Origin of the sequence: Streptomyces sp. HmicA12 (assembly GCF_000373565.1) — a bacterium.
Taxonomy (GTDB): Bacteria; Actinomycetota; Actinomycetes; order Streptomycetales; family Streptomycetaceae; genus Streptomyces.
Map to the genome: position 1 here is coordinate 1 of NZ_KB891798.1, position 115,343 is coordinate 115,343.

The 115,343-nt window shown below is 72.0% G+C and carries 95 protein-coding genes and 5 pseudogenes (1 of these 100 running past the window's edge); 60 read left to right on the plus strand and 40 right to left on the minus strand.

The annotated features are described in order from the left end of the window. From manB to B072_RS0103935, 9 genes and pseudogenes are all read right to left on the minus strand, one after another. Positions 1-486 (minus strand): annotated as a pseudogene (gene manB, locus B072_RS0103895) (phosphomannomutase/phosphoglucomutase); the annotation flags it as partial. Beyond that, a complete protein-coding gene (locus B072_RS0103900; protein ID WP_018528618.1) occupies positions 470-2,074 on the minus strand; it encodes an alpha-amylase family glycosyl hydrolase in 1,605 nt (534 codons plus the stop codon). The gene B072_RS0103900 and the pseudogene manB, both read right to left, overlap by 17 nt. After that, positions 2,071-3,288 carry a Gfo/Idh/MocA family protein gene (locus B072_RS0103905; protein ID WP_018528619.1) on the minus strand — a complete coding sequence of 406 codons (1,218 nt, stop codon included), beginning with the start codon at positions 3,286-3,288 and terminating at the stop codon, positions 2,071-2,073. Before B072_RS0103905 ends, B072_RS0103900 begins: the two co-directional genes overlap by 4 nt. After that, positions 3,285-4,352, minus strand: a complete 1,068-nt coding sequence (locus B072_RS0103910; RefSeq protein ID WP_018528620.1) for a glycosidase — start codon at positions 4,350-4,352, stop codon at positions 3,285-3,287. The genes B072_RS0103905 and B072_RS0103910 overlap by 4 nt, the downstream gene beginning before the upstream one ends. Before the next feature lie 6 nt (positions 4,353-4,358). Beyond that, on the minus strand, positions 4,359-5,195 hold the full coding sequence (locus B072_RS0103915) for a carbohydrate ABC transporter permease (RefSeq protein ID WP_018528621.1): 837 nt from the start codon (positions 5,193-5,195) through the stop codon (positions 4,359-4,361). Between the two features lies 1 nt (position 5,196). Continuing rightward, positions 5,197-6,102 carry a carbohydrate ABC transporter permease gene (locus tag B072_RS0103920; RefSeq protein WP_018528622.1) on the minus strand — a complete coding sequence of 302 codons (906 nt, stop codon included), beginning with the start codon at positions 6,100-6,102 and terminating at the stop codon, positions 5,197-5,199. Then, entirely contained in the window at positions 6,099-7,391 is a 1,293-nt protein-coding gene (locus tag B072_RS0103925) for an extracellular solute-binding protein (RefSeq protein WP_018528623.1), read from the minus strand. Before B072_RS0103925 ends, B072_RS0103920 begins: the two co-directional genes overlap by 4 nt. 89 nt (positions 7,392-7,480) lie before the next feature. Further along, the gene (locus tag B072_RS0103930) at positions 7,481-8,500 is read right to left on the minus strand and encodes a LacI family DNA-binding transcriptional regulator (protein WP_018528624.1); all 1,020 of its coding nucleotides are present in this window, start codon (positions 8,498-8,500) and stop codon (positions 7,481-7,483) included. 196 nt (positions 8,501-8,696) lie between these two features. Further along, on the minus strand, positions 8,697-11,807 hold the full coding sequence (locus B072_RS0103935; RefSeq protein ID WP_018528625.1) for an alpha-L-rhamnosidase: 3,111 nt from the start codon (positions 11,805-11,807) through the stop codon (positions 8,697-8,699). 275 nt (positions 11,808-12,082) lie between these two features. Here B072_RS0103935 and B072_RS0103940 point away from each other — a divergent pair, with 275 nt between their 5' ends. The 5 genes from B072_RS0103940 to hemC all read left to right on the plus strand — a co-directional run bounded on the left by B072_RS0103940 (position 12,083) and on the right by hemC (position 17,669). Continuing rightward, entirely contained in the window at positions 12,083-13,531 is a 1,449-nt protein-coding gene (locus B072_RS0103940) for a BNR repeat-containing protein (protein WP_018528626.1), read from the plus strand. 117 nt (positions 13,532-13,648) lie between these two features. Next, entirely contained in the window at positions 13,649-14,677 is a 1,029-nt protein-coding gene (locus tag B072_RS0103945) for a LacI family DNA-binding transcriptional regulator (protein ID WP_018528627.1), read from the plus strand. Positions 14,678-14,787: 110 nt separating this feature from the next. After that, positions 14,788-16,092 carry an alpha/beta fold hydrolase gene (locus B072_RS0103950; RefSeq protein WP_018528628.1) on the plus strand — a complete coding sequence of 435 codons (1,305 nt, stop codon included), beginning with the start codon at positions 14,788-14,790 and terminating at the stop codon, positions 16,090-16,092. A gap of 83 nt (positions 16,093-16,175) precedes the next feature. Further along, positions 16,176-16,634 carry a hypothetical protein gene (locus B072_RS0103955; protein WP_018528629.1) on the plus strand — a complete coding sequence of 153 codons (459 nt, stop codon included), beginning with the start codon at positions 16,176-16,178 and terminating at the stop codon, positions 16,632-16,634. A 102-nt stretch (positions 16,635-16,736) separates the two neighbouring features. Continuing rightward, positions 16,737-17,669 carry a hydroxymethylbilane synthase gene (hemC, locus tag B072_RS0103960; RefSeq protein WP_043243286.1) on the plus strand — a complete coding sequence of 311 codons (933 nt, stop codon included), beginning with the start codon at positions 16,737-16,739 and terminating at the stop codon, positions 17,667-17,669. Between the two features lie 18 nt (positions 17,670-17,687). On the opposite strand, the gene B072_RS0103965 is transcribed toward hemC, so the two are convergent. Together B072_RS0103965 and B072_RS0103970 are read right to left on the minus strand one after the other, a co-directional pair. After that, a complete protein-coding gene (locus B072_RS0103965; RefSeq protein WP_018528631.1) occupies positions 17,688-19,073 on the minus strand; it encodes an MFS transporter in 1,386 nt (461 codons plus the stop codon). Further along, positions 19,070-19,663 (minus strand): TetR/AcrR family transcriptional regulator, encoded by a 594-nt coding sequence (locus B072_RS0103970; RefSeq protein ID WP_018528632.1) that lies wholly within the window; start codon positions 19,661-19,663, stop codon positions 19,070-19,072. Before B072_RS0103970 ends, B072_RS0103965 begins: the two co-directional genes overlap by 4 nt. 126 nt (positions 19,664-19,789) lie before the next feature. Between B072_RS0103970 and B072_RS0103975 the strand changes: the two genes are divergently transcribed. Then, on the plus strand, positions 19,790-20,629 hold the full coding sequence (locus tag B072_RS0103975; RefSeq protein ID WP_018528633.1) for an enoyl-CoA hydratase/isomerase family protein: 840 nt from the start codon (positions 19,790-19,792) through the stop codon (positions 20,627-20,629). A gap of 33 nt (positions 20,630-20,662) precedes the next feature. On the opposite strand, the gene B072_RS0103980 is transcribed toward B072_RS0103975, so the two are convergent. The 3 genes from B072_RS0103980 to B072_RS0103990 form a co-directional block, all read right to left on the minus strand. Continuing rightward, complete coding sequence (locus tag B072_RS0103980; RefSeq protein WP_018528634.1) at positions 20,663-21,526, minus strand: hypothetical protein; 864 nt, start codon at positions 21,524-21,526, stop codon at positions 20,663-20,665. A gap of 136 nt (positions 21,527-21,662) precedes the next feature. Further along, complete coding sequence (locus tag B072_RS0103985; protein ID WP_018528635.1) at positions 21,663-22,562, minus strand: SDR family oxidoreductase; 900 nt, start codon at positions 22,560-22,562, stop codon at positions 21,663-21,665. A 51-nt stretch (positions 22,563-22,613) separates the two neighbouring features. After that, positions 22,614-23,642, minus strand: a complete 1,029-nt coding sequence (locus B072_RS0103990) for an NAD(P)/FAD-dependent oxidoreductase (RefSeq protein ID WP_018528636.1) — start codon at positions 23,640-23,642, stop codon at positions 22,614-22,616. A 101-nt stretch (positions 23,643-23,743) separates the two neighbouring features. Between B072_RS0103990 and B072_RS0103995 the strand changes: the two genes are divergently transcribed. The 5 genes from B072_RS0103995 to B072_RS48005 all read left to right on the plus strand — a co-directional run bounded on the left by B072_RS0103995 (position 23,744) and on the right by B072_RS48005 (position 28,215). After that, the gene (locus B072_RS0103995; protein ID WP_018528637.1) at positions 23,744-24,364 is read left to right on the plus strand and encodes a helix-turn-helix domain-containing protein; all 621 of its coding nucleotides are present in this window, start codon (positions 23,744-23,746) and stop codon (positions 24,362-24,364) included. An 88-nt stretch (positions 24,365-24,452) separates the two neighbouring features. Further along, entirely contained in the window at positions 24,453-25,439 is a 987-nt protein-coding gene (locus tag B072_RS0104000) for an NADPH:quinone oxidoreductase family protein (protein ID WP_018528638.1), read from the plus strand. Next, positions 25,436-26,620 carry an acyl-CoA dehydrogenase family protein gene (locus B072_RS0104005; protein WP_018528639.1) on the plus strand — a complete coding sequence of 395 codons (1,185 nt, stop codon included), beginning with the start codon at positions 25,436-25,438 and terminating at the stop codon, positions 26,618-26,620. Before B072_RS0104000 ends, B072_RS0104005 begins: the two co-directional genes overlap by 4 nt. Continuing rightward, positions 26,617-27,711, plus strand: coding sequence for an acyl-CoA dehydrogenase family protein (locus B072_RS0104010; protein WP_018528640.1), 1,095 nt, complete (start codon positions 26,617-26,619; stop codon positions 27,709-27,711). The genes B072_RS0104005 and B072_RS0104010 overlap by 4 nt, the downstream gene beginning before the upstream one ends. A 129-nt stretch (positions 27,712-27,840) precedes the next feature. Continuing rightward, on the plus strand, positions 27,841-28,215 hold the full coding sequence (locus B072_RS48005) for a VOC family protein (protein ID WP_026245428.1): 375 nt from the start codon (positions 27,841-27,843) through the stop codon (positions 28,213-28,215). Here B072_RS48005 and B072_RS45360 read toward each other — a convergent pair. After that, a complete protein-coding gene (locus B072_RS45360) occupies positions 28,212-28,742 on the minus strand; it encodes a hypothetical protein (protein WP_158689139.1) in 531 nt (176 codons plus the stop codon). The two genes, B072_RS48005 and B072_RS45360, sit on opposite strands and share 4 nt — an antisense overlap. A 222-nt stretch (positions 28,743-28,964) precedes the next feature. Between B072_RS45360 and B072_RS0104025 the strand changes: the two genes are divergently transcribed. From B072_RS0104025 to B072_RS0104035, 3 genes are all read left to right on the plus strand, one after another. Continuing rightward, positions 28,965-29,822: a phosphatidylinositol-specific phospholipase C/glycerophosphodiester phosphodiesterase family protein gene (locus B072_RS0104025; RefSeq protein ID WP_018528643.1), complete on the plus strand. Its 858-nt coding sequence runs from the start codon at positions 28,965-28,967 to the stop codon at positions 29,820-29,822. A 143-nt stretch (positions 29,823-29,965) separates the two neighbouring features. Beyond that, the gene (locus B072_RS0104030; RefSeq protein WP_018528644.1) at positions 29,966-30,160 is read left to right on the plus strand and encodes a hypothetical protein; all 195 of its coding nucleotides are present in this window, start codon (positions 29,966-29,968) and stop codon (positions 30,158-30,160) included. Between the two features lie 84 nt (positions 30,161-30,244). Beyond that, the gene (locus B072_RS0104035) at positions 30,245-31,822 is read left to right on the plus strand and encodes a hypothetical protein (protein ID WP_018528645.1); all 1,578 of its coding nucleotides are present in this window, start codon (positions 30,245-30,247) and stop codon (positions 31,820-31,822) included. A 25-nt stretch (positions 31,823-31,847) separates the two neighbouring features. Here the strand turns inward: B072_RS0104035 and B072_RS0104040 are convergent, their stop codons facing one another. Both B072_RS0104040 and B072_RS0104045 read right to left on the minus strand, forming a co-directional pair. Then, positions 31,848-33,017, minus strand: a complete 1,170-nt coding sequence (locus B072_RS0104040) for a phosphodiester glycosidase family protein (RefSeq protein ID WP_018528646.1) — start codon at positions 33,015-33,017, stop codon at positions 31,848-31,850. Positions 33,018-33,115: 98 nt separating this feature from the next. Further along, the gene (locus B072_RS0104045; protein ID WP_026245430.1) at positions 33,116-33,472 is read right to left on the minus strand and encodes a DUF779 domain-containing protein; all 357 of its coding nucleotides are present in this window, start codon (positions 33,470-33,472) and stop codon (positions 33,116-33,118) included. Between the two features lie 84 nt (positions 33,473-33,556). Between B072_RS0104045 and B072_RS47600 the strand changes: the two genes are divergently transcribed. Next, positions 33,557-33,913 (plus strand): hypothetical protein, encoded by a 357-nt coding sequence (locus B072_RS47600; protein WP_018528648.1) that lies wholly within the window; start codon positions 33,557-33,559, stop codon positions 33,911-33,913. 18 nt (positions 33,914-33,931) lie between these two features. Here B072_RS47600 and B072_RS0104055 read toward each other — a convergent pair whose 3' ends face one another. Then, a complete protein-coding gene (locus B072_RS0104055; RefSeq protein WP_026245431.1) occupies positions 33,932-35,092 on the minus strand; it encodes a hypothetical protein in 1,161 nt (386 codons plus the stop codon). A gap of 259 nt (positions 35,093-35,351) precedes the next feature. Here B072_RS0104055 and B072_RS0104060 point away from each other — a divergent pair, with 259 nt between their 5' ends. Further along, the gene (locus B072_RS0104060; protein WP_026245432.1) at positions 35,352-35,972 is read left to right on the plus strand and encodes an L-threonylcarbamoyladenylate synthase; all 621 of its coding nucleotides are present in this window, start codon (positions 35,352-35,354) and stop codon (positions 35,970-35,972) included. A 25-nt stretch (positions 35,973-35,997) separates the two neighbouring features. On the opposite strand, the gene B072_RS42325 is transcribed toward B072_RS0104060, so the two are convergent. From B072_RS42325 to B072_RS48960, 3 genes and pseudogenes are all read right to left on the minus strand, one after another. Then, entirely contained in the window at positions 35,998-37,641 is a 1,644-nt protein-coding gene (locus B072_RS42325; RefSeq protein ID WP_018528651.1) for a PucR family transcriptional regulator, read from the minus strand. A 238-nt stretch (positions 37,642-37,879) separates the two neighbouring features. Continuing rightward, a pseudogene (locus tag B072_RS42330) lies at positions 37,880-38,538 on the minus strand (ABC transporter ATP-binding protein); the annotation flags it as partial. Next, a pseudogene (locus tag B072_RS48960) lies at positions 38,535-38,699 on the minus strand (iron chelate uptake ABC transporter family permease subunit); the annotation flags it as partial. The pseudogenes B072_RS48960 and B072_RS42330, both read right to left, overlap by 4 nt. A gap of 17 nt (positions 38,700-38,716) precedes the next feature. On the opposite strand from B072_RS48960, the gene B072_RS0104080 reads away from it, so the two are divergent. Beyond that, the gene (locus tag B072_RS0104080) at positions 38,717-39,250 is read left to right on the plus strand and encodes a hypothetical protein (RefSeq protein WP_018528654.1); all 534 of its coding nucleotides are present in this window, start codon (positions 38,717-38,719) and stop codon (positions 39,248-39,250) included. 47 nt (positions 39,251-39,297) lie between these two features. Here B072_RS0104080 and B072_RS0104085 read toward each other — a convergent pair whose 3' ends face one another. After that, the gene (locus B072_RS0104085; RefSeq protein WP_018528655.1) at positions 39,298-40,002 is read right to left on the minus strand and encodes an alpha/beta fold hydrolase; all 705 of its coding nucleotides are present in this window, start codon (positions 40,000-40,002) and stop codon (positions 39,298-39,300) included. A gap of 200 nt (positions 40,003-40,202) precedes the next feature. On the opposite strand from B072_RS0104085, the gene B072_RS42335 reads away from it, so the two are divergent. Then, a complete protein-coding gene (locus B072_RS42335) occupies positions 40,203-41,225 on the plus strand; it encodes a lytic polysaccharide monooxygenase auxiliary activity family 9 protein (RefSeq protein WP_086020327.1) in 1,023 nt (340 codons plus the stop codon). Here B072_RS42335 and B072_RS0104095 read toward each other — a convergent pair. Continuing rightward, positions 41,197-42,009 (minus strand): alpha/beta fold hydrolase, encoded by an 813-nt coding sequence (locus B072_RS0104095; RefSeq protein WP_018528658.1) that lies wholly within the window; start codon positions 42,007-42,009, stop codon positions 41,197-41,199. The genes B072_RS42335 and B072_RS0104095 overlap by 29 nt on opposite strands. Before the next feature lie 120 nt (positions 42,010-42,129). On the opposite strand from B072_RS0104095, the gene B072_RS0104100 reads away from it, so the two are divergent. From B072_RS0104100 to B072_RS0104120, 5 genes are all read left to right on the plus strand, one after another. Further along, a complete protein-coding gene (locus B072_RS0104100) occupies positions 42,130-42,984 on the plus strand; it encodes a helix-turn-helix domain-containing protein (RefSeq protein WP_018528659.1) in 855 nt (284 codons plus the stop codon). Between the two features lie 392 nt (positions 42,985-43,376). Continuing rightward, a complete protein-coding gene (locus B072_RS0104105; protein ID WP_018528660.1) occupies positions 43,377-44,873 on the plus strand; it encodes a xanthine dehydrogenase small subunit in 1,497 nt (498 codons plus the stop codon). Then, entirely contained in the window at positions 44,870-47,248 is a 2,379-nt protein-coding gene (xdhB, locus tag B072_RS0104110; RefSeq protein WP_026245433.1) for a xanthine dehydrogenase molybdopterin binding subunit, read from the plus strand. The genes B072_RS0104105 and xdhB overlap by 4 nt, the downstream gene beginning before the upstream one ends. A gap of 1 nt (position 47,249) precedes the next feature. Then, entirely contained in the window at positions 47,250-48,059 is an 810-nt protein-coding gene (gene xdhC / locus B072_RS0104115; protein WP_018528662.1) for a xanthine dehydrogenase accessory protein XdhC, read from the plus strand. Positions 48,060-48,313: 254 nt separating this feature from the next. Then, entirely contained in the window at positions 48,314-49,534 is a 1,221-nt protein-coding gene (locus B072_RS0104120; protein ID WP_018528663.1) for an MFS transporter, read from the plus strand. A 4-nt stretch (positions 49,535-49,538) separates the two neighbouring features. Here B072_RS0104120 and B072_RS0104125 read toward each other — a convergent pair whose 3' ends face one another. Further along, positions 49,539-50,006, minus strand: a complete 468-nt coding sequence (locus B072_RS0104125) for an SRPBCC family protein (protein WP_018528664.1) — start codon at positions 50,004-50,006, stop codon at positions 49,539-49,541. A gap of 193 nt (positions 50,007-50,199) precedes the next feature. On the opposite strand from B072_RS0104125, the gene B072_RS0104130 reads away from it, so the two are divergent. Continuing rightward, on the plus strand, positions 50,200-54,081 hold the full coding sequence (locus tag B072_RS0104130; protein ID WP_018528665.1) for a glycoside hydrolase family 2 TIM barrel-domain containing protein: 3,882 nt from the start codon (positions 50,200-50,202) through the stop codon (positions 54,079-54,081). A gap of 71 nt (positions 54,082-54,152) precedes the next feature. On the opposite strand, the gene B072_RS0104135 is transcribed toward B072_RS0104130, so the two are convergent. Further along, positions 54,153-54,749, minus strand: coding sequence for a hypothetical protein (locus tag B072_RS0104135; RefSeq protein ID WP_018528666.1), 597 nt, complete (start codon positions 54,747-54,749; stop codon positions 54,153-54,155). Positions 54,750-54,996: 247 nt separating this feature from the next. Here B072_RS0104135 and B072_RS0104140 point away from each other — a divergent pair, with 247 nt between their 5' ends. The 22 genes from B072_RS0104140 (at position 54,997) to B072_RS0104245 (ending at position 84,992) form a co-directional block, all read left to right on the plus strand. After that, on the plus strand, positions 54,997-56,577 hold the full coding sequence (locus B072_RS0104140; protein WP_018528667.1) for an MFS transporter: 1,581 nt from the start codon (positions 54,997-54,999) through the stop codon (positions 56,575-56,577). A gap of 775 nt (positions 56,578-57,352) precedes the next feature. Next, the gene (locus tag B072_RS0104145; protein WP_026245435.1) at positions 57,353-58,831 is read left to right on the plus strand and encodes a sugar transferase; all 1,479 of its coding nucleotides are present in this window, start codon (positions 57,353-57,355) and stop codon (positions 58,829-58,831) included. 81 nt (positions 58,832-58,912) lie between these two features. Beyond that, on the plus strand, positions 58,913-60,238 hold the full coding sequence (locus tag B072_RS0104150) for a nucleotide sugar dehydrogenase (protein ID WP_026245436.1): 1,326 nt from the start codon (positions 58,913-58,915) through the stop codon (positions 60,236-60,238). Next, positions 60,228-61,493 (plus strand): glycosyltransferase family 4 protein, encoded by a 1,266-nt coding sequence (locus B072_RS0104155; RefSeq protein WP_026245437.1) that lies wholly within the window; start codon positions 60,228-60,230, stop codon positions 61,491-61,493. The genes B072_RS0104150 and B072_RS0104155 overlap by 11 nt, the downstream gene beginning before the upstream one ends. Continuing rightward, a complete protein-coding gene (locus B072_RS0104160; protein ID WP_018528671.1) occupies positions 61,490-62,854 on the plus strand; it encodes a Wzz/FepE/Etk N-terminal domain-containing protein in 1,365 nt (454 codons plus the stop codon). The genes B072_RS0104155 and B072_RS0104160 overlap by 4 nt, the downstream gene beginning before the upstream one ends. After that, positions 62,851-64,371: a Wzz/FepE/Etk N-terminal domain-containing protein gene (locus B072_RS0104165; RefSeq protein ID WP_018528672.1), complete on the plus strand. Its 1,521-nt coding sequence runs from the start codon at positions 62,851-62,853 to the stop codon at positions 64,369-64,371. Before B072_RS0104160 ends, B072_RS0104165 begins: the two co-directional genes overlap by 4 nt. A 4-nt stretch (positions 64,372-64,375) precedes the next feature. After that, positions 64,376-66,310: an asparagine synthase (glutamine-hydrolyzing) gene (asnB, locus tag B072_RS0104170; protein WP_018528673.1), complete on the plus strand. Its 1,935-nt coding sequence runs from the start codon at positions 64,376-64,378 to the stop codon at positions 66,308-66,310. Between the two features lie 91 nt (positions 66,311-66,401). After that, entirely contained in the window at positions 66,402-68,594 is a 2,193-nt protein-coding gene (locus B072_RS0104175; protein ID WP_018528674.1) for a bi-domain-containing oxidoreductase, read from the plus strand. Then, the gene (locus B072_RS0104180) at positions 68,591-70,546 is read left to right on the plus strand and encodes a heparinase II/III family protein (RefSeq protein ID WP_018528675.1); all 1,956 of its coding nucleotides are present in this window, start codon (positions 68,591-68,593) and stop codon (positions 70,544-70,546) included. Before B072_RS0104175 ends, B072_RS0104180 begins: the two co-directional genes overlap by 4 nt. Positions 70,547-70,554: 8 nt before the next feature. Continuing rightward, a complete protein-coding gene (locus tag B072_RS0104185; RefSeq protein WP_018528676.1) occupies positions 70,555-72,078 on the plus strand; it encodes a right-handed parallel beta-helix repeat-containing protein in 1,524 nt (507 codons plus the stop codon). A 1-nt stretch (position 72,079) separates the two neighbouring features. Further along, entirely contained in the window at positions 72,080-73,402 is a 1,323-nt protein-coding gene (locus tag B072_RS0104190) for a hypothetical protein (RefSeq protein ID WP_078506281.1), read from the plus strand. A 2-nt stretch (positions 73,403-73,404) separates the two neighbouring features. Beyond that, entirely contained in the window at positions 73,405-74,646 is a 1,242-nt protein-coding gene (locus B072_RS0104195) for a glycosyltransferase (RefSeq protein WP_026245438.1), read from the plus strand. Then, entirely contained in the window at positions 74,643-75,878 is a 1,236-nt protein-coding gene (locus B072_RS0104200; protein ID WP_018528679.1) for a class I SAM-dependent methyltransferase, read from the plus strand. Before B072_RS0104195 ends, B072_RS0104200 begins: the two co-directional genes overlap by 4 nt. Continuing rightward, positions 75,875-76,669, plus strand: a complete 795-nt coding sequence (locus B072_RS0104205) for a glucose-1-phosphate cytidylyltransferase (protein WP_018528680.1) — start codon at positions 75,875-75,877, stop codon at positions 76,667-76,669. Before B072_RS0104200 ends, B072_RS0104205 begins: the two co-directional genes overlap by 4 nt. Further along, complete coding sequence (locus tag B072_RS0104210; RefSeq protein ID WP_018528681.1) at positions 76,666-77,313, plus strand: PIG-L deacetylase family protein; 648 nt, start codon at positions 76,666-76,668, stop codon at positions 77,311-77,313. Before B072_RS0104205 ends, B072_RS0104210 begins: the two co-directional genes overlap by 4 nt. Positions 77,314-77,316: 3 nt before the next feature. Beyond that, the gene (locus B072_RS0104215; RefSeq protein ID WP_018528682.1) at positions 77,317-78,339 is read left to right on the plus strand and encodes an NAD-dependent epimerase/dehydratase family protein; all 1,023 of its coding nucleotides are present in this window, start codon (positions 77,317-77,319) and stop codon (positions 78,337-78,339) included. Then, positions 78,336-79,610, plus strand: a complete 1,275-nt coding sequence (locus B072_RS0104220) for a DUF4910 domain-containing protein (RefSeq protein ID WP_043243365.1) — start codon at positions 78,336-78,338, stop codon at positions 79,608-79,610. The genes B072_RS0104215 and B072_RS0104220 overlap by 4 nt, the downstream gene beginning before the upstream one ends. A 5-nt stretch (positions 79,611-79,615) precedes the next feature. Continuing rightward, positions 79,616-80,905 carry a membrane protein gene (locus B072_RS0104225; protein ID WP_018528684.1) on the plus strand — a complete coding sequence of 430 codons (1,290 nt, stop codon included), beginning with the start codon at positions 79,616-79,618 and terminating at the stop codon, positions 80,903-80,905. Further along, a complete protein-coding gene (locus B072_RS0104230; protein WP_018528685.1) occupies positions 80,902-81,885 on the plus strand; it encodes a glycosyltransferase family 2 protein in 984 nt (327 codons plus the stop codon). The genes B072_RS0104225 and B072_RS0104230 overlap by 4 nt, the downstream gene beginning before the upstream one ends. Next, positions 81,882-83,099, plus strand: a complete 1,218-nt coding sequence (locus tag B072_RS0104235; protein ID WP_018528686.1) for a polysaccharide pyruvyl transferase family protein — start codon at positions 81,882-81,884, stop codon at positions 83,097-83,099. The genes B072_RS0104230 and B072_RS0104235 overlap by 4 nt, the downstream gene beginning before the upstream one ends. Beyond that, positions 83,096-83,659, plus strand: coding sequence for a dTDP-4-dehydrorhamnose 3,5-epimerase (rfbC, locus tag B072_RS0104240; RefSeq protein ID WP_018528687.1), 564 nt, complete (start codon positions 83,096-83,098; stop codon positions 83,657-83,659). The genes B072_RS0104235 and rfbC overlap by 4 nt, the downstream gene beginning before the upstream one ends. A 7-nt stretch (positions 83,660-83,666) precedes the next feature. Further along, a complete protein-coding gene (locus B072_RS0104245) occupies positions 83,667-84,992 on the plus strand; it encodes a glutamate-1-semialdehyde 2,1-aminomutase (RefSeq protein ID WP_018528688.1) in 1,326 nt (441 codons plus the stop codon). Positions 84,993-85,004: 12 nt separating this feature from the next. On the opposite strand, the gene B072_RS0104250 is transcribed toward B072_RS0104245, so the two are convergent. After that, positions 85,005-85,703: a phosphatase PAP2 family protein gene (locus tag B072_RS0104250; RefSeq protein ID WP_234018790.1), complete on the minus strand. Its 699-nt coding sequence runs from the start codon at positions 85,701-85,703 to the stop codon at positions 85,005-85,007. A 197-nt stretch (positions 85,704-85,900) separates the two neighbouring features. Next, positions 85,901-86,263 (minus strand): PASTA domain-containing protein, encoded by a 363-nt coding sequence (locus B072_RS0104255; protein WP_018528690.1) that lies wholly within the window; start codon positions 86,261-86,263, stop codon positions 85,901-85,903. A 270-nt stretch (positions 86,264-86,533) separates the two neighbouring features. Here B072_RS0104255 and B072_RS47615 point away from each other — a divergent pair, with 270 nt between their 5' ends. Next, positions 86,534-88,276 carry a serine/threonine-protein kinase gene (locus tag B072_RS47615; protein WP_018528691.1) on the plus strand — a complete coding sequence of 581 codons (1,743 nt, stop codon included), beginning with the start codon at positions 86,534-86,536 and terminating at the stop codon, positions 88,274-88,276. A gap of 21 nt (positions 88,277-88,297) precedes the next feature. Here the strand turns inward: B072_RS47615 and B072_RS0104265 are convergent, their stop codons facing one another. Continuing rightward, the gene (locus B072_RS0104265) at positions 88,298-89,662 is read right to left on the minus strand and encodes an aspartate aminotransferase family protein (RefSeq protein WP_018528692.1); all 1,365 of its coding nucleotides are present in this window, start codon (positions 89,660-89,662) and stop codon (positions 88,298-88,300) included. A gap of 87 nt (positions 89,663-89,749) precedes the next feature. On the opposite strand from B072_RS0104265, the gene B072_RS0104270 reads away from it, so the two are divergent. Further along, positions 89,750-90,652: a LysR substrate-binding domain-containing protein gene (locus B072_RS0104270; protein ID WP_018528693.1), complete on the plus strand. Its 903-nt coding sequence runs from the start codon at positions 89,750-89,752 to the stop codon at positions 90,650-90,652. Here the strand turns inward: B072_RS0104270 and B072_RS42345 are convergent. Next, positions 90,653-91,090: pseudogene (locus B072_RS42345) on the minus strand (short chain dehydrogenase); the annotation flags it as partial. A 299-nt stretch (positions 91,091-91,389) separates the two neighbouring features. On the opposite strand from B072_RS42345, the gene B072_RS42350 reads away from it, so the two are divergent. Both B072_RS42350 and B072_RS0104285 read left to right on the plus strand, forming a co-directional pair. Beyond that, complete coding sequence (locus tag B072_RS42350) at positions 91,390-93,051, plus strand: PP2C family protein-serine/threonine phosphatase (RefSeq protein ID WP_018528695.1); 1,662 nt, start codon at positions 91,390-91,392, stop codon at positions 93,049-93,051. Between the two features lie 5 nt (positions 93,052-93,056). Beyond that, a complete protein-coding gene (locus tag B072_RS0104285; RefSeq protein ID WP_018528696.1) occupies positions 93,057-94,127 on the plus strand; it encodes a cobalamin B12-binding domain-containing protein in 1,071 nt (356 codons plus the stop codon). Here B072_RS0104285 and B072_RS0104290 read toward each other — a convergent pair whose 3' ends face one another. Further along, positions 94,128-95,651: a long-chain-fatty-acid--CoA ligase gene (locus B072_RS0104290; RefSeq protein WP_018528697.1), complete on the minus strand. Its 1,524-nt coding sequence runs from the start codon at positions 95,649-95,651 to the stop codon at positions 94,128-94,130. Then, the gene (locus tag B072_RS42355; RefSeq protein ID WP_158689140.1) at positions 95,602-96,720 is read right to left on the minus strand and encodes a TauD/TfdA family dioxygenase; all 1,119 of its coding nucleotides are present in this window, start codon (positions 96,718-96,720) and stop codon (positions 95,602-95,604) included. The genes B072_RS0104290 and B072_RS42355 overlap by 50 nt, the downstream gene beginning before the upstream one ends. A 283-nt stretch (positions 96,721-97,003) precedes the next feature. Here B072_RS42355 and B072_RS0104300 point away from each other — a divergent pair, with 283 nt between their 5' ends. The 9 genes from B072_RS0104300 to B072_RS47280 all read left to right on the plus strand — a co-directional run bounded on the left by B072_RS0104300 (position 97,004) and on the right by B072_RS47280 (position 106,192). Continuing rightward, positions 97,004-98,023 carry an AraC family transcriptional regulator gene (locus B072_RS0104300; RefSeq protein ID WP_018528699.1) on the plus strand — a complete coding sequence of 340 codons (1,020 nt, stop codon included), beginning with the start codon at positions 97,004-97,006 and terminating at the stop codon, positions 98,021-98,023. Between the two features lie 194 nt (positions 98,024-98,217). Then, complete coding sequence (locus B072_RS0104305; protein ID WP_018528700.1) at positions 98,218-99,276, plus strand: 3-keto-5-aminohexanoate cleavage protein; 1,059 nt, start codon at positions 98,218-98,220, stop codon at positions 99,274-99,276. A gap of 24 nt (positions 99,277-99,300) precedes the next feature. Next, positions 99,301-100,272, plus strand: a complete 972-nt coding sequence (locus B072_RS0104310; protein ID WP_018528701.1) for a quinone oxidoreductase family protein — start codon at positions 99,301-99,303, stop codon at positions 100,270-100,272. Positions 100,273-100,296: 24 nt separating this feature from the next. Then, positions 100,297-101,178, plus strand: coding sequence for a TauD/TfdA dioxygenase family protein (locus B072_RS0104315; protein ID WP_018528702.1), 882 nt, complete (start codon positions 100,297-100,299; stop codon positions 101,176-101,178). Then, complete coding sequence (locus B072_RS42360; protein WP_234018791.1) at positions 101,162-102,463, plus strand: MFS transporter; 1,302 nt, start codon at positions 101,162-101,164, stop codon at positions 102,461-102,463. Before B072_RS0104315 ends, B072_RS42360 begins: the two co-directional genes overlap by 17 nt. Then, positions 102,460-103,053: an RBBP9/YdeN family alpha/beta hydrolase gene (locus tag B072_RS0104325; RefSeq protein ID WP_018528704.1), complete on the plus strand. Its 594-nt coding sequence runs from the start codon at positions 102,460-102,462 to the stop codon at positions 103,051-103,053. Before B072_RS42360 ends, B072_RS0104325 begins: the two co-directional genes overlap by 4 nt. Continuing rightward, on the plus strand, positions 103,050-104,996 hold the full coding sequence (locus B072_RS0104330) for an acetoacetate--CoA ligase (protein WP_018528705.1): 1,947 nt from the start codon (positions 103,050-103,052) through the stop codon (positions 104,994-104,996). The genes B072_RS0104325 and B072_RS0104330 overlap by 4 nt, the downstream gene beginning before the upstream one ends. Positions 104,997-105,147: 151 nt before the next feature. Next, positions 105,148-105,474 (plus strand): response regulator, encoded by a 327-nt coding sequence (locus tag B072_RS42365; RefSeq protein WP_018528706.1) that lies wholly within the window; start codon positions 105,148-105,150, stop codon positions 105,472-105,474. Positions 105,475-105,571: 97 nt separating this feature from the next. Next, positions 105,572-106,192 (plus strand): DUF4232 domain-containing protein, encoded by a 621-nt coding sequence (locus tag B072_RS47280; RefSeq protein WP_158689141.1) that lies wholly within the window; start codon positions 105,572-105,574, stop codon positions 106,190-106,192. Positions 106,193-106,212: 20 nt separating this feature from the next. Here the strand turns inward: B072_RS47280 and B072_RS0104345 are convergent, their stop codons facing one another. Beyond that, a complete protein-coding gene (locus tag B072_RS0104345; RefSeq protein ID WP_018528708.1) occupies positions 106,213-107,094 on the minus strand; it encodes a carbon-nitrogen hydrolase family protein in 882 nt (293 codons plus the stop codon). Positions 107,095-107,101: 7 nt separating this feature from the next. Further along, positions 107,102-108,601: an APC family permease gene (locus tag B072_RS0104350; RefSeq protein ID WP_018528709.1), complete on the minus strand. Its 1,500-nt coding sequence runs from the start codon at positions 108,599-108,601 to the stop codon at positions 107,102-107,104. 118 nt (positions 108,602-108,719) lie between these two features. Here B072_RS0104350 and B072_RS0104355 point away from each other — a divergent pair, with 118 nt between their 5' ends. Then, complete coding sequence (locus tag B072_RS0104355) at positions 108,720-109,328, plus strand: TetR/AcrR family transcriptional regulator (protein ID WP_018528710.1); 609 nt, start codon at positions 108,720-108,722, stop codon at positions 109,326-109,328. 73 nt (positions 109,329-109,401) lie between these two features. On the opposite strand, the gene B072_RS0104360 is transcribed toward B072_RS0104355, so the two are convergent. The 7 genes and pseudogenes from B072_RS0104360 to fxlM form a co-directional block, all read right to left on the minus strand. After that, complete coding sequence (locus B072_RS0104360; RefSeq protein WP_018528711.1) at positions 109,402-110,328, minus strand: serine hydrolase domain-containing protein; 927 nt, start codon at positions 110,326-110,328, stop codon at positions 109,402-109,404. A 76-nt stretch (positions 110,329-110,404) separates the two neighbouring features. Next, positions 110,405-111,622, minus strand: coding sequence for a metallophosphoesterase (locus tag B072_RS0104365; protein ID WP_026245440.1), 1,218 nt, complete (start codon positions 111,620-111,622; stop codon positions 110,405-110,407). A gap of 305 nt (positions 111,623-111,927) precedes the next feature. Then, a pseudogene (locus B072_RS48965) lies at positions 111,928-112,050 on the minus strand (glycosyltransferase); the annotation flags it as partial. Between the two features lie 65 nt (positions 112,051-112,115). Further along, positions 112,116-112,901 (minus strand): SAM-dependent methyltransferase, encoded by a 786-nt coding sequence (locus B072_RS0104375; protein ID WP_018528714.1) that lies wholly within the window; start codon positions 112,899-112,901, stop codon positions 112,116-112,118. A gap of 196 nt (positions 112,902-113,097) precedes the next feature. After that, the gene (locus B072_RS0104380; RefSeq protein WP_158689142.1) at positions 113,098-113,844 is read right to left on the minus strand and encodes a hypothetical protein; all 747 of its coding nucleotides are present in this window, start codon (positions 113,842-113,844) and stop codon (positions 113,098-113,100) included. A gap of 88 nt (positions 113,845-113,932) precedes the next feature. Next, a complete protein-coding gene (locus tag B072_RS49745) occupies positions 113,933-115,141 on the minus strand; it encodes an NUDIX domain-containing protein (RefSeq protein ID WP_018528716.1) in 1,209 nt (402 codons plus the stop codon). 37 nt (positions 115,142-115,178) lie between these two features. Continuing rightward, on the minus strand, positions 115,179-115,343 hold the 3' portion of the coding sequence (gene fxlM / locus B072_RS0104390; protein ID WP_018528717.1) for a methyltransferase, FxLD system. The gene runs 2,178 nt beyond the window's last position; the window shows 165 of its 2,343 coding nt (coding positions 2,179-2,343); its start codon lies off the right edge, out of view; it ends in the stop codon at positions 115,179-115,181.

Consider the following 115,343-nt stretch of genomic DNA (forward strand, 5'->3'; position numbering starts at 1 on the left):
CGCCGCGTAGTCCTTCAACGTGTCGCGCCGCGTCACCGTTCCCGCCGACGCGGCCGGCTCCGGAGCGCCCGACACGCTCCACTCCTCCACCAGTTCACGGATCTGAGCCAGGCCCGTGTCCTGCCCCACCGGCGCCGCGCCCGCCCGGCACAGCTTGATGCCGTTGTACCGGGCCGGATTGTGCGACGCGGTGAACATCGCGCCNGGCAGGTTCAGCGCCCCCGACGCGTAATACAGCTGATCCGTCGAGCACAGGCCGATCTCCGTGACGTCCGCGCCCAGCGCCGCCGCCCCGCGCGCGAAGGCACCGGACAGACCCGGCGAGGACGGCCGCATGTCGTGCCCGACCACGATCGCGTCCGCGTCGGTCACCCGGACGAACGCCGCCCCGAACAACTCGGCCAGCGACTCGTCCCACTGATCCGGGACCACCCCACGCACGTCGTACGCCTTCACGAGCGCGGAGAGGTCAGGCCTGGAAGTCATCGGTGTGTCCTTCGGTGCAAGAGGTGTCGATCAGCCACAGGGCGGTGTCGGGCGGCAGCATGTCGAGGTCGAGCGTGCCTTCGCTGACGAGCACCGGGCGGCCGGGCATGCTCAACGGCGCAGGCTCAGCGCCCAGGTTGACGACGCAGACCAGCGCTCCCCGGCGGAAGGCGAGCACGTCGTCGCCGGGTGTGGACAGCCAGGTCGGCGGGGCCGCCGGGTCCGGTGCCGGGTGCGCGCGGCGCAGGCGCAGCGCCTCCCGGTACAGGGCGAGGGTCGAGGCGGGGTCCTGGCGCTGCGCGGCGACGGTGTGCCCGGCCCAGTCGGCAGGCTGCGGCAGCCACGTAGCGTCGGGCGGCGCCGTCGTGAAGCCGTACGGTGCGCGCTCGCCGGACCAGGGTAGCGGGACGCGGGCGCCGTCCCGGCCCCGTTCGGTGCGGCCCGAGCGCTCCCACAGCGGGTCGAGGATGCGGTCGTCCGGGATGTGCGCCTGCGGCAGGCCCAGCTCCTCGCCCTGAAACAGGTACGCGGATCCGGGCAGTGCCAGCATCAACAGCGCGGCCGCGCGGGCCCGCCGCAGCGAGCCGTACCGGGTCACCGGGCGCACCGCGTCATGGCTGGAGAGCAGCCAGGTCACGGCGGCGCCCGGCACGGCGAACGAGCCGTCGACCACCCGGCGCAGTTCCGCGGCGTCCCAATCCGCCTCCAGGAAGGCGAAGTTGAACGCCTGGTGCATCTCGTCGGGCCTGATGTACCGGGCAAGCCGTGCCGGGTCGAAGACGGCCGACTCCGCGACCATCACCCGGTCGTGCGGGGCGACCGCGCCGGGCGGCGCGGGATGCGTGTCGAGCAGCGCCCGCCAGTCGCGGTAGAGCGGGTGCAGTTCGTCCTGGTCGTAGTACGGCATGAGGTGGTTGCGCCACGGGTCGCCGTGCTGTCCGGGCCCCGCGTCGGGCTCGCCCTCCGCCTTGAACAGGGCGTGCGCCACGTCCACCCGGAAGCCGTCCACGCCGCGGTCCAGCCAGTACCGCAGTACGTCGGTGAACGCGTCGCGCACCTTGGGGTTGCGCCAGTTCAGGTCGGGCTGCTCGGGAGCGTGCAGATGGCAGTACCAGGAGCCGTCCGGCACCCGCGTCCAAGCCTGGCCGCCGAACGCCGACCTCCAGTCGTTGGGCGGCAGTTCACCGTCCGCGCCCCGGCCCGGCCGGAACAGGTACCTCTCCCGCTCCGCCGCCCCGGGCCCCGCCGCCAGCGCCTCCTGGAACCAGGGGTGCCGGTCGGACGTGTGGTTCGGCACCAGGTCGACGATCAGCTTCAGGCCCAACGCGTGGGCCCGGGACGTGAGTTCGTCGACGTCGGCCGCCGTGCCGAGGTCCTCGGCGACGCCCGTGTAGTCGGCGATGTCGTACCCGCCGTCGGCGAGCGGCGACGGATAGAACGGCGTGATCCACACGGCGTCCGCGCCCAGGTCCCGGAGGTGGTCGAGACGCGCGGTCACCCCGGGGAGATCGCCGATGCCGTCGCCGTTCGAGTCGGCGAACGCGCGCGGGTAGACCTCGTAGCAGACCATGTCCTGCCACCAGCTCATGACCAGGCCTCCAAGGGAATCTGTGGCACCGGCTGGGCGACGCCGGTGTCGGCCGCGACGGTGGCCGCCTCGGCGACCGCCACGGCGCTCAGCCCACTGACGGCGTCCGCCTCCGGGGCGGAGCCCTCGCGCACCGCGCGCACCAGATCGGCGAGTGCCGCGCGCACGCTCTGCGCGTACACGTACGGCTTGCGGGGCTCACCGCCGAGGTCGAGGACGGCGCGCACCTGGTGCGGAACCGTGCGCTCCTCGCCGCGGCCGCGGGCCGGGGCGTCGGCCCCGGCGTTCCGCTCGACCGTCACGGTCACCCGCTCGTCGCCGTGCGGCCGGAACCCGTCCACGGACAGCAACTCGTCAGTGAGGGAGGGGAGTTGCTCCCAAGCGCGGGCCCCGTCCTCGTCCGTCCACGCCGAGATCTCGGCCCGTACGGGGATCCAGCCGCTGATCCGCGTCTCCGCGAACCCGTGGTCCAGGCGCATCAGTTGACGCTCGGCGCGGTGCGCGTGCGTGAAGGAGTGCAGGTGCGAGGCGAGCACCCCACCCGGATGCACGACGTCCGCGCTGACCATGTCGACGGGACCGTCCGGGCGGCGGACCGCGGTGGCCCGTACGCTCACCGGGTCCGAACCGATCAGTGCCCGCGCCGCATCGAAGAAGTGCACCCCGTGCTCGACGAAGATGCCGCCGCTGTGCGCCCGGTCCCAGAACCAGTGGTCGGGGCCCAGGTCCTCGTCCGAGGCGTCGTTCTCGAACAGGAACCGGCGCGCGGGAGCGAGCAGACCCCGTTCCGTCAGCCGCGCCACCGCCCGCAGCAGCGGGTTGTAGCGCAGCACATGGTCGACGACCAGGACGCGGCCGGCGGCGCGTGCCTCGGCGGCCACCGCCGCCGCGTCCTCGGTCGTGGTCGCGAGAGGCTTCTCGCAGAAGACGTGGCGCCCGGCGCGCAGCGCGGTCATGGCCATCGCGGCATGCGTGGCGGGCGGCGTGGCGATCAGCACGGCCTCCACGTCGTCCCGTTCGAGCAATTCGTCCAGCGACGCGAGCGCCGGGACGCCGTGCCGCTCACCGAGCCGCGCCGCTCGCTCGGCGGACGGATCGGCGACGGCCGCCAGGCGCAGGCCCGGCAGTCCGGCCGCCGCGTCCAGGACGAACTCGGCGAAGCCGCCGCAGCCGACCAGGCCGACACCGAGCGGTGCGCGGGCGCCGCCGGTCATGCCGTGCGCTCCAGCAGGGCGACGCCGATGTGCGCGTCGGCCATGCCGTAGAACACGTACAGCTCGCCGTCGATCTCCTCGATCGCGGTCGGGAAGACGACGTTCGGGACCGTGCCCGACATCTCCTCCTCGGTCTCCGGCGCCATCAGCGGCGCGTCGGAGCGGGCGAGGACCTTCGACGGGTCGGCCGGGTCGAGGATCATCGCGCCCGCCGCGTAGGACACCTTCTGGTTCTGCGCCCACGGGTCCTCGATGGAGCCCGAGACGCCGTGGTGGATCAGCAGCCAGCCCTCGGGGACCCGGATCGGGGCCGGACCGCCGCCGATCTTCAGGTCCTCCCACGGGAACGCGGACAGGGCGACCAGGCGGTGGTCGCGCGGGCGGGTCAGGGCGCGGATGTCCGCCTCGACCTCGGCGACCGGCACGTAAGAGATCCAGATGCCGGGACGCTCGTCGGTGACACCGGCGGGCAGGTGCACGCCCTCGCCCGGGCGGAACCAGCCGAGGTCCCACATCGGGCGGTGCAGCATCGCGTACGCCATCTCGCCGTCCGGGCCCGGGACGGGCTCGGGGAAGTGGACGACGTCCTTGTTCGGGAAGAGGTTGAGGTCGGTGTCCAGGTCGGCCTGGTACTGGAACTGGATCGGGCCGAGGCGGGTCCAGTCGGTCAGGTTCTCCGACACGGCGAGGGCGGGCTTCGGGCCGAGCGGGCCGTAGGCCACGTACGACATGACGTGCTTGCCGAGCGACGGGATCCAGGTGATGCGCGGGTCCTCGACACCGGCGTTGTTCTTGCCGCGCTCCCAGCCCTCGTCGGGGGAGAGGACGACACCGCGCCGCTCGACACCGTTCGGCACGCCGTCCTCGTCGAAGGTGACCTCGGCGAGACCGACACGGGAGACGTTGCCCTCGGAGACGAGGCGGGGGAGCAGGTGCAGCGTGCCGTCCGGAGTGCGGCCCGCGGCCGGGTTCAGGACGCCCTCGACCTCGTTGGCCTCACCGGCGAGCGGGGACATGACGACGCCCTTGCGGACCATGCGGTAGGGGATGTGGGTGGTGCTCATGTGGGTTTAGCCCTTTACTCCGGAGTCGATGTCGGTAGAGGTGAAGTGGCGCTGGAACAGCAGGAACAGGACCACCGCGGGGACGGCGAGGACGACCGCGCCGGCCAGCAGGGCGCCCGCCGGGTTGGCGACCGTGCCCTGCATGTTGGAGAGGAAGCTCGCCAGGGAGACGGCGAGCGGCTGCATGTCGGCGTTCTTGGTGACGAGGAACGGCCACAGGAACTCGTTCCACGGCCCGATGAACGTCAGCAGCAGCGCGGTCAGCACCGCGGGCCGCGCCATCGGCAGCGCGATCCTCCACAGGATCCGCAGCTCGCTCGCGCCGTCGATCCGGGCCGCCTCGAAGAGGGAGGCCGGCATCTGCAGGAAGAACTGGCGGAACAGGAAGACGGCCGTCGAGTTGATCGCGAACGGCAGGATCATGCCGAGGTAGTTGTCACCGAGCCCGTAGTCGCGGACCACGAGCACATACAGCGGCAGCGTGAGCAGCTGGAACGGGATCATCTGCACAAGCAGCAGCGCACCGAACACGGCGCCCTTGCCCCGGAACCGCAGCACCGCGAGGCCGTACCCGGCGAGCACGCCGAAGACGAGCGTGCACACCAGCACGCCGATCGTCATGATCCCCGAGTTGAGAAGCGAACGGCCCACCGAGATGGCGCCGTTGATCGCCGAGTAGTTGGCGCCGGTCAGCCCCGAGGGCACGGCCGCCGACAGGTCACCGACCGTCTTCGTGCGCAGCGAGCCGACGACCATGTAGTAGAAGGGGAAGAGGAAGGCGACCGCGCCGAGCGACAGCAGTACGTAGCGCACGGTCTTCGCGGCGCCGAACTTGGCACGCATGTCAGTTGCCCCTCTCGGAGAGCTTGCGGGCGACGACCGAGACGACCGCGACGAAGGCGATGAGGACCACGCCGAGCGCGGCCGCGAAGTCGGGGTGCCCCTGCTCGATGCCCTTCTGGTACATCAGCAGCACCGGCGAGGTGGACGCGTGGTCCGGGCCGCCGCCCCCGGTCAGCAGGTACGGCTCGCTGAACAGGTTGGCGCCGGTGATGATCGCGTAGATGACGACGAGCGTCGTCGCGGGCCGCACCCCGGGCACCGTCACCGAGAAGAACTGGCGCACGGGTCCCGCGCCGTCGACGGAGGCCGCCTCGTACAGTTCGCCCCCGACGTTCTGCAGCGCCGCCAGGTACAGCATCACGAAGAAGCCGAGCTGCTTCCACGTCACGAACACGGCGATCATCGGCATCGCCAGATGCGAGTTGACCAGCCACGACGGATCGGGCGCGTGCGAGCCGAGCAGATGGTTGACGAACCCGTCCGAGCCGAACAGGAACTGCCACACCGCGACCAGGGCCACGCTCGCCGTCACGTACGGGAGGTAGAACGCGGCGCGGAAGAACGCGCGCCCCCGGATCTTCGCGTTCAGCGCGCTCGCCAGGACCAGGGAGACGCCCACGGTCAGCGGCACGTTGATGACGAGGAAGATCGCGATGTTGAGGAAGGCCCGGCCGACGACGGGGTCGGTGAAGACGTCCCGGTAGTTCGACAGGCCCACCCACGGGGCGTCGATGTGGGTGCCCGGCGCCGTGAAGTAGAAGCGGTGGAAGGAGATCCACACCGTGTAGACCAGCGGCACGGCGAAGACGACCAGGATGAACAGGACGTACGGCGACACGAACAGGGCGCCGATCCGGCCGCCGCGGCCGTGTCCCTTGCGGGGAGCCCGGTGGACTGTGGCGCTCATGACGGGTCCTCGTATTCGTCGAGCAGGTGGGAGATCTCGGAGGAGGCGTCGCGCAGCGCCGCATCCGTCGACTCGCGGCCGAAGACGACCGACTTCGTCCACGCGTCGCGGAAGGCCTGCCAGATGTCGACGGAGCCCGCCACGTTGGGCACCTCGACGACCCGCTTCGCCTGCTCGGCGAACGCCTTGTACGTCGGGTTCTTCGCGAAGAAGTCGGCGTACTTCGACGTCAGGTCCGTGCGCATCGGCATCTGGCCGGTGGTGTCCAGGAACTTCCCGTCCTGCTTCACCGACGTCGCGAACTTCAGCACGTCCCAGGCCGTGGCCCGGTTCTTGCAGGAGCTGAACATCGACACGGACTTCTCGTCGCTGAACGAGTGCTTGCCCGCACCGCCGTCGGCGGTCGGCACCGGCACGACACCGATGTCGACGTTGTTCTTGTACGCGGCGACCGCCCACGGCCCGACCGTCGCCATCGCGGACTTGCCGTCGTTGAGCGGGTCGCCCGGGTAGGTCTCCTGCGGCGCGAGCTTCTCTGCGTACAACGTCCGCCAGAACGCGGCCACTTGGCGTCCGGCCTTCGAGTCGAACTGCGGCGTGCCGTCCTCGATCAGCTGCTTGCCGCCGCTCTGCGCGGCGAACGCCGGATAGAAGTCGTACCAGGGCTGGAAGAAGTCACTGCTGGGGGAGGGCCAGATCGCCGCCTTCGCCGCGCCGCTGCGCACCAGCTTGCGGGACGTGGCGAGGAACTCGTCGTACGTCGCGAGCTTCGGGTGCTCGGGGTCCAGACCGGCCTTCTTGAAGAGCTTCTTGTTGTAGAGGATCATGACGGGATTGCTCTTCCAGGGCAGCTGGTAGAACTTGCCGTCCGACGACCGGTACTGGTCCGCGAGGGAACCGCTGCGCTTCTCGACGTACGAGGCACCGTCCGCGAAGTCGTCGAGCGGTACGAGCCCGTTCTGCTTCTGGAACGTCGGCACCGCCGCGGGCGAGGTGTTGAACGCCAGGCAGGCGCTCGTGCCCGCGATGATCGAGGCGCTGATCGCCTCCTCGGACGTCTTGCCCGCCGGGATCTGCTGCGCGGTGACGTGCTGGTCGGGGTGCGCCTTGTTCCAGGCGGCGACCATCGCCTTGCCCCACTGCACTTCCTGCGCGTTGTTGGACAGCCACACCGTGATGGGGCCGCGCGACGCGGCGGCGGACTTCGCGTCCGGTGCCGCCCGACCGCAGGCCGTCGCCGCGCCCGCGAGCGCGAGTACGAGCAGCGCGGACGCCGTTCTCCTCAGCATGTTGGATCTCCGAACTTTCCACGCGCGGCCTCGTCGCCGTGCGCCATGGCCGGTCCGCGCGAACGCGACCGGTACGTGATGTCCCTGCGTCAGCCGCGCGGGGCGGGCCCGATCGAGGCGCGGGGCACGAACTGGGCGGGCGGCAGCGCCACATGCGCTGCCTCGCCGACGGCGATGACCGCGTCCAGGGCGCGGGCCGCCGCCTCACCCCAGCCGCGGGCGTCCGCGCGGGCGGAGGCGAGCGGCGGGAAGCTGTAGCGGGTCAGGGGGGTGTCGTCGTAGCCGACGACGGAGAGCTGGTCCGGCACGCGGATGCCCAGCTCCTGGGCGACCGAGAGACCGGCCATGGCCGCCAGGTCGTTGCCGTAGACGATCGCGGTCGGCGGCTCGGCGAGCGCCAGCAGCTCGCGGGTGGCGCGGGCGCCGCCCTCGGCGCTGAATCCGCCGGGCAGCGCCGGCCCCTCGGGCAGGCCGAGGTCGCGCAGCGTCTGCTCCCAGGCGTGCCGGCGCCGCTGCGCGTGCCGCAGCTCCCGCGGGCCCTCGACGTGGGCGATGTGCCGGTGGCCGAGTTCGGCGAGGCGACGGACCGCTGCCGCGTAGGCGGGCTCGTCGTCCAGGCAGACCGCGGTCAGGCCGTCGCCCCACTCGGGACGGCCGATCACCACCGCGGGAAGACCGAGTTCCTTCATGAGCGCGGGGCGCGGGTCGTCCTGGCGCAGGTCGGTGAGGAGGACGCCGTCCACCTGCCGCTCCGCCGCCATCCGCTCGTACACGCCGCGCTCTTTGGCGGGCGTCGTGACGTGCACCATCAGCCCGTCGCCGCGCTGCCCGATCACGGTCTCCACCCCGGCGATGAACGCGGGGAAGAACAGGTCCGTGCCGATCTGCTCCGGCTCCCGGGCCAGCACGAGCCCGAAGGCACCGGCTTTGCCGAGGGACAGGGCACGGGCCGGGCGGCTCGGCGTCCAGCCGAGCTCGGCGGCGGCGGCCAGGACGCGGGCCTTGGTCTCCTCCGCGACGCCGGGCCGGTCGTTCAGGGCGAAGGACACGGTGGCACGGGAGACACCGGCGCGCTGGGCGACGTCGGCGATGGTGGTCTTGCGTGCCATGGTGCTGGACTCCCTGTCGGCGGATCGCACGCACAGCGGGCGACTCGCGTTCAAACCGGTTTGAACCGCGGAACGGGGTTAACCAAACCGGTTTGAACGGCGAGGCGTCAAGGGTTCTTCAGTTGTGATCTGCGTCGCAGCGGCGCAGGTGGGGGCGAGGAGGTGAGGGCGGGGGAGCCCGCCCTCACCCCGCAGGTCAGTGCACCGTGCTGGTCACCCGGTACCGCCCGGCGGGCACCGTGAACGACGCGACCCCGTCCGCGAAACCGGCCGCCCGCACCCCGTCGACCTTCGCCAGCGGCGTGCGCCCCTCACGGACGGCGTCGGCCGACACGGCGGGCAGCTTCAGCGTGGCCGTGGTGTTGGCCGGCACGACCGCCTCGTACGTCAGCGTCCCGTCCTTGGCGAGCGACCACGCGCTGCTGATCTCCCCGTACGGCGACAGGAACGTGCCGGAGACCTCCGTGATCGCGCCGGTCGGGTCGAGGTGCGGCCGCAGCGTGAACCGCTGGAAGCCGGGGTGCTCGGGGTCGCCCGCGATCCCGGCCATGTACGCGTACATCCACTCGGCGATCGCGCCGTACGAGTAGTGGTTGAAGGAGTTCATCTCCACCGGCCCGAAACCGTCCTCCTTCGAGTACGAGTTCCAGCGCTCCCAGATGGTCGTCGCGCCGTTCTTCACCGAGTACAGCCACGACGGCATCGCGTCCTGGTGCAGCAGCTTGTACGCGAGGTCGGCGCGGCCCTCGTCGGTGAGGACGGGTGCGATGACGTTGGAGCCGAGGAAGCCGACCGAGAGCGTGTTCTCCGCGTACTGCACACGGGCACTGTCCGGATGGGCCGCCTTGTACGCCGCGTCGTTGCCGATGTTGTCCGCCAACAGGCCCACCAGGGAACGGCGTTGGGCCTCGGTGTCGTAGAAGCCGAGCTTGAGGACCCACAGCAGCGCGGACTGGCTGTTGTCCTCCGGGTCGCCGCCCATGGGCGGCTTGCCGCCGATGCTCGACTTCACCGTGATCGTGTCGCCGTCGACCTGGACGTACTTCGCGAGGAACGCCCCCCGGATGTCGCCGAACAGGTCGTCGTACGCCTTGGCCTCGGTGTCGCGTCCGGTGGCGCGCGCCATCTGCGTCATCAGGCGGACGCTGTAAGCGTAGTAGACGTCACTCATCAGCTGCGTGCCGGTGTTCTGGAACGCCAGCCAGTCGGCGAAGATCGCACCCTGTCCCGCGTAGGTGTCGCCGCCCTTCTCCTTGATCCAGTCGATGTAGTGGACCATCGCGTCCCAGCTGCGGTCGACGATGGTCGCGTCGCCGCTCATCTGCCACACCGTCCACGGCACGATGACCCCGCAGTCGGCCCAACCGCTGCACGGCGCCGCCGCGTTGTACCGGTTGCCGGGCGCCACCGCGGTGAACTGGGCGCCGTCCACGCCGTAGATCTTCTGCGACTCGATGAGGATCTCTTCGAAGTGGCTCAGGAAGGCGACGGCGTCGGTCGTGTTGTACAGGCCGGTGTGCGAGAAGACCTGCGTGTCACCGGTCCAGCCGAGCCGCTCGTCGCGCTGCGGGCAGTCGGTCGGCACCCACAGGTAGTTGCCGCGCTGCCCCCAACGCACGTTGCTGATCAGCTGGTTGATGTCGTCGTCGTTGGTGCTCAGGCTGCCGGTGTCGGTGAGCGAGGACGTGCCGACCTTGCCGACGAGGCCGGAGAAGGTGACCTCGGTGTCGGGCGTGGTCACCTCCACGGACACGTAGCGGAAGCCGTAGAAGGCGAGCGAGTCCTGATGGGTCTCGCCCTCGCCCTCGCCCTTCAGGACGTACGTGCTGGTCGACTTCGCGGAGCGCAGGTTGGCCCGGTAGAGTGAGCCGACCGGGCCGTCCGCGCCCTCGCTGTCGTCGTTGAGCATCTCGCCTGTTTTGACGACGAGTTGGGCGCCCGCCGGGCCCTTGACCGCGTAGCGCGGCACACCCACCAGGTTCTGGCCGAGGTCGAACACGGCCGTGTCACCGGTGCGCAGAGTGACCGGGCCCGGCTCCTTCGTCGTCGTACGGTCCGGGTCGGGGACGATCTCGCCCTTGCCGTTCGCGCTGGAGGACTCGCCGGTGACCTTGTTGTAGACGGTGACGGACCGCGGCGTGCGGTCCCACTTGTCCATCAGGCGGGCGGTCTCGCCGGGGTAGGCGACGAGCTTCGCCTCGGGGAACTTCGCCGCGTAGCCGACCTGTTCGACGTCCGCCCACTTCGACGCGTCGAAGCCGCCCTCCGCCCAGCCGTCGAGTTCCCGGCGCGCGTCGTACGTCTGACCGTCGTAGATGTCGTCGGCGCGGTAGGGGCCGGAGTCGGTGGCCTTCCAGCCGCCGCCGTCCTTCGTCACCAGGCTCTGCGTCGATCCGTCCGTGTAGCGGACCAGCAGCTTGGCCTTGAGCGCGAGCGCGTTGCCGTCCTTGGAGTAGTACGTACTGCCCTCGGATATCCGGGCGTTGTACCAGCCGTTGCCGAGCACCGCGCCGACCGCCACCGCACCGCCGCCGCCCGCGACCAGGTCGGTGACGTCGTACGTCATGTAGTTCACGGTCATGTCGTAGTTGGTCCAGCCGGGCGTGAGCAGTTCGGGCGTGCGCCCGCCGTCCTGCGGCACGGTGACGCGCCGGCCGTTGACGTACGCCTCGTAGACACCGAGCGCGCTGACGTACAGGCGTGCCTCGGCGACCCGCCTGCCCTTGGTGAGCTGTGCCTCGGAGCGCAGCATGGGCGCGCCGGCGGAGTTCGGGGCCTTGCCCTTCATGCCGATCCACTGCGCGCCGTCCCAGTTCGTGACGCCGTCGGTGCTCAGCAGACTCGTCTCGAACCAGGCGGGCGCCGAGTCGCCGACGGGGCGGCTCCTGTCGTCCCAGGCGGTCACTTTCCAGAAGTACCGCGTGGAAGGCTTGAGTTGGTGTCCGTCGTAGGCGACGGCGACCGAGTCGGCGGAGTTCACACGGCCGCTGTCCCACACGTCGGCGCGTGCGGCGGCGAGGCGTGCGGCGGACGAGGCGACCTGAATGCGGTAGGCGCCCTGGGCGAGACCGCGACGCTGCGAGCCCAGACGCCAGCCGAAGCGGGGGTGGGTGGCGTCCGTGCCCAGCGGGAGGACGCGGTGTTCGACGGTCAGGCCGGTGACGGCGCCGTCCTGGGCGGGGGGCGCGGGGGACGCGGGGGCGGCCACGGCCGGCGCGGCGGCGCCGAACGTCCCGGCCGCGGCCACGACGGGCACGGCGCCTGCTGTCGCGACGAGCACGGTGCGTCGGCGGATGTCGCTGGTCATCTGTGGGGTGTCCCTTCGACGGTGAAGGTGATGAAGGCGCTGCCGATTGAAACCGTTTCAAACGATTCAATGCGGGGTGGAGGAACTTAGAGGCAGCTGTGACGGTAGGCAAGGGGTGTGCAACTACGTAGTTGTGTCAGTGGATTGACAGAGGGTGCTCGCGCCCGCAGAGTGGCCGGGGTTACCCGAGCGAAACGATTCAAGCCACTGATCCAGACCTCTTGTCCCAACCCCTGCGGGGGTGTCAGACCCCTTCGGGGTGAAGGAGCCGCCGCATGCCCGCCCGCCGCACCGTCCTGCTGAGCGCGCTCGCCGCCACCCCGCTGCTCGGCTCCGCATCCGCATCCGCATCCGCATCCGCTCCGGCGGTCGCGAACGCCGCGCCCCCGGGTCCCTCCGTGCGTCTCGTCTCCGACAGCCAACTCGACAGCCAGGCGCTGTACTTCGTCTCCTACGACGGCCTGGTCAACAACAACTCCTTCCAGAAGAGCGGCCTGTTGACGTACGCCGGGTATCAGTACGCCGCCTGGTACACGGCCGACCGCACGGCCGTGCTCGCCCGCCGGCGACTCCCCGGCGGCCCCTGGCAGACCCTGCGGCTGCCGCACCGGCTGCGCTACGACGACTCGCACAACGTCATCAGCCTCGGCGCATCGCCCCGCGACGGCCGCCTCCATGTCCTCATGGACTCGCACAGCGACGCCTTCTTCTACGTGAAGTCGGCCGCCGCTCTCCTGACGCGACCGGCCGATTTCCCGTGGAGCGCCGCGCACTTCGGCGACGTACAGAACACCCTCGACGGGGTGGCCCTGACCGACCGGTTCACGTACCCGCAGTTCCTCGCCACACCCGAGGGAAAGCTCCAACTCCTCTACCGCACCGGGGTGTCGGGCAACGGGCAGGCCGCGCTCGCCGAGTACGACGGCACCGCCTGGACCGACCTGGGGGAGTGGTCGAGCGCCACCGGCACGTACCGCGGCGAGCACGGCAGCAGCACCGCCCGCAGCATGTACGTGCACGGCTTCGACTACGGCCCCGACCGGGCGCTGCACGTCTTCTTCACCTGGCGCGAGCAGAACGCGGCCGTCATGTGCAGCCCGGGCGGCCTGTCCAACCACGAGATGGCCTACGTCACCAGCGCCGACCGCGGACGGACCTGGCGCGACAGCGGTGGCGCTGTCGTCGGGGTCACGGGCGGCGCCGACCTCGTCTCCGTCACCGATACCGGGACCGTCGTCGAGGCGATCGACCCCGACCACTCCCTGATGAACCAGGAGAGCCAGGCCGTCGACTCCGCGGGACGCCCGCACGCCCTGTGGTCGTACGTCCCCGGCCGCTTCGGCCAGTGCACCACGGACTATGCCGCCGACCGCGTCGCCCACGGCCGCACGTTCCACATGTACCGCGACGAGCAAGGGAGTTGGCGCAAGACGGAGATTCCCGAGCCGCCCGCCTCCACGCAGCGCAGCCGGCTCGCCCTCGACCGCCACGACAACGCCTACGCGATCATGCCCCGCGCCAAGATCGTGGCCGCCTCTGCGGCGAGCGGCTGGACCGACTGGCGCGTGCTGTACGACGGCTCCGGCCTCGACGCGTACGGCGAGGTCCTCATCGACGAACCGCGGCTGAAGGCGGACGGAGTGCTGTCCGTGCTCTATCAGCAGGCGTCCACCGGAACCACGCCCTCGCCGATCCGCGTCGCGGACTTCGCGCTGCCCGCCTAGCCGGGGCTCCTCGCGGTCCGATTCCCCGCCTGCCTCCGTCCGGCGGGCCGAACGTGGACCGGGACGCCCCACGTAGACTCCCCCTGCCGCACCCGCTCACCTGGAGGACCACACCCGATGGCACAGTCCGTGGGGATCAAGGACGTCGCCCGCGTCGCCGGGGTGTCCGTGGGCACCGTCTCGAACGTGATCAACCGGCCCGAGACCGTCGCCGAGGAGACCAGGGCGCGGGTCCTCTCGGCCATCGACCGGCTCGGCTACGTCCGCAGCGAGTCGGCTCGGCAACTGCGCGCGGGACGCAGCCGGATCATGGGCCTCCTCGTCCTCGACATGGGCAACCCGTTCTTCGTCGACGTGGCGCGCGGCGCCGAGCGGGCCGCGCGCGAGGCCGGGCTCGGCGTCATGGTGTGCAACAGCGCGCAGAGCCCCGCCGAGGAGGCCGAGTACCTGTCGCTCTTCGCCGAGCAGCGGGTGCGCGGCGTGCTGCTGACCCCGGCCGAGGCGACCGGCCGCACCGTGGAGCAGTTCCGGCGGCACGACATCCCGTTCGTGCTCGTCGACCGCGTCGCCGAGGGCGCCACCGAGTGCTCCGTCTCCGTCGACGACGTCAACGGAGGCGCGCTCGCCGTGCGCCACCTCGTCGACGCGGGCCACCGCCGGATCGCGTACGTGAGCGGACCGCCCGCCCTGAACCAGGTCAAGGACCGTCGCCAGGGGGCCCTGCGCGCGTTGGCGGAGGCCGGGCTGCCCGCCTCCGCCCTCCACGAACTCCCCACCGAACGCCTCGACGTCGCCGCCGGACGCGACGCGGGCGCCCGCCTGCTCGGCCTCGCCGACCGCCCCACCGCCGTCTTCTGCGCCAACGACCTCCTCGCCCTCGGCGTCCTGCAGTCGCTGTACGCCGCCGGGGTGCGGGTCCCCGAGGACATCGCCATCGTCGGCTACGACGACATCGAGTTCGCGGCCGCCGCCGCGGTGCCCCTCACCTCGGTGCGCCAGCCCGCCGTCACCATGGGCGCGCTCGCCGCCGAACTGCTCCTGGAGGAGATCGAGGCCGCCGACCGGCCGGACGGCATCCACGAACACCGCCGCGTCGTGCTCCAGCCGGAACTGGTCGTCCGCGGCTCCAGCCTGGGCCCGCGCTGACCCCGCCCCGCACCGTGTGCTGAACTGGGCGGAAGATCCGGATGTCCGCATTCCGGATCTCCCCGTACCGCCTCGTACCGTCTTGTTCCGCCTTGCGCACAGGAGCCGAATTGAGCGCCGCCCGCTACCGCCAGCCCGGGGTCGTCCTCACCGACCGCCGCTTCACCGTCCCGCTGGACCACGACACCCCCGACGGCGAGCGCATCGAGCTGTACGCGCGCGAGGCCGTCGCCGCGGGCCGCGAGGACGACCACCTGCCCTGGCTCCTCTACCTCCAGGGCGGCCCCGGCTTCGGCGCGAACCGCTTCGTCGGCAAGCAGGCCTGGCTCGGGCGCGCGCTGCAGGACCACCGGGTCCTGCTCCTCGACCAGCGAGGCACCGGCGCCTCGACGCCCGCCAACCGCCAGACCCTCCCGCTGCGCGGGGACGCCGCGCGGCAGGCCGCGTACCTGACGCACTTCCGCGCCGACTCGATCGTCCGCGACTGCGAGTCCATCCGCCGCGAGGTGACCGGCGGCGCCCCCTGGACCGTCCTCGGCCAGAGCTTCGGCGGCTTCTGCGCCACGCACTACCTGTCGTACGCGCCCGAGGGCCTGGCCGCGGCCGTCATCACCGGCGGCCTGCCCACCCTGGACGGCCACGCGGACGACGTCTACCGCGCCGCCTACCCGCGCATCGAGCGCAAGGTCCGCGCGCACTACGCCCGCTACCCGATGGACGTGGAGCGGGCCCGCGAGATCGCCGTGTACGTGGCCGAACGGGAACCGGTGCTGCCCGGCGGCTACCGGCTCACCCTGGAAGCCTTCCAGTCCCTGGGTATCTGGCTGGGCGCCAGTGACGGCAGCGACCGGCTGCACTACCTCCTGGAGGACGCGTTCGTCCGCACCCCGGCGGGCCGAGAACTGTCGGACTCCTTCCAGGAGCAGGTCGCCGCCGCCCTGTCCTTCGCGTCCCATCCGCTCTACGCGGTCCTGCACGAGGCCATCTACGCGCAGGGCGGCCGGGCCACCGACTGGGCGGCGGAGCGGGTGCGCGCCGAGTTCCCCCCGTTCGACGGCGAGAAGGCGCTCGCCTCCGGCGGGCCCCTCTACTTCACCGGTGAGTCCGTCCACCCTTGGCAGTTCGACTGCGACCCGGCGCTGCGGCCGCTACGGGACACCGCCCAGGCCCTGGCCGAGCGGGTCGACTGGGCACCGCTGTACGACCCGGTCCGGCTGGCGGCGAACGAGGTCCCGGCGGTCGCCGCCGTCTACCACGACGACATGTATGTCGACACCGAGCACGCGCTGCGCACGGCTCGTTCGGTACGGGGGCTGCGGCCCTGGGTGACGAACGAGTTCGAGCACGACGGGCTGCGGGCCGGGGCGCCGCGGGTGCTCGACCGGCTGCTGGGGATGGTGCGCGGGGAGGTGTGACCTGTCCCTGCGCACCCGCGCCCCGAGTTGCGACGGGCGTGCCCCTGATCGACGGTAGGTGCGATGACGCCCAGGGAGGCAGCGTGCAGCTTGAACAGGTCGATGATGCCGCCAAGGAAGAGCGCCTCTACCGGCAGCTCTACGCGGGGCTGCCCGTGGCGATGCCGGATCCGAGCCGGGTGACCTGGCCCGCGCCGTCCGCAACGGTCGCGGCACGCGAAGACGACGCGCTGCTGGGCTGGGTGGTGTTCTTCGCCCATCCGAACGAGCGCAGCGCGGCGATCCTCCAGTGGATCGTGGTCGAGCGGGAACGGGAGCGGATCGCGCAGGGCCACAACACCGAGCAGCCGGTCACCGAGGCGGAACTGCGGACGCTGGAGCCCCTCGTGCGGGAAGCCGCCGAGCAGGCCCGCGCGGCGGGGTACTCCCAGCTCGAATGGTTCCCCGCCGAACCCGGCTTCGCCGAGGGGCTCGCCGACCTCCTGGAGGCGCAGGCGCTGGACGACGACGAGGGCTGGCGCCACTACCGGCTGGGGCTGTAGCCCCTTAGCCGACGCGAAGCCCCACCGCCCCGCAACGGGTGGGAAACTCACCCTTTCGGGGTCTCCCACCGGTGGGCGGGCGCGGGCCTCTATCGTGGCGGGATGGCACCCGAGTTGATCCGTATCGTCTCCCGTTCCTCGCCCATGGCCCTCGCCCAGGTGGAGCGCGTGCGCGCCGAACTCGCCGCGCTCCATCCGGGGATCCGCACCGAGGTCGTGCCCGTCACGACGAGCGGCGACAAGTGGATGGGTGATCTGGCGCAGCTCGGTGGCAAGGGGGCGTTCACCAAAGAGGTCGACCTGGCGCTGCTCGAGGGGCGCGCCGACCTCGCCGTGCACTGCCTCAAGGACATCCCGGCGGACCGGCCGTTGCCCGAAGGGTGCACGTTCGGCGCGTACCTGAAGCGCGACGACGTCCGCGACGCCCTCATCGACCCGGCCGGCCGGACCCTCGACGAGTTGCCCGAGGGAACCCGCATCGGCACCTCGTCCGTGCGGCGCGTCGCCCAACTGGCGTCCAGCCACCCGCACCTGGAGTGCGTACCGATGCGCGGCAACGCCAACCGCCGCCTGGAGAAGCTGGCCGCCGGCGACGCGGACGCGCTGCTGCTCGCCCTGTCGGGGCTCGAGCGGATCGGACGGACGGACGTCGTCACCGACGTGCTGTCGCCCGAGCTGATGTGCCCGCCCATCGGCGCCGGGATCCTCGCGCTGCAGTGCCGCGCGGACGACGCGACCACGCTGGACGCGGTCACCGGCCTCGGGGATCACGACACCTGGCGGGAGGCGACCGCCGAGCGCATGTTCCTGCACGTGCTGCAGGGACACTGCAACTCGCCCGTCGCCGGGTACGCGCGGGCCGGCCGCGGTGGGGATCTGTCCCTGCGGGCCTGTGTGTTCACGCCGGACGGGAAGCGGGTGCTCAACGCGCAGGAGTGGGCGGGGCCGCTTGACCCCGCCACCCTGGGCATGTCGGTGGCGGTGGCCCTGCTGCGCCAAGGCGCCCGCGAACTGATCGACGGCATCCCGCACTAGGAGCCGGGGCGGCCTCGGCTACGACGCCTCCGTGGTCGGCCGGGTCGCTCCCCGTGGCCCCGTCGGCAGCTTCCCCGTCGCCAGTGCTCCGGCGCAGGCCAGACCGGCCAGCACCGTGAGCGCCGTCCCCATCGACGCCACGAAGTTCTGGCCGGTGGCGAGCAGTGCCGTCGCCGTGGCCACGCCGAGCGTCGGGCCGATGTTCATCGCCGTCTGCTGGAGACCGCCGGCCACCCCGGCGTCCACCAGGCGGGCCCGGCGCACCAGGACCTCGGTCGCGGCGACCATGACGGTGCCGAACCCTGTGCCCAGCGCGAACGCGCAGCCCGCGACGGCCCACGCGGTCGCCGCGCCGTCCAGCCGGCCGAAACCGAAGACACCCGCCGCCAGGATCAGCATGCCGCAGCAGGTGGTCGGGCGTGCCCCGTGGCGGCGCAGCAGAACCGCGCTGAGCGGCGCCGCGAGGACCATGCACAGCGCGGCGGGCAGCATGCGCAGGGCGGTGCCCAGCGCGTCGAGACCGAGCACGTCCTGAAGGAAGTACGTCGCCGTGAACAGGGTGCCGAACAGCGCCGCCGACGCGGTCAGCAGGATCCCGAGCGACGCGGCCACCACCGGTGACGCCAACAGGGCGGGGGAGAGGAGCGGGTGCGGGGTGCGGAGCTCGTGGACCACGAAGGCGGCCACCGCCACGCAGGTCCCGGCCAGGGCGGTCACCGAACCCGTCGACCAGCCGGCCCCGGGCAGCGTGACGAGCACCGTGACCAGGCAGGCCAGTGCCCCGCCGAGCAACAGTGCACCGCCCACGTCGAGTCCGGCCGGCCGCTCCTGCCCGGCCGGCTCGCGCGCATCCCGTACGCACAGCACGAGCAGCGCGATCGCCACGGCCGGCAGCACGCCGAGGAGGAACACCGAACGCCAGCCCAGATGCGCCGTGAGCACCCCGCCGACGAGCGGGCCCGCGGCCGCCGCGACCCCGATGGCGCTGGTGCGCAGGGCGATCGGCATGCCCAGCTCGTCCGGTGGATACGCGGCCCGCAGCATGCCGAGCGTCGCCGGCTGCAAAAGCGCCCCGCACACCCCCTGCACCACGCGCAGCGCGATCACGGCGCCGATCCCGGGCGCGCACCCGATGCCCGCCGACGCCGCGGCGAATCCGAGCATCCCGTACCCGAACAGGCGCCGGTGCCCGTACCGGTCGCCGAGCCTTCCCGCGAAGACGAGCAGACTGGCCACCGCGATCAGATAGCCGGTGCTCGTCCACTGGACCTGGGTGAGCGAGGCGCCGAGATCGCGCTGGAGCGCGGGCTGGGCGATGGTCAGCACGGTGCCGTCGAGCGCCACGAGAACCGCGCCGACGACGCTGCCCGCGAGCGTGACGCGCCGATGAGCGCGGGCGGTCACCGGCCCACCGGACCCAGATGCGCGTCGAGCACCGAGACCAGCAACGGCTCGATGTCGTCGACGGCGGTGGCGAGTTGCAGGCTTCCCCAGCCCCACAGCTGGGCGACACCGTGCAGATTGGCCCACAACGCGCCCGCGACGACGGCGGGTTCGGTGCCTCGGCGGACCTCCGCCACCAATCCGGTGAACATCTCGAACAGCGGCAGGCTCGTGTCACGCAGCCCCGACTCGCCGCTCTCCAGAAGGTCGTGACGGAACATCAACTCGTACATGCCGCGATGATCGGCGGCGAAGGCGAGATACGACCTGGCGAGCGCGGCGAGCCGGGCACGCGGATCGGCCTCGGCGGCGCCGAGCGCCCGGTGTGCTTCTTCGCCGAGCTGTGCGAAGCCCCGGCGCGCGATCGCCGAGAGCAGCTCCAGGTGCGTGGGGAAGTAGCGGCGGGGCGCCCCGTGCGACACCCCGGCGCGCCGGGCGATCTCCCGCAGCGACAGGGCTGCCGCGCCCTCCGCGTCCACCAGGGCCACGCCCGTGTCGATGAGGCGGTCCCGCAGGCCGCCTCCCTTGTCGCTGTCGCCGTCCGTCTCCATAGACACTGTCTACCTCATGTGCGTAGACAGTGTCTACTCTCTTGGGTGTGCAGGGGGCTTCAAGGTGTGCGGCAGGGCCGCTACGCTGCGCGCCGCCAGGGACGCCGACGACCGGCTGGGGGCCGCATGATCGACACGACCGACACCTCGATCCCCGACGGCGACGAACGGCGGCTGCGCCTGGACGTCGACAAGGACGGCGTCGGCGTGCTCACGCTGTGCCGCCCGGCGAAGCTCAACGCCTGGAGCTGGGAGTCGAGTAGGCAGCTCGGCGTCATGGCCGACCGGATCCGGTTCGACGACCGCGTCAGGGTCGTCCTGCTGCGGGCCGAGGGGCGCGCCTTCTGCGCGGGTATCGACGTGACCGCGCCCGGCAGCGGCATCGAGGGGGAGAGCGGATCGGCGCGCAGCCGCGCCTACTACGAGGGCATCCGGTGGGTGCACGAGCGGTTCGCGGCGTTCGCACGGCTCCCACAGCCCGTCGTCGCGGCCGTTCAGGGGTACTGCCTCGGCTTCGGCTTCGAGCTCGCGCTCATGGCGGACGTCCGGATCGCGGCCGACGACGCCGTGTTCGCCCTGCCGGAGGCGCAGTTGGGGGTGGCGGTCGACGCGGGCGGCGATCTGCGCATCGCCCGTGAGGCCGGTGCCGGCTGGGCCAAGTTCCTGGCGCTGACCGGGCGACGCATCGACGCGGACACGGCGCGGCGCCTGAACCTGCTTCAACAGGTCGTTCCCGAAGCCGAGTTGGAGCGGGCCGCCCGGGACGTGGCGCGGGAGATCGCGGCGAACGCGCCCCTGGCCGTGCAGTCCGTCAAACGGGACATCGACGCCTACGCCGACGCCGGTCTCGACGCGGCCCTGGACCGGGTCGCGATGAGCGCCGCCCTCACGCTCACCTCCGAGGACGCGACGGAAGGGTTCACGGCGAAGGCCCGACGGCGGCCCCCGGAGTTCCGCGGAGCGTGAGCCCGAGCGCCCGACCAGGGGCGAGTGCCGCGGTCAGCGCTCGTCCGTGTCGGCCACGGAACTCCTGTCGTCGGTGCCGACAGCGCCGTCGGGCACCCCGCCGGCGGCGTCGCCCAGGTCGAACACGCTCTCCCGCAGCGCCTGGATCACGTCGTCCAGCTCGGCCACGCAGTGCAGCAGCCGCCGGTGCGCGGGCCCCTCGCCGAGCATCCCGGCCGCGCCGTGCAGTTCAAGCCCCACGTCGAAGACCCTGCGCACCACGCCGTCACGGAGATCGGCGGCGATCCGGTCCCGCTCCCGGGCCAGGGACAGTTCGCGGACCTCCGTCTGCAGCGCCATGTTGGCCACCATCGAACCCTTGATCCGGTCCCGCAGGCCGTGCGTGGCGACCGCGATGAGCGCTCCGAGGGCGCTCCACAGCACCACACGCCGGGCGATCACCACTCCGGGCGCCGCCTGGGCGAAGGACGAGACCGTCTGTACGGCGACGACCGCCGCGACCACCCACGCCGACTCCCACCGATGGTGGAACAGCACCGTCCAGATCAGCGGGACCAGCAGCACGAGTCCGACACCGGCGGCCGGGCCGGTCGCCAGGATCAGCGCGAGGACGGAACCGGTGTGGAGCAGCGGCACCAGCACCGGAGTCCACCCCGGCAGCCGCTGCCAGGGCAGCAGAAAGGCCCCGGCGCACAGCAACAGGAGGGTGACGCTGACCGTGTACGCGGTCCAGGACCGGATGTCGCCGTGCGGTACGAGGACGCTGACCGTCGCCACGACGGCGACCAGCGCGAACGGGACGGCTCGCGACGCGAGGCCGGGCTGCTGGAACTGCCGGCCGACACTGTGCCCGTCGGTGTCGGTCAGGGCCCGCCAGTGCTTGGTCCGAGATTCCACAGCACCCCCCGTCGGCCGGAGCGCTTCCTGACCCCACCGAGAGTGGGTCCGACCGTACGCATGGTAGCGACGCACACCGGCCACAGACAGGGAAGCCGGACATCGAGGGCCAGGCGGCACGGCCGGGACCGCGTACTCACTCCGCCGCGAACGGTCCCCGGCCCAGCTGCTCCCGCACGGTGGACACCGGGGCGTTGACCAGGCTGCGCCGCTGCCAGTTCGCCCCGTCCACCACCAGGGTGTGGCCGCTGATGAAACGCGCGTAGGGAGAGGCGAGGAACGTGGCCGCCCAGCCCAACTCCCGTGGCGCGCCCACCCGCAGGGCCGGCTGGCGGGCCGCGGGGTCGTCGGCCCGGTCCAGGTTGGCGCGGATGTCGGACGTCATGTCCTCGTGCGGCATGAGACCCGGCACCAGGCCGTTGACCTGGATGCCGTACGGACCCCACTCCACGGCCAGCGTCTCCACCAGGTTCTTCACGCCCGCCTTCGCCGCCGCGCTGTGCGCGTACCCGGGGCCGCCGGTCCACGCGTACGAGGCGCCCACCGCGATCACCGAACCCGGGGAGCCCGCCGCGAGATGCCTGCGGCCGAACTCGCGGCTCATGAAGAACGTGCCGTTGAGCGTGATGTCGACCACCGAGCGCCAGCCGTTCGGGCTCAAGTCCTCGGCGGGTACGGGGAAGTTGGCGGCCGCGTTGTTCACCAGGACGTCCGGGGCGCGGCCGTGCGCCGCGGCGGCCGCGTCGAACACCTCGGAGATACGGCCCGCGTCCCGGATGTCGCAGGTCGCCGCCGTGACCGCTCCCGCACCCTCGACGGCCGCCAACTCCTCGCGGGCGGGAGCCAGATGCTCGGGCTTGCGACTCACGATCATGATGCTCGCGCCGAGCCGCGCGAACTCCGCCGCGATCGCCCGGCCGAGGCCCGTGCCGCCCCCGGTCACCAGGACGAGCCGGTCGTCGTACGTGCCCGGCGGCAGGGCCGAGAGTCCGAGCGGGGGAGGAGCGGGCAGTCCGGGTGCGGGAGGCGTCGTCATGCGGGCATGGATACCGCCTGCACCCTCAACCCGCCATGCCCGTGCGGGACTTCAGGCACCGTCCGCGGACCGGCGGGCCCGCGCCACGGCCCGCTCGCCCTCCGGCGAGAACACACCGGCTCGCCGCAGCTCGGCTCCCCGCGCCGCGTCGAAGGTGACCAGTTGCGCGTTGATGAAGGCGCCGGCCCGGTAGCCCGCGCTCGCCGCGTTGACGACCTGCTCCGCCGCGCCCGCCGCGTTCCCCACGGCCCACACGCCCGGCACGCTGGTCTGCCCCGTCGGGTCCACGTCCACGAACGGTCCGGCCGGGGTCTCGTGCGTGCGGGCACCCAGCGTGGACAGCAGGGAGTCGCGCGGCACCATGCGGGTCGGCACGACGAACACCGACCGCGCGAATTCCCGGCCGCTCGCGAGCCGCACCCCGGTCAGCCGGTCGTCCGCCACGACGAGCCCGTCGATCTTCCCGCTGACCACGCTCACCCCGGCCGAGGCCAGCGTCTGCCAGTCCGCGTCCGGGAGTTCGTCCTCGTCGACACCGTCGAGGAAGAGCGTCACGTCGTCGGAGAGCTGACTGAACAGCAGAGCCTGGTGCGTGCCCGACGCCTTGCGGTACAGCACGCCGATCGGCTGGTCCCGCACCTCCCAGCCGTGGCAGAACGGGCAGTGCAGCACGTCCCGGCCCCAGCGCTCGGCGACCCCGGGAACGTCCGGCAGCTCGTCCACGAGGCCGGTCGCGATCACCAGGCGGCGTGCGTGCACCCGACCGCCGTCGGCCAGCGTCACGTCGAACTCGCCGGACCCGTCGGACTCGGCCGCCGTCACCCGGTCCCGGACGAGCTCCACGCCGTACTCGGCGACCTCGCGGCGCACCTCGGCCAGGAACTCGCCGGGCGGCATGCCGTCGCGCGACGGGTAGCCGTGCATGTGCGCGGCCGGCGCGTTGCGCGGCTCGCCCGCGTCGATCACCAGGACCGAGCGGCGGGAGCGGCCCAGGATCAGCGCCGCCGACAGGCCCGCCGCTCCGCCACCGACGACCACGACCTCGTACGCGTCCTTCATGTCCTTGCCGGTGCTGCTCATGGGGTCCACCTCGTCTGCGCAGTAGCTGTCCTCGTCGCTTTCGAAGGTGCACCTGGACTCGCCGGATTGACAAATGGCTTTGCCGAAACTGCAATGGATTCATGAACGCACACGACCATGAACACGGCGGGGAGCCGGACGCGAGCACGGACGAGGTGCTCTCCGGTGTCGGGCCGCGCCTGCGCGCCCTGCGCAAGGAGCGTGGCGCCACGCTCTCCGGCCTCTCCGAGACCACCGGCATCTCCGTGAGCACGCTCTCCCGCCTGGAGTCGGGCCTGCGCAAGCCCAGCCTGGAGCTGCTCCTGCCGATCGCCCGCGCCCACCAGGTCCCGCTGGACGAACTGGTCGGCGCGCCGCCGGTCGGCGATCCCCGGGTGCGCGCGAAGCCGGTCGTGCGGCACGGCCGGACGATGATCCCGCTGACCCGGCAGCCGGGCGGCCTCCAGGCGTACAAGATCATCGAGCCGCAGCGGCAGGCGGAGCCCGACCCGCAGACGCACGAGGGCTACGAGTGGATCTACATGCTCTCCGGCAGGCTGCGGCTCGTCCTCGGCGAGCACGACGTGGTGCTCGGTCCCGGTGAGGCCGCCGAGTTCGACACGCGCGTGCCGCACTGGTTCGGGTCGACGGGGGAGGGGCCCGCCGAGTTCCTGAGTCTGTTCGGGCCGCAGGGGGAGCGGATGCACGTCAGGGCGCGGCCCGCGCGGGGCCGGCAGGAGTGACTTGAGCAGGGGCATTCACAGGACGGCAAGCGACCGCTTAGTATGCGGCGGAACCCGGTTTGACGAAGCAGTCCCGTGGAGGCCCCGCATGCAGGCATGGCAAGTGCACGAGAACGGCGAGCCGAGCGAGGTGATGCGCCTCGCGGAGGTGGATCGCCCCGTGCCCGGCGAGGGGCAGGTCCTGCTCAAGGTGCGCGCCGCCGCCATCAACTTCCCGGACGCGCTGCTCTGCCGCGGCCTGTACCAGGTCAAGCCGCCGCTGCCGTTCACCCCCGGGGTGGAGATCTGCGGCGAGACCGAGGACGGCCGCCGGGTCATCGCCAATCCGGCGCTGCCGCACGGCGGCTTCGCCGAGTACGTCGTCGCCGACGCCCGGGCCCTGCTGCCCGCGCCCGAGGCCCTGGACGACGCCGAGACGGCCGCCCTGCACATCGCCTACCAGACCGGCTGGTTCGGGCTGCACCAGCGTGCCCGCATCGAAGCCGGAGAGACGCTGCTCGTGCACGCCGCCGCGGGGGGCGTCGGCAGCGCCGCCGTCCAGCTCGGCAAGGCCGCGGGCGCCAAGGTCATCGGTGTCGTCGGCGGGCCCGAGAAGGCGAAGGTGGCTCAGGAGCTGGGCTGCGACGTCGTCGTCGACCGGCGCTCCGAGGACGTCATCGCCGCCGTGAAGGAGGCGACCGGGGGCCGTGGCGCCGACGTCGTCTACGACCCCGTCGGCGGCGAGGCGTACGCGCAGTCCGCGAAGACCGTCGCCTTCGAGGGCCGGATCATCGTCGTCGGCTTCGCCTCCGGCACCATCCCGAGCCCCGCGCTCAACCACGCCCTCGTGAAGAACTACTCGATCATGGGCCTCCACTGGGGCCTGTACGCGCAGAAGAACCCCAAGCTCATCCCGCACTGCCACGAGCGGCTCACCGAGCTCGCCGCCCGCGGTGCCATCAAGCCCCTCGTGAGCGACCGCGTCGACCTCGCCGACGCGCCCGCCGCCGTGCAGCGCGTCGCCGACGGGGTCACCACGGGCCGCGTCGTCGTCGTGCCCGGCCTCAAAGCCCGTACGGAAGGAGCCGCCGCATGACCGTCGACGCGGCACGACTGCGCACCCTGACCCAGGAGTTCCTGGCCGCCCACCCGGTCGCGACCACCTCGCGTGAGGACTTCCTCGGCGCCCGCTTCGACGCGGGGCTCGCGTGGGTGCACTACCCCGAGGGCCTCGGCGGCCTCGACGCGCCGCGCGCCCTCCAGGGCGTCGTGGAGGCGGAGCTGGAGGCGGCGGGCGCCCCGGACAACGCGCCCCGGCGCAACGGCATCGGCCTCGGCATGGCCGCACCCACCGTCCTGCGCTACGGCACCGACGAGCAGAAGCGACGCTTCCTCAAGCCGCTGTGGGTCGGCGAGGAGATCTGGTGCCAGCTGTTCAGCGAGCCCGGCGCCGGCTCCGACCTCGCGGCGCTCGGCACCCGCGCCGTGCGCGACGGCGACAGCTGGATCGTCAACGGCCAGAAGGTGTGGACGTCCGGCGCGCACAACTCCCGGTTCGCCATCCTCATCGCCCGCACCGACCCGGACGTGCCGAAGCACAAGGGCATCACCTACTTCGTGTGCGACATGACCGACCCCGGCGTTGAGGTGCGGCCGCTGCGCCAGATCACCGGCGAGGCCGAGTTCAACGAGGTGTTCCTCACCGACGTCCGCATCCCCGACGCCCACCGGCTCGGCGAGATCGGCGACGGCTGGAAGGTCGCCCAGACCACCCTCAACAACGAGCGGGTCGCCATCGGCGGCGCCCGCATCCCCCGCGAGGGCGGCCTCATCGGCATCGTCGCGGACATCTGGCGCGAGCGCCCCGAACTGCGCACCCACGACCTCCACCAGCGGCTCGTGAAGCTGTGGGTCGACGCCGAGGTCGCCCGGCTCACCGGCGAGCGGCTGCGCCAGCAGCTCGTCGCCGGGCATCCCGGGCCCGAGGGGGCGGGCATGAAGCTCGGCTTCGCGCGCCTCAACCAGGAGATCAGCGGCCTGGAGCTCGAACTCCTCGGCGAGGAGGGCCTGTTGTACGACGACTGGACGATGCGCCGCCCGGAGATCGTGGACTTCGCGGGCCGCGGAGCCGGCTACCGCTATCTGCGGGCCAAGGGCAACAGCATCGAGGGCGGGACGAGCGAGATCCTGCTCAACATCGTCGCCGAGCGCGTGCTGGGCCTGCCGCCCGAGCCGCGCACCGACAAGGACGTCGCATGGAAGGACCTGTCCCGATGAGCGCACAGCCCGATCTGCTGTACTCCGAGGACGAGGAAGCGCTCCGTTCGGCGGTCCGTGACCTGCTCACCGACCACTGCGACGCCGCGTCCGTGCTCGCCCGCGTCGAGTCGGACGAGCCGCACGACCGCGCGCTGTGGAAGAACCTCGCCGAGAGCATGGGCCTGGCCGGGCTGCTCGTGCCCGAGGCGCGCGGCGGCCAGGGGGCCACGCACCGTGAAGTCGCCGTGGTCCTGGAGGAGTTGGGGCGCGCAGTCGCTCCGGTACCGTATCTGACGAGCGCCGTCATCGCGACGGAGGCGCTGCTCGGCTGCGACGGCGACGAGGCCGCGACCCTGCTCGCCGCCCTCGCTTCCGGCCGCACCGTCGGCGCGCTCGCCGTGCCGCTGTCGGCGACGCCGGGGCGCGACTTCACGGACGTACGGGTGGAAGGCGGGGCCCTGACGGGCCGCGTCACCGGTGTCGCGGACGCGGCCGTCGCCGACGTGTTCCTCGTGCCGACGCAGAGCGGCCTGTTCGCCGTCGACGCCGCGGACGTCTCCGTCGAGCCGCAGACCTCCTTCGACCGGACGCGCCCGCTGGCCGCCGTGACCTTCGAGGGCGCCGCCGGACGCCTCCTCGCCGACACCGCCGCGCCCGCCGTGCGCCGCGCCCTGCGGGCCGGAGCCGGACTGCTCGCCTCCGAACAACTCGGCGGCGCCGACTGGCTGTTGACGGAAACGGTCCGGTACACGCGCGAGCGCAACCAGTTCAACCGGCCCGTCGGCTCCTTCCAGGCGCTCAAGCACCGCCTCGCCCAGCTGTGGCTGGAAGTGGTCAACGCCCGTGCGGCCGCCCGCAACGCGGCCGACGCGCTCGCCACCGGCAGCGACGACACCGACATCGCGGTCGCCGTCGCCCAGGCGTACGTGGCGCCCGTCGCGGTGCGCGCGGCGGAGGAGGCGCTTCAGCTGCACGGCGGCATCGGCATGACGTGGGAGCACCCGATCCACCTCTACCTCAAGCGTGCCAAGTCCGCCTCGATCGCCCTCGGCAGCGCGGGCCGCCACCGGGAGGAATTGGCCGAACTGGTCGACCTCCGGGCACCGTGAGCACAGACGGTGAACAGCAGGGGCCGCGGTCAACACTGGTGGTTGACCGCGGCCCCTCCCGTGCGCGGTGCCGGACGACCGAGCCCGATCCGATGGACGACACGGCCCGTCCGTGATCAGCTCTGGGGCATGTCCTCACTCATTCGCCATGTGACCATCGACTGCGCCGACCCGTACACCCTCGCCGGCTTCTGGGCCGAGGCGCTGGGCGGCGCCCTCGCCGCCGACGACAACCCCGGTGACCCCGAGGCGCTCGTGGAGAGCGCGTCCGTCGGCGTGCTGTTCATCCGCGTCCCGGAAGGCAAGGCGGCCAAGAACCGGGTGCACCTGGACCTCCAGCCGCAGGAGCGCACCCGCGACGAGGAGGTCGACCGGCTGCTCGCCCTCGGCGCCACGCTCCAGGGCGACCACCGCAGGCCGGACGGCACAGGCTGGGTGACCCTGCACGACCCCGAGGGCAACGAGTTCTGCGTCGAGCGCAGCGCGAAGGAGCGGGCCTCCTAAGGTGCCGTGTCGTCCCGCACGGTGAGCAGGACGTCCGTGGAGGGCCGGATGCTGCCGTACGCGGACGCGTTCAACTGCACGGCCACATCCACGGTTTCGGGCGTGCCGTCCACCCGGGCGCGCCGTTTCTCGATCAGCGCGGCGGGTGCCGCGATGTGGGGCGCGCCTCCGCACAGGTGCAGCGTGGCCGGATCCCTGCCCACGTCCCCGAGGTCGAAGCGGCCGTCGTCCAGGTTGTCCAGGCCCTCGGTCACGAGACCGGCTCCGCGCAGATAGGCGTGCATCGCGCCTCTGGTGCTGTGGAAGGAGACAGCCAGGCGTACTCCGTCGGACCGCGCCCTGGTGTGCGTGATGTAGTGCACGTCGGTGGCGCCCGCGGGCAGCGTCAATCGGGCATCGTCGAGGGCCTGTCGGAGGGGGAGTTCGCTCGCCTCGCAGGCCCGCGCGTCGTCGAAGGGATGGTCGCCGCGACCGAACACACCCCAGGCCGCCGTCCCGGCGACCGCCGCCACGGCGAGCGCTCCCACGACGCACCCGACACGACGTCTTCGTACGGACCCGCCCACCACGCTCACCCCTCCCGGTTCCCCGACCATGATCGGCCACACTGTACGACGGCCGTCCGGGACGCCCCACGTCAGGTGAACCACAGGCGGCGGTCCGGCCAACTCGCCCCGCAGGCCTGCCCTTCAGAGCCATGGGCCCCGCATACTCACCCGTGTCCCACCGGCCCACCACGGGAGGCACACATGGCCCTGACCACCCGCCGCAGAGCCCTCGGCGCGTTCGCCGCCGCACTGGCCACCGGTGTCGCCGCACCACAACTCGCGCACGCGAGCGGCCACAAGCGCGACCCCCGCCCGCTGCGCCGCGCCCACGCCCACAACGACTACGACCACGCGCGCCCGCTGTTCGACGCTCTCGACCACCGGTTCAACAGCGTCGAGGCCGACATCTACCTCGTCGACGGCGACCTCCTCGTCGCCCACGACCCCGTCGACCTCGACCCGTCCCGCACCCTCGAATCCCTGTACCTGGCCCCGCTCGCCGCCCGGGTCCGCGCCAACCACGGTGCGGTGTACCGGGGTTGGCGCACCCCGCTGCAACTGCTCATCGACATCAAGACCGAGGGCGCCGCGACCTACGCCGAGCTGGACCGCCAACTGCGTCGCCACCGAGGTCTGTTCACGACATACGCGCGCGGCCGCGTGCACACCGGTCCCGTCACCGCCGTCGTCTCCGGCGACCGCGCCGCCGGACCGGTCATGCAGGCACAGCGCACCCGCAGCGCCTTCTACGACGGCCGCCTCACCGACCTCGGCAGCGCGGACCCGGCTTCCTTCATCCCGCTCATCAGCGACAACTGGACGAACAACTTCACCTGGCTCGGCGCGGGCCCGATCCCCGCCGCCGAACGCGACAAGCTGCGCGGTATCGTCACCGCCGCCCACGCGCGCGGGCAACGCGTCCGCTTCTGGGCGACGCCCGACGTGGCCGGCCCCGAACGGGACGCCGTGTGGGCCGAGTTGATCGCCGCCGACGTCGACCACCTGAACACCGACGACCTCGCAGGGCTCGAGGCGTTCCTCGTGGCCCACGACCGGTGAACGCGATCCGGTGACCGGTAGTTAACACCCGTTCGGGGGACAGGTCGTGCCCCGGACGGCGCCCTCCGCTGCGTCACACTTGCGGCCGAAAGCCACGGTGCGGCCGAAAACCACGGTGTCGACGTGGCGGAGGAGGTTCGGCGATGTCTCTGTCCATTTCCCTCGTGCTGCTGCTCCTGATCGTCGCGGTGATCATCCTGCGCAACGGCGCCATGAAGCTCTCCCACGCTCTCGTCTGCGTGCTGCTCGGCTTCCTGCTCGCGGGCACCAGCGCCGCGCCCACCATCGCCGACGGCATCAGCGCCACCGCGGGCCTGGTCGGCGACCTCGGTCCGTGAACGGCGCCCGGTGATCGTTTCGGGTTCGTGAACAACTCCCTTGTGTGCATGGACACTTCAAGGGGCGGCGCCTAGCTTCGCGGCATGCCGCATCGCAGACACCTCGCCCGGGCCCTCGCCGTCACGCTCACCGTCGTGGGCATCGGCTTCGTGAACCCGACCGGCGCCGGGGCCGACGAGATCCCCAAGGCGCCGGGTCACCGCCTCGTCGCGCAGTACGAGGGCGCGCCGTCCGCACCGCAACCGGTGCCCGGCAAGGTCCCCGACCAGCACCCGTACCTCGCCGCCAACGGCCGCAGCGGCATGCACGCGGACGCCTGGGGCAGCGGCACGTACCCCTGGAGCGGCCCGAACGGCGCCGCCCCGACCGTCACCAGCGAGCAGATGGCCGCGCTCGGCGGCGAGTGCGCCACCGTCACCTTCGACGAGGCGGGCCGCATCGTCACCGTGTGCGGCACGTTCACCGGCTTCCTGGTCAAACTCCTCGACCCGCACAGCCTGAAGACCCTCGCCGAGTACAAGCTCCCGCAGCGCCCCTCCACCGTCGAGGCGATCACCCGCCTGGACTTCGCGAAGATCTTCAAGGACACCTCCGGCGGCGCCTACTCCTACCTCGACGACCAGGACCGCCTCGTCCTCGCCGACTCCCGCCAGCACATCGTGCGCCTCGCCCACGAGCAGGCGGCGGACGGCAGCTGGTCGTTCCAGGTCACCGACGACTGGGACCTGACCGGCGTCGTCCCGCACGACTGTGTGTCCTGGACGAACCTGTACCCGAGCGGCGCGTGCGACCCCGTCACCTCCGTGATGCCGGACTGGCAGGGCCGCGTCTGGTGGGTGACCCGGCAGGGCCGCGTCGGCACCGTCGACCCGGCCACCGGCACCATCAAGTCGATCCGGCTGGAGGGCGAGGAGATCCAGAACTCCTTCTCCGTCGCGAAGGACGGTGTCTCCATCGTCACCGACCACGCCCTCTACAGCTTCGGCGCCACCGCGGACGGCACCCCGAAGGCCGTGTGGCGCGAGACGTACGACCGCGGCACCGGCACCAAACCCGGCTCCGTGAACCAGGGGTCGGGGACCACCCCCGACCTGTTCGGTGAGCACGACGACTACGTCGCCATCACCGACAACGCCGACGACCGCATGAACGTCCTCGTCTACCGACGCGGCGCCGACGTCCCGGCCGACCAGCGGCTCGTCTGCAAGATCCCCGTTTTCGGCTCCGGCGCGTCGACCACCGACAACTCCCTGATCTCGTACGGGAACAGCCTCGTCGTCGAGAACAACTACGGCTACGAGAACATCACGTCGCTGACCTTCGGCCGCAGCGTCGTCGGCGGCGTCACCCGCATCGACGTGCGCGACGACGGCAGCGGCTGCGACACGGTGTGGGAGAGCGGTGTGCGCTCCCCGTCCACCGTGCCGAAGCTCTCCACCGCAGGCGGACTGCTGTACTTCTACACCAAGGAGCCCAACTCCCTCGGTGTGGACGCCTGGTACCTGACCGCCGTCGACTTCCGCACCGGCGACACCCGCTGGAAGCGTCTCGTCGGGACCGGCGTCGCCTACGACAACAACTGGGCGCCCGTGACACTCGGCCCGGACGGCACGGCGTACGTCGGCGTCTTCAACGGTCTGGTGGCGGTGCGGGACAACTGAGACCCGCACCGGACGGCTCGCGTGGCTAGCGGGAGAACACTCCTATCCCGTTGGCCACGGCCCGCTCGGGGGAGTCCGTGGGGTGGTTGAGGACGGAGACCGCCGCCGCCCCGGGCTCCCGTGCGACGAGCGTGGAGGAACCGCCGCCGTCGAGGCTGAACGCGTCGTCCGTGCCCAACGCGGCCATGGCGTCGGCCACTTCGGCCATCGACAGGCCCGTACGGTAGGCGGGGGCGCCGTCCAGGGCGAGCAGCACGAGGGTCCTGCCGTCGTCGGCGATGCCCGCCGCCGTACGGACCGCCGACGTCTTCGCGTCGAGGCCGGGCAGCGGCGCACCGTCCCGCCGCACCGGGTACCCGCCGATCGCGAACCGGTACGGGATCCGGGAGTCGGCCGCGACCAGCCGGTGCCGCACGGCCACGGGGTCGCCCGGCGACAGCTCGCGCAGCCACTGCGCTCCCGCCTCCCGGCCCACGAGCACCGTGGTGTCCGCCGCTACGGTGCCGGTGCCCGGAGTGTCGGCCGACGCCACGACCCGGCCGCGGCGCACCGTCACCTCGTACGTGTCCGTACTGCACGGGGCGGCCCGCTCGGTGTCCGTGCCGCAGGTGGCGCGCACGCGCGAGGCGCTGCCCCACGCGTCCGTGAACGCTCCTATCGAACCGACCGGCAGCGCGTACTGGTTGAGGCCGCCGAGCGGGACGGAGCCGTGACGCGTGCGGACCGTACCGTCGAGCGCCAGGCTGTCGAGCCGTGCCCGCCGGTCCACGCCCACCCCGAGGACGTCGCGGGTGGAGGTGCCGGGCGGCAGCGCGGGCCCGAAGCGCTGCCCGTCCGGCACGGCCGCCTTCAAGGTGCGCCCGCTCGCGATCGCCGGGCCCACCGCGGCGCCCGTGGCCTCGACGCCCGGGTGCTGGGCCTCGGTGATGTTGAAGAAGTCCCCGTTGACGCCGCCCAGGGCGCCGCTCGCGTCCGCCATCGCCGACACGGTGGCGCGCGCCGCGACGGCGCCCGGGTGCAGCAGATCGACGCGTACGTGCGGATCGCGCAGATCGACGGTGAGAACGTGCGCGTGCGCGGTGCCCTTGGCGGCCGGTATGTCGTACTCGGTGTAGGTGACGCCGGGCGCCAGCTGTGTCCGCGCGGATGCGGAACTGGCCGGAGCGGCGCCCACCAGGGCCGCTCCGGCCAGCATGCCCGCCACCGCGAAAGCCGACAGGAATCTTCTGCGTCTGAAGCCAACTCTCGTCTGCATCAGGGGAGTTCAGCAGACGACAGGGGCCCCGTCGATGGCTAGGCGCCGACCAGCCGGGAACGGATCAGGAAACGTACGCCCTCCGGCGCCTCCAGCGAGAACCCGCTGCCGCGCCCCTCGACGACGTCGACGATGAGCCGCGTATGACTCCACACCTCGTACTGGCTCTTCGACATCCAGAACGACACCGGCTCCGCCACCCCCTCCACCGCCAGCTCGCCCAGCAGCACGTCGGAGCCACCGGTGCGGAACTCGCCCGCCGGATAGCACATCGGCGCACTGCCGTCGCAGCAGCCGCCGGACTGGTGGAACATCAACGGGCCATGGGCCGCGCGCAGCCTCCGCACCAGTTCGGCGGCCGCGGACGTCAGCTCCACGCGGGGTTCGTCGCTCATGGGAGCGAGTGTCGGCGACAGGACGTTGCGACGACGTTGCACGCGCGTGCGTCCTGCCCGCGCGGGCTCCCGTAGGCTCCCCGCATGGAACAGAGGGAGATCATTCTGCGGGCCATCGGTGTGCTCACCGAGACCCAGGAGATGGTGCGCAGGCTCAGCGACGGCGAGGCGCTCGACACCGACCTGTCGCAGTTGGGGCGACTCGTGTCGGAGGTGTTCCCGACCGTGGAGATCCCGGCCGGGGTCACCGCGGAGCAGGCGGCGGAACTGACCATCGCCGCGCTCATGCCGGCGAGCGTGTCGCTCGTCGAGGCGTTCGCGTTCCTCTTCACGCAGCTCGCCAAGGTGCACGACGAGGGGCGCGGCGACGTCAACTCCAAGGAGCTGCTGCAGGAGATCGCGCTGCGCATGTCCGACCCGGGGGAGCCCGAGTCGGACTGACGCGGCCTGCTCGCCGGCCTACTTGTTCGGGTCGCGGAAGCGGCCGAAGGCCTTCGTGATCGCGCTGAGCGGTGAGCCGTCCGGCCTCGTGCCGGGCGGCGTCAGCGGCAGGCTCGACGGCACGCCCTCGCCGCGCCGGGCCTCGGTGAGCGCGGACTGCGCCGCCTCGGCCGCCTCCTTGTACGCGTCACGGGACTTGGTCATCGCCTCCAGCGCGTCCGCGTACTTGGAGACCATGTCCTGCGCGTGCGTCAGCTCCTCGTCGGGCGTCAGCAGGTGCCAGCCCTTGCGCAGGCGGGCGACGGCCGGCTCCGCGTCGGCGGGCAGCGGCCGCGGCAGCGCCGCGAACTCGACGATCCTGGCGATGAGTTCGGACGGCTCGGAACCGTCCAGGAAGATGTTGCTGACCATGGCCCGCTCCGCGTCGTAGCCCGGCAGCGGCGGCTGCGTCGGCAGCACCACGGCGCCGCCGCGCGGCATCCGCACACTCAGCTCCCGCTTCAGCGCGAAGTCGGCGATCTGCGACTGCTCGGGCGACGCCCGGTGCTCGATCACCCGGTGCCGCAGGCTCGGCGGCAGGAACGGCGTGATCGGCTGCTGCCCGCGCGCGTCCGGCGTCATCGCCTCGTGTACGACGACATGCAGGTACCAGCTGCCCCGTGCGCAGTCCCTGAGCTGATGGCGCAGTTCGTCGGCGTCCTTGGGCAGGTGGTTCGTGCCGCGCAACCGCAGCCCGGCCACCGTGTCGTGGTCCCAGGGGACCCGCGCGCTGTCCGGCCAGAACATCGTGACCGGCGACGGCCAGTCCAGGGCCCAGGGCCGCTCTGCCTCGGCCGCGACGACCCAGGTGACGCCGTCGCCCTCCTTGCGGCGCGCCTCGGCGTCGTACAGCGTGAGCTGCGCGCGCACCGTGACGTCGTCGGCCACGCGCCAGCGGGCCTCGAACAGACGGCGGGCGAGGGGGCCCGGGTCGGCGTCGGCGTCCCGCGGGTGCAGCACGGTGGAGCGTGCCGCGTCGGCGGGATCCAGGTCGAGGAAGTCGTCGAGCACCCCGGCCGCCTTGAGGGCGATCAGGTTGCGCCGGACGTCCTGCTCGGGCTCGGAGCCGAGATGCCGCCCACGGGACAGCCACACGGTGTCGGGGGCGGGGGTGAGGGATGCGTTCTTCTTGGAGGCCATGGAGTCGTTCTGTGGGCGGTCGATGCGCACTCAGTATGGTCCGAGAACCTGTCGATGCGCGTGGGCGGGGTGGGGCGGTGTCGGGATTGTCGCGCGTGCGCGCGGAATCCGTCGCATACCTCCGTTCCGGGAATGCCGCGTGTGTCGCGATCCGCGGCCGTGCCTGCTCGCGTACCCCGCCCGTGTCGCGATCAACCTTCCGGCGCCGCCCCTCCGCGTGCGCCGCGGCAGGCCGGCCGTGATCCCGTACGCTCGGCGGATGGCCAGGTACTTCGACGTCCACCCCGCGAACCCGCAAGCCCGCATCATCGGCGCGGTCGCCGACGGCATCCGTGACAGCGCACTCGTCGCCTATCCCACCGACTCCTGCTACGCACTCGGCTGCCGGCTCGGCAACCGCGACGGTGTCGAGCGGATCCGGTCGATCAGGCAGCTCGACGACAAGCACCACTTCACACTCGTCTGCCAGGACTTCGCCCAGCTGGGCAGGTTCGTCATGATCGACAACGACGTGTTCCGCGCGATCAAGGCGGCCACGCCGGGCAGCTACACGTTCATCCTCCCCGCGACCCGTGAGGTGCCGCGGCAGCTGCAGCACCCGAAGAAGAAGACCGTCGGCGTACGCATCCCCGACCACGTCGTGACGCAGGCGCTGCTCGCCGAGCTCGGCGAGCCGCTGCTCTCCAGCACGCTGCTGCTGCCCGGCGAGGACGAGCCGCTCACCCAGGGCTGGGAGATCAAGGAGCGGCTCGACCACGTCGTGGACGCCGTCCTCGACTCCGGCGACTGCGGCACCGAACCCACCACCGTGATCGACTTCTCCGGCGGTGGGGCCGAGATCGTGCGGCGCGGCGCGGGGGACCCCGACCGGTTCGAGTGACCAGGACCGGGGGACACCCCGTCCGTCAGACCGTCGGGAACGGGGTGTCCGGCGCCGCGGACGTGTCGAGCGCGAGCCGCAGATGCAGGACGGCCGCCAGCCGGTGCTCGGCGTCGTCGAGGTCGAGGCCCGTCAGGGCGACCGCGCGGCGGATGCGGTAGCGCAGCGTGTTGGGATGCACGTTCAGCTCCTTGGCGACCGAGGCGACGTCGCCGAAGGCGTCCAGGTAGCGCAGCAGTGAGCGGGCCGTGTCGCCGCCGTGCGCGCGGTCGTGCGCCACGAGCGCGTCGATGGCCGGCCAACGCACCTGAGGGGCGCCGCGCAGCAGGTCGAGCGTGTCCCGCACCAACAGGGCGGGCGTCAGCCGAGTGTGGGTGCCGACCGGATCGTCCGGGGTGCGGGTCATCAGCTGCAGCCCGTGGTAGCCGCGCATCTTCACCGCGGGCACGTCCGCCAGCCGGCCCGCGCGGCCCGCGACCACCGCCTGGACGGCGGTGCCGGTGAGCCGGCGCAGGGTGACCACCAGGTCGGCCGCCCAGCGCTCCAGCGGGGCGTCGTCGACCGGCGACGCCGACGGGCACGGCAGGATCGTGTAGATCTGGCCGCAGGCCTGGGCGACGAGCGCGTGCTCGCGGTGCGCCGCCGCGTGCACGGAGACGACGCCGGCCGCCTCGGCGCGCTGCGCGTCGTTCCCCTCGGGCGGCAGCCGCAGATCGACGGCGACGACATCGGCCGACGCCGCCGGGTCCACCCCCAGGTGCGCGGCCAGCGCGCCCGCGTCGAACCGGCCGGTGAGCAGCCCGTGGCTCAGCTCCTCGCGCGAGCCGAGGCGGGCCCGCGCGTCGCCCCGGAAGTAGTGGTCGACCAGTTGGAACGCGGCCAGGCGTGCCGCGCCCCGCAGCACCTCGTCCGCGTTCGCCGCCAGCGGGCCCGCGCCCTCCTGCACCCAGATCGTGCCGAGCGGGCGGCGGCCCGCGTTCACACCGATCACCAGGCGCGCGCGGGCGCCGAGCGCGGGCTGCGCGGCCACCGCGATCACCTCGTCGCCCTCGCGCACCCGCCGGTACACGCCCTGCTCGCGCAGCAGTTCCAGGTACGCGGCGGGACAGTCCCGGCCGAGCACGGACCGGCGGCGCAGCTCGTCCGCCTCCTCGCCCGGGCCCGCGTACGCGACGACGCGGTGCGCCCCGTCCTCGACGCTGACCACACCGTGGGTGAGCGTGGCGACGGTCTGCGCGAGGGAGAACAGGTCGTGGCCGCCGTCGGGTCCGCGCCGCCCGCCGTACGTGAGGACCGATCTCAGCTCCGCCTCCACCCGGTCCCAGCGCAGCCCGGCCGGGACGCCGAGCACGCCGATGCCGGACCGGTCGGCCGACTCCCTTATCGCGAGCCGCAGTTGACCGTCGGCGACCTTGAACGCCACGGCAGACGCCCCCGCCGCCGCTGCCGCGGCGACAAACCCGGGCGCCTCGTCTGCGCGTACCCCCACCGCGAGGACCAGCGTCCCCGCCACGTCGTCCAGCGGCTCGTCGGGCCCGGCCACGACCACGTCGCCGACCGGCGTGTCGGCCCGTCCGGCCCAGGCCGCGCCGGCCCCGAGCGCCTCGGCGAGATGGCGGACGGACGGCAGGGCGGCGGCGAGAGCGGCGGGCATCGGCACGTCGGGCATCGGCACAGAGTAATGACACTGCCTGAGAACCCTTCGGCAGGGGCCCTAGGTGTTCTGTCCGGGGAGGTTGTGGACGGGTGAGGCAGGTCTCGGCTGAGGGATCTTGAACAGGTGAGGGCCTTCCGGTTCGGTGTGGATTGCGACATCTACCCCGACAGAAAGGCCCTCGTGGTCCACCGTGATGCACCCCTGACCGAGACCGGACGGCTGCGTCTGGCCCGCTGCGTGGTCGAGGACGGCTGCCCGCCGCGACGACCCGGCCCCGGCGCACCACGACGGCCTGCTCGCAGTACGTGGCGGCCAGGTTCAGATCGTGCAGGGCCACGACGCTCGTCAGGCCGAGGCCCGTGATCAGGCCGAGGAGCTCCAACCGGTGCTGGATGGCGAGGCGGTTCGCCGGCTCGTCGAGCAGCAGTTCGCGCGGTTCCTGGGCCAGCGCGCGGGCGATCTGCACCCGCTGCCGCTCACCGCCCGACAGGGTGTGCCACGGCTGGTGCGCCCGGTCCGCGAGGCCGCTGCGGTCCAGGGCCGCACGGACCGCAGCCTCGTCGGCAGCCGACGCCGCGGACCAGGCGCGGCGGTGCGGGACCCGGCCGAGCCGCACCACGTCGCCGACCGTCAACTCGACCTGGCTGTCCGACTGTTGCTGCACCATGGCGATGCGCCGCGCGGCCGTCCCGCGGGGCAGCGAGGCGAGCGGCTCGCCGTCGAGCGTCACGACACGGCGGCCGGGGCGAGCACCCCGGCGAGGAGCCGCAGCAGCGTCGACTTGCCCGAGCCGTTCGGGCCGAGCGGCCCGGTCGCGGAGCCCGGGCGGGGCGCGATGCTCACCCCGTCGAGGATCAGCGCGCCGCCCGCCGACCAGGACACGCGCTCGGCGCGCAGCCCCGGCGTCACCGGGCGGCCCGGCCGCGGTACAGCACCAGCACGAACGCCGGTACGCCGATCAGTGACGTCACCACTCCCACGGGAAGCTCCTGCGGTTCGAGGACCGTACGCGCCGCCGTGTCCAACGTGACCCTCGGAGCGGGGATATTCGATGGAGCCGGTCGAGCGTGCGTCGCAGGATGGGCTCATGAGTCAGCCGACCGTCACGCACCGGGTGGAGTTTCTGCGCCACCCCGACCTCGACCGACCGCACCTCCCGCTCTGGGGCGTCCGCATCGACGGTACCGACCTGCGGGTCCTGGTCGCGGAGGCGACGCGAGCGCTCTGGGACCGGGAGCTCGACGAGGACGACGATACCCCGCAGGAACGCGAGGAGTTCCTGCTGCGGCAGCACGCTCCGCTGTACCTGGACGATGACGCCGCCCGGGCCCGCGCTCATTTCCTGGGTGACGCCGCGCCGCAGCTCCGGCACCGGGACAGCGGCGCCCAGGTCCTGCTGGGCTGCCCCTGCGGGATCGATGCCTGCTGGCCCCTGCTCGCCACGATCCGCGCCTCGGCGACGGAGGTCGTCTGGTCCGGGTTCCACCAGCCCCACCGGCCGGAGTGGGGCGAACTGCCGTTGGGCCCCTACGTGTTCCCGCGCCCGGCCTACGACGAGACCCTGGCCGTGCCACTCGCGCTCGCCGAGGACCCCCTCGCCCCCATGCTGGGCGAGCGATAGCCACCGGCTGGTGGCCCGCCCCCGGGCCGCGCCGATGAAGCGACGTCCTATTGCTGATCCTCGGACGCCCGCCCGCTCAAGAACGCCGAGACTGCGGCGGTGAACGCCTCCGGTCGTGCGGCGTGGACCAGATGCCCGGCGGGGATGGTCAGCAGCCGTCCGCCGGGGATCCGGTCCGCCAGCTCCGCGACGCCGTCCTGCGGCACATGGCTCGACGGCCCGCCGGCCACCACGAGGGTCTCGGCGGTGATGTCGCCGAGCCGCTCCAGCCAGTCGGCGGGCGGAGTGTCGAGCTGCCGCCTGACCGCCACCACCATCCCCCAGTCGAAGGGGAGTTCACCGTCCGGGCGGACCAGTGGCGCAGGAGTGCGGGGGCGGGGGAGCGGGGCTTCCTCGAGGACGAGCAGCTCCACCCGATCCGGCGCTGCCGCCGCCAACAGCCAGGCGACCACACCGCCCATCGAGTGCCCGACCATCCGCACCCGGTCGAGGCCCAACGCGTCCAGGAATCCGGCCACATCGGCCCGCATCAGCTCCAGCGAGTACCGCCCCGGCCACCCGCTACGCCCGTGCCCCCGCAGGTCGAGGGCGTACACGCGGTGGTCGCGGGCGAAGACGGGCGCCACCGTCGCCCAGTCGTCGGCGCCCTCGCCCAGACCGTGCAGCAGTACGAGCGGCTCGGCGTCCGGCGGGCCCGACACAACGTAGGAAAGGCGGAGCCCCGCCACGTGCACGGTGTGTCGCTCCGACATGCCTCGGCTTCCCTGGAGTGAGTCTGGAGAGATCCGTGCCGTCTCAAGTCGCGCACCGGCAGGTTCAGTTGACGTGGCGAGATTACGTCATGGTCAGGCGTCGCGGCATCGGACACCCGCACCGCGCGGCAACCGAAGCGGCTCCGGCGCCGACTACTCGGAGCACCGCTCATCGGAGACGTCCCGAAGGAGACATGCCCATGAATGTGCCTCGTCGTCCTGCTGTTCGTCCTGCCGTACGGCCCACTGCCCGGCGCGCCGCCGGCCTCGTCGGAGCCGCGGGTCTCGCCGTCGCCGCCGTCCTGGCCGTGCCGTCCCCGGCCGCCGCGCACGGCGTCGCCCTGATGCCCGGCTCGCGCACCTACCTCTGCTACAAGGACCTGCTCGCCAACTCCTCCACCCAGTTGCCGACCAACCCCGCCTGCAAGGCGGCCGTCCAAGCAGCGGGCACCACTCCGCTCTACAACTGGTTCGCGGTGCTCGACTCCAACGCGGGCGGCCGCGGCGAGGGATACGTCGCCGACGGCACGCTGTGCAGCGCCGGTGACCGCAGCCCGTACGACTTCTCCCCGTACGACGCGGCCCGTACCGACTGGCCCCTCACCCACCTCACCGCGGGCGCCACCCTCCAGGTCAAGTACAGCAACTGGGCCCAGCACCCCGGCAGGTTCGAGGTCTACGTCACCAAGGACGGCTTCGACCCGGAGCGGCCGCTGGGCTGGTCGGACCTGGAGAAGGTGCAGACCGTGCAGGACCCGCCGCACGACGGCGGCCCCGGCACCGAGGCGGGCCACTACTACTGGGACCTGACCCTGCCCGAACGCACCGGCCGCCACATGGTGTTCGTCCAGTGGGTCCGCTCCGACAGCCAGGAGAACTTCTTCTCCTGCTCCGACGTGGTGTTCGACGGCGGCAACGGCGAGGTCACCGGACTGACCGGCGGCGAACAGTCGGCCACCGAGGCGTCGGCCCTCGGCACGGGCGCGGCACACGGCAGCCACGCGTCGATGACGTCCGGCCCGCACCACGCGGCGAGCGCACCGAACGAGCGGCCGGACGCGGCCGGTCCGTCCCCGGCGGCCTCCGGCGCGAGCCCGGCCGGCGCACTCACCGGCGTCGGCGCGTCGGCCGCGGTACTGGCCGCGAGCACCGTCTTCTACGTACGTCACCGCAGGCGGACCGCCGAAGTACCGGTCACGCCCGGCCGGCCCGGGCCGCGGTGAACGCGAGCAGCAGCGCGGCGGTGCCCGCCGGGTCCTCCAGGATCGGCGTGTGCCCCGAACCGGGCAGCCAGTCGACGCGCGCGCCGGGGACGGCCCGGTAGTCGGCGGCGGACGCGGGCCGCCAACGGCGGTCCTGGTCACCGAAGACGACCTGCAGCGGCTTGCCGAGTTTCGCCAGCCGGTCGGGGAGCGACCCCTCGCCCAGATACGTGAGGGACGCCCGCATGGAGGCGGCGAACGCGTCGAACGTCATGGCCCGCACCTCGTCCACGAAGTCCTGCGGGATCGCGAAGCCCGGACGGAATCCGGTGCTCGCGAACGCCCGCACCAGCTCGTCCGGCGGCGGCCACTGCTCGGGCGTGATCGTCGCGGCGTCCGGCCCGACGAACGCGTCCAGGCTCGGCCCTGTGTTGACGAGAACGACGGCGCAGACGAGGTCGGGGCGGACCTCGGCGAGCGCGGTGGCGGCATAGCCGCCGCTGGAGTGCCCGACGGCCACGGCGTGCGCGACGCCGAGCCGGTCGAGGGCCGTGCCCACGGTGCGGGCCTGCTCGGCGATCGCGTAGCCGCCCTCGGCCGGAGCGGCGGAGCGGCCGTGCCCGCGCAGGTCGATCCGGATGACGCGATGGGCCGCGGTCAGCAGCGGGACCAGCGCCCGCCAGGACGTGGTCGAGGCGGCGGAACCGTGCAGGAGCAGCAGTGCGGGGGCGGCGCGCGGCCCGTCCTGCACGACGTGCAGGGGGCCGTCGGGCAGCGACAGCAGCGTGTCCTCGGTGAGTGTCAACTCGCTGTCTGAGTAAGGACGTTCGGCTGGACTGGGAAGAGGCATGGGCCCACGATCCCGGCTCGCGCATGTCGCGGTATTGGACAAATGTTCCTTGCCCGGGACTCGTAGAATCGCCGTATGCGGTCCCTCGCGAGCACGCCGGGCAGGCGGGCCGATCCGGCCGAGTGGGACGTGGCCAGGCCGTGGTGGCCGAGCCGTGTGCCCGGTGTCGACATGGCCGGGTTCGGTGTCCCCGGCACGCTCACGAGCAGCCTTCGCATAGTTCCGCACCCGGCCGTGATGCTGGCCCTGGAGTTCGGCGCGGGCGCGGCCGTCGTGCACGACGGAACCGGGACCCGGCCCGTGGGCGGTCTCGTCGCCGGACCCGGTCTCGGCGCCGGTGGCGCGGTCCGGGTGTCGGGCTCCGACGTCATGTGCCTGCAGGTGCGCCTGTCCCCGGTGGTGGCACGGGCGGCCCTCGGTGTCGGCCCGGCCGAGCTGGGCGGCGCCATGGTGAGCCTCGACGACCTGTGGGGCCGCGACGCCTCCCGGCTGCGCGAGCGCCTCGCGGAAGCCGCCTCGTGGCAGGAGCGCTTCCGGCGCGTGGACGCGTACCTCGCCCGCCGCAGCGCGGAGCGACGGCCGGTGGATCCCGAAGTGGCCCGGGCGTGGCAGCGCATCGCGGCCGGCCGCGGCCTCGTCCGCGTCGACGACCTCGCGGCCGAAGTGGGCTGGAGCCGCAGACGTCTGTGGGACCGCTTCCGGACCCAGCTCGGCATGCCGCCCAAGAGCGCGGCGAAGCTGATCCGCTTCGACCGCGCCGTGCACCGGCTGGTCGCGGGCGCCGCCCCGACCCAAGTCGCCGCGGACGGTGGGTACTTCGACCAGTCGCACCTGCACCGGGATGTGCGGTCGTTCACCGGGCTCACCCCGGCGGCCGTGGCCGCCGAGCCGTTCCTGACGGTCGACGACACCGCGTGGCCGGGCCGCTGAGAACGAGCACGACATGAGGGTCCCGTCCCGGGAACCTCTTGAACTCAGTGGCCCGCAACGGCTAACTTGCGGGAATCGTCGGCCCGGCAACACGGTTCGGCCGGACACAGGCACCAGACACAGGCGGAGGAGGCGACCACCGGATGCACACCGACTCCGACCTCGGTCGCCTTGCCGAGCGCATGGCCTGGGCCCCGGGGCAGATCGCGCACGGCTGCTGAACGCCTCCCTCTGACGTGCCCGTGCCCGCTCGTGGCACCCATGCGCTGTACCCGGCTGTGGCACGTTCCGGGATTCCCGTCACCACTCCTTTCCGGTACGCAGGTATCGCGTGCCGTGCCGCGCCCGTTCCTCTCCTCCGGCGCGCCCGAACACAGAAAGCTGCCTGAAAATTGGCGAACTCGACGAACCGACCGCCGCGGATCACCGTCAACGGGGAAGACGCGCCGATCTCACCTGCCGCCCCCCACACCACCGTCCTGGACTTTCTGCGTGAGCGGGGCCTCACCGGCACGAAGGAAGGCTGCGCCGAGGGCGAATGCGGCGCCTGCTCGGTGCTCGTGGCCCGGCCCGGCGTGAACAAGCCGACCGACTGGGTGGCCGTCAACGCCTGCCTGGTCCCGGTCGTGGCACTCGACGGCCAGGAGATCGTCACGTCCGAAGGGCTCGCCACGACCGGTGAGCCCGGCGCGCGGCCCGCACTGCACCCGGTGCAGGAGGAGATGGCCGTACGCGGCGGATCCCAGTGCGGCTACTGCACACCGGGGTTCGTGTGCAGCATGGCCGCCGAGTACTACCGGCCGGACCGCTGTGCGCACGCGGACCCGTCCTCGGCCTCGGACCCGGCCGAGCACGTCGACGCGGAGCACGGGCCGAACGGCTTCGACCTGCACGCCCTGAGCGGCAACCTGTGCCGCTGCACCGGCTACCGCCCGATCCGCGACGCCGCGTTCGCCGTCGGCGCGCCCACCGACGACGACCCGCTGGCGCGGCGCCGCGAACAGGTCCCGCCCGCACCGGTCGCCACCGTATACACCCAGGACGACCGGGCGTTCGTACGCAAGGACACCCTGGCCGAGACGCTGCGGCTCCTGCGCGAACGGCCCGACGCGATCGTCGTCGCCGGGTCCACCGACTGGGGCGTGGAGGTCAACATCCGCTCCCGGCGGGCGGATTGCGTCGTCGCCGTCGACCGGCTTCCCGAACTGCGGGAGCTGCGCGTCGCGTCCGACCACGTCGAGGTCGGCGCGGCGCTCACCCTCACCGAGATCGAACGCCGCCTCGACGGCCGAGTCCCGCTGCTGGCCGAGCTGTTCCCGCAGTTCGCGTCCCGCCTCATCCGCAACAGCGCGACCCTCGGCGGCAACCTGGGAACCGGATCGCCGATCGGTGACACGCCGCCGGTGCTGCTCGCCCTGGAGGCATCGGTTGTGCTCGCCGACGCCGACGGCGAGCGCGAGGTTCCCTTGGCGGAGTACTTCACCGGCTACCGGCAGAGCGTGCGCCGCCCCGGCGAGCTGATCCGCGCCGTCCGTGTCCCGCTGCCACTGGCACGGACCACCGCCTTCCACAAGATCGCCAAGCGGCGCTTCGACGACATCTCCAGCGTCGCCGTCGCGTTCGCCCTCGACATCGAGGACGGCACCGTGCGCACGGCGAGGATCGGCCTGGGCGGTGTCGCCGCCACCCCGATCCGCGCCCTCGCCGCCGAGGCGGCCCTGGAGGGCGAGCCCTGGTCGGCGGAGACCGTCGAGAACGCGGCCCAGGTGCTGCGCGCCCAGGGCACACCGATGGACGACCATCGCGCCAGCGCCGCGTACCGCTCCGCGATGCTCGGCCAGAGCCTGTTGAAGCTGTACGCGAAGACCACCGAGGCGGTGTCGGCATGAGCCAGTTGTCCGAGCGACCCGAGAAGCCCGTCGTCGGCGTCTCGATCCCGCACGAGAGCGCCGCCCTGCACGTCACCGGCACCGCGCTCTACACCGACGACCTGGTGCACCGCACCAAGGACGTCCTGCACGCCTACCCGGTCCAGGTGATGAAGGCCCGCGGCCGGATCACCGCGCTGCGCACCGGTCCCGCGCTCGCCGTACCCGGCGTGGTCCGCGTCCTGACCGGCGCCGACGTGCCCGGGGTCAACGACGCCGGGATGAAGCACGACGAGCCGCTCTTCCCCGACGAGGTCATGTTCCACGGCCACGCCGTCGCCTGGGTGCTCGGCGAGACCCTGGAGGCGGCCAGGATCGGCGCGGCGGCCGTCGAGGTCGACCTCGACGAACTGCCCTCCCTGGTCACGCTCGAGGAAGCGATCGAGGCCGAGAGCTTCCACGGCGCCCGGCCCGAGATGCTCACCGGCGACGTCGAGGCGGGCTTCGCCGACTCCGCGCACGTGTTCACCGGCGAGCTCCAGTTCTCCGACCAGGAGCACTTCTACCTGGAGACGCACGCGGCGCTCGCCCAGATCGACGAGGCCGGGCAGGTGTTCGTCCAGAGCAGCACCCAGCACCCCTCGGAGACCCAGGAGATCGTCGCCCACGTCCTCGGCCTGCACAGCCACGAGGTGACGGTGCAGTGCCTGCGCATGGGCGGCGCCTTCGGCGGCAAGGAGATGCAGCCGCACGGGTTCGCGGCCGTCGCCGCGCTCGGCGCCCTGCTGACGGGACGGCCGGTCCGGCTGCGGCTCAACCGGACCCAGGACCTCACCATGTCCGGCAAGCGACACGGCTTCCACGCCACCTGGAAGATCGGCTTCGACGCCGACGGGCGCATCCAGGCCCTCGACGCCACCCTCACCGCGGACGGAGGCTGGAGCCTGGATCTCTCCGAGCCGGTCGTCGCCCGTGCCCTGTGCCACATCGACAACACGTACTGGATCCCCAACGCCCGGATCGCGGGCCGCATCGCGAAGACCAACAAGGTCTCCAACACCGCCTTCCGCGGCTTCGGCGGACCCCAGGGCATGCTCGTGATCGAGGACATCATGGGCCGCTGCGCGCCCCTGCTCGGCCTCGACCCGACGGTGCTGCGCGAGCGCAACTTCTACGGCCGGGACCAGTCGACGCCGTACGGCCAGCCGGTCCTCGCGCCCCACCGGATCTCCGCCGTCTGGGAGCAGGTAAAGGAGAACGCAGGACTCGCCGACCGGCAGCGCGAGATCGCCGCCTTCAACGCGGCGCACCCGCACACCAAGCGGGCCCTCGCGCTCACCGGCATCAAGTTCGGCATCTCGTTCAACCTCACCGCCTTCAACCAGGGCGGCGCGCTCGTGCTGATCTACAAGGACGGCTCGGTCCTGATCAACCACGGCGGCACCGAGATGGGCCAGGGACTGCACACCAAGATGCTGCAGGTGGCCGCGACCACGCTCGGCATCCCGCTGCACAAGGTCCGGCTCGCCCCGACGCGCACCGACAAGGTTCCCAACACCTCCGCGACCGCCGCCAGCGCGGGCACGGACCTCAACGGGGCCGCCATCAAGAACGCCTGCGAGCAACTGCGCGAGCGGCTGCTGCAGGTCGCCGCCACCCAGCTGGGCTCGAACGCCTCGGACGTACGCATCGTCGAGGGCGTCGCGCGCTCGCTCGGCAGCGACACGGAACTGGCCTGGGACGACCTGGTGCGCAGCGCGTACGTCCAGCGGGTCCAGCTCTCCGCGGCCGGCTTCTACCGCACCGAGGGCCTGCACTGGGACGCCAAGACGTTCACCGGCTCGCCGTTCAAGTACTTCGCCCACGGCGCCGCCGCGGCCGAGGTGGAGGTCGACGGCTTCACCGGGGCCTACCGGATCCGGCGCGTGGACATCGTGCACGACGTCGGCGACAGCCTCTCCCCGATGATCGACATCGGTCAGATCGAGGGCGGCTTCGTGCAGGGCGCGGGCTGGCTGACCCTGGAGGACATGCGCTGGGACGCCGGAGACGGACCGCACCGCGGCCGACTCCTCACGCAGGCCGCCAGCACGTACAAGCTGCCGAGCTTCTCGGAGATGCCGGAGGAGTTCCACGTCACGCTGCTGGAGAACGCCGCCGAAGAGGGCGCCGTGTACGGCTCCAAGGCGGTGGGGGAGCCACCCCTGATGCTCGCGTTCTGCGTGCGGGAAGCGCTGCGCCAGGCAGCGGCGGCGTTCGGACCGGGCGGCGTCGGCATCGAGCTGGCCTCGCCCGCGACCCCGGAGGCCGTGTACTGGGCGGTCCAGGCGGCCCGCGACGGGCAGCCCGCGCAGGCCGCCGCCCGCACCGGCACGGCCGTGCTGAGCGGTGGCTGACATGACGTGGCTGGCCGCGGCCGCACGGTTGCGCGCACGCCGGGAGCCCGGCGTGCTCGTCACCGTCGCGACCGCGCGCGGCCACGCCCCGCGCGCGGCGGGCGCCAAACTCGTCGTGGCGCGGAGCGGGACCTGGGGCTCGATCGGCGGCGGCAACGTCGAGGCCGTCGCCATCGACCGGGCCCGCGAGCTGATCGAGGCGGCCACGTCCGAGCCGGAGCTGATCGACTTCGCCCTGAACGACAAGGTCACCAACCGGCACGGCGTGCAGTGCTGCGGCGGCACGGTCTCCGTCCTGCTCGAACCCCTGCCGGTGGTGGGCGCGGTCGCGATCTTCGGCGCCGGGCACGTCGGCCTCGAACTGGCCCGCATCCTGGCCCGCCAGGACCTCGACCTCCACCTCGTCGACACGCGGGCCGACATGCTGACCGAGGAACGCCTCGGCGTCCTGGCCGACGCGGTGGCCCAGGTCCACGTCCACCACACACCGCTGCTGCCCGAGGAGGTCCTGGAGCAACTGCCGCGAGGCGCCCATGTGCTGATCATGACCCATGACCACGCCGAGGACGCGGCCCTGTGCGACGCGGCTCTGCGCACCGATCACCTCGGCTCGATCGGCCTGATCGGGTCCGCGGCCAAGTGGGCACGCTTCCGCAAGCGCCTCGCCACCGAGGGAGGCCACGACGAGGCGACCATCGACCGGATCACGACCCCGATCGGACTGCCCGACATCACCGGCAAGGAACCGGCGACGATCGCCGTGAGCGTCGCCGCCGATCTGCTGCGCACCTTCCAGACCGAGCTGTACTGAACGGAGAGCCACTGAGTGGAGATGTGGCGATACGGCCCCTCGGCATGACATAGATCACGAAGACACGGGTCCGATCCCGGAATGCCCGGCCCCGCACCGCGGCTGCAGTGCAGGTGGGCTTGCCCCGATCAGGGGTCGCGTGGGGCAATGGCGCCCGGCGCGAGGCCGCGGGGGCGCGACGACGTACCCCGGCCCGCTCTCCGCCGCTCGCCCGTCGTTCCGGGACCGCTGTCTTCGAAAGGTTCTCCCGCACCATGCCGCTGGCCCTGTTGGCCCTGGCCGTTGTCGCGTTCGGCATCGGCACGACCGAGTTCGCCACGATGGGGCTGCTGCCCCAGATCGCCGACGGGATCGACGTGTCCGTGCCCCACGCGGGCAACCTCGTCTCGGCGTACGCGCTCGGCGTCGTCGTCGGAGCCCCTCTGCTGACCGGCATCGGCGCGCGCGTCCCGCACAAGCGGCTGCTGCTGCTCCTGACCGGCCTCTTCGTCGTCGGCAACGCCGCGTCCGCGCTCGCCCCCGGCTTCGGCTCGCTCTTCGCCGCCCGGTTCCTCGCGGGGCTGCCGCACGGCGCCCTGTTCGGCGTGGGCGCGGTCGTCGCCTCCCGGCTGGTCGCGCCCGACCGGGCGGCGCGGGCCGTGTCGAAGATGTTCCTCGGGCTGACCGTCGCGAACATCGTCGGCGTGCCGGCCGGTACCGCACTGGGGCAGCAGCTCGGCTGGCGGGCCGCCTACTGGGCCGTCGCCGGCATCGGACTCGTCGCCCTCGCCGCGCTCGCGATCTTCGTGCCGCACCAGCCGCGCGGCGAACAGTCCGGCATCCGGCACGAGCTCCGCGCGATGGGCAACAAGCAGGTCGCGCTCGGCCTCGCCACGGCCGTCGTCGGGTTCGGCGGCTTCTTCGCCGTCTACAGCTACCTGGTGCCGATGCTCACGCACCTCACCGGCATCTCCGACTCCTCCACCACCCTCGTGCTCGCCCTGTACGGCGTCGGCATGACGGCCGGCACGCTGCTCGCTGGCCCGCTCACCGACCGCGCCCTGCGGCCGACCCTGTACGGCGGCCTGGCGCTGCTCGCCGCCGCACTGGTGACGTTCTACTTCACCGTCCACAGCACGGTGCCCGCACTGCTGACGATCACCTTCATCGGCGCGATGGGCTCCCTCATCACCACGCCGGTCCAGATGCTGCTCATGGCCAAGGCGAAGAACGCCCCCACCATGGCCGCCGCCTCCAACCACTCGGCGTTCAACCTGGCCAACGCGGGCGGCGCCTGGATCGGCGGCCTCGTCATCACGGCCGGCTGGGGCTGGGCCGCCCCGAACCTCGCCGGAGCGGTGCTCGCCCTCGCGGGCCTGGCACTCGCCGTCGTGGCCGGCCTGACGGACCGCGGCAGCGACCGCTCCGAGGTGGCCGCCGTCTCCCGCGCCGAGACCGCCGGCCAGGCCGAGGAGGCCACGGCCCCGCAGGGCTGACGGCTCAGGTCCGGCGGGAGCCCGGGGCCAGCCGGTCCGCGAGAATCCGGGCCCGCTCCCGCTGCACCGCCCCGGCCCGAGAGGCCGCGAAGCGGAGCAGGCCCGGAGGCGTGCGCAGGCGCAGCGTGTCGGTGACGACGCTGCCGTCCTCGTGACCGGCGATGGCGAAGCGATAGCTCATGCGAACCCGGCCGGGGCTGCGGACCTCACCGGAGATCTCCGCGGCCCCGGGGAGACCGTCCGCCAGCGGCACCAGCGTGACGTCGATGACGTTGTCGTGCCGCAGAACCCTCAGGAACCGGAACCGCTCGACCGCCGTGTAGCGCACGCTTCCCCCGCTCTCGCGGACGTCCCGCACGGCGACGACCAACGGCGACAGACCGACGTAGTGCGCCGGATCCGCCAGGTGTGAGAAGACCTCCCGGGGCGGCGCGGCGACGCGGAACGTGTGCTGCAACTCGGCTGACGGCACCAGGGATCTCCTTCGTGGCAGGGGGACGCGGTCCACAGTGACGGACGCCCCGCCACCGCGTCAGCGCTCAGGAAGCCACAAGATCTGACGTCGATATTGTCTCGGTTGTGTTCTCTTTCTAGGGTGGGCGCGGCTCAACAGGCGTTCCTGGCCTCACCAGTTGCATGTCCCCGCACCTGTGGAAGGACACAGCATGCCGCACCCGCACAGCATGTACGTCAGCCGTCGCCGTCTCCTGGAGGCGGGCGCCGCCGTACTCGGAGCGCTGGCCCTGCCCACCGCGCTGCCCACCGCCCGGGCGTTCGGCGCCACGGCCGACGTCACCGCCGACGGCGACGAGTGGAACGGGCACATCGACCTCTTCCGGCTCGGCACCGAACCGGCCCACACCACCCTCATGCCGTACGAGAGCGTCGCCCAGGCGCTCGCCGCCGACCGCACCAGATCCCCGTACCGGCAAAGCCTCGACGGCGACTGGAAGTTCGCGTACGTGGACCGGCCCGCCGACAAGCTCGACGACTTCCACCGCACCGATCTCGACGACTCCGGCTGGCAGACCGTCCCGGTCCCGTCGGCCTGGCAGCTGCAGGGCTACGACACCCCGATCTACATCAACATCACCTATCCGTGGTGGGGCCCCAACGGACTCGGCGAGGACGCCCAGCCGCCCGCCGCGCCGACCCGCTACAACCCCGTCGGCCAGTACCGGCGGACCTTCACCGTGCCGAAGGGCTGGGCCGACCGGCGGACCTTCCTGCACTTCGAGGGCGTGAAGGCGGCCCACTACGTATGGATCAACGGCCGGTTGGCCGGGTACCACGAGGACTCGTACACCCCCGCCGAGTACGACATCACCCCGTACCTGAAGGACGGCACCAACCAGATCGCCGTCGAGGTCTACCGCTACTCCGACGGCGACTGGCTGCAGGACCAGGACATGATCCGCCTCAGCGGCATCTTCCGCTCGGTGTACCTGTTCTCGACGCCGACCGTCCACGTGCGCGACTTCAAGATCGAGACCCCGCTCGGCGACGGCCACACGTCGGCGGAGCTGTCGGTCACGGCGAACGTGCGCGACTACGGGGGCGACGCCGACGGCGCGACATACACGGTCGAGACCCAGCTGTACGACGCCGCGGGGCACGCCGTCTGGTCCCGGCCGCTCACCCGGTCCGCCGCCCTCACCGACTCCGAGGTGAGCGTCCAGGCCGCCCAGTCCGTTCCCTCCCCTCGTCTTTGGTCCGCCGAGAACCCGTACCTCTACACCGCGGTCCTCCGCCTCCGCGACCCGTCGGGGAAGGTCGTCGAGACGCTCTCGCACCGCGTCGGCCTGCGCGAGTTCGCGCTCACCGACGGCCTGATGCGGATCAACGGACAGCCCGTCTCCCTGCGCGGCACCAACCGCCACGAGATGCACCCCGTCCGCGGCTCGGCCCTCAGCCGCGACGACCTGATCGAGGACATCAGGATCATCAAGCGGCTGAACATCAACTCCGTCCGCACCTCGCACTACCCCAACAACCCGCTCTGGCTCGAACTCGCCGACGAATACGGCCTCTACCTGGTCGGCGAGACGAACCTGGAGACCCACGGGGTGCGCGACGAGTTCCCGACCAGCCACGCCGACTGGACCAAGGCATGCGTGGACCGCGCACAGAACATGGTCCACCGCGACAAGAACCACGCGTCGGCCGTCCTCTGGTCGCTCGGCAACGAGGCGGGCAGCGGCTCCGCCTTCGAGGCCATGTACGACTGGATCCACGGCTACGACCGGACCCGCGTCATCCACTACGAGGGCGACGACGGGCCGGGCACCAGCGACATCCGGTCCAAGATGTACGAGTCGCCGAGCAAGGTGGAGGCCCGGGCGAAGGACACCACCGACACCCGCCCGTACGTGATGGTCGAGTACGCCCACTCGATGGGGAACTCGACCGGAAACCTCAAGGAGTACTGGGACGTCGTCCGCCGCCACGACGTCCTTCAGGGCGGCTGGATCTGGGATTTCGTCGACCAGGCCCTCGACTGGCCGGCCCCCGCGCGTTCGCTGCTGACCGAGACCGGACCCGTGCGGCTGAAGGGCGAGGTCATCAATCCCTCCGGCTCGTTCAGCCGCGAGAAGGGGGTGAGCGGGGCGACGGTCTTCGCCCGGGACGAGCGACTCGACCTGCGCGACTCGTTCACCCTGGAGGCCTGGCTGACCCCCCACGTGCGCGGGTACCACCAGCCGATACTGGCCAAGGGCGACACCCACTACGCCCTGAAGCAGAGCGACAAGAACCTCGAGTTCTACTTCTACGCGGACGGTCAGTGGATCACCGCGTCCTGGACCACCCCGGACGACGGCTGGACGGGCCAGGAGCACCACGTCGCGGGCGTCTTCGACGCGGACGCGGGGAAGCTGACCCTGTACGTCGACGGCGAGGCGAAGGCGACCAAGGCCACCACCCGCACACCGACCCCGAACACCGCGCCCCTGTCCCTCGGCGGTGAAGTCGACAACCAGACAAGGGAGTTCAGCGGCACGATCCGCCGGGCCCGGGTGTACGCCCGCCCCCTCAGCGCGGGGGAGCTCGCCGACGACGGGCGGGGCCCGGACGGTGACGGCGTGCGCTTCTGGTTCGACGCGCGCACGGCCGGACACGAGGCGAAGAAGGCCGGGGCGAAGACCTTCTTCGCGTACGGCGGCGACTGGGGCGACAACCCCAACGACGGCGCCTTCAGCGGCGACGGCATCGTCCTGCCCGACCGTCGACACACCGGGAAGGCCGCCGAGGTCAAGCGGATCTACCAGAGCATCGGCGTGACGCGGAAGGACGGCGGCGGCCCCGGCGACATCACCCTCACCAACGAGAACCTCTTCACCAATCTCCGTGCATGGCAGGGGAGTTGGGAGCTGGCGGTCGACGGACGGGTGACGGGGCGCGGCAGACTCAGCCGAGAACAGCTCGACGTGGCCCCGCTGAGCAGCAAGGACATCACGCTCCCGGTGCGGCTGCCCGCCGACCCGGCACCCGGCTCCGAGTACTTCCTCCAGCTCTCCTTCACCACCCGGGAGCGGACCCCCTGGGCGGACGCGGGCTTCGAGGTGGCCCGCGTGCAACTGCCCCTCGACGCGAAGAGCCCCGCGATCGAACCCGTACCGCTCGCGGACGTCCCGACCCTGTCGTACGAGGACGGGGACGAGGCCGTCACCGTCACGGGCGACGACCTCGAGGTCGTCGTCGACAAGTCGACCGGGCTCATCACGACGTTCGAAGCACACGGCACGAAGCTGCTCGTCTCGGGGGCCGTCCCCAACTTCTGGCGCGCCCCGACCGACAACGACCGCGGCAACGGCCAGCACACCCGCAACCAGACCTGGCGCGACGCGGGCGCGCGCCGGAAGGTCACCGGTGTCGATGTGCGCGCACTCGGCGACCGGGCGGTCGAGATCACGGTCAAGGGCACCCTGCCCACGGCCACCGAGTCGACGTACAGCACGACCTACACCGTCTTCGGCAACGGCGAGATCAAGGTCGGCAACACCCTGCACCCGGGCGCCTCCAACCTCCCCTACCTCCCCGAGGTCGGCACGATCCTCCACCTCCCCGCGGCCCTCGAGCGACTCGACTACTACGGCCGCGGTCCTGAGGAGAACCACTGGGACCGCAACGACGGTACGGACGTGGGGCGTTGGGGCTCCGCCGTCAGTGACCAGTGGACCCCGTACCTGCGCCCGCAGGAGAACGGCAACAAGACGGAGGTGCGCTGGGCCGCGCTCACCGACCGGCGTGGCCGCGGCCTCCTGGTGTGGGGCGACAAGCTCCTGGAGGTCAACGCCTCGCACGTCACCCCGGAGGACCTGTCCGTCGGCGCGCGCCACGACTACCAGCTCACCCCGCGCGACGAGGTGGTCCTGCGCGTCAACCACCGGCAGATGGGCGTCGGCGGCGACGACAGCTGGGGAGCCCAGACGCACGACGCGTACAAACTGCTCGCCGACCGGGACTACGCCTACACCTATCGGCTGCGGTTGATCACGGACGTCGACCGGGCGACATGGCTGTCGAGGCGGCCGACGGCGGGGGAGTAGCCGAGATCCCTCACCGGCCGGCCGGGCCGGTGGTCGCGCGCACGACAGCGGCCATCGGCCCGGTCCGTCGTTCAGCCCGCGACGAGGGTGGTCACCTCGACCAGCGCGGGCCGCGCGGGAGTCGACCCGAAGCCGAACCGGACCGGCGGGGTGACGTCCGCGAGGGGGCCCAGATCGCGACCCTCCAGGCGCGCGGACGCGGCAGTCACCACACGCTCGTCCAGCGCGCAGTAGAACTCCCGGCGCCCGCCTCCCGCACTGCCGACGGTGCGCACGCCGCGACGGGCCAGCCGCGCGACGGGGTCGGTCACGCGACACCACCCCGGCGTTCTCGCCAGCCTCCGGGGGACGAGGGCGAGCAGCAGCCCCGCGCCCGTGCGCCGGCCTACGGTCAGCGAAACATCCACCGAGGGGGCCCGGACCGTGAGGTGACGGGGCCCGTCACGGACGAGCGCGACCGGCTCCACACGCACCTCGTCGAAGGTGTACGTGGCCGCGATGTAGTCGGCTACGGGCCGGGACGGAGCGATCAGGACGCGGTGCCCGTCGGGCCGCTCGACCATCACGTCGGTCACCGGCCCGAACGGCGTGGCCGCCCACATGCCGATGACGATCCGCACTCCTGACCGGGTGCCGACCCCGGCGATCGCACCGTCGAATCTGTCCACGCCGCCCAGCCTAGGCTCCCGGGCCACCGGAGCGCCGCATCGAATTCCCTGGAGAAGCGATCGCAAACAGATCGTTCCGTTTGATCTACGTCACGGCGAGCGAGGGCCTGTGAGCTGCATGAAGGCCGCGAGCAGGGGGCAGACGGGCTTGCCTGAAGGTGTTTGCCTTCCTGTTCGGAGGGTGGCGCGTTCCGGGACGACCGGGCGTGTCCCGTCCGGAGGGAAGCCGGAGGAAGGAACCCCGTCCGTGAGCGCGGAGACGACGCAGGCGGCAAGTGAAGTCGAGCCGGAATGGAATCCGGAGGCGGTGCGCCGCCACCGTGGCCTGTTCCGGGTGATCGAGCGACGGCGCAGCCCCAAGCTGCGGCGCAGCGACATCACGGTGACCGAGGAGACGGCGGTGCGGCGCGCGGTGAAGGCCGCGATGCTCGGCAACGCCATGGAGTGGTTCGACTTCGGCATCTACTCCTACATGGCCGTCACCCTGGGCCAGGTGTTCTTCCCGTCGGGCAACCCGACGGCCCAGACCCTCGCCTCCTTCGGCGCCTTCGCCGCGGCGTTCCTGCTGCGGCCGATCGGCGGGTTCGTCTTCGGGCCGCTCGGTGACCGCATCGGCCGCAAGAAGGTCCTGTCCCTCACCATGATCATGATGGCGCTCGGCACCTTCGGCATCGGCCTGGTGCCCTCGTACGCCGCCATCGGCATCTGGGCACCGGTCCTGCTGCTCCTCTTCCGTGTGGTCCAGGGCTTCTCGACCGGCGGTGAGTACGGCGGCGCCGCCACCTTCATCGCCGAGTACGCGCCCGACAAGAGGCGCGGCTTCTTCGGCAGCTACCTGGAGTTCGGCACGCTCGCCGGATACGTGGGCGCGGCCGGACTCGTCACCGTCCTGACGACGCTCCTGGACGACGGCGCCATGCTGTCCTGGGGCTGGCGCGTGCCGTTCCTCGTCGCCGGTCCGCTCGGCCTGATCGGGATGTACATGCGGCTGAAGCTGGAGGACACCCCGGCCTTCCAGGAGCTGGAGCGCGAGAAGGAGCGCGGTACCGAGCGCCCGAAGTTCCGCTTCGGCCCGTTCTTCCGCGACCACTGGCGCGCGCTGCTGCTGTGCATGATCCTCGTCGCCGCCTACGACATCGCCGACTACGGCCTGCTGTCGTACATGCCGACGTACCTCACCGACGAGCTGAAGTACGGCTCCACCGCCGGTCTCGTGGCCATCGTCGTCGTCATGGTCGCCCTGATGTGCCTCGTGCACCCGCTCGGTGCCCTCTCCGACCGGGTCGGCCGCAAGCCCGTCCTGCTCACCGGCATGATCGGGTTCGTCGTGCTGACCCTGCCGGCGTTCCTGCTGCTGCGCGCCGGCGGACACGTCGCCATCTACGCCGGTCTGCTGCTGCTCGGCCTGTGCCTGCTGACGTTCCTCGCGACGATGTCGGCCGTGCTGCCGGCGCTGTTCCCGACCGAGGTGCGCTACTCGGCGCTCGCGATCTCCTTCAACGTCGCGGGCTCGATCTTCGGCGGTACCACGCCGCTGGTGATGGAGGGCCTGACCAGTGCGACCGGCAACAGCCTCATGCCGGCGTTCTACATCATGCTGGCGGCCGTGGTCGGCGCGGTCGCGGTCCTGTTCATGAAGGAGACCGCACGGCAGCCGCTGGCCGGTTCCCCGCCCTCCGTCTCCACGCCCGAGGAGGCCGCCGCGATGGTCGCCGCCCAGTACCCGCGGGGCCCCCTCTCGCAGATCCCGGCCGTCGACGTCCCCGACACCCCGGCCGGTGCGGAGACCGGCACTCCGGAACCCGCCGTCGGTGCCACCGCCGCCTGAGCGGCACCCGCATTCGTCGTATTGCTCCACCCCCGCCCTCTCCCGATACTTCCATCGGGGGAGGGCGGGCCGTTTGGCCGCCCAGTGGCCGGTGCCCGCTCCCCGGCAGGGGGTGGGACATGGGCGGTCACAGCGACAGCGCGCTCGGGGGAACGGCTGTGGCGCGAGGGGCAGGCGCGCGGGAAAACTTGAGTGCGCCGGTGCACACCGGCGCAGCGAGAGGAGCGGATGACCTGCGCGCACGCCAGGTGATCTCCGCGTGGAGGCCCGTGGAACGGCCGGTGTCCACAGCCCGACATGTGCCCGTCGTCGCAGGCCAGGGCCAACTCGCAATGATCTGGCCATCCTTGAGCGGCACGTGGTCTGTGGTTTGAGCTTCAAATCTTGAGCACAAATTACACACATGCCTCTCTCCAGCTGGGTTCCAATGGTCTAGATTGACCGTGCCTCACATGCAGGACACGGGGCGACAAATGATGATCTATAGGACCGTCATCACAACCGGTGAGCAGCTGCGACTGCCCCGCCGGACGTGGGACAGACCAGGTCCGGGGGGCCCGAGAGGGAGCGCTGGGTGCGGGGAGCACCCGAGGCTTCGGAAGGGCTCGTCAGATCTCATCGACGGGAGGCGGGGGCCTCCCGGGGGGAAGGGCAGCGCGGCGAGGGAGGCGGGGGCCTCCTGGGGGAGCAACAGTGCGGGAGACGGGGGTCTCCCGGGGGAGGGGCAGGCGGTGTCAGGCGACCACGTCGTTTCACTGGGGACCGGGGGGGTTCTGTGCGGCAGGGGGGATTAGTCGGCCCTTTTCCGTCGGCGCGCGGGCGTCTGGCGGACGGGTCGATCAGCCGAATAGCGATCGACTGGGAACAGCGGTACCGGCGTACCGTGATCACCAGCGACACCGTGGCCACCGCTCTCGTGGTGGCGGGAATAGGCAACTTCTTCGGCGTTCGGGACGCGGCCAACTGGCACGAGAAGTGGGGGATCCTCGCCTTCGGTACCGAACTGCTGGTGCTGGGCGCGCTCGCGGTGAGCCGTTCGTGGGCCCCGGCCGTACTCGGCCAGGGCGCCGAGGAGTTCCGCCGGCTCGGCCGGTCCCTGTTCACGGCGACCGTCGTCCTGGCACTCGGCGGGATCGCCCTCACCTCGCGCAACATCAAGCTCTGGATCTTCGTCGCGATACCGGCGATAGCCGTCGTCACCATGACCGAGCGGTACCTGCTCCGCCTCTGGCTGCACAAACAGCGCAAGGACGGGCGGTGCCTGCGCCCGGTGCTCGCCGCCGGGAGCCCTGCGACCGTGCGCGACCTGATCAACCGGACGCGCAAGTTCCCGCACCTCGGCTGGCGCGTGGACGCGGTGTGCACGACGGACGGACTCGGGCCGGACGGTGACCACTTGGACGGCGTGCCGGTGGTCGGCCCGCTGGCGGACGTCGCCAACCACGTCCGCCGCGACGGCTACCGCGTCGTCGCCGTCACCCCGGACCCGCACTGGTCACCGGACCGGTTGCAGCGCCTCGCCTGGAACCTCGAGGGCAGCGACGCCGAGATGGTCGTGGCCCCCGTACTGATGGAGGTGGCCGGACCGCGGCTGCACGTCGACGCGGTGCTCGGCATCCCGCTGCTGCGGGTCAGCATGCCGACCTTCACCGGGGGACGCCGGGCGATCAAGGGGATCGTCGACCGGATGGGCGCGGCGATCCTGCTGATGCTCTTCGCACCGCTGATGGTGCTCGTCGGGGTGCTCGTCCTCGCGGACAGCCGGGGCGGGGCCTTCTACCGCCAGCGCAGAGTCGGCAAGGACGGCCGCGAGTTCACCATTCTGAAGTTCCGCACCATGGTCACCGGGGCGCACAAGGCCCGTGCCGAGCTGGCCGGCCTCAACGAGGGTGCGGGGCTGCTGTTCAAGGTCCGCCGGGACCCGCGGGTGACCCGGGTGGGAGCCGTACTGCGCCGGTACTCGCTCGACGAACTGCCGCAGTTGTTCAACGTACTTGGCGGATCGATGTCGCTCGTCGGCCCGCGGCCACCGTTGCCGGAGGAGTCCGCGGCGTACGGCCCGGACATACGACGGCGTCTCCTGGTCAAGCCAGGACTCACCGGCCTGTGGCAGATCAGCGGCCGCAGCGACCTGCCGTGGGAAGAGGCGGTCCGTCTCGACCTGCGCTACGTCGAGGACTGGTCGCTCGCCCTTGACACGGTGATCTTGTGGAAGACGCTGCGTGCGGTGCTCCACGGCCAGGGAGCCTACTGACGCAGGGGGGTGCGCGGCGGTCGTACGGCCGTCGCGCGGACTGCGGGCCCACAGGGGTCCGCATTGGGGGGAAGGACGGGCATGAGGATCAGTGTTTTCGGGCTCGGTTATGTGGGCTGCGTGTCGGCCGCGTGCCTGGCCGGAATGGGCCACGAGGTCATCGGGGTGGACGTCAACCAGGTGAAGGTCGACCTGGTCAACGACGGCAAGGCCCCGGTGGTCGAGGAGCGGATCGGCGAGCTCACCGCCGAGGTCGTGCGGAGCGGGGCCTTGAGGGCCACCACCGACGTCCGCGAAGCGATCATGGAAAGTGAGGTGTCGCTGGTCTGCGTGGGTACGCCTTCGGAGTCCAACGGCAGCCTGTGCACCACCTACTTGGAGCGGGTGACCGAGCAGATCGGTGCCGCGCTCGCGGACCGTGGAGAGCACAGCGGCCGGCACACCGTCGTGTTCCGCAGCACCATGCTCCCGGGCACCTGCCTGAACCTGCTGCTGCCGATCCTGGAGAAGTACGTCGGCGGCACGGCGGGGGTGGACCTGGGGGTCGCGGTCAACCCGGAGTTCCTGCGCGAGGGCACGAGCGTGCGGGACTTCTTCGACCCGCCCAAGACCGTCGTCGGCGAGCTCGACCAGGCCAGCGGCGACACGGTGGCGGCGCTCTACGAAGGCCTGCCCGGCGAGGTGTTCCGGGTGCCGATCCCGACGGCCGAGGCCATCAAGTACGCGGACAACGCGTTCCACGGTCTCAAGATCGGCTTCGCGAACGAGCTGGGCGCGGTCTACCAGGCGCTCGGCGTGGACTCGCACCAGGTCATGGACGTGTTCCTGGCCGACCGCAAGCTGAACATCAGCCCCGCGTACCTGCGACCCGGCTTCGCCTTCGGCGGCTCCTGCCTGCCCAAGGACCTGCGCAGCCTGGTGTACGCGGCGCAGCGGGCCGACGTCTCGGTGCCCATCCTCTCCCACGTGCTGACCTCCAACTCCGCCCATCTGCAACGTGCGGTGGAGCTCGTCGAGCGCACCGGAAAGCGCCGGGTGGGCCTGTTCGGGCTGTCCTTCAAGCCCGGCACCGACGACCTCCGGGAGAGCCCGCTCGTCGAGCTGGCGGAGCGGCTCTTCGGCAAGGGCTACGACCTGAAGATCTACGACGCCAACGTGAGCCTGTCCCGGCTGATCGGCGCCAACCGCGAGTACATCGAGACCCGGCTGCCGCACCTCGCGCAGCTGCTCGCGGACTCCGTCGACGAAGTGCTCGACCACGCCGAGGTGTGCCTGGTGGGAACCCGGGACCCGGACGTCGTGTCGGCGCTGCCCCACGGGGACGCCCCGGCGATCGTCGACCTCGTCCACCTGCCCGACGCCGACGCGCGCCGGACCGAACCGGGGTACGTGGGCCTTGCTTGGTGACACGAACAGCGGCGCCCGGCACGGCCGGAGCGCGCTGATTCTGGTGGAGAACCTGTCGGTGCCGTTCGACCGGCGGGTGTGGCAGGAATGCCTGACGCTGCGCGACGCGGGCTGGACGGTGCACGTCATCTGCCCTCAGGGCAGCAAGCGCGACACGGAACCGGAGGCAGTGATCGACGGGGTGCGGATCCACCGCTACCCGTTGCGCGCGGCCACCGGAGGTCCGGCCGGCTATCTGAAGGAGTACGGCTCGGCGCTCTGGCACACCGCCCGGCTGATCCGCAAGATCGGCCCGGTCCACGTGGTGCACGCCTGCAACCCGCCCGACCTGCTGTTCCTGGCGGCGCGCCGGCTCCAGCGGCGGGGCGCGCGGTTCATCTTCGACCAGCACGACCTGGTGCCCGAGCTGTACCTCTCCCGGTTCGACCGCGGGGAGGACCTGCTCTACCGCGCCGTGTGCGCCCTCGAACGGCGCACCTACAAGGCCGCGGACATCGTGCTCGCCACGAACGAGAGCTACCGGGACGTCGCGGTGAGCCGCGGCCGCCAGCGGCCGGAGGACGTCTTCGTGGTGCGCAGCGCGCCCGCGGTCGAGCGGTTCCAACCGGTGCCGCCCGAGCCGGAGTTGAAGCGCGGCAAGCCTCATCTGCTGTGCTATCTCGGCGTCATGGGCCCGCAGGACGGCGTGGACTACGCCCTGCGAGCCCTCGCGAAGCTGCGCGACGAGTTCGGGCGGACCGACTGGCACGCGGTGTTCGTCGGAGCCGGTGACGCCTTCGACGCGATGGTGGAGCTCTCCCGCGAGCTCGGACTCTCCGAACAGGTCCAGTTCACCGGACGCATCCCGGACGCCGACCTGGTGCGCTACCTGTCCACCGCGGACGTGTGCCTGTCCCCGGACCCGCGCAATCCGCTCAACGACGTGTCGACCATGAACAAGGTCCTGGAGTACATGGCGATGGGCCGGGCGATCGTCTCGTTCGACCTCAAGGAGGCGCGCGTCTCCGCCGGTGACGCCGCCGTCTACGCGCCGGCCAACGACGAGGCCGAGTTCGCCAAGCTCATCACGGTGCTGCTCGACGATCCCGAGAAGCGGGCCCAGATGGGCCGGATCGGCCAGGAGCGGATCAGCGGGCCGCTCTCCTGGCGGAACTCGCAGGAGTCGCTGCTCGCCGCGTACGCCGCCGCCTGCCGTGGCCGCACCGCGGCCGCCCCGGGGGGCACAGCAAGGACAGGGAAGAGGCAGCGCAGTTGAGCGAGGACACGATACGCCTGGTCACCATCGGGCGGATCTTCCGACGGCGTCGGCGGCTGCTCGCCGTCCTCGTCGTCGTGGGCGCACTCGTCGGCCTCGGCGCCTCGGTGGTGGTGTTTCCGCCGCGGTACACGACGTCGGCATCGGTACTGCTGCCCGGCCAGTGGGAAGAGCGCGAGCTGCTGACCCAGGTGGACGTCGCGACGAGTTCGTCGGTCCTCGACGACGCTGCCGACAAGCTCGGCTGGAGCGGCGTCGACGGCGGCGACCTGCACGACAGGGTCAGCGCCAAGGCGGCCGACGGCAACATCATCAAGATCTCGGGCACGGCCGAGAGCCCGGAGCGCGCACAACAGCTGGCCGACCGGGTGGCCAGACAGTTCGTCAGCTTCGCCACCCGGATCACGGGTGGCGGCGGCGAGGCGACCACCGGTCTCGAAGACCTGCGCAAGCAGGTCGAGAACACCAACGAGCGCATCTCCGACCTGGCCGGCGCGGCCGACCCGGGGAAGACCGTGGAGAGCGTGGAGGCCCGCACCTCGCTGGAGAAACTGCGCACCTCCCTGGAAGAGGCCATGCAGAAGCTCAACGAGGCCGACCCGACGAACGCCAAGTCCGGCATGGTCGTCATGGGCTCCGCCGCGCGCCCCACCGGCGAGGCGGCACCGACGCGGACCCAGCTCATCGTCGCCGGGGCCCTGCTCGCCTTCGTGCTCGGCATCATCGGCCACCTCGTCGCCGCGCGCGTCAACCGCCGGCTACGGGCCGAACCGGAGATCGCCACGGCACTGGGCGCCGAGCTCATCGGCACCGTCGACGTCCCGGGCGAGCGGCCCGCGCAGCGGACCGAGGGCGGCGGCAGACACAGCCGCGTCCGCCGGATCCTCGGCGCCGACACCCGGTGGGACGTACCGGACCTGCTCAAGTCCGGCGACGAGGCCGTCCGGCGGACCCGCTACCGACGGGTGTGCGCTCGACTGCGGGACCGACTGCCCGCCCCCAGAAGACTGTTGGTGGTCGTCCCGGACGGTGACGAGCTCGGGCTCCGGGCCGCCGGGCAGCTCGTCGACGAGGCCCACGGCGATCCGGTGCTGCGCGTGGTCGAGGTCTCCGTGGAGCACCCGATGGTGCCGGACCGCGGCTTCGAGTCCGGTGCCCTGGTCGTCCTCAGCGCGGGCACCTGGACGGCGGACGAACTCTCCGGCATCGCCGGGGCGTGCGCGGACAGCAGGCACGAAGTCGTCGGCGTCGTTCTCGCCGACGCCGTGGAGGCGCGTCCGACGGATTCCGCGGACCGCCTCGCGGACCACGACACCCGGGCGCTCGCGGTGCGCGGCCAGGCCACCGGAGGTACAGGGTGACGACGAGCACGACAACCGAGTCGTCGGCGGCATCTCCGCTGTTCGACCTGCAGGGACTGGTCGTGGCGGTGCGCAGGCGGCGCCGCATCTGGTACTGCATGGCCCTCCTGGGGCTGATCGCCGGCGCCGCGGTGGCCGTCCTGCTGCCGCCCGCGCCCAGCGCGGTGACCAAGGTGCTGGTCGCCCACGCCGACGACCAGCCGAACGACACCGGAACCCTGATCCGCACCGACGTCCAGGTCCTGGGCACCACGCAGATCGCCGAAGACGCCCTGAAGTCCCTCAAGTCCGCCGAGAAACCGGAGGACTTCATGGAGGACTACCGCGGCACGGGACTCACCAACAACCTGCTGCAGATCGACGTGACGGCCGACAACGACGAGGACGCGGTGGCCCGTGCCCAGGCACTGGCCGACGCCTTCGTCGCGAACCACGTGAAGCGGATGCGGGACGCCGCGAAGGCCGAGTCCGACGCGCTGATCTCGCAACGCGACCGCATGCGGGACGAACTCGCCAAGGTCAATCAGGAGATCGGGGACCGGTCGGGCCAGACCGACCCGAAGGCCTCGGCGGACGTCGAGTCGCTCTTCGCGCGCCGGGCCGAACTCAACTCGCGGATCGCCGACTTCGACCAGCGCGCCGCGGAGGCCCGCACCGGCACGCCCAAGGTCGTCTCCGGTACGCAGATCGTGGACGCTCCCCGCGCGTTGCGGCACTCGCTGCCGAAGGCCGTCGCCACCGACGCGGCCATCGGGCTCGTCCTCGGCCTCGTCCTCGGGCTCGCCCTCGCCGCCGTCGGCGTGGTGGTGGCGGACCGCCCCGTGCTGCGCCGGGACATCGCGGCCAACCTGGGCGCCTCCGTCATCACGGAGCTGCCCCGCCGTTCCGGCAGGCCGTGGCGGCGCCGCAGGACCCGGGCGGCGGGCGAGCGGCTCACCGCGACGCTCGCCCGTACCGTGCGCGGCTCCGCGGAGCCGCTGTCGCTGCTCGAACTGGGCAGCGAGCGCAACACGTGCGCGATCGCCCTCAAGCTCGCCGGGGCGCTCGCCGCCGAAGGCCCCGTGGTCGTCGTCGACGGACTGCCCGGCGGCCGGCTCGCGCGCCGCCGCCGGCAGCCGGGCGACCCCACCGTGGTGAGCGGGGAGCGCGCCGAGACCGTGCCGGACCAGGACCGCCGCTTCGGGGTCGGCTCGGTGGCACCCGGCACCGCGTGGACCGACCTCCAGTACCTCGGCACCCGGACCGTGATCGTCGTTCGGGCCGGGCACTGCAGCTCCGCCTGGCTGCACACCGTGGCACGGCAACTCGCCGACCAGCACATCGAGGTGATCGGTGTGGTGCTGATCGACCCCGACCCGCGCGACCGCACCGACGGCACGCTGTGGGACGGACTGCACACCGCGCTGCGCGGCCGCAGCGAGCGGCCCGCACGGCAGAACGGGACGGGCCAGCGGCACGCGGAGCGGCTGCCGGCATGGGCCGCACGAGGCTCGGACAACGACCAGGAGGCGCGGTAGTTACATGTGTGGCATCGCAGGCACGTATCGATGGCCGGACGGGAAGGCCGTGACCGACCGGCTCACCGACACCCTGGCCCACCGCGGTCCCGACGGGGCGGGCCGGTACGGCCACCCCGTCGGCGACGGTGAGGTGCAGCTCGGGCACCGCCGGCTGTCCATCATCGACCTGTCCGAGACCGGCGCCCAGCCGATGGCTTCGGACGGCCTCGTCCTGACCTACAACGGCGAGCTGTACAACGCGCCCGAGCTGCGTGCCGAACTGGAGTCCACAGGGGTACGTTTCCGCGGCACCTCCGACACCGAGGTGCTCCTGGAGGCCTGGCGGCGCTGGGGCACGGACTGCCTGCCTCGGCTGCGCGGCATGTTCGCGTTCGGGATCTTCGACGAGCGCACCGGCGAACTGGTGCTCGCCCGCGACCAGTTGGGCATCAAGCCGCTCTTCCTGCTCCGGCGCGGCGAGGGCCTGGTGTTCGCCTCCGAGCTGAAGGCGCTCGCCGCGGTGACCGGCGGATCCCTCGAGGTGGACCACGCGGCGCTGGTGGCCTCGCTCCTCTACTACTGGGTGCCGGACTCGCGCTGCGCGTTCCGCGAGGCGGAGAAGCTGCCGCCGGGCAGCTGGCTGCGGATCCGGCCCGACGGCCAGGTGCGGCGCGGCCGGTACTGGAACCTGAAGGACATCGCGGCCGAGGGCCAGGAGCGGGCCCGCAGCGGTGAACTGCCGGACCTGGCCGCCATCGTCGAGGAATCGACCCGGCGCCACCTGCTCTCCGACGTCCCCGTGGCGACCTTCCTCTCCGGCGGCCTCGACTCCAGCTACCTGACGGCGCTCGCGGCCCGCCACCAGCCCGGGATCTCCGCCTACACGATCGGATTCCGCGCCGAGGACGCCAAGTTCGAGGCCATGCCGGACGACCTGCGCTACGCACGGCAGGTCGCCGCGCGGTACGGCGTGGACCTGCACGAGATCGAGATCGCTCCCGACGTGCTCGACCTGCTGCCGCAGATGACGTACAGCCTGGACGAACCGATCGGCGACCCCGCCGCGATCAACACGTTCCTGATCTGCCAGGCCTCCCGGGAGGCCGGGGTCAAGGTCATGCTCTCCGGGATGGGCGCCGACGAGCTGTTCGCCGGGTACCGCAAGCACCTCGCGAACGTGCTCGCGCTGCGCTACCAGCGCGTCCCGCGACCGCTGCGGCGCGGCATAGCGGGGGCCGTGGACCGGCTGCCGGTCGCGTCGGCCCGTCGCGGTTACCGGTCGGTGCGGTTCGCGAAGCGGTTCCTGTCCTTCGCCGACCTGCCGGAGGAGACGGCGTTCCGGCGCAGCTACACCATGTACGACCAGCAGGAACTGCTCGACCTGGTCGACCCGGACCTGGCCGGGACGGTCGACGACGTGCTGACCGAGCACGCGGACGTCTACCGGGACAACGAGCTCGACGACTTCGTCAACCGCATGTGCCTGGGCGACGCCCGGATGTTCCTGCCGGGCCTGAACCTCACGTACACGGACCGCTCCAGCATGGCCGCGTCGACCGAGGTACGCGTGCCGTACGTGGACGTCGAGGTGGTCAGGGCGGCGTTCGCGGTGCCGGGCGACCGCAAGATCGTCGGTCGGCAGGGCAAGGCCGTGCTCAAGGAGGCGGCGACCTCGATCCTGCCCAAGGAGATCGTCTACCGGCCCAAGGGCCTGTTCAGCGCCCCGTTGCGGGCCTGGATGAGCCGGGACCTGGCACCCCTGGTGCGCGAGGTGGTGAACGACGGCGTGCTCGTGAACTCGGGGCTCCTGCGCCGCGACGCGCTGGCCCGCATGGTCGCCGAGGACGCCGCGGGGCAGCGGGACTTCTCCAAGCATCTCTGGCACGTGCTGACTCTCGAGTACTGGTACCGCGACGCGACCTCCGGGTCCGGCCGCAGCGCCCGCTCGGCGGCGTAGAGGGCACCAGACAAGGCGGACAAGGCGAACACGGCGAACACGGCGCGGTCCGCGCAGACGGCGTGGACGGCGTAGAAACAAGGGGACTTCGGTGAAACAGGTTGTTCAGAACTACAAGAGCGGCGAGCTGACGGTGCTCGACGTGCCGGTGCCGGGCTGCAAGCCGGGCGGTGTGCTGGTCCGCACCGGGTACTCGCTGATCTCCACCGGGACCGAGATGATGAAGGTCTCCGAGGCCGGCATGTCGATGCTCGGCAAGGCCCGCTCTCGCCCCGACCAGGTCGCCAAGGTCATGCAGAGCGTGGCCACCAACGGAGTGCCCGCCACCTACCGCAAGGTGATGGGCAAGCTGGACTCGTACACGCCGCTCGGCTACTCGCTGTGCGGAGTGGTCGAGCAGGTCGGCGCCGGGATCGACGACGTCAAGGTCGGCGACCTCGTGGCCTGCGCCGGAAACGAGCACGCCCTGCACGCCGAGCTCAACTGGGTGCCGCGCAACCTCTACACCCCGATCCCGGACGGCCTCGCGCCGCGCCACGCCGCCTTCGGCACCGTCGGATCGATCGCGCTGCAGGGAGTCCGCCAGGGCGAGTCGCAGCTCGGCGAGGTCGCCCTGGTCATCGGCCTCGGCCTGATCGGACAGCTGGTGGTGCAGCTCCTCACCGCCGCGGGCGTCCGCGTCGTCGGCGCCGACCCCGACCCGACGCGCTGCGAACTCGCCGAGAGCCTCGGCGCCGTGGCCTGCGGCGACCCCGGGTCCGCGGCCGTGGAGAGCGCCGTCGCCGAACTCACCGAGGGCCACGGCGCGGACCAGGTGTACCTGGCCGCGGGCGGCGGCAGCAATCAGCCCGTCGAGCTGGCCGCACACCTGAGCCGGGACCGCGGCCGGGTCGTCGACATCGGCAAGTGCAGCCTGAACCTGCCGTGGAACGCGTACTACGAGAAGGAGCTCGACGTCCGGTTCTCCCGCTCGTACGGGCCCGGTCGCTACGACCCGGAGTACGAACTGGAAGGCCGCGACTACCCGATCGGCTACGTGCGCTGGACCGAGCGCCGCAACCTGGCGTGCTTCCTCGACCTCGTCGCCCGCGGCCGCGTCGACGTGGAGCCCCTGATCTCCCACGTCTCCGACTTCGACGACGCCGTGGAGACGTACCAGCGCCTGAAGGACGGCGAGTTGAAGGCCGTCGCCGTGCTGTTCCGCTACCCCGACCAGAAAGCGCAAGGCGAAACGGAAGCGGCGGCCCCGGTGGTCGCCGTGCCCGCGGTCAAGCGCGGCGGTGCGACGCCCGCTCCGGTCCGGGCCGCCACCACGCCCGTGCGCCTCGCGTTCGTCGGCGCGGGCAACTACGCGACATCGATGCTGCTGCCGCACCTGGCCGGGCGCGACGGCGTCGAGCTGTCGACCGTCGTCACCACGACGGCGCTGTCCGCGGCCAACGCCCAGCGGAAGTTCGGCTTCGCCGAGGCCACCACCGACCTGGACGCCGTACTCGGAGACCCGGCCGTCGACGCGGTGTTCGTCGTCACGCGGCACAGCTCGCACGCCGAGCTGACCCGCAAGGCGCTCCTCGCCGGCAAGGCCGTGTTCGTCGAGAAGCCCCTCGCCCTCACCGAGGACGAACTGGCGAGCGTGCTCGCGGCGGTGGAGGAGTCCGGCAACGACCGGCTGCAGGTGGGCTTCAACCGCCGCTTCTCGCCCCTGCTGCGGGAGGCCAAGCAGCGGTTCGGCGTCAGGACCGGCCCGGCGAGCCTGCGCTACCTGGTCAACGCGGGCCGGCTGCAGCACGGCAGCTGGTACCTCCAGCAGGGCACCGAGGGCTCGCGGTTCGCCGGCGAGGGCGGACACTTCATCGACACGGCGAGCTGGCTGCTCGACGACGACCCGGTCTCGGTGTACGCCATCGCCCCGACCGGCAACGAGGACCTCCAGGTCGTGCTGCGCTACGCGGACGGATCCACGGCCACCATCAGCTACGTCACCACGGGCGCGCCCGGGTTCCCCAAGGAGACGCTGGACCTCGTCGCGGACGGCAAGGTGCTGCGGCTCGACGACTTCGTCCGCGCCTCGGTGTACGGCCGCAAGAAGTGGGTCAGTTCGCGGCTGCCCAAGGCCCGCGACAAGGGCCAGGAGACCGAACTCGCCGCGTTCGTCAAGGCCGTGCGCGGCGGCGGTCCGATGCCGGTGCCGCTGGATTCGCTCGTCGCCACCACGGCGGCCACCCTCGCCGTGCAGGCGGGCCTGGCCGGCGGCGCCCCGGTGACCCTGGAGCGGTCCCGATGACGATGAGTCCCGCCTGGTACCTGCGACGTCTCTCCGCGATGGGCCCGCGGGAGATCGGCGGCCGCGCGGGCGACGCCGTGCGCAGGCGGCGGTGGCGCTCGGCGCGCCCCGACTGTCCGACCGGGACCGGCGCGCCGTTCACCGCGGTGCTGCCCGCAGGGACCCTCGCGGCCATCGCGCCGGACGCCGCGAAGCGTCTTGTGGCCGAGGCCGACCGGCTGATGTACGGCCACGCCGAGTACTTCGGCGTGGTCCGCGACGACCTCGTCGACCCGGACTGGTGGAGCGACCCGAAGACCGGCCGCCGGGCTCCGTGGGGCTACGCCTTCGACGTGCCGTACCGCGACGAGGACGCGGTCGGCGACATCAAGCAGATCTGGGAGCCGTCCCGGCACCAGTACCTGACCGTGCTCGCCGCCGCCTACGCGATCACCGGCGACGAGCGGTACGCCGAGCGCGTGGCCGACCACCTCAGGTCGTGGTGGGCGGCCAACCCGCCGCTGCGTGGGGTGCACTGGATCAGCGGCATCGAGCTGGGCATCCGGCTGATCTCCTGGGTGTGGGTGCGCCGGCTGCTCGACGGCTGGCCGGGCGCGGCCGCGCTGTTCGAGGACAACCCGGTGGCGGTGAACCAGATCTGGCACCACCAGCGCTGGCTGGCCGGCTTCCCCAGCCGGGGCTCATCGGCGAACAACCACGTCATCGCCGAGACGGCCGGGCAGTTCGCCGCGGCCTGCGCCTTCGCCTGGTTCCCCTCGTCGCAGAAGTGGCGGACCGACGCGCTGCGCTCGCTGGAGCGGCAGCTGCGCTCCAACACCTTCCTCTCCGGCCTCAACCGCGAGCTGGCCACCGAGTACCACGGACTCGTCCTCGAACTGGGTCTGGCCGCGGTGGCCGAGGCGGACGCCGCCGGTGTGCCGGTGCCCGCGACGGTCCGGCTCGTGCTGCTGCGGATGACCGACGCGCTCGCGGCCGTCGTGGACAGCGGCCTGCGCCCGCCGCGCCAGGGTGACGCGGACGACGGCCACGGCCTGATCGTCGACGGGCCGGGCACCGACCGCTGGGGCTCGCTGCTCGCCACCGGGGACGCCGTCTTCGGGCGGCTCGACTGGTGGCCGACGGTGACCGCCACCGACGTGCGCACCCCGCTGCTCGCCGCGCTCGTCAAGGCCGGCGCGGCGAAGGGGATCACCCGCCCGACGAGCCGGCCGGACCACTTCGCCGACGCGGGCATGACGATCCTGCGCGACACGGGAGAGACGGGCGAGGTCTGGGCCCGCTGCGACGGCGGCCCGCACGGCTTCCTGTCCATCGCCGCGCACGCCCACGCGGACGCGCTGTCCCTGGAGGTCCGGCACGACGGCGTCGACGTGCTGGCCGACCCGGGCACGTACTGCTACCACGGGCAGCCCGAGTGGCGGCAGTACTTCCGGTCGACCCTGGGCCACAACACCCTGCAGCTCGACGACAGCGACCAGTCCGTCTCGGGCGGCCCGTTCCTGTGGACGAGGCACGCTCGCACCCGTGTCCTCGCCGTGGAGACCTCCGGCGAGGCCGCGGCCCGCTGGAGCGCCGAACACGAGGGCTACGAGGGTGCCGTGCACCGGCGCCGGGTGGAACTGGCGCCCGGGGGAGCGGAGTTGACGGTGGTGGACGAGGTCACCGTCACGGACCGGGCCGTGCGCCTGGCGTTCCACCTCGGCCCCGCGGTCACCGCGGAGCTGACGGACGACCGTGCCGTCCTCACCTGGAGCCGTGACGGCGAGGAGCGCTCCGCGGTCCTGGACCTGCCGGGGCAGCTGTCCTGGCGGGCGCACCGCGGCGAGACGAACCCGCCGCTGGGCTGGTACTCGGCCGGCTTCGGGCGCAAGGAACCCAGCACGACCCTGGTCGGCACCGGATTCACCGACGGCACGGAGGGCTTCACCACCGTGCTCAGGTTCCGCGGCTAGGGGGGCGCGTGGGGAACAACAGACGGCACTGGACACCCGCGGCGGCCCTGCTGACGCTGGCCCTGCTGGCGCTGACCGGCTGCGACAGCCCGCCACCGCCCACCGAGGCGAAGCCGACCGCCGCACCGCCCACGCCCGTGGCCCGGGTGTGCGACAAGCCCGAGCCCGGACCGGCGAAGGCACCCGCCGGCGCGGTGACGGTCGACCCCAAGAAGGTCAACGACCTGGCCGCGAAGACCAGGCGCAGCCCGGCGGGCACCACGTTCTGGCTGAAGCCGGGCAAGCACCGGCTCGAAGCGGACCGCTACGCCCAGGTCATCCCCAAGAAGGGGAACCGCTACCTCGGTGCGCCCGGCGCGGTGCTCGACGGCGGGAAGAAGAACCAGTACGCGTTCGGCGGTGCGGCGCCCGGCGTCACGATCCGCTACCTCACCGTGCAGGGGTTCGTCGCGCCGCAGGACCAGGGCGTCGTCAACCACGACTCGGCCGACGGCTGGGTGATCGAGCACGCGACCATCCAGCGCAACTCCGGCGCCGCGCTCATGGCCGGCGCCCGCCAGCACGTCCGCGCCAACTGCCTGCGCGACAACGGCCAGTACGGGATGAACGCGTACAAGCCCGACGGACGCATCACCGGCCTGGTGGTCGAGGGCAACGAGATCGTCGGCAACAACACCGACGACTGGGAGGCCAAGCGCGAGGGCTGCGGCTGCACCGGCGGCATCAAGTTCTGGGCCGTCAACGGCGCGGACGTACGCGGCAACTGGGTGCACGACAACCGCGGCACCGGGCTGTGGGCGGACACCAACAACAACGACTTCCGCATCGAGAACAACCTGATCGAGAACAACGACGGCGCCGCACTGATCTACGAGACCAGCTACAACGCCGTCATCCGGAAGAACACGATCCGGCGCAACCAGTGGATCGAGGGCCGCGGCGCCGCCGAGAGCGGCGACACCTTCCCGTACGCCACCGTGTACATCTCCGAGTCGGGCGGTGAACCGCGGATCAAGGCCCGCACCGACAAGATCGACATCTCCGGGAACCTGCTGGAGAACAACTGGGCCGCGATCACCCTGTGGGAGAACGCCGACCGCTTCTGCAACAGCCCGGCCAACACCTCCTCCGCGGACTGCACCCTGCTGGTCAAGGACGTCGACCGCTGCGCCCAGCCGAGGATCGCGAGCGATCCGCTGTACGACGACTGCCGCTGGAAGACCCAGCGGGTGGACATCCACGACAACCGCTTCGTCCTGGACCGGTCCGTGGTGAAGTGCCTGGACGGGTGCGACCGCATGGGGCTCCTCTCCAACTACGGCACCTATCCGAAGTGGTCGCCGTACAAGGGCGAGAAGGTGGCCCGGGCGATCACCACCGAGCAGGACAACCGCTGGCACGACAACACCTACGTCGGGCCGTGGAAGTTCGTCACCCAGGACACGAGCCGCGTCCTCGGCTTCACGAAGTGGCGGGGCAAGCCCTACGGGCAGGACAAGGGCAGCACCATCGCCGCACGGGCGGGTGGTTGAGATGCGAGGGAATCCGCGCCACGGCGACATCACGACCGCACCCGACACGGCGAAGCCGGCGGACACGGCGAGCACCGCGGACCCGCGGCCCCGGGCTCCCAGGATCGTCGGGTTCTCCTGGGGGCTGCTGATCCTCAACACGCTCGGCTCGGCCGGCGCGAAGACCGTCATCCCGCTGCCCCGCTCCCTCATCCAGGTGGCCACCATGGGCGCGCTGGTCGCCGCGTTCGCGCTGGCGCTCGCCGCCAATCCCCGGCTGCGCCTGCGATCCAGCGCCTACGTGCTGCTGCTCACCCTGCTGCTCGTACCGAGCGTCGTCTCCAGCGTGAACCTGGAGTCCGGCTTCGGCGCGCTGTTCCGCTGCGGCCGGCTGACGCTCTTCATCTGCACCCTCTGGCTGCTCAGCCGCTGGTGGGACGGCAGCCTGACCTTCGTACGCAGCCACATCCGCATGTACTTCGTGGTGCTCGGCTCGGTGGCCGCGGGCCTGGTCATCTCACCGGGCGCCGCCATGCCCGAGGTCTACGGCGGTCGGCTGGTCGGCGCCCTGTGGCCGCTCACCCCGCCGCAGATCGGCCAGTACGCGGCGGTGATCATCGGCCTCACCGTGCTGCTCCTGCTGGGTCGCAGGACCGACCGGGCGAGCGCCGCGGTGGTCATCGTGCCCTCGCTCGTCCTGCTCCTGCTGACCCACACCAGGACGGCCACGCTCGGGCTGCTCATCGGCCTCGCGCTGGCGATCGGCTCGCTCGTGCTGACCAGCGCCGCCGCCCGCCGGTTCTTCACCTGGACCGTGGTGTGCGCCGGGGTGGGCGCGGTGGTGTTCGCCTCCGCGCTCCAGAAGTGGTTCCTGCGCGGGCAGACCCAGGAGAACTTCTCCAACCTCACCGGCCGGGCCAAGGTCTGGGACGCCCTGCTGGCCGCGCCCCGGTCCCTCTCGCAGCAACTGTTCGGCACGGGACTGGGCGACAAGTCGTACGGCGGGTTGCCGATCGACAACAGCTGGCTGGCCGTCTACAACGAACAGGGCCTGACCGGTGTCACACTCGTCGCGGCGATCATCCTCGTGCTCGGCGGCGTCGCGCTGCTGCGGCCGCCGTCGCTGCAGCGCGCCGCCGCGATCTTCCTGATCAGCTACTGCGCCATCGCGTCGTACACCGAGGCGGGACTGGGCGACGCGTCGCCGTACCTGCTGCATCTGGGCCTGGCCGCCTCGCTGTTGGCGACGCCCGTCGTGGGGCCCGCACCGGTCCTCGTGCTGCCGAAGCAGGCCACCCCTCGACGACACGTCCCGCGCTGGGCCCGTGGTTCGGAGGTGAGGTGACCATGCACGTCCTCGTGGTGCACAACCACTACGCGTCGGCCCAGCCGAGCGGGGAGAACAAGGTCGTCGACCAGGAGGTGGCACTGCTGCGCGCGGCCGGCCACCAGGTCGACGTGTTCGAGCGGCGCAGCGACACCATCGGTTCCCGGTCCCTGCTCGGCAAGGCCGCGATCCCGCTGCTCGTGCCGTGGAACCCGGCGGTCCGCGCGGAACTCACCGCGAAGCTGCGCGCCGAGCGGCCCGACGTCGTGCACATCCACAACGTCTTCCCGCTCCTGTCGCCCGCGGTCCTCGCCGCCTGCGCCGACGCCGGTGTGCCCGCCGTCGCCACGCTGCACAACTACACCCAGGTCTGCCCGCCCGGCACGCTGCAGCGCGACGGACGGCCGTGCACCGAGTGCGTCGGGTCGACACCGCTGCCCGCCGTCCGGCACGGCTGCTACCGGAACTCCCGGCTCGCGACGGTGCCGCTCGCGGTCAGCCTGTCGGTCAACCGGCGGCGCTGGTGGTCGGGCGTGGAGCGCTTCTTCTGCATCTCGCAGTCCCAGCGCGACGTCCTGGTGGGGGCCGGCATGCCGGCCGAGCGCCTCGCGGTGAAACACAACTTCGTGCCCGACCCGGGCACGCGCCGCACCGACGCGGGCGAGCACGTGCTGTACCTCGGCCGCCTCGCGGAGGCCAAGGGCGTGCGACTGCTCATGACCGCGTGGGACGAGATCGCGGCGAGCGGCGGTGTCGGCGTGCCGCTCGTGATCGCCGGATCGGGGCCGCTGGAGCGGGAGGTGACCGCCTGGGCGGCCGGCCGCGACGACGTGCGGTACGCCGGCCTGTACGACACGGCGGAGTGCCAGAAGGCCATCGCCCGGTCGGTCGCCGTGGTGGCTCCCTCGACATGGCTGGAGGCGTTCGGCCTGGTGGCCGTCGAGGCGATGGCGGCCGGGGTGCCGACCGTCGCCGCCGGGCACGGAGCCTTCGTCGAACTCGTCGAGGACGGGACGACCGGGCTGCTGCACCGGCCCAACGAGACGGCCTCGCTGGCAAGTTGCCTGCGCCGGATCGCGGCCGACCCGGACCGCAACCGGGAGATGGGCCGTGCGGCCCGGCGCCGCTACGAACAGGACTTCAGCCCGGCCGTCGGCCTGGAGCGCCTGCTGGAGGAGTACCGCACCGCGATCGCGGGGCGGTCGGCAAAGGCTCGAGGCGGGGACATCCGCGCGAGCAGGGGGGATGGGGACAAGAGATGACACGATGCCGACTGTGCGGCTCGACGACGCTGGCGAGCGTCGTCGACCTGGGGGCGACGCCACCGTGCGAGAGCTTTCTGGCCGCGGAGCAACTGGACGAGCCGGAGCCGGCGTACCCGCTGCACCTGAGGGTCTGCACCGACTGCTGGCTGGCGCAGATCCCGCCGCTGATCACGCCGGAGGAGACGTTCAAGGAGTACGCGTACTTCTCCTCCTACTCGACGTCCTGGGTCGAGCACGCGCGCACGTTCGTCGCCGACGCCGTGCGGAAGGTGGGCCTCGGCTCCGACGCCTTCGTGGTCGAGGTCGCGAGCAACGACGGCTACCTGCTCAGCCACGTGGTGGACCGGGGGATCCGCTGCCTCGGCATCGAGCCGTCGGTGAACGTCGGCGCGGCGGCACGGGACGCGGGCGTGCCCACGCTCACGGAGTTCCTGTCCCCGGAGACCGGGGCGGCCGTCCGCACCGAGCACGGCCCGGCGAACCTGGTCGTGGCCAACAACGTGTACGCGCACATCCCCGACGTCGTCGGGTTCACCCAGGGACTGCGCGCCCTGGTCGCCGACGACGGCTGGGTCTCCATCGAGGTGCAGCACCTGCTGACCCTGATCGAGGAGAACCAGTACGACACGATCTACCACGAGCACTTCCAGTACTACACGGTCGCCTCCGCGATCCGGGCCCTGGCCAGCGGCGGACTGACGCTCGTGGACGTCGAGCTGCTGCCCACGCACGGCGGTTCCATCCGTTTGTGGGCCCGCCCCGCCGAGATCGCCGGCGAGCCGTCCCAGCGGGTGACCGACGTGCTGGCCCGCGAGAAGGCGGCAGGCCTCCAGGAACTGTCCGGGTACACCGAGTTCTCCGCACGGGTCGCCAAGGTCCGCAGGGACCTCCTGAAGTTCCTGATCGAGGCGGCCGAGCGCGGCGAGACGGTCGTCGGCTACGGCGCCCCGGGCAAGGGCAACACCCTGCTCAACCACTGCGGCATCCGGCCCGACCTGCTCGCGTACACGGTCGACCGCAACCCCTACAAGCACGGCAGGTTCACCCCGGGCACCCGCATCCCGATCCTGGCGCCCGAGCAGATAGCCGCCGACAAGCCGGACTACGTCCTCGTCCTCCCGTGGAACCTGCGGGCCGAGCTGGTCGAGCAGCTGTCCTTCGTGCACGACTGGGGCGGCCGCCTCGTCTTCCCCATCCCGGAACTCAGCATTGTCGAGGTCAACTCATGAAGGTCGTCCTGTTCTGCGGCGGTTACGGGATGCGGATGCGCAGCGGCGCCGCGGACGACGTGCCCAAGCCCATGGCGATGGTCGGCCCGCGCCCGCTGATCTGGCACGTCATGCGCTACTACGCCCACTTCGGGCACAAGGAGTTCATCCTGTGCCTCGGATACGGCGCCCACCACATCAAGAACTTCTTCCTCAACTACGAGGAGACGACGTCCAACGACTTCGTGCTGCGCGGCGGGAAGCCCGAGCTGCTGTCCACCGACATCGCCGACTGGACCATCACGTTCGCGCAGACCGGCATCGAGTCGCCGATCGGTGAGCGCCTGCGCCGGGTGCGCCACCACCTGGACGGCGACGAGATGTTCCTCGCCAACTACGCCGACGTGCTCACCGACGCCCCGCTGCCGGAGATGATCGACCGGTTCGCCGCGCGGGACGCCGGGGCGTCGATGATGGTGGTGCCGCCGCAGTCCTCGTTCCACTGCGTGGAGCTGGGCGAGGACGGTCTGGTCGGCGGCATCACGGCGGTGAGCGACATGCCGCTGTGGGAGAACGGCGGATACTTCGTGCTCCGCCAGGAGGTCTTCGACCACATCCCCGAGAACGGCGACCTGGTCGCCGACGGCTGCGGCCAACTCGCCAAGCAGGGAAGGCTGGTGGCGCACCAGCACCGCGGCTTCTGGAAGCCGACCGACACCGTGAAGGAGCGAGCCGCGCTCGACGAGTCCTACGCGCGGGGTCACCGCCCGTGGGCCGTGTGGGAGCACGACGCCGTCGGGGCGCGAGCGTGATCCGGCTCGGGGCGAGGCCCCTGGACCGGATCGTCGTGGTGGGCGCGCACTGCGACGACATCGCCATCGGCGCCGGCGGCACCCTCCTGACGCTGTGCCTCGCGCGCCGGGGCATCCGCGTCGACGCGCTGGTGCTCTCCGGCGGCGGCACCGAGCGGGAGCAGGAGGAGCGGGCCGCGCTCGCCGCCTTCTGCCCGGACGCCGACCTACGGGTCACCGTGCTCAAACTCCCCGACGGCCGGATGCCGGCGCACTGGGAAGAGGCCAAGGCCGCCGTCGAGGAGTTGCGCGACCGGACCGACCCGGACCTGATCCTCGCGCCGCGCACCGACGACGCCCACCAGGACCACCGGGGCCTCGCGCAACTGCTGCCCACCGCGTTCCGCGACCACCTCGTCCTCGGGTACGAGATCGTCAAGTGGGACGGCGACCTCGGCCGCCCGTCGGCGTACCAGCCGCTGGACCCGCCGATCGCCGAACAGAAGGTCCGGCTGCTGCAGGAGCACTACCCCTCGCAGCGCCACCGGCCCTGGTACGACCGGGAGGCCTTCCTCGGCCTCGCCCGGATCCGCGGTATCGAATGCCACGCGCACTACGCCGAGGCGTTCGCCGTCACCAAACTCATGCTCGATCTGGGGGACTGAACCTTGCGCGTACTGCTGACCGGACACCAGGGCTACCTGGGCACCGTGATGGCCCCGGTCCTGGCAGCCGCCGGACACGAGGTCGTCGGCCTCGACGCCGGCCTGTTCGCCGACTGTGTGCTGGGCCCGCGGCCCGCTGACCCCGCGGGCCACCGCGTGGACCTGCGCGACGTCACGGCCGAACACGTGGCAGGGGTGGACGCCGTGATCCACCTCGCCGCGCTCTCCAACGACCCGCTGGGGTCACTGGCGCCGGAGCTCACCTACGACATCAACCACCACGCCTCGGTCCGCCTCGCCCGGCTGGCCCGCGAAGCCGGCGCACGGCGCTTCCTGTACGCGTCGACCTGCTCCGTCTACGGCGCCGCGGGCGGCGGCGACCTGGTCGCCGAGGACGCCCCGCTGCGCCCGGTGACCCCGTACGCGGAGTCCAAGGTGCGCGTCGAGGACGACCTGCACGCGCTGGCCGACGACGACTTCACCCCGGTGTACATGCGCAACGCCACCGCCTTCGGCTTCTCGCCCCGGCTGCGCGCCGACATCGTGCTCAACAACCTGATGGGGCACGCGCTCCTGTCCGGCGAGGTGCTGGTGCTCTCCGACGGCACCCCCTGGCGACCGCTGGTGCACGCCGCCGACATCGCCCGCGCCTTCACGGCCGCGCTCGAGGCGCCGCGCGAGGCCGTGCACGACCGGGCGTTCAACATCGGCAGCGAGGTCAACAACGTCACGGTCGCCCAGATCGCCGAGCAGGTCGGCGAGGTGGCCGGCGCGAAGGTGAACATCACCGGGGAGAACGGCGCCGACCCGCGCTCCTACCGGGTCGACTTCTCCCGGTTCCGCGCCGCGATCCCCGGCTTCGACTGCGAATGGACCGTGAAGCAGGGCGCCCTCGAACTCGCCGAGGCCTACCGGAAGTTCGACCTGACGCGGGAGAGCTTCGAGCAGCGCTTCACCCGCCTCGCCGTGCTGCGCGCGGCGTCCGAGGCCGACACCGTCGACGACACCCTTCGGTGGCGCCGATGACCGGGACGGGAGAGGAGATGCACGACCTGGTGCGGCGGCTGTACCCGCTGTGCCGGAGCATCACCGGTGACGGGGTGCGTGCCACCCTGGACATCGTCGGCGAGTACGTCCCGCTGAAGATCCACGAGGTACCGACGGGCACCCAGGTGCTCGACTGGACGGTCCCGCAGGAGTGGAACATCCGGGACGCGTACATCGCCGACGCCTCCGGGCGGCGGGTCGTCGACTTCGCCGAGTCCAGCCTGCACGTGCTCGGCTACAGCGTGCCCGTCGCGCGGACCATGCCGCTCGCCGAGCTCCGCGCCCACCTGCACACCCTCCCCGAACAACCGAGCCTGGTGCCCTACCGCACCAGCTACTACCAGCCGCAGTGGGGCTTCTGCCTGGCCCAGGACACCCTCGACGCGCTGCCGGACGGCGAGTACGAGGTGCGGGTGGACTCCACACTCGAGGACGGACACCTCACCTACGCCGAGCACGTGATCCCCGGACAGGTCCCCGACGAGGTCATCGTCTCCTGCCACGTCTGCCACCCGTCGCTGGCCAACGACAACCTGGCCGGCATCGCGGTGGCGACGTACCTGGCCCGGGCGCTGGCCGAGGAGACCCCGTACTACACCTACCGGTTCATCTACGCGCCCGGCACCATCGGCGCCATCACCTGGCTGGCCCGCAACGCGGAGCGCATCGAGCAGGTCAAGCACGGGCTCGTGCTGGCCTGCGCGGGCGACTCGGGACAGCTGACGTACAAGCGGAGCAGGCGCGGCGACGCGGAGATCGACCGGGTGCTGCGGCACGTCCTCAACGCCTCCGAACGCCCGCACAGCGTCAGGGAGTTCACTCCGTACGGCTACGACGAGCGGCAGTACTGCTCACCCGGGTTCGACCTCGGGGTGGGCTCGCTGAGCCGCACCCCGTACGCCGGGTACCCCGAGTACCACACCTCGGGGGACAACCCGGACTTCGTCACCCCGGAGGCGATGGCGGACACCCTCGCCGTCTGCCGCGAGGCGTTCGGCGTGCTCGACCGCAACCGGCGGTACGTGAACCTGAGCCCCTACGGCGAACCCCAGCTGGGGCGGCGCGGGTTGTACGACTCGCTCGGCGGGCGCAGCGACGCGAAAGCGGCGCAGATGGCGATGCTCTGGGTGCTCAGCCTCTCCGACGGCGAGCACAGTCTGCTGGACGTCGCCGAGCGGGCCGAGCTGCCCTTCGACGCCGTCGCCGCGGCGGCCGACGCCCTGCACGACGCCGGGCTGATCAAGGCATGAAACCGATGACCACCGAGGGGGAGACGACGAGGCCGGCGGCGCCGACCGCGCGGCGCGCCATGGCCGGCCGACTGTCCTGGGGCCTCGCCGACCAGGCGGCCTCCAGCCTCACCAACTTCGCGGTGGGGATCTACGTGGCACGTGAGCTCGGCGTGACCGCGTTCGGCGTGTTCAGCCTGGCCTGGCTGACCTACGGCGTCGTGCTCAACGTCGCCCGGGGCCTCGCCACCGACCCGCTCGTGGTGCGCTTCAGCGGCGTACCGGAAGCGACCTGGCGCTCGGCGGCGGGCCGCGCGTCGGGCGCCGCACTCGCGCTGGGCATCGCGCTCGGCGCGGTGTGCCTGCTCATCGGGCTCGGCATCGGCGGGCGCGTGGGGCCCGCGTTCGTCTGCCTCGGCGTCGTGCTCCCGGCGCTGCTCCTCCAGGACGCCTGGCGCTTCGCGTTCTTCGCCGCCGGATCGGGGCGCAAGGCCTTCCTCAACGACCTCGCGTGGGGCGTCGCGCTCGTCCCCGCGATGGTCGTGGCGGCCCGTGTCGGCACCGTCGCCGCCTTCCTGCTCGCCTGGGGCGTGTCCGCCGCGGTCGCCGCGGCGTACGGCTGCTTCCAGTCGGGCATCCGGCCGCGGCTGACCCGGGCGCGCGGCTGGCTGCGCGAGCAGCGCGACCTCGGCTACCGCTACCTCGTCGAGAACGTGAGCCTCAGCGGCGCGAGCCAACTGCGCGCCTACGGACTCGGCGTGATCGTCGGCGTCGGCGCGGTGGGCGCGGTGCGCGGCGCTGAGCTCCTGCTCGGCCCGTTCCTCGCGCTGCTGATGGGCCTCTCGCTGGTCACCGTCGCGGAGGCGGCCCGGGTGCTGCGCCAGGCACCGCACCGCCTCGGCAGGTTCTGCCTCCTGCTCGGCGGCGGACAGGCCGGGACCGCGCTGCTGTGGGGCGGGGCGCTGCTCCTGGTGCCCGACCGGGCCGGCGAGTTCGTGCTCGGCGACGTCTGGCACTCGGCCTCGCAACTCATCATTCCGGCCACCCTCGCCGTCGCCGGCTCCGGGCTCGGCACCGGCGCCGCTGCCGGCCTGCGGGCGCTCGCCGCGGCCCGGCGCAGCCTGCGCTGCCAGCTGTTCGCCTCCGCCTGCTACGTCGGCGGCGGACTCGGCGGCGCGGCCGTGGCCGGCACGATCGGCTCGGCCTGGGGCGTCGCCGCCGCGACGCTGACCAGCTCGGCCGTGTGGTGGCTCCAACTGCGGTCCGCCCTCCGCGAGCGCCACCAGAACACCCTTCCCGAAGTGAGGACGCAATGACCGCCCATCCCAGGTTGAGCATCGGCCTGCCCGTCTACAACGGCGAGGAGTATCTCGCCGAGTCGCTCGACGCCCTGCTGGGCCAGACCTACGAGGACTTCGAGCTGGTCATTTCCGACAACGCCTCGACCGACGGCACCGAGGACATCTGCCGCGGGTACGCCGAGAAGGACGCCCGCATCCGGTACCTCCGGCTGCCCCGGAACATCGGCGCCGCACCGAACCACAACTACGTCTTCACCCAGTGCCACGGCGAACTGTTCAAGTGGGCCTCGCACGACGACCTCTACGCCCGCGACCTGCTGCGCCGCTGCGTCGAAGCGCTCGACGAACGACCGGACGTGATCCTCGCCCACGCCGACCAGGCGGTCATCGACGAAGCGGGCCGGGTGAAGGTCCCGTACGAGTACACGCTCGCCACCGACTCCCCGCGCGCTCCGGTCCGCTTCCGCAGCATGCTGTTCGAGCCCGGGGGCGACGACTTCTACGGGGTGATGCGGGCCGACATGCTGCGCCGGGTGAAGCCGCACGACAGCTACCACCACGCCGACCGCACGTTCGTCGCCGAGATCGCCCTGCACGGGCCCTTCCACCAGGTGCCCGAACTGCTCTACTTCCGCCGCGACCACCCCACCCGCGCCGAGCGGGCCAACCCGTCCAAGCGCTCCCGCAGCGTCAACCTCGACCCGCGCCGGGCCGGACCGCTGCACCCGACACCGCGGCTCCTCGCCGAGTACGTCGGGGGTTTCGTCTCGGCGATCCGGCGGGCGCCGCTGTCCACCGCCGACCGGCGCGCGTGCTACAGCCACCTGGCCGCCTGGATGACCAGCCGGGTGCGGCCGGGCGCGGGCGAGCGGGTCGAGGACCGCGCCCCGGTCGACCCGGACAGGCTCACCGTCTCCGTCGACGAGATCGTCGCCGGGCGGGAAGGCCGTGCGGGCCGCGCCGAGGGTGCCGACCGTGAGGGGACGCGGGAGTGACGCCGGTACGCGTCGGGGTGTTCGGCCTGCTCGGCTCCGGCAACCTCGGCAACGACGGCTCGCTCGAGGCCGTGCTCGGATACCTCCGCACCGAGCACCCCGAGGCGGCCGTGGACGCGCTGTGCGGCGGACCCGAGGCCGTCACGGCCCGGTTCGGGATCCCCGCGACGCGGCTGCACTGGTACCGCGGGGAGTACCGGACCGCGTCCCGGGCGGGCGCCGTCGTCGGCAAGGGCGCGGGCAAACTCGTCGACGTCGTCCGCACCGCCGCCTGGGTGCGCCGGCACGACGTGGTGATCGTGCCGGGCATGGGCGTCCTGGAGGCCACGCTGCCGCTGCGGCCGTGGGGCTTCCCGTACTCCCTGTTCCTGCTCTGCGCGAGCGGCCGGCTGCTGCGCACGCGGGTCGCGCTGGTCGGCGTCGGCGCCGCCCCCATCGGCGAGCGGGCGACCCGGGCCCTGGTGCGCTGGTCGGCGCGGCTCGCCACCTACCGCTCGTACCGCGACACCCAGTCCCGCGACGCGATGCGGGGCATGGGAGTGAACACCGAGCGCGACGAGGTCTGTCCGGACCTCGCCTTCGCCCTGCCGACACCACCGGCGAGCACGCCCTCGGGTCCGCCGGGCCCGGTCTGCGTCGGCGTCATGGACTTCCACGGCGGGAACGACGACCGCGCCCGGGCCGAGGAGATCCACCGCCGCTACCTCGACGGCACGACGCGGTTCGTGCGCGCGCTGATCGAGGAGGGCAGGCCCGTGCGGCTGCTCACCGGTGACGCGTGCGACGCGTCGGTGGTCGCCGCGATCCAGGAAGCGGTGGACTCGCCCCTGGTCACCGCGGCCGAAGCGACCTCGCTGGCCGACCTCATGAAGGAGACGGCGGCCGCCGACGCCGTGGTGGCGACCCGCTACCACAACCTGGTCTGCGCGCTGAAGGCCGGAACCCCGACGATCGCGCTCAGCTACGCGTCGAAGAGTGACGCGCTCATGGCCCGGATGGGTCTCGGCGCGTACTGCCACCCGGCCCGCGAGGTCGACACCGAGCAACTCCTCGAACTGTTCCGGTCGTTGGAGAAGCGCTCGGCCGAGCTGCGCCGCACCCTCGCCGAGCGGAACCAGGTCGCCGCCCGTCAACTCAAGGACCAGTTCGCCGCGTTGACGTCGGCTCTGTTCCCCGCGGCCGTCCCCACCCACACCTCGCGGAAGGCGCTATGAAAGCGATCGAAGTCCCGGAGATCTCCGGCGCGTACCTGTTCGAGCCGACGCCGTTCGCCGACGAACGCGGCTTCTTCTGCCGCACCTTCGACGCCGACGTGGTCCGCTCGGTGGGCCTCGACCCGGACGCCTTCATCCAGGACAGCGTCTCCCGCTCGGTGCGGGGCGTACTGCGCGGCCTGCACCTGCGCTCCGGCGCCGGCGAGGCCAAGCTGGTGCGCTGCTCGTACGGACAGATCTTCGACGTCGTCGTGGACCTGCGGACGGGCTCACCGACGTACCGCAACGTGGCCACCTTCGAACTGTCCGGCGAGACGCAGAAGACCCTCTACATCCCGGCGGGCTGCGCGCACGGCTTCCAGGCGCTCACCGAGACCGCCGACACCTCGTACCGGATCGACCGCCCGCACGACCCGGCCGAGGACGTGACGATCGCCTTCGACGACCCGGAGCTCGCCATCGCCTGGCCGCTGGAGGCCACGTCGATGTCGCCGCGGGACCGGGAGGCGCCGAGCCTGGCCGAGGCCCTGAAGCAGAACGAGACACAGAAGGAGAGCTGAAGTCAGCGTGGACGACGAAGAGTTCGGCCTCCCCCGGTCGCGGACGGCCAACGAGCGGCTGCACGGCATGATCCCCGGGGGCGCGCACACCTACGCCAAGGGCGACGACCAGTACCCCGAGGACCTCGCACCGGTCATCAGTCACGGCCGCGGTGCCCATGTGTGGGACATCGACGGCAACCAGTACATCGAGTACGGCTCAGGACTGCGGTCGGTCAGCCTCGGCCACGCCCACCCCCGGGTGAGCGAGGCGGCGCGGCGGGCGATCGAGCGCGGCAGCAACTTCGTCCGGCCCTCGATCGTCGAGGTCGAGGCCGCGGAACGCTTCCTGGCCACGGTGCCGACCGCGGAGATGGTGAAGTTCGCGAAGAACGGCTCCGACGTCACCACCGCCGCGGTACGCCTCGCCCGCGCCGTCACCGGGCGCCCGCGGGTGGCCATCTGCGGCGACCATCCGTTCTTCTCCACCGACGACTGGTTCATCGGCACCACGCCGATGTCCGCCGGCATTCCGGCGGCGACCACCGACCTCACCGTGGCGTTCCCCTACGGGGACCTGGCCGCCACGGAGGAACTGCTCACCCGGTACGAGGGCGAGGTCGCCTGCCTGATCCTCGAACCCGCCGCCCACCGGGAACCGCCGCCCGGCTATCTCGAGGGCCTGCGCGAACTGGCCGACCGGCACGGCTGCGTCCTGGTCTTCGACGAGATGATCACCGGCTTCCGCTGGTCCGAGGCGGGCGCCCAGGGTCTGTACGGCGTCGTCCCCGACCTGTCCACGTTCGGCAAGGCGCTGGGCAACGGGTTCGCCGTCTCCGCGCTGGCCGGGCGTCGCGAACTCATGGAGCGGGGCGGGCTGCGGCACGCGGGGGACCGGGTGTTCCTGCTGTCGACCACGCACGGTGCGGAGACGCACTCCCTGGCGGCCGCGATGGCCGTGCAGAGCACGTACGTGGAGGAGGGCATCACCGCGCGGCTGCACGACCTCGGCGAGCGACTGGCCGCCGGGGTCCGCGACGCGGCGGCCTCGATGGGCGTCGGCGACCACGTCGTCGTCCGGGGCCGGGCCAGCAACCTGGTGTTCGCCACCCTCGACGAGAACGGTCAGCCGTCGCAGGAGTACCGCACCCTGTTCCTGCGCCAGTTGCTGGCGGGCGGGGTGCTCGCCCCGTCGTTCGTGGTGAGCAGCGCGCTCGACGACGCCGACATCGACCGCACGGTGGACGTCGTGGCCGGGGCCTGCGCCGTGTACCGGAAGGCGCTGGACGCCGCCGACCCGACCCCCTGGCAGGGCGGGCGACCGGTGAAACCCGTCTTCCGCCGCCTGGCATGACGTGACGTGACGTCAGCGGCGCTGCCACCGCTCGTCCTCGGCGACCCGGTCGACCGCCCACGCGGTCGCCGGGACCACCACCAGCGCGGTGCACCAGCCGCCGAGGACGTCGGTCGGGTAGTGCGCGCTCAGAGCGACCTGGGCCCAGCCCATCACCGCACCGGCCAACGTCGCCGAGGCGAGCACGAGCAGGGTGCCGGCCGCCCCGCCGAGCCCGAGCCGGCCGACTACGAGCAGCGCCAGCGCCAGGGCGAGCGCGGTGAAGAAGGCGGTGTGCCCGCTCGGGTAGGACAGGTTGTCGGGGCCGTGGATGGTGCGTCCCACCAGATGCTTGCCCAGCGTCGCGAGCACCACCGTGATGCCGACCGCGGCGACGACGAACACCGCCGCGCGAGGACGCCGCAGCAGCAGACAGCCGGCCACGGCGGCCGCCACCAGCAGCGCGGACCCGGCCGGTTCTCCGAGGAAGTCGATGGTCAGCGCGACGTCACGCCACGGCTGCCCGACGCTGTCGTCCGTCGGCAGGACGAACCACCGGTCCACCGTGCCGGACGCGCTGTGGCCCGCGTACATGACCCCGACCGCGACGACCACCAGTACGGCGACGGCGGCGATCACCCCGAGCCACGTGCGCAACGCCGCGGGCAGCACCGCGGGCGCCCCGCGCCCCCGCCGCTCGACTTCCGGCTCCGCTCCGGCCAGGCGATTCACCGCGAGCCCCCCGTCGTGTCCGACTCACCCAGTTCCAACGACCAGAACCCGCCCGTCGAAGAGCAGCCCCCACTTGTCACCATAACCAACAATCAGTGGCCGGGAGAGTCAAATGTCCGTGTACGCGGCTGACTTGGGAGTCTCCGGTGTGTCGCGCCGCGCGGAAAGCGGGGACGGACCGGACCGATCCGCTGCCCTCACCTGCCGGGCACGGTGAGCGTCACCGTGCCGCCCGGCTTGAGCGCGGTGCCGGGGGCGGGCGACTGGGCGGTCACCGTGAGGGAGTCGTCGCCGATCTCGGAGTCGTCGGTGAACGCCATCCCGTAGTCCAGATCGGCGAGTTGATCGCGCGCGTCGGACACGGTCCCGCCCTTGAGGTCGGGGACGGTGCCCTGCGCGGCGGTGCGACTCCGTGTGGCCGTCGCGGTCGGGGAGGCCGTGGTCGCCGAGGACGGGGACGGGTCGTCGTCCGCCTGGCAGGCCGCGAGGAAGCAGAGGGCGAGCAGCAGGGCGCAGGACGCGGCGGTGCGGCGCGCGGGGCGTGAGTGGTCGAGGTGCATGGACAGGGCTCCCCGTGGTGGTGTCCCACGGACCTCCCGTAGGACGGCAGACTCACGTTGACCGCCCGTGCCCCGTCGCGCCATACGCCGAGAGCCGTAACCCGGAGCGAGCCGTACGAGCGCGCACCCCCACGTCGCCGCGACCGCGTACGCGTGTGGTGAGATGGGCCGAGTATGCGGGAAACAGGCGTCCGCAACCGCTTGTTGGCGTCATGATGTCAGGCCTGCGTGCACAGAGCGCGGGACGACCTTGGGGGGCCGGTGACAGCTATGCAGGCGGTCGGGGCGGACGATCCGGAGCAGATCGGTCCGTATCGAGTGGTGGGCCGGCTGGGTGCCGGCGGCATGGGGCGCGTGTATCTGGCGCGGTCGAAGGGCGGCCGGGCGGTCGCCGTGAAGGTGGTGCGCCCCGAACTCGCGGAGGACCGGGAGTTCCGGCAGCGGTTCGCGCGCGAGGTCGCCGCGGCACGCCGGGTGAACGGTGTGTTCACGGCCGGGGTGGTCGACGCCGACGCCGAGGGCGATCCGCCCTGGCTGGCCACCGCCTACGTACCGGGCGTCTCGCTGGACACCGCGGTGGCCCGGCACGGCGCGTGGGACGTCGGCCCCGTGACGACGCTGGCGGCCGGACTCGCGGAGGCCCTGGAGGCCATCCACGCGTCGGGACTCGTGCACCGCGACCTGAAGCCGTCGAACGTGCTGCTGGCGGCCGACGGGCCGCGCGTCATCGACTTCGGCATCTCGACGGCGACGGAGGCCAGTGCGATCACCCGTACCGGGGTGGTGATCGGGACGCCCGGATTCATGTCGCCGGAGCAGCTGACGGGCGAGCGGGTCGGACCGGCCAGTGACGTCTTCGCCCTGGGCGCGGTCCTCGCGTTCACCGCATCCGGCTCGGGTCCTTTCGGCACGGGTTCGGCCCAGGGGCTCATGTACCGGATCGTGCACGGCACCCCCGAGCTTGACGGCGTCCCCGCCGCGCTGCGCCCGCTGATCGCGCGCTGCCTGGCCAAGAGCCCGGACGCCCGGCCACGCATCGACGAACTCCTTGCGGAGCTGACGGACGCGGAGGGCGCCGCCCACACGGCTCTGCTGTTCACCACCGCGGCCTGGCTCCCGTCGGGCGTGGCCGAGGCGGTCCGCGCGGTGCGCGACGGTGCGCCGGAGAGCCCCGACGCCGCGCCGACGCCGCCGCGGACGCCACCGCACGGAGCGCCGACCACGACCGGACCGCGTCCACCGGTCCCGCACGTGCCGCCGACCCCACCGCCCGCGTACGTGCCCACGGCGTTCGCCGGCGGTCCGCCGGGAGGTGGAGCGCAAGGAGTCTTCGGTCCACCGACGCCGCCTCCGATGGTCACGCCGACGTGGGGCAGCCCGACGCCGGGGACCCGGACGGCGCCGGTGCACGGCATCCCCGGCGGTCCGCCGCGGCCGTCGTCGGGCAGACGCGGCGCGATCGTGGGCGGTTCGGTGCTCGCGGGGGTGCTGGCCATCGGGCTGATCGCCTGGCAGTCGGACAACATCTTCGGTACGGGATCCGGTTCGGACTCCGGGTACGGCGGCTCGTCGCCGAGCTACTCGGCCGGCGCTCCGTCGTACTCGGACACGCCCACCCCGTCGGGCTCCGCGCCCGTCGCGGCCGCGTCGGACAGCCCGTCGGCGAGCGACGGCAAGGCCGACCTGTCCGGTCAGTGGGACGGCAACTACGTCTGCAACCAGGGCATCACGGGCCTCGCGCTCACGATCGAGCAGCACGACGACGGCACCGCCGAAGCCGTCTTCTCGTTCTACCCCGCACCCTCCAACCCGGAGGTGCCGCGCGGCTCGTTCGCGATGGAGGGGACATTCACGAACAACGTCCTCACTCTGCGGGCCACGCACTGGATCGACCGGCCGGACAACTTCGACTCGGTCAACCTCCGGGCCACCTACGACACTTCGACCCCCGACCATCTGGACGGGCAGATCTCCGGAGCGAGCTGCACCACGTTCTCGACCCAGCGATCCTGACCGGCTCGTCGGCCCTCCGGCCTACAGCGTCGCGCTCACCTCTGCGATCGCGGTGTCCAGGATCGACAGGCCGAGCTCCAGTTCCTCCCGCCTCGCCGTGAGCGGGGGAGCGATCCGGAAGACGCCGCCCATGCCGGGCAGCTGGACGATGTTCATGTGCAGGCCGAGTTCGAGGCAACGCCGGGTGACCCGCGCACCCAGCACGTCCGAGCTCTCCTTCGTCGCGCGGTCGACGACGAGTTCCAGACCGACGAGCAGGCCGCGGCCGCGGATGTCACCGATGACGTCGTGGCGGGTGGCCATGTCCTCGAGACCGGAGCGCAGGAAGGCGCCGAGCGAGCGGGCGCGCTCGTCCAGGCGGTCCTCGACGGCCACATCGAGGACGGTGTTGCCGACGGCGGCCACCAGCGGGTCGGAGACGTGGGTGGTGAGGAAGAGGAAACCGCGGTCGTACGCCTCCCGCTCGATCTCGGCACTCGTGACCACGGCCGCCAGGGGCAGGCCCGCGCCCAGCGTCTTGGACAGCGTGAGGATGTCGGGGACGACACCGTCCCGCTCGAAGGCGTACCAGGTGCCGGTCCTGCACAGGCCGGTCTGGGCCTCGTCGAGGATCAGCAGCATGCCCCGCTCGTGGCACTTGTGCTGGAGAGCCGCGAGGTAGCCGGGCGGCGGATCGATGATCCCGCCGGAGCTGAGGATCGGCTCCACGAGGCAGGCGGCGAGGCTGCCGGTGGACTGGGCGTCGATGAGGTCGAAGGAGAAGTCCAGCTGGCGGCGCCAGTCGAAGGCGCCGTCGGGCGTGGTGAAGTCGGGGCGGTAGGCGTTCGGCACCGGGATCGCGAAGTGGCCGGGGGCGGTGGGTCCGTATCCCTTGCGGCCCGCGCTGTAGGTGGCGGCCGCCGCGGCCTGGGTCATGCCGTGCCAGGACCGGGCGAACGAGACGATCTCGTGCTTGCCCGTGACCAGCTTGGCCATCCGTACCGCGGCCTCGTTCGACTCGGCGCCGGTCGTCAGGAGCAGCGCCTTCTCCAGGGGATCCGGCAACGTCTCGGCCAGGCGCCGGGCCAGGTCGACCACCGGGCGGCTGAGCATGCCGCTGTACAGGTGGTCGAGGGAGCCGACCTGGCGGCGGACGGTCTCCACGACCGCCGGATGGGAATGCCCGAGGATCGCGCTCATCTGACCGGAGGTGAAGTCGAGGATCTCGCGGCCGTCCGCGGTGTACACGAAGGTTCCTGCGGCGCGCTCGATCACCTCGCGGGTGAAGCCGGTGCCGTAGCGCACGAGATGCCGGTCCGCGTCGGCCCAGAAGGCGGACTCGGACGTCGGAAGGCCGGCGGACGTGGGGGTGGAGGTGACGGTCGACGTGGGGATCGCAGCAGCCATGTCCCCGACGGTAGGGCGACTCCGAATGCCGCGTCCATCACACAGATCCGCCTCTGCTGTTCGGGAGAACCGCACAACAATGGAGCGATGATGAACCCCTGGAGGCTGCGGCTGCTGACGCAGCTGGACGCGCTGGGCACCGTCAGGGCGGTCGCCCAGGCCGTCCATCTGAGCCCGTCGAGCGTGTCCCAGCAGCTCGCCGTGCTGGAGACCGAGACCGGCACCCAGCTGCTCGAACGCACCGGGCGCCGGGTCCGGTTGACCTCGGCCGGGCTGATCCTGGCGCGGCGGGCGCGCGCGATCCTCGACCACATGGACACCGTGGAGGCGGAGCTGCGCGGGTTCGGGGACGAGCCGTCCGGCCTGGTGCGGATCGGCGCGTTCCAGAGCGCGGTGCACACCATGGCCGTGCCCGCCGTGACCCGGCTCGCCCGTACGTATCCCCATCTCGACGTCCAGCTCCTGGAGTTGGAGCCGCACGCGAGCGTGCCGGCGCTGCGGGTCGGCGACGCGGACCTCGTGATCACGACCACGGACCTCGGCGAGCTGCCGCTCGGCCCCGACCTCGACCTCCTGCCGCTGGCATCGGACCCGATCCTGCTGGTGCTGCCGCCCGACCACCCGGCGGCCGGGCGCGGACCAGCGGATCCGGGCGCCTTCGCCGACGAGCCGTGGGCCCTCGACATCCCGCAGTCGTACATGGCGAACCTGGCGCTGCGACTGTGCCGGAAGGCAGGGTTCGAACCCCGCGTCGTGGGCCGGTTCAGCAACTACATGCTGACCCTGGAAATGGTCGAGGCCGGGCACGCGGTCGCGCTGCTGCCCGGCCTCGCCGTCGACGCCGGCCGCTACCGCGTCGCCACCCGGGAGCTGGCCGACCCCGTGACCCGGACGATCACGGCGGCGATCCGCAGGAGCGTGCCGCGTCGCGCGGCGGTGCACGTGGTGCTGGACGCGCTGCGGCCACCCTCGGCCGGCGATACGGCGTGATCAGCGGCGCGCGGTCCGGCCCACGGCTCGGTCGGTGGGGAAGCGCACCTGCGTGAGCTCTTCGGAGGTCTGCCAGATCCTGCGGGCGTCCTCGGTGCTGTGCAGGCGGGAGTAGAGCTTCTGCTCCGCGGGCGGGCCGCCCAGGTGGCCGGGGCCGCGGGGCCCGTAGAACCGGCCGCGCTCGGCGTCGGGGGAGGCGGCGGCATAGAGGGCCGGAAGGGGCGCGGTCTCGACCGTTCCCACGACGATGCCGAGGCGGGACAGGATCCGGATCAGCCGCACGCCCAGGGTGTCCCTGCCGCGGCCGACCTCGGGACGCGCGGCGAGCAGGTTCGTCGGGACGACACCGGGGTGGGAGAGGTTGCTCGTGATGCCCCAGCCCGCCGCCCGGCTGCGCCGGTCGAGTTCGAGGCCGAAGAGCCTGAACGCGATCTTCGACGCGCAGGGCGGGCCCGGTACGGGGACAGAGGCTGCCGCACGGCCGGGTGACACGTGAACTGGCTGTGTGCGATGGAGTGTTGGGCGGATTCTTCACTAGTTGGGTGGCGGTTGTCGGCGGTATGGAGAAGATTGGTGAGGAGTCATATGCCCTCGGTAATCTGGCGGCTACCTGACTTCGAGTGGATGGGTGGTGGGGATCCGTAACAGCGGGTTCCAGATCGGTGGTCTCCTTGCCGAAGTCGATGAGCTCCAGTGGAGCAGGCCCGACAACGCAGCTCTGTGACGACCAAATCGCAGTGGTGACGGTGGACGCGGTCGGCACCGTGCTGGCCCACAACGAGCGGGCCGGGGCGTTACTGATGCGGGTCAGGGCCGGTGTGGCGTTCGGTGAGATCGCCCCCTCCTGGCTCGCCGAGGCACACCGGCTGCGGGTCGCCGGCGATGCGGGGGAGGAGCCGCCGCTGTGGGCGGCGGGGTGGATCGGCGGACGGTGGGTGAGGGCGCTGGCCGGACCGGACACGGGCGGTGCGGTGACCTGGTGGCTGATCGGTGACGACAAGCCGGACGGCGCCACCGGCGGCCTGGACGCCACCACGGGTGAACTGAACGGCAGCGGCGGCGGTCCGGCCGGTCCCGCCGGCGAACGGAGCCGCACCGCCGAGGAGTTGGCGCGCGAGCGGGCGAGAGTCGGACTGCTGCGGGAGGTGTCGTACGAGCTGCAGGGGGCCCCGAACGTCGAGCAGTGCCGGGCGGCGATCGTGCGGAGGGCGGCGCTCCACCTGGCCGACACGGCGGTCCTGGTCTCCGCGGGCGACGGGCGCACCTTCCCGGTGACCCGCTGCGCCAACGGCAAAGCGGTGACCCAGGAACGGATCGCACTGGATCCCGGCCGGGTGCCGGGCCTGGCCGAGGCGCTGCGGGGACTGCCCGTCGTGGCCTCGGACTGGATCGACCCTCGTCAACTCCCGCGCTGGACGATGCCCGACGACTCCGCGGACGGCGCCACCGAGGTCGGGGCGCTGATGGTGGTGCCGCTGGCGGGGCACGGCGCGCGCACCGGAGCCCTGATCCTGCTCCGCCACCGCCCGGCGACGTTCACCGCCGCCGAGGAGTCCTTCGCCGCGCTCTTCGCCGCGCGCGCCGGCGCGGCACTGTCTCTCGCCCAGATCCACGCCCACCAGGCGCAGGTCGCCGCGGTGCTGACCCGTGGACTGCTGCCGCCGGTCCTGGGCCGGGTGCACGGGATCGACTTCTCCGGGCGCTACCGCGCCGCGGGAGCGGGGGAACGCGTCGGCGGCGACTTCTACGACGTCTATCCCGCGGACACGTCGGCAGCCGAGTCCGTCGCGGTCCTGGGTGACGTGTGCGGCAACGGGCTGGAGGCAGCCGTCGTCACCGGAGCCATCCGCACCTCCCTGCGGGCGCTGCTGCCGTTCGCCGCCGACCACAGTCGTCTGCTCACCCTCCTCAACACCGCACTGCTGCCCACGCACCAGACGCCCTTCGTCACCCTCGTCCTCGTCTCCGCGCGGCGCCGCGGCAGGCGGGTCCGGCTGCGGATCTCGAGCGCTGGCCACCCCACCCCGCTGATCGTGCGTACCAGCGGCCGGGTCGAAGAGGCCCCGACGGCGGGCACGTTGATCGGTGCGGTCGCCGACCTGGAGTTCGTCACCGCCGAGGTCACCCTGCGCCCGGGGGAGACCTGCCTGCTCTACTCCGACGGGATCACCGAGGCACGCGGCGGGCCGCTGGGCGAGTCGATGTTCGGCGAGGACCGGCTGCGCACCGTGCTGGCGCAGTGCGCCGGGACGCCGGCCGAGGTGGTCACCGAACGCGTCCAGATGATCGCGGAGCAATGGGTGGGTGAGGGCAGCCACGACGACATGGCCCTCCTCGCGATCGGCGCACCCCGGAACACCCCTTCGACACCTGTGCACGAGAAAGACCAGAGAAGGTGAACCGCATGAGCGGTGGCAAGGACACATACCCCTCCGCCGAGTCACGTGAACAACTGTGGCAGGCACTCATCGACGGCGACGAGACCCGCGCCGTCACCGTCGTGCGCCGCGCGCTCGACACAGGTGCGGCGGAGCGGGTCCTGCTCGAACTGATCGCACCGGCCCAGGAACGGGTGGGCCTGGCCTGGGCGGCCAACGACATCACGGTGGCACAGGAACACGCGGCGACGTCGATCAGTGAGCGGTGCGTCGCGGCCGTCGCCGACGCCACCGCGCCCTCCCTCGAGGACGCCGTCGCGGGCCGGGTCCTGGTGGCGTGTGTCGACGGCGAGTGGCATGCCCTGCCCGCGCGTCTGGTCAGCGAGGTGCTGCGGCTGCGGGGCTGGCGTGTCGACTATCTCGGCGCGCAGGTGCCCACCGAGCATCTGATCGCGCACGTGCACCGCACCGGCGCCCAGGCGGTGCTGCTGTCCTCGTCGATCCCGACCCTGCTGCCCGGCGCCCACCAGGCGATCGGTGCCTGCCGGAGCGTCGGGGTCCCGGTTCTCGCCGGAGGAGCGGCGTTCGGTCCGCAGGGGCGCTACGCCCGGCTGTTGCGGGCCGAGTGGGCCAAGGACGCCTCGGCCGCGGCGGCTCTGCTCGGCCGGAACCCGACGCGGACCCGTGCGCAAGCGGTCCGCCTGCCCGAGCAGGATCTGCCGCACCTGAACGACCAGGAGTACACCATGGTCTGCAAGACCAAGCCGCAGCTGGTCAAGCAGACCCTCGTCGACGTGGAGGAGGGTTTTCCCGCGATGCGCCACTACAGCGCGTTTCAGCTGGACCGTACCGTCGAGGACATCGACTTCGTCGTCAGCTACCTCGCCACCGCCCTCTACGTCGACGACGCCGGCCTGTTCCACCGGTTCATCACCTGGACCGCGGACATCCTGGCCGCCCGCGGCGTCCCGCCGTGGTGTCTGCTCCCCGCCCTGGAGTCGCTGCTGACCCAGCTCAAGGACTTTCCCCGGGCGACGGGCATCCTCGGCGCCGCCCGCCACCTCCTCACGCCTCCCGGGCCCGCACAACTCGCCTGATCACACCGTGCGTCGTGGCCTTCGGGGGGACGACGGCGTCGGCGGCCCGACCACGATGTCCCGCTTGAGGATCTTGCCGGTCGCCCCCTTGGGGAGAGCCTCGACGAGGCGTACGATCCGCGGGTACTTGTAGGCGGCCACCCGCTGTCGTACGTAGTCCCGCAGCTCGCCCGCCGTGACGCGCGTCCCGGCCTTGCGCACCACCACGGCGGCGACCTCCTCACCGCGCTCCGGGTCGGGCACCCCCACCACCGCGGCCTCCGCGACGTCCGGGTGCCCGTACAGGACCTCCTCGATCTCGCGCGGACAGACGTTGTAGCCGCCGCGTATGACGAGGTCCTTCTTGCGGTCGACGACGTAGTAGTAGCCGTCCTCGTCGACCCGGGCGAGATCGCCGCTGTGGAACCAGCCGTCCCGGAAGGCGTCCGCGGTGGCGTCCGGCCGGTTCCAGTACCCCTTCATCACGTTCTCGCCGCGGATCACCAACTCGCCCACCTCGCCCGGGCCGACCACCGAACCGTCGTCCGCGACCAGCCGCACCTCGACCCCGCGGACGGGGCGCCCGACGGAACCGGGCCTGCGCGGCTCGTCCGGCGCATTGAAGCAGGCCACCGGCGACGTCTCCGAGAGTCCGTACCCCTCCAGGACGGTGACCCCCAGTTCCCGCTCGACGGCGTGCAGCAGCTCGACGGGCAGTGAGGCGCCGCCCGAGACGGCCAGCCGCAGCCGTGGCAACGCGCGCCCGATTCCTTGGCGGAGCAGCGCGCCGTACATCGTGGGGACGCCCAGGAAGACGCTCACGTCGTCACGGCGCACCGTCGCCAGGGCCTCGGCGGCGTCGAAGCGCGGCAGCAGGGACAGGCCGGCGCCCGAGGCGACCGCGGTGTTCAGGGCGCAGGTCTGGCCGAACGCGTGGAACAAGGGCAGACCGCCGAAGAGGACGTCGTCCGGGCCCACGTCGAGCAGCGTCCGCGCCGTCGTCAGCGCGTTGCCGACGAGGTTGCGGTGCGTCAGTTCCGCTCCTTTCGGAGTGCCCGTCGTGCCGGACGTGTACAGGATGACCGCGGTGTCGTCGTCGGCGGCGCCGGGAGTCCCGGTCAGGGGCGGGAACGCCTTCAGCGACGCGGCGAACGTCGCGGGATCGGCGACCAGACACTCCGCCCCGACCCGGACCGCGGCCGCTCCGGCCTCGTCCGAGCAGGAAGGGGAAGCGACCAACAGGCGGGCACCGCAGTCGCGCAGCACGAACTCCATCTCGCCCGACTTCAGCAGGGGATTCACCGGGACGACCACGCCACCGGCGCGCAGGACGCCGTAGTACACGACGGGAAACTCGGCGACATTGGGCAGAGCCACCGCGACCCGGTCCCCTGCCCGCAGCCCCTTGGTGCGCAGCAGCGCCGCGAGTCGGCCGGTCAGCTCGCCGAGCCGGGCGTACGTGAGCAGGGTCGCGCCCTGCCGCACGGCCGTCCGGTCAGCGTGGTGTCGGACGGATCGGGCCAGGAGTGCGGGCAGATCGGTCATGCGGATTCCTTGTCGTGGGAGTCGTGGGAGTCGTGGGAGTCGTGCGCGTCGTGGGCTTGTGCGAGGTGATGACGTCCAGCGGCGCGACCCCGCCGCGCGCACCGCCGGAGAAGTACGCGTCGCCCCAGAACGCCTCCGGCAGGGCGCGAGGTCGGTGCGGTGTCAGCCACAACCGGAGGGCCTGTGGGCCCCGTTCGGTACACGGGCCGTTCGCGAACCCGGCGTCGGAGTGCAGGACCGCGTGATTGTTGAGGAGGAGCAGGTCCCCCGCGTGGAGGGCGATGTCGAGTCGGAGTTCCGGGTCGGCCGCTGACGCGTCGATGAGGTCGAACAGCTCCCGGTCGTCGGGGTCCGGGCGCGGCGCTCCGGGCAGGTGCCGGGCCGATTCCAGGCGGCGCCGGTCGTAGCGCAGGCTGAGCCGTCCCCCGGCGCGGTGCGCGAGCGGCACCGCATGCCAGGGGAGGTCCTCGGGGGACTGTTCACCGTGCCGGTCGAGGTGATGCGTGCGGTAGAGGCCGTCGACCAGCTCGGGCCGACGTGCGAGGACCGTGTTGTGGACCGCCGCCGAACTGGCCAGCCGCATGCGTCCCGGAGCGCCGGACGTACGCAGGCACAGCAGGGCGAGCATGTCGGCGTCGTCGGTGTGGAACGCCTGGGGGCCCAAGTCCGCCGGCCGGTACGGCAGATGGCCGAGCATGTGCCCGGTCGCGTTCTGCGACACCGGGACGCCGAGGTGCCGGCCCAGACCCCAGAGGAGAACGGCGGCCGCCGCGGGGCCGTACCGCTCGACCGGCAGGCCACGTACCAGAACGAAACCCCGGCCGGTCTCCAACTCGGCCGCGACGCGGGCGAGATCGGCTGTCAGTGACGGTACGGGGAACCGGTCGGCGCTCACCTTGAGCAGGGGCGTGCCCCGTGCGCGTACCGACCGCACGGCGGCGTCGAGCTCGTCACGCTGATCCGGTCCCGGGCGCAGCACCCAGGAACGGGACCGCGCCAGGTCCCGGCCCTGCCACACGGCCGGGCCGGTACAGGGACGACGTAGATCCTCCGAAGACTTCCCGCGCACCAGACATCTCCTGTATCTGCTTTCTCCGCCGACGATTTCCACAGCGGTCAGGGACAACAGATCTGTTTCGTCAGTGAATTGAGTGAGACGGTTTGCTGAGTGAGACGGTGTATTCAGTCAGGCCGCCAATCGGGCGAGGCCGTGAATTGGGTGAGAGCGTGAATTCCGCCGGATTCTCGTGCAAGCTCGGCGGTGGTGACACGCTAGGTCACGGCCCGACGGATCGCTTGACCTGACGGGACAGGTGACTTATCAGTGTGGGACAGAGACTTGGAGAGCGCCGATGAAGCCGCTGGTCCGCAACGCAGCCCTGAGCAGCTACGTGGAGCTCAGTCAGTCCCTCGGCATCGACCCGCGCGGCCTGATGAAGCGTGTGGGGCTCGATCCCGTCGGGCTCGCCGTCCAGGACCGGTGGATATCCGGCGCCGCCGTGACCGAGCTGCTCGAACTCTCCGCCGCGGCCGCGCACCGCGAGGAGTTCGGCGTGCTCCTGGCCGAGCGCCGCCGCTTCTCCAACCTCGGGCCCATCAGCCTCGTCCTGCGCGAGGAGCCCGATGTGCGCAGCGCCATCGCGCTCCTGGTGCGCCATGAGCACATGGTCAACGAGATGCTGCACAGCCGGCTCACCGAGGCGAACGGGTTCGCGACGGTCAAGGTGGGCCTGGAGCCCGGTGAGACGCGCGAGACCCGGCAGGCCGTGGAACTGGCCGTCGGCGCGTTCCACGGTTTTCTGCGGGTGTTCCTCGGCGCCCGATGGCAGCCGGTCTCCGTGTGTTTCACCCACGGCGCACCCCGCGACACGGCCGCGCACCGGCGCCTCTTCGGGCCGGTCGTCGAATTCGACCGGGACTTCAACGGCATCGTTTTCTACGCCGCCGAACTCGATACCCCCAATCCGATGTCGGACCCCCTGCTGCGCGGTTATGCCCGCCGGTACTTCGAGTCCCTCGCGGTCGCCGAGGACGCCACCGAACGGGACCGGGTGCGGGAACTGATCGAGGTCCTGCTGCCCACCGGGCGCTGCTCGATCGAACAGGTCGCGGGCAGCCTCGGTGTCGACCGCAGGACCGTCCACCGGCATCTGGCCGCGTCCGGCGAGACGTTCTCCTCGCTCGTCAACGCGACACGTACCCAGCTCGCCGAGCAGCTCGTGGCGAACCCGCGCCGCTCCCTGACGGAGATCTCCGGACTCCTCGGCTTCTCCGCGCCGAGCGCCTTCTCCCGCTGGTTCCGCGACCAGTTCGGCACCAGCGCACGCGACTGGCGGCGGAAGCGGTCCGCCGAGGGGTCCGTCCCCGAGTGAACCGAGGAGCCTGTCCCCAAGTGACAAGTCTCCTGTCACCTCGGGTAAAGCGCGACGCGTAACCCGCTCTTAACGTGGCCGTACCGCAAGGGACACCGCGGACCCGTCCGCCAATTCCCTTGTGATGGCCATGAGTTGGGCCGCACTGCCTGCCTGGCCGACCGCCCGACGCTTCGCGTACCAGGAGATGACCCATGCACTTCCTCGACGACTCCCTGCTGCCCGAGAACCAGGAGAAGCTGGTGATCCAGGCCGCGCCCTACGGCCCGGAATGGCTCCCCGGCGACGCCGACGACCTGCCCCTGACCATGGACGAGCACGTGCAGGCGGCGGTCGACTGCCACAACGCGGGCGCCACCGTGCTCCACATCCACGTACGGGAACTGGACGGGCACGGCTCCAAGCGGATGTCCATGTTCAACGAACTGATCGGCCGGCTTCGCGAGGCCGTCCCCGACATGGTGCTGCAGATCGGCGGCTCCATCTCGTTCGCCCCCGAGGACGAGGGCGCCGAGGCGAAGTGGCTCAGCTACGACACCCGCCACCTCCTCGCCGAACTCGACCCGCGCCCCGACCAGGTGACCATCGCCATCAACACCAGCCAGATGAACATCGTCGAGATCATGACCGACGACGACCTGGCCGGCACCTCCATCGCCAAGCCCGACTACTACCAGGCCTACCGCGACATGGTCGTCGAGGCAGGACCGGACTTCTACCTCGAACACCTCGAGCGGCTGCACGCGAACGACATCCAGCCGCACTTCCAACTCGCCACCCTGGCCCAGCTGGAGACCGTCGAGCGCCTCATCCGCAGCGGCGTGTACACCGGCCCGCTCGTCCTCAACTACGTGGCGATCGGCGGCGGTTTCGCCGGACGCCACCCGGCCGACCTCGTCGAGTTCGTCCGCCGCGTCCCCGACGGAGCCGTCCTCACCGTCGAGTCGTCGATGCGTGCCGTCGCCCCCATGAACGCCATCGCCATCGCCCTCGGTGTCCACGTGCGCGTCGGCAACGAGGACAACCTGTGGGCCCGCAAGGGCGAGCCCATGAGCTCCGTACGCCAGGTCGAGCAGATGGTCACCCTCGCCGACACCCTCGGCCGCGACGTCGCGAGCGGCGCCGAGGCCAAGGAGATCTACCACATCGGCGAGTACTACACGGACACCGACCAGACCCTCGCCCGGCTCGGCATGGTGCCGAACCGGCGGCCCGGACAGCGCGGCTTCATGCTGCGCGACACCGCCCGCTGATCCCCGTAGGAGAAGAGCATCCCCATGGCACACGCCATCCGCTTCCACGAGACCGGTGGCCCCGACGTCCTGCGCCGCGAGACGGTCGACGTCGGCGACCCCGGCCCCGGCGAGGTCCGCGTCCGGCACGAGGCCGTCGGCCTCAACTTCGCCGACACCTATTTCCGTACGGGTCTGTACCCGGCCCCGCTCCCCGCCGGGCTCGGCGTCGAGGCTGCCGGTGTCGTCGAGGCCGTCGGTCCCGGCGTCACCCGCTTCACCGAGGGCGACCGGGTCACGTATACGGGCAGTCCGCTGGGCGCGTACAGCACGGAACGGGTCATGCCCGCCGACTCGTTGATCCGGCTCCCCGACACCATCGCCTCCGACACCGCCGCCGCCATGACGATGCGCGGCCTCACCGCCGCGTACCTGCTGCGCCGCATCCACCCGCTCAAGCCCGGCGACCCGATCCTGCTGCACGCCGCCGCGGGCGGCGTCGGCCTGATCGTCTGCCAGTGGGCGAAGCTGCTCGGGCTCACCGTCATCGGCACCGTCTCCACCGAGGAGAAGGCCGAACTCGCCCGCGCCCACGGCTGCGACCACACCATCCGCTACCGCGCCGAGGACGTCGCGGCACGCGTCAGGGAGCTGACCGACGGGACCGGCGTCCCGCTCGTCCTCGACAGCGTCGGCAAGGACACCGTCGCCGGATCCATGGCCTCGCTGCGCCGCCGCGGACTGCTCGTCTGCTTCGGCACCTCGTCCGGTGTGCCGCCGCTCGACGCCATGCAACTCGTCCTGCACGGCTCGCTGTTCGTCACGCGGCCCGCGCTCGCCGACTACATCGCCGACCCCGCGGAACGGGACGACCTCGCCGGTGAGCTCTTCGGCCACGTCGCCGCCGGCCGCATCGACATCCGGATCAACCAGCGGTACGCCCTCGACGACGCCGCGACGGCGCACCGCGCGCTGGAGGCGGGCCGCACGACCGGCTCGTCCGTCCTCATTCCCTGAGCCCCGCCCGACAGGAGAGCGCACATGACCGAGACCGCCACCCGTGCCCGTCCGCGCATCGACGTCGAACCCCTCACCTGCACCATCGGAGCCGAACTGCACGGCGTCCAGCTCGGCGACGCCGCGCACGACGACGCTCTCTTCGCCGAGATCAGGCAACTCCTCCTGCGCCACAAGGTGTTGTTCCTCCGCGACCAGGACCTCAGCCGCTCCGACCACGTCGCCTTCGCCTCCCGCCTCGGCCCGCTGGAGGACCACCCGGTCCTCGGCAGCGACCCCGACCATCCGGGCCTGGTCCGCATCTACAAGGACCTCGACAGCAAGCCCGAGCACTATGAGAACGCCCTGCACTGCGACGCGACCTGGCGCGAGAACCCGCCGATGGGCGCCGTCCTGCGCTGCGTGGAGACGCCCCCGGTGGGCGGCGACACGATCTGGGTGAACATGGCCGAGGCCTACCGCAGGCTGCCCGAGCACATCCGTACGCAGATCGCGGGGCTGCGGGCCCGGCACAGCATCGAGGCCAGCTTCGGCGCGGTCATGCCGATGGAGCAGCGCCACCAGCTCAAGGCCCACTACCCCGATCCGGAACATCCGGTGGTCCGCATCCACCCGGAGACCGGGGAGAAGATCCTCTTCGTCAACGCCTTCACCACGCATTTCGTCAACCACCACACCCCGGACAACGTGCGGTTCGGCCAGGACCACGCACCCGGCGCGAGCCTCCTGCTGAACTACCTGATCAGCCAGGCGGCGGTCCCCGAGTACCAGGTCCGCTGGCGCTGGACCGAGAACAGCGTCGCCATCTGGGACAACCGCTCCACCCAGCACTACGCCGTCCAGGACTACTGGCCGGCCGTCCGCAAGATGGAACGCGCGGGTGTCGCCGGTGACCGGCCCGCGTGAGCCGCAGGCGATGACCCGCGGATACGCGTGGCTGGTGTTCGCCCTCAGCTTCGGACTGCTGCTGTCCGACTACATGTCGCGGCAGGTCCTGAACGCGGTGTTCCCGCTGCTGAAGGCCGAATGGCTGCTCTCCGACGCCCAGTTGGGCTCGCTCAGCGGCATCGTCGCCCTGATGGTCGGCGTGCTGACCTTCCCCCTGTCGCTGCTCGCCGACCGCTGGGGCCGGGTCAGGAGCCTGGTCCTGGCGGCCGTCGTGTGGAGTCTGGCGACCCTGGGCTGCGCGGTCGCCGCCGGCTACGGCCAGATGTTCCTGGGCCGCTTCATGGTGGGCGTGGGCGAGGCGGCGTACGGGAGCGTCGGGATCGCGGTCGTGCTGAGCGTGTTCCCGGCGGGCCTGCGGGCCACCCTGTCCGGCGCGTTCATCGCGGGCGGCGCCTTCGGATCCGTCCTCGGCGTGTCGATCGGCGGGGTTCTGGCCGGACACCTCGGCTGGCGCTGGACGTTCGGCATCATGGGCCTGCTCGGGCTCGTGCTCGCCGCGGTCTACGGCGTCGTCGTGACGGAGCGGAAACTGGCATCGGCGGCCGACACCGACACCGAACCCGCCTCGGCACCGGGCGCGCGGGCCCCGATGCGCGCGCTGCTGCCGCGGCTGTTCTCCTCCGTGTCCGTGCTGTGCGCCTATGTCGGCAGCGGGCTGCAGATGTTCATCGCGATGGCGCTGCTGGCCTGGATGCCCAGCTTCCTCGACCGCTATTACGGCATGGCGCCCGCCAGGGCCGGGCTCGCCGCCGGGGTCTTCGCGCTGATCACCGGGATCGGCATGGTCGGCGGCGGACTCGTCTCCGACCGGCTCGGCCGCACGAACCCCCACCTCAAGTGGACCGTCGCCATCGTGTGCAGCGTCGGCTCGCTGATCCTGCTCACGGGAGGGTTCCGACTCCCGCCCGGCGCCGCGCAACTCGTCCTCGTCGGCGTCGGGACGCTGCTCTCGAACGCGACCGCGGGACCCGCCGCCGCCATGGTGGTCACCCTGACACCGACCGCGGTCGCTGCGACGGCCATGGCCACGCTCACCCTCGCCAACAGCCTGCTCGGTCTGGCACCGGGACCCGCGGTGACCGGCATGCTCGCCGACCGCATGGGCCTGGACGGCGCCCTGCGCGTGGTCCCGCTCGTCTCGCTCGTGGCGGGCCTGGCCTTCGTCGTCGGCAGACGCCACTACGACCGGGGCCTCGTCCGTGCCACGGCGCCGCCCCTCAGAAAAACGGAGCTCCACGCATGAACCCCACCCCACCGCCCACGGTCGTGCTCGTGCCCGGCCTGCGCGACCACGTACCCGACCACTGGCAGACGGCACTCGCCGCCAGGCTCCCCGACGCGGTGACCGTGCCGCCCCTGACGGACGCCAGAGTCAGCCGCGCCGCCCAGGTCACGGCGCTGAACGACGTACTGTCCGGCATCGAGGGCCCGGTGGTGCTCGTCGCGCACAGCGCCGGAGTCCTCACCACGGTCCACTGGGCCGCTCGGCACCACCGCCCGGTACGCGGCGCCGTGCTCGCGACACCACCGGACTTCGACGCCCCGCTGCCCGACGGCCACCCCGGACCGGAGACCCTGCGCGACAACGGCTGGCTGCCGACCCCACGGACCCCGCTGCCGTTCCCCAGCGTCGTCGCCGCGAGCACCAACGACCCCCTGGCGGCTTTCGACCGGGTCGCCGAACTGGCCCGCGCGTGGGGGAGCGACCTCGTGGATCTCGGCCCGGTCGGACACCTCAACCCCGCCGCTGGTTACGGCGATTGGCCACAGGCGATGGACATCCTGCGGCGCTTCGGCTGCGCCGTGCCCTCGGCCCCGGAGGCCTCCGCATGAGCGCGGACGACTCCAACATCGCCGATTTCCTGCGGTGGTTGCGGAGGCAGCGCGATCTGTCGTTCACCGACTACGCCGAGCTGTGGCGGTGGAGCACCGAGAACCTCACCGACTTCTGGTCCGCCGTATGGGAGTACTACGGGCTGCACACCGTCACCGCGTACGACGACGTGCTCGCCGACGCGACGATGCCGGGCGCCACATGGTTCACCGGGGCCCGCCTCAACTTCGCCGAGCGCTGCCTCGCCCGGGCAACCGATGAACGCCCCGCGCTCATCGCCGTCTCCGAGACCGGCGAGCCGGAGGAGATCTCCTGGGACCGGCTCACCAGGGAAGTGGCGGACGTGGCCGACGCCCTGCGGGCGATGGGCGTGGGCCCCGGTGACCGCGTCGCCGGATACCTGCCGAACATCCCGCAGGCCGTGACCGCCCTCCTGGCGACGGCCGCCGTCGGGGCGACCTGGACCGTCTGCTCGCCGGACTTCGGCACGCCCAGCGTCCTCGCCCGCCTGGGCCAGGCCCGGCCCACGGTCCTGCTGGCCGCCGACGGCTACCGCCACGCCGGCAAGGAGTACGACCGGCGGCCGCACGTCGCCGAGATCCTGGACGGCCTGCCCACGGTCCGCCACCTCGTCGCCATCGACCGGCTGTACGCGTCGGAGGCCGGCCCGGCCTGGTCAGGGCGGCCGGACGTGACCCAGCACGGCTGGCGGGAAGCGGTCGGGCGCCGGGCCCAACTCGCCTTCGCGGACGTCCCGTTCGACCATCCGCTGTGGATTCTGTGGTCGTCGGGCACGACCGGAGTGCCGAAGGGCATCGTGCACGGGCACGGCGGCATCGTCGTAGAACTCCTGAAGGCGCTCGGCCTCGGCGCCGACCTGCGCGCGGACGACCGCTACCTGTTCCACACCTCCACCAGCTGGATGGTGTGGAACCTGATGGTCGCCGGACTGCTGCACGGCAGCACCCTCGTCCTCTACGACGGCAGCCCGACCCATCCGGACATCGACGGGGTCTGGCGGATCGCGGCCCGGACCCGCGCCACGATGGTCGGCGTCGGCGCCGCCTACCTGATCGCCGCAGAGAAGGCGGGCGCCCACCCGGCGGCCGCCACGGACCTCGGCGCGCTGCGGTCCATCCTGCAGACCGGCTCCGCGATGCCCGACAGCACGTGGCGCTGGGTCCACGACAAGCTGGCCCCCGATGCCTGGCTCCAGTCGATCTGCGGCGGCACCGACATCTGCTCGGTCCTCGCCGGAGGCTCCCCACTGCTGCCGGTGCGGACCGGCCGGATCTCCGGACCCGCCCTGGGCGTGGCCCTCGCCTCCTGGGACGCCACGGGGCAGCCGGTCGTGGGGGAGCAGGGCGAACTCGTGGTCACGGCGCCGCTGCCGTCGATGCCGCTCCACTTCGTCGACGATCCGGGGCACGAGCGCTACCGGAGCAGCTACTTCGACGTCTACCCGGGCGTGTGGCGGCACGGCGACTGGGTGAGCGTGGACCCGGACCTGTCCGTCGTGGTGGCCGGACGCTCCGACTCCACACTCAACCGCATGGGCGTACGCATGGGGTCGGCCGATCTGTACGCCGTGGTGGAACGGCTCCCGCGCATCGCGGACAGCCTCGTCATCGGCGCCGAACTCCCCGACGGCCGCTACTACATGCCCCTGTTCGTCGTACCCGCGGACGGCGAACCGTTCGACGACGCCCTGCGCGACGAGATCGTCTCCGCGATCCGACGCAGCCTGTCACCGCGCCACGTCCCGGACGACATCGTCCCCGTGGAGGCGGTACCTCGTACCCTCACCGGCAAGAAACTGGAGGTCCCGGTCAAACGCATCCTCCAGGGCGCCCGCGTGGCCGACGTCAGTGCGGAGGGCGCCGTGACCCGCCCCGACATGCTGGCCTGGTTCGCGCGGTTCGCGGAGCGACGGGGAGGCTGAGGCCGACCAGGCGTGTGCACGTGCGGCTCACGGCACTCGGTGATCCCCGGTCCCGCCGGCCACTGTGAACGGGCCGTGGCGGCCGATGTCAGGTGGCGGGGCATGAACGCATCAGACGTCCCGCCCGGCACACGAGTTTCTCGGGTACGAGGTGTCTCAGGCGGCGACCGGCAGGGCGGCCCTCGCGGCGATCCGCGACCACGCGCCGCACCTCGTGCTGCTCGACGTGATGCTGCCCGACATCGACGGGTTGAAGGTGGTGCGCCGGTTGCGGCAGGCCGGCTCGACGACCCCGGTGGTCTTCCTGACCGCCCGCGAGAGCGGGCAGGGCATCGTGGGCGGCCTCGATCTGGGGGCCGACGACTACATCACCAAGCCGTTCCGGCTCGCCGAGGTCGCCGCCCGGGTGCGGGCCGTGCTGCGCCGGGGCGAGACGTGGGAATCACGCGCACTCACCGAGAGGGACGCATGGTTGTGACGGTCGCGGACAGGCGAATCGTATGAAGGTCAATGGGACGAAACGGAATCGTGAACGTGTCTGTGCGGCGGGACTTGTCTCGCTCGGTGTTCTGGCCGTGACCGCGTGCGGTGCGAACGACGACCAGGCGAGTGCGCACGCGACGACGGGCAGCACGCAGTCGGCGTCGGCGTCGGCATCGGCGTCTAGGTCTGCGGGCGAGGGCAGTGCGGCATCGAGCAGCTCCGCGTCCGCGCCCACCGGCAGCTCGACGGCGCCCGCGACCACCGAGGAGAAGGCGGCCGCCTCGGATCACGGCGGCATGGGCAGCGACTGCACCACGGACGCCTTGAAGGTGGCGCTCAAACCGTCGGGTCAGGAGATGAACAGCAAGTACTTCGACCTCACCCTGACCAACGCCACGGACGGCACGTGCGCGCTCAAGGGCTATGCGGGCCTGTCGCTGACCGACACGCACGGAAAGCGCGTCGGCGCGCCCGCCACGCGGTCGAACAACGGGAGCGTGCGTGACGTCGTGCTCAAGCCCGGGCAGGCCGCACACGCAGTGGTGCAGACGCCCCGGAAGGAGGTCACCGACGGCAATTGCTGGTCGAAGGCGGCCCGCATCAAGGTCTACCCGCCCAACAACACCGCGCCTTTGACCGCGGCCGCCCCCGGCAGCCTCCAGGTGTGCGGCGACACCTTCACCGTCGGACCCTTCACGGCACACGCTCTCTGAAGCCGGTCCCACGGGAATGGTCAGAGGTCCGCGCCCTTGAACCAGGCCGGGGTGTGGATTCCCGCGCCGCCGTACATCGGGAGCCTCACCGACTCGCCGTAGCGGGCGAGTTGGCTCCACGGGCGGTTGATGCCTGCGCTGCCGTAGCGGCGTACGCGGGTGACGGTGTCGAGGTCGAGAACGTCGACGAGGGTCTCCTCGCCGGGGCCCGCCTGCTGGCGCACGATGCCTTCCGGGTCGACGACGGCGCTCTGTCCGACGCCGGCGGGGTCGGCGGCGTTGACGTTGACGACGTAGACCTGGTTGGTCCAGGCGTTGGCGCGGGCGCAGACCAGTTCCATCTCCCGGTCGCGGGTGGGGGTGAGGGTGGGCTGGATGACGATCTCCGCGCCCAGCCAGGCGAGTTGACGCACCGTCTCGGGGAACGACCCGTCGTAGCAGACGGCCAGGCCCACGCGACCGGCCCCGGGGAAGTCGAAGACGGTGAACTCGTGGCCGGGGGTGGTCTTCTCGTACGGCTGCCACGGGAAGACCTTGCGGTAGCGGGCGGCGATCTCGCCTTGCGGGGAGATCGCCAGGGCGGTGTTGTAGAGGCGCCCGTCCTCGGTGCGCTCGTACACGCTTCCCGGGATCAGCCACAGGCCGGTCTCCACGGCCAGGGCGCAGATCCGGTCGGTGAGCGGGCCCGGGACCGTGACGGCGGCCTGCTCCATCCAGTCGTCCGGGGCCGGCTGGAGCAGTGCGCCCTCGGCGGCGAGCAACAACTCGGGGACGACGACGAGTTGTACGTGGGGGAACAGGTCGCGGGTGGACCGGACCTGGTCGGCGAAGCGCTGCCAGGTCGCCTCGAGGTCGTGGGGTACGGGGGTGGTCTGCAGGGCGGCGATGGCGAGCGTGCGCATGGGTGTCTCAGTCCTCGGTGATGGTCAGTTCGGCCACGGTGGTGCGGCCGTCGCGGAAGAAGCGGTGGAAGCGGGTGCGGACGACGGCCAGGGCCAGGACGCCGGTGACGAGGGAACCGGCGCCGAGCAGGAAGACCCCGCCGATGCCGTGGAAGGACGTACTGCCGTAGGCCGGGTCGTACATGTCGTGGGCGCTGCGGGCGAAGGCGGCCAGCATCATCAGCCCGCCGAGCAGGGGCAGGACCCCGCGCAGCAGGAGGTCGCGGGGCGAGTCGCGCAGGCGGCCCCGGAAGTACCAGACGCAGGCGAGCGCGGTGGTGCCGTAGTAGCAGGCGATCAGCAGCCCGATGCACAGGATGGCGTCGCCGAGGAAGTCGGTGGAGACGAGCGTGAGGACGACGAGGAGGCAGGCGGCCGTCGCGCCGATGAACACGGTGCCGAAGCCGGGGGTGCGGTGCCGGGGATGGACGCGGGCGAAGGCCGCGGGCAGGGCGCCGTGGGCGGCCATGGACAGGGTGCCGCGCGAGGAGCCGACGAGGCTGGTGAGCAGGGCGGAGACCGCGGACACGCAGACGGCCAGCTGCATCACCTTGGCCAGCGCCGTGCCGAGGACCGGTGGGGCCAGGGTGGACAGGATGTCGGCGGCGTTGTCGGGGTTGCCGAGCCCGGTCCCGCCGGTGCCGGTACCGGCGAAGCCGATCGCCGCGAAGGCGGTGAACAGGTAGGTCCCGAGGAGTACCAGGGTGGAGATGACGGCGGCCTGGCCCGCGACGCGTTCCCCGTCGCGCGTCTCCTCGTTCGCGGTGATCAGCGCGTCCCAGCCCCAGTAGATGAACAGGCACAGCATCACCGCCTCGGCGAAGGGGCCGAAGCCGTCGAAGGCGAACGGGTTGATCCAGGTCAGCGACGGTGCGGTGGCGCCGTGCCGGGCGAACGCGGCGGCGCCGAAGCCGAGCAGGGCCGCCAACTGCAGCCCGAGCAGCACGTATTGGACGGACGCCGCCAGGTGCAGGCCCCGGTACGCGATCGAGGTGACCGCCGCCAGCAGCGCCACCGCGGTGATCGCCACGGCGGCGCCGCTGTCGGCGAGGGAGCGCAGGCCGAGCAGTTGGAGCAGGTAGGTGGCACCGACCTGGGAGAGCGCCGTCATCGCGATGAACGTGGCGATCTGCACCACCCAGCCGCCCGTGAGCCAGCCGGTCAGCGGTCCGAAGGCGCGCGTGGTCCACACGAAGGTGGTGCCGCAGTCCGGCATCTCGCGGTTCAGCTCGCGGAAGGCGAACGCGGTGAGCAGGATCGGGACGAAGCCGAGCAGTAGCGCGGCCGGCGCGAGATGCCCCACGGTCAGGGTCACGAAGCCGAGGGTGACGGCGATGCTGTAGGCCGGGGCGACACAGGAAAGACCGAGCGTGACGGAGGCGAGCAGGCCCACCGAACCGCCGCGCAACCCCTTGTCCGGGGCGGTCGTGGGCCCCGTTCCGGCCTCGGCGTCGGTCGGGTTGGGCATGGTGCCTCCGTAAGCCGCAGGTTTGTTAAACGCAGATTTAAGACGTGGGTCGTTGTCCCTTCAATAGGCGTCGGGCTATCGTTAAATCCAGATACAACAGAACGGTGAGGGGATCGGTGTGGCCGCGAGGAAGGGCAGCAGCAAGGAGGCCCGCCGGGCCGAGCTGGGCAAAGCCGTGGAGCGCGCACTCGTGGCGCGTGGGCTGGAGGGCCTGCGGCTGCGTGACATCGCGGACGAAGCGGGGGTCACCCCCGCCGCCGTGCTCTACTACGGCGACCTGGACGCGCTGGTCCACGCCGCGTACCAGCAGGCCATCGAGCGCTACAGCCAGGAACGCGAACGCGCCGCGAACCGCTTCACCGACGCGCGCGACCAACTCGCGGCCTGTATCGACATGGGTGTCGCCGGCGGCCCCGACGACACGCTGACCCGGCTGCTCTTCGAGTACTGGCCACGATGCCTGCGCGACGCCAAGGCCGCGGCCCTCGACAGCGCACTGACGGAACGCCAGATCGCCGTGTACGCGGGAATCCTGGTCCTGGGGCAGGCCCAGGGACACTTCGCCCTCCAGGACCCGCCGCGCCTGCTCGCCGCGAGTTTCGTCGCCATGGAGGACGGCTACCAGATGGAGATCCTCGCCGGCCGCCGCTCCCGCACCGAAGTGATCACCGCCCTGTACGCCTACGCCCGCGCGGTCACGGGGCACGACTTGGGCGATCGGTCCTGAAGCCGGCCGGTCCTGAAGCCGGCCGGTCCTGAAGCCGGCCGGTCCTGAGGTCGGTCGGTCCTGAGGTCGACGCTCAGAGGCGCAGTGCGGCGGTCACGACATCGTTGAACACCGCCATGTTCGTCGCCTCGGAATTGCTGAGGACGACGACGCGGCGGTCGGACGTCGGCAGGCAGGCGGCGTACGCGCGGAATCCTGCGTTCGCGCCGTCGTGGTGGAACCACGGCTCGCCCGCGACGGACCCGACGAACCAGCCGTACCCGTATCCGCGCGAGCCCGGCCCGGCGCCGGTCGTCGCGTGCTCGGTCAGCATGAGCGCGCGGTGCCGCTCGTCGAGCAGCCGCCCGGCGCGCAGGCCGTCGATCCATCGGACGAGGTCGCCGGTCGTGGACCAGACGTCACCGGCACCCATCCCCACGACGTCGAGGTCGAACGACGGGACCGGCCGTCCCGCACCGTCGTGACCGGGGGCCACGTCGGGCCGCTGTCCCGGTGAGCCGGCGAAGGTGGCCGCCATGTCGAGCGGGGCGAAGACGTCTGCCGCGAGGACGCCGCGGTACGGCCTCCCGGTGGCCTGCTCCACGACGTGTGCCAGCAGCACGTATCCCGGACTGCTGTAGTGCCAGCCTCCTCCGGCGGCGAACAACGGCGGCACGGCGTGGAACGCCTCCAGCAGCGCCGAGGGCTCCATCGGCTGGAACAGGTCGATCATCGGGTACTCGTCCCAGTGCCCCAGCCCCGAGGTGTGCGCGAGGAGTTGGTGCAGTGTGATGGCGCGCCACGACGGTGGGCCGCCCTCGACCCAGCGCCCGATCCGGTCGTCCAGAGCCAGCACACCGCGCTGGGCGAGCAGCAGCACCGCGGCGGCCGTGAACTGCTTGCTCAGCGACGCGATCTGGAAACGGGTGTGCGGTGCGCAGCCCGCGGTCGCGACATCCGCGAGCACGGTGTCGCCCTTCACGATCAGCACGGCACCCGGAATCTCGGGGACGATCTGCATCCGCCGACCCTAGAGCCGAGGCCCGTCCCACGCCATGCCCGCGCCGAAGTCCCCCCACAGACCCCGGGCCAGAAGGTCAGGTGGTGTCCTGCTGAGGGGAGCGGAGGACGAGCAGGGTGATCTCGCTGGGGGCGAAGACACGGAACGGCGGGCCCCAGAAACCGGTGCCGCGGCTGGTGTAGAGGAGGGTGCGGTCGCCGTGGCGGCTGAGTCCCGCGAGGGCGGGCTGGTCGAGGCGGACGAGGTGGTGGAAGGGCCAGATCTGGCCGCCGTGGGTGTGGCCGGAGAGCTGCAGGTCGACGCCGCCCGCCGCGGCCCGGTCGATGAACTTGGGCTGGTGGGCCAGGAGCAGGACGGGCAGGTCGGGGTCGGCGCCGTCCAGGGCTCCGTCGAGGTGCGCGCCGTGGCCGGCCAGGCCGGAGGACTCGGCGGTGACGTCGTCCACACCGGCGACCACAAGGGTGTCGCCGCCGCGTTCGAGCAGCAGATGACGGTTGCGCAGCGGCTCCCAGCCCAACTCGTCCATCAGGTCGACCCAGCCCTGGGCCTCGCTGTAGTACTCGTGGTTCCCGGTGACGTAGACCCGGGCCCGGGTGGCCCGCACGGTGCCCAGTGGAGCCGCCTGGGCGCGGCGGCGTTCGGCCGTGCCGTCCGCGATGTCGCCGGTGTGGCAGACCAGGTCGGCCTCCAGGGCGTTGACCTTCTCGCAGACCCGCGCCGACCAGCGGGCGCGGTCGAGCGGGCCGTAGTGGGTGTCGGTGATGAGGGCGACGCGGGTGCCGTCCAGTCCGGCTCCCAGACGCGGGAGCTCTACGTCGAGTTGGCGTACTCGTGGCACCCGGCGGGCCTCCGCGTACCCCCAGGCGAGCAGCACGGCGGCCACGCCGATGACCGCCCAGGTGACGATCCGGGCCCGGCTCTGCCCGTCGCCCACCCCGGCCACGGTCAGGGCGAGGCGCAGCAGGACGCCGAGCACGACGGACCAGGTGAACAGCACCCAGCCGGCCCCGAGGAGAGAGTCTCCGACGATCGCCGCCCGGTCCTGCTGCCGCCGGCCGTGGCCGCGCATCATCGCCAGCGGCATGACGACCAGCCCGAGGACGAACAGGGCGGTGCCGCCCACCGCCACGGGCAGCGGCCAGTGCTGGCCGGCGTGCAGCAGCACCCAGCAGGGCACGGCCCACAGCAGGACAGGGGCGATCAACGGGATGTAGCGCATCAGGCGGCGCAGTCGACTCTGCTGGGGCGCAGGCGCCGCACCGTCCGCGGATCGAGCCTCGCTGGTGTCGGTCACGCTTCCCCTCCTCCAAGTGGCCGGACTGGCGACGCGCACTGTATCCGGTCGTACGGGCCCCGCGGCGACCGGCCTTGATCTTGAAGCCCCGGAGAAACATCCCGGCCCGCCGGGCGCCCTCGCCCCGCGAACGCCGACAGCGCTGAACCCGGCCGCGCCTCGCAGTCTCCACACAGTGCCCAACCCCGGCACCGTGTCCAACCAAGGGAGCGGCGATGGGCGAGCTGCATCAGATGGCCCCGCCGGCGACATGCGTCGACGTCCTGGTCGCCGGACACGGCGCCGTGGCCGAAGGCCCCGAAGGTGCGGCCCGCGGTCGCCGCCACCGAGTGGCCGTCGACGACATGGCCGGTCTCGCCGTCGCGTACCGCGTCGGGGGCCATGCCCGGGTCGCCTGCCAGGACGGGGAGCCCGGACGCGGCGGCCTCCGTGGCCTATGAGTTCGGGGTGGTACGGGTGGGAGGCGGACAGGCCCGCCCAGTGCTGAGGGAGTTCAGGGAACCCGCGCCACGACCGCGTACATCCCGCTCGGCTCGGGTTGCGGCGCGGGCTGCTCACGGAACCACTCGGGGGCCGTCACCAGGCCGGGCTCGACGGGCTCAAGACCCTCGATGAAGCGGGCCACCTCCTTGCGGGAGCGCAGGGCGAGCGTCATGCCGCCCCGCGCGTACTGCTCCGTAGCCTCCCCCGCCACCTCCGGGAAGATGTCGTTGGAGGCGTGCGAGAGCACCAGGTGACTGCCGGACGGCAGCGCCGAGACGAGCGTGTCGACGATGCCGTACGGGTCCTCCTCGTCTGCGACGAAGTGCATCAGCGCGACCAGCGACAGACCGATCGGACGGCCGAAGTCCAGGACGGTACGGGCGTGTTCGAGGATCGCCACCGGCTCGCGCACATCGGCCTGGAAGTAGTCGGTCGCGCCCTCGGGCCTGCTGACCAGCAGGGCCTCCGCGTGGCGCAGCACGATGGGGTCGTAGTCGGTGTAGACGACCTTCGCGGACGGCACGGTGCGCTGCACGATCTGGTGCAGGTTGGGCGCGGTGGGTATGCCGGTGCCGATGTCGAGGAACTGGTCGATGCCGAGCCCCGCGAGATGGGTGACGGCCCGGTTCATGAAGGCACGGTTCTGCAGGGCGCCGACGCGCACCTCGGGCGGCAGCTTCTCGCCCATCGCCTCGTCGACGGGGTAGTTGTCCTTGCCGCCGAGCAGCCAGTCGTAGACCCGCGCGGGGTGCGCCTGGTTGGTGTCGTTGGGGGAGCGGGGTGAGAGGGCCGTCATGGGCGGACTCCATCGTCGCGGGGGTGGCGGGTGCGGTGGCTGACGTCGAGGACATTCTGACACGCCAACTAGCCGCGTTCATGCGGGTGTTGGCGCTTCGGGGGTGTCGCGTCTGCCGGGGAGTCCGCCAAGTCCGTCGCTCGCCGTGCCCGTTCCATGGCCTGTTCCATGGCCCGTTCCGTGAACGGCTCCCGCTTCACTGGCCGACCGTTTGGCCGTCCTTGTACACGATGAAGTAGTCCCTGGAGGGGAAGGCGAGCTTGAACACCATGCCGTACTCGCGGCGGAGGTTCGTGACGCCGGTGGAGCCCGGCTCACGCAGGCACCGCGTGACAGGTGGGGCGCTCGGGAGGCATGCCGGTGGTTCCTCGATCAGCTGACGCTTTGCCCTCTGGCGGACCTGGTCCCAGTCGAGCGTGACCGCACCCGCGTTGAAGAGTTCGTTCGGTTCACCGGTGCCGGGGCCCTGCGGTTCGCCTGTTCTGCCCCGGTAGTAGTCGACGACCTTCGTCGCGTAGAAGAAGTCGTGGCCGAAGGGGACCGGAGAGCCGTCGGAGTCGCCTGCGGTGAGGATGCCGTCGATCGTGCCGGACATGTGGTGCGGGTCGGCGCCGAAGTAGGCGTCGACCCGCAGCGTGCAGCGGATCTTGTACTGGTCGTCCCCGTCCTGGAAGAACCACTCCTTCGCCCGCCCGCCCGCGCACGAGTCGTCCACGGTGACCAGGCCGAGGGTGAGCGAGGTGTGGGCGTCCCAGTAGGTGATGGTCTGCCGGATCTCCTGCTCCACCTGCTCGCGGGCCCTGACCGCCTTGGTGCTGCCGGCGAGTTCGCGGACCGTCTCCGGACTGGTGGCGCCGTCCTGCGAACAGGCGGACACCGCCAGCAGGGCCAGGCCCCACACCGTGCTCAAAATGGCTCTGGTCTGCCACCGCCGCTCCACCACGCCCCCCATTTTTTGTGACCGCGACCACTGTGGACGGAGGGAGCGAGAGGCCGCATGAGTACGCGTACTCAGCCGTCAGGGGGCGTGTTCATGCGCCTGCGTTTCCCGAGCCGGACGACGGTGTCGCGCGGCCGGCGTAGGGAGTGAAGTGGGCAGGAGGGTGGTCGATGGGCAGGTCGGGGCGCCAGGCCGCGAGGATCTGGGCGCTGCACTCGAACAGCCCATCGGGCAGCTCGTCGAGCGGCCACCAGGCCCAGTCGCCGACGCTCTCGTCCGGCTGCGTGGCGGGCTCGCCCTGCCAGGCGGTCACGAGGGCGCCCACGGTGACGCGGACGACGTCGCCGACATGATCGACGAGGGTGCCCAGGAGCGTGACGTCCTCGGGGCGTGCGGACAGGCCGGTCTCCTCGGCCAGTTCGCGGACGACCGTCCGCTCCAGGGATTCGCCTGCCTCGACGGTCCCGCCGGGGAGTTCGAGAGTGCCGCGGCGGTGGCGGCCCAGAAGCAGGCCGCGCTCGCCGAGGACGATGGCGCCCACGCCGACCGCCGCGTGCGGGACGGGTGGGCGGCGACCGCGGGGGCGGCTGGTGACCCGCTCAGGTGCGACGGCTCTGCGGCGCGCCTGGACGAGCTGGCAGATCACGGGGTTGTCCGGCTCGGGCGCGGCGAGCCGGGTGATGGCCTCCACCGCGAATCCGTAGTCCGTCAGGAGGTCTTCCCACACCTGCGCGGTCAGCACCCAGGTCTGCAGCGGCAGCGGCTCCAGCCCCTTGAGGCCGACCGTCTCCGTGCGCGGGGCCACGGCGGCGGAAGGGCCTTGGCCGTGCCAGTTGGTGTGCAGCACGGAGAAGACGAGCGGGGCGCCGGGGAGCAGCCCGTCGCGCAGTGCGGGCAGTGCGATGTGCGGGTCGATTCCGGCGAGCGTGCAGATGCCGTACGCCGCGTCGTACGGCTGAGCCTGCCGCAGGTGCTCGATCACGTCCGCGTGCAGGAACCGGACCCCGGGTACGGCGCCGAAGTGCCCGGTGGCGCGACGGTGTTGGGTGGGCGAGAGTTCGACCGCATCGACGAGTGCGCCGTGGGTCCGGGCGAGGTGGACGGCGTAGTGCCCTGCGCCGGAGCCGATGTCCAGGACCCGCTTCCCGGCCAGGGGGCCGAGTACGTCGTCGCCGGGGCCGACACCGTCCCAGAAGCCCCATCGCAGCTGTTCGGGGACGGGCGGCAGGTAGGACCGGTCGAGCTGGAACTGGCCGTAGGCGGTCCAGGTCTCGGGGTTGGGCGACACCTCGGCGGACATGAGAGCTCCAAAGGGGGAGGGCGGGGCGAGTTCCGGCTCAGTCATGGGCGCTCACCTTCTCTGGCCGCACGGCCGGGGCGTAGGCGGCGTCGGAGCGCCACGTCCACACGAGCCGGCTGTGGGTCTTGTCCAGTACGTGGCCCGCGGGCAGCTCGGCGTCAGGGGTGCCGGCGGGATGAGCCTCCAACTCTGGGTAGCCGTG

Excerpts from the sequence above, each read along its gene's own strand:
- B072_RS0104130 (WP_018528665.1), top strand. The coding sequence starts at position 50,200 with ATGCCGCACCCGCACAGCATGTACGTCAGCCGTCGCCGTCTCCTGGAG.
- B072_RS47615 (WP_018528691.1), top strand. The coding sequence starts at position 86,534 with ATGCAGGCGGTCGGGGCGGACGATCCGGAGCAGATCGGTCCGTATCGA.
- B072_RS0104055 (WP_026245431.1), bottom strand. The coding sequence starts at position 35,092 with ATGGCCTCCAAGAAGAACGCATCCCTCACCCCCGCCCCCGACACCGTG.
- B072_RS0104285 (WP_018528696.1), top strand. The coding sequence starts at position 93,057 with ATGAGCGGTGGCAAGGACACATACCCCTCCGCCGAGTCACGTGAACAA.
- B072_RS0104315 (WP_018528702.1), top strand. The coding sequence starts at position 100,297 with ATGACCGAGACCGCCACCCGTGCCCGTCCGCGCATCGACGTCGAACCC.
- B072_RS0104300 (WP_018528699.1), top strand. The coding sequence starts at position 97,004 with ATGAAGCCGCTGGTCCGCAACGCAGCCCTGAGCAGCTACGTGGAGCTC.
- B072_RS0103985 (WP_018528635.1), bottom strand. The coding sequence starts at position 22,562 with ATGACGACGCCTCCCGCACCCGGACTGCCCGCTCCTCCCCCGCTCGGA.
- B072_RS0104375 (WP_018528714.1), bottom strand. The coding sequence starts at position 112,901 with ATGACGGCCCTCTCACCCCGCTCCCCCAACGACACCAACCAGGCGCAC.
- B072_RS0104195 (WP_026245438.1), top strand. The coding sequence starts at position 73,405 with ATGCACGTCCTCGTGGTGCACAACCACTACGCGTCGGCCCAGCCGAGC.
- B072_RS0104045 (WP_026245430.1), bottom strand. The coding sequence starts at position 33,472 with ATGAGCGACGAACCCCGCGTGGAGCTGACGTCCGCGGCCGCCGAACTG.
- B072_RS0103995 (WP_018528637.1), top strand. The coding sequence starts at position 23,744 with ATGAACGCACACGACCATGAACACGGCGGGGAGCCGGACGCGAGCACG.
- B072_RS0104080 (WP_018528654.1), top strand. The coding sequence starts at position 38,717 with ATGAGTCAGCCGACCGTCACGCACCGGGTGGAGTTTCTGCGCCACCCC.
- hemC (WP_043243286.1), top strand. The coding sequence starts at position 16,737 with ATGGCACCCGAGTTGATCCGTATCGTCTCCCGTTCCTCGCCCATGGCC.
- xdhC (WP_018528662.1), top strand. The coding sequence starts at position 47,250 with ATGACGTGGCTGGCCGCGGCCGCACGGTTGCGCGCACGCCGGGAGCCC.
- B072_RS0104220 (WP_043243365.1), top strand. The coding sequence starts at position 78,336 with ATGACCGGGACGGGAGAGGAGATGCACGACCTGGTGCGGCGGCTGTAC.
- B072_RS0104035 (WP_018528645.1), top strand. The coding sequence starts at position 30,245 with ATGCCGCATCGCAGACACCTCGCCCGGGCCCTCGCCGTCACGCTCACC.
- B072_RS0104120 (WP_018528663.1), top strand. The coding sequence starts at position 48,314 with ATGCCGCTGGCCCTGTTGGCCCTGGCCGTTGTCGCGTTCGGCATCGGC.
- B072_RS49745 (WP_018528716.1), bottom strand. The coding sequence starts at position 115,141 with ATGTCCGCCGAGGTGTCGCCCAACCCCGAGACCTGGACCGCCTACGGC.
- B072_RS0104255 (WP_018528690.1), bottom strand. The coding sequence starts at position 86,263 with ATGCACCTCGACCACTCACGCCCCGCGCGCCGCACCGCCGCGTCCTGC.
- B072_RS0104360 (WP_018528711.1), bottom strand. The coding sequence starts at position 110,328 with ATGCAGATCGTCCCCGAGATTCCGGGTGCCGTGCTGATCGTGAAGGGC.
- B072_RS0103945 (WP_018528627.1), top strand. The coding sequence starts at position 13,649 with ATGGCACAGTCCGTGGGGATCAAGGACGTCGCCCGCGTCGCCGGGGTG.
- B072_RS0104225 (WP_018528684.1), top strand. The coding sequence starts at position 79,616 with ATGACCACCGAGGGGGAGACGACGAGGCCGGCGGCGCCGACCGCGCGG.
- rfbC (WP_018528687.1), top strand. The coding sequence starts at position 83,096 with ATGAAAGCGATCGAAGTCCCGGAGATCTCCGGCGCGTACCTGTTCGAG.
- B072_RS0104010 (WP_018528640.1), top strand. The coding sequence starts at position 26,617 with ATGAGCGCACAGCCCGATCTGCTGTACTCCGAGGACGAGGAAGCGCTC.
- B072_RS0104030 (WP_018528644.1), top strand. The coding sequence starts at position 29,966 with ATGTCTCTGTCCATTTCCCTCGTGCTGCTGCTCCTGATCGTCGCGGTG.
- B072_RS0103975 (WP_018528633.1), top strand. The coding sequence starts at position 19,790 with ATGATCGACACGACCGACACCTCGATCCCCGACGGCGACGAACGGCGG.
- B072_RS0104000 (WP_018528638.1), top strand. The coding sequence starts at position 24,453 with ATGCAGGCATGGCAAGTGCACGAGAACGGCGAGCCGAGCGAGGTGATG.
- asnB (WP_018528673.1), top strand. The coding sequence starts at position 64,376 with ATGTGTGGCATCGCAGGCACGTATCGATGGCCGGACGGGAAGGCCGTG.
- B072_RS0104100 (WP_018528659.1), top strand. The coding sequence starts at position 42,130 with ATGCGGTCCCTCGCGAGCACGCCGGGCAGGCGGGCCGATCCGGCCGAG.
- B072_RS0104025 (WP_018528643.1), top strand. The coding sequence starts at position 28,965 with ATGGCCCTGACCACCCGCCGCAGAGCCCTCGGCGCGTTCGCCGCCGCA.
- B072_RS0104060 (WP_026245432.1), top strand. The coding sequence starts at position 35,352 with ATGGCCAGGTACTTCGACGTCCACCCCGCGAACCCGCAAGCCCGCATC.
- B072_RS0103920 (WP_018528622.1), bottom strand. The coding sequence starts at position 6,102 with ATGAGCGCCACAGTCCACCGGGCTCCCCGCAAGGGACACGGCCGCGGC.
- B072_RS0103915 (WP_018528621.1), bottom strand. The coding sequence starts at position 5,195 with ATGCGTGCCAAGTTCGGCGCCGCGAAGACCGTGCGCTACGTACTGCTG.
- B072_RS0104190 (WP_078506281.1), top strand. The coding sequence starts at position 72,080 with ATGCGAGGGAATCCGCGCCACGGCGACATCACGACCGCACCCGACACG.
- B072_RS0103940 (WP_018528626.1), top strand. The coding sequence starts at position 12,083 with ATGCCCGCCCGCCGCACCGTCCTGCTGAGCGCGCTCGCCGCCACCCCG.
- B072_RS0103990 (WP_018528636.1), bottom strand. The coding sequence starts at position 23,642 with ATGAGCAGCACCGGCAAGGACATGAAGGACGCGTACGAGGTCGTGGTC.
- B072_RS0103935 (WP_018528625.1), bottom strand. The coding sequence starts at position 11,807 with ATGACCAGCGACATCCGCCGACGCACCGTGCTCGTCGCGACAGCAGGC.
- B072_RS0103930 (WP_018528624.1), bottom strand. The coding sequence starts at position 8,500 with ATGGCACGCAAGACCACCATCGCCGACGTCGCCCAGCGCGCCGGTGTC.
- B072_RS0104310 (WP_018528701.1), top strand. The coding sequence starts at position 99,301 with ATGGCACACGCCATCCGCTTCCACGAGACCGGTGGCCCCGACGTCCTG.
- B072_RS0103910 (WP_018528620.1), bottom strand. The coding sequence starts at position 4,352 with ATGAGCACCACCCACATCCCCTACCGCATGGTCCGCAAGGGCGTCGTC.
- B072_RS0104270 (WP_018528693.1), top strand. The coding sequence starts at position 89,750 with ATGATGAACCCCTGGAGGCTGCGGCTGCTGACGCAGCTGGACGCGCTG.
- B072_RS0104085 (WP_018528655.1), bottom strand. The coding sequence starts at position 40,002 with ATGTCGGAGCGACACACCGTGCACGTGGCGGGGCTCCGCCTTTCCTAC.
- B072_RS0103970 (WP_018528632.1), bottom strand. The coding sequence starts at position 19,663 with ATGGAGACGGACGGCGACAGCGACAAGGGAGGCGGCCTGCGGGACCGC.
- B072_RS48005 (WP_026245428.1), top strand. The coding sequence starts at position 27,841 with ATGTCCTCACTCATTCGCCATGTGACCATCGACTGCGCCGACCCGTAC.
- B072_RS0104200 (WP_018528679.1), top strand. The coding sequence starts at position 74,643 with ATGACACGATGCCGACTGTGCGGCTCGACGACGCTGGCGAGCGTCGTC.
- B072_RS0104230 (WP_018528685.1), top strand. The coding sequence starts at position 80,902 with ATGACCGCCCATCCCAGGTTGAGCATCGGCCTGCCCGTCTACAACGGC.
- B072_RS0104265 (WP_018528692.1), bottom strand. The coding sequence starts at position 89,662 with ATGGCTGCTGCGATCCCCACGTCGACCGTCACCTCCACCCCCACGTCC.
- B072_RS0103900 (WP_018528618.1), bottom strand. The coding sequence starts at position 2,074 with ATGAGCTGGTGGCAGGACATGGTCTGCTACGAGGTCTACCCGCGCGCG.
- B072_RS0104325 (WP_018528704.1), top strand. The coding sequence starts at position 102,460 with ATGAACCCCACCCCACCGCCCACGGTCGTGCTCGTGCCCGGCCTGCGC.
- B072_RS0104005 (WP_018528639.1), top strand. The coding sequence starts at position 25,436 with ATGACCGTCGACGCGGCACGACTGCGCACCCTGACCCAGGAGTTCCTG.
- B072_RS0103925 (WP_018528623.1), bottom strand. The coding sequence starts at position 7,391 with ATGCTGAGGAGAACGGCGTCCGCGCTGCTCGTACTCGCGCTCGCGGGC.
- B072_RS42335 (WP_086020327.1), top strand. The coding sequence starts at position 40,203 with ATGAATGTGCCTCGTCGTCCTGCTGTTCGTCCTGCCGTACGGCCCACT.
- xdhB (WP_026245433.1), top strand. The coding sequence starts at position 44,870 with ATGAGCCAGTTGTCCGAGCGACCCGAGAAGCCCGTCGTCGGCGTCTCG.
- B072_RS0104150 (WP_026245436.1), top strand. The coding sequence starts at position 58,913 with ATGAGGATCAGTGTTTTCGGGCTCGGTTATGTGGGCTGCGTGTCGGCC.
- B072_RS0104350 (WP_018528709.1), bottom strand. The coding sequence starts at position 108,601 with ATGCCCAACCCGACCGACGCCGAGGCCGGAACGGGGCCCACGACCGCC.
- B072_RS0104290 (WP_018528697.1), bottom strand. The coding sequence starts at position 95,651 with ATGACCGATCTGCCCGCACTCCTGGCCCGATCCGTCCGACACCACGCT.
- B072_RS0104330 (WP_018528705.1), top strand. The coding sequence starts at position 103,050 with ATGAGCGCGGACGACTCCAACATCGCCGATTTCCTGCGGTGGTTGCGG.
- B072_RS0104305 (WP_018528700.1), top strand. The coding sequence starts at position 98,218 with ATGCACTTCCTCGACGACTCCCTGCTGCCCGAGAACCAGGAGAAGCTG.
- B072_RS47600 (WP_018528648.1), top strand. The coding sequence starts at position 33,557 with ATGGAACAGAGGGAGATCATTCTGCGGGCCATCGGTGTGCTCACCGAG.
- B072_RS42325 (WP_018528651.1), bottom strand. The coding sequence starts at position 37,641 with ATGCCCGACGTGCCGATGCCCGCCGCTCTCGCCGCCGCCCTGCCGTCC.
- B072_RS0104345 (WP_018528708.1), bottom strand. The coding sequence starts at position 107,094 with ATGCGCACGCTCGCCATCGCCGCCCTGCAGACCACCCCCGTACCCCAC.
- B072_RS0104040 (WP_018528646.1), bottom strand. The coding sequence starts at position 33,017 with ATGCTGGCCGGAGCGGCCCTGGTGGGCGCCGCTCCGGCCAGTTCCGCA.
- B072_RS0103905 (WP_018528619.1), bottom strand. The coding sequence starts at position 3,288 with ATGACCGGCGGCGCCCGCGCACCGCTCGGTGTCGGCCTGGTCGGCTGC.
- B072_RS0104205 (WP_018528680.1), top strand. The coding sequence starts at position 75,875 with ATGAAGGTCGTCCTGTTCTGCGGCGGTTACGGGATGCGGATGCGCAGC.
- B072_RS0104180 (WP_018528675.1), top strand. The coding sequence starts at position 68,591 with ATGACGATGAGTCCCGCCTGGTACCTGCGACGTCTCTCCGCGATGGGC.